The sequence below is a fragment of the Bacteroidia bacterium genome (assembly GCA_027493955.1).
Classification (GTDB): domain Bacteria; phylum Bacteroidota; class Ignavibacteria; order SZUA-365; family SZUA-365; genus JAOSJT01.
Window position 1 is genome coordinate 576,716 of record JAOSJT010000001.1, and the last position, 115,343, is coordinate 692,058.

90 protein-coding genes, 2 tRNA genes and 1 pseudogene (2 of these 93 running past the window's edge) are annotated in these 115,343 nt (G+C 57.4%); 54 read left to right on the top strand and 39 right to left on the bottom strand.

All coding sequences use genetic code 11. The annotated features are described in order from the left end of the window. Window positions 1-49 carry the final stretch of a TonB-dependent receptor gene (locus tag M5R41_02270; protein ID MCZ7555216.1) on the top strand. Its footprint begins 2,204 nt before the window's first position, so only the last 49 of its 2,253 coding nucleotides appear in the window; its start codon lies off the left edge, out of view; it ends in the stop codon at window positions 47-49. Window positions 50-175: 126 nt separating this feature from the next. On the opposite strand, the gene M5R41_02275 is transcribed toward M5R41_02270, so the two are convergent. The 13 genes from M5R41_02275 to M5R41_02335 form a co-directional block, all read right to left on the bottom strand. Continuing rightward, window positions 176-2,599, bottom strand: coding sequence for an Omp28-related outer membrane protein (locus tag M5R41_02275; GenBank protein ID MCZ7555217.1), 2,424 nt, complete (start codon window positions 2,597-2,599; stop codon window positions 176-178). 317 nt (window positions 2,600-2,916) lie between these two features. Further along, the gene (locus tag M5R41_02280; GenBank protein ID MCZ7555218.1) at window positions 2,917-4,161 is read right to left on the bottom strand and encodes an MFS transporter; all 1,245 of its coding nucleotides are present in this window, start codon (window positions 4,159-4,161) and stop codon (window positions 2,917-2,919) included. A 13-nt stretch (window positions 4,162-4,174) separates the two neighbouring features. Next, complete coding sequence (locus tag M5R41_02285) at window positions 4,175-5,011, bottom strand: sugar ABC transporter permease (protein ID MCZ7555219.1); 837 nt, start codon at window positions 5,009-5,011, stop codon at window positions 4,175-4,177. Continuing rightward, window positions 5,011-7,326 carry an extracellular solute-binding protein gene (locus M5R41_02290; GenBank protein MCZ7555220.1) on the bottom strand — a complete coding sequence of 772 codons (2,316 nt, stop codon included), beginning with the start codon at window positions 7,324-7,326 and terminating at the stop codon, window positions 5,011-5,013. The genes M5R41_02285 and M5R41_02290 overlap by 1 nt, the downstream gene beginning before the upstream one ends. Before the next feature lie 149 nt (window positions 7,327-7,475). Next, the gene (locus M5R41_02295) at window positions 7,476-11,066 is read right to left on the bottom strand and encodes a multifunctional oxoglutarate decarboxylase/oxoglutarate dehydrogenase thiamine pyrophosphate-binding subunit/dihydrolipoyllysine-residue succinyltransferase subunit (protein ID MCZ7555221.1); all 3,591 of its coding nucleotides are present in this window, start codon (window positions 11,064-11,066) and stop codon (window positions 7,476-7,478) included. Between the two features lie 333 nt (window positions 11,067-11,399). Then, window positions 11,400-12,191, bottom strand: a complete 792-nt coding sequence (locus tag M5R41_02300) for a hypothetical protein (GenBank protein MCZ7555222.1) — start codon at window positions 12,189-12,191, stop codon at window positions 11,400-11,402. A gap of 209 nt (window positions 12,192-12,400) precedes the next feature. Then, window positions 12,401-13,855 (bottom strand): Ni/Fe hydrogenase subunit alpha, encoded by a 1,455-nt coding sequence (locus tag M5R41_02305; protein ID MCZ7555223.1) that lies wholly within the window; start codon window positions 13,853-13,855, stop codon window positions 12,401-12,403. Continuing rightward, window positions 13,848-14,384: an NADP oxidoreductase gene (locus M5R41_02310; GenBank protein MCZ7555224.1), complete on the bottom strand. Its 537-nt coding sequence runs from the start codon at window positions 14,382-14,384 to the stop codon at window positions 13,848-13,850. The genes M5R41_02305 and M5R41_02310 overlap by 8 nt, the downstream gene beginning before the upstream one ends. Further along, the gene (gene hoxU / locus M5R41_02315; GenBank protein MCZ7555225.1) at window positions 14,369-15,094 is read right to left on the bottom strand and encodes a bidirectional hydrogenase complex protein HoxU; all 726 of its coding nucleotides are present in this window, start codon (window positions 15,092-15,094) and stop codon (window positions 14,369-14,371) included. The genes M5R41_02310 and hoxU overlap by 16 nt, the downstream gene beginning before the upstream one ends. Beyond that, window positions 15,087-16,784, bottom strand: coding sequence for an NAD(P)H-dependent oxidoreductase subunit E (locus M5R41_02320; protein MCZ7555226.1), 1,698 nt, complete (start codon window positions 16,782-16,784; stop codon window positions 15,087-15,089). The genes hoxU and M5R41_02320 overlap by 8 nt, the downstream gene beginning before the upstream one ends. After that, the gene (hoxE, locus tag M5R41_02325) at window positions 16,781-17,290 is read right to left on the bottom strand and encodes a bidirectional hydrogenase complex protein HoxE (protein ID MCZ7555227.1); all 510 of its coding nucleotides are present in this window, start codon (window positions 17,288-17,290) and stop codon (window positions 16,781-16,783) included. The genes M5R41_02320 and hoxE overlap by 4 nt, the downstream gene beginning before the upstream one ends. Before the next feature lie 323 nt (window positions 17,291-17,613). After that, window positions 17,614-17,982, bottom strand: a complete 369-nt coding sequence (locus M5R41_02330; protein MCZ7555228.1) for a co-chaperone GroES family protein — start codon at window positions 17,980-17,982, stop codon at window positions 17,614-17,616. Between the two features lie 7 nt (window positions 17,983-17,989). Further along, on the bottom strand, window positions 17,990-19,324 hold the full coding sequence (locus M5R41_02335; protein MCZ7555229.1) for a PhoH family protein: 1,335 nt from the start codon (window positions 19,322-19,324) through the stop codon (window positions 17,990-17,992). Between the two features lie 245 nt (window positions 19,325-19,569). Here M5R41_02335 and M5R41_02340 point away from each other — a divergent pair, with 245 nt between their 5' ends. Next, window positions 19,570-20,031, top strand: a complete 462-nt coding sequence (locus tag M5R41_02340) for a dCMP deaminase family protein (protein MCZ7555230.1) — start codon at window positions 19,570-19,572, stop codon at window positions 20,029-20,031. 145 nt (window positions 20,032-20,176) lie between these two features. On the opposite strand, the gene M5R41_02345 is transcribed toward M5R41_02340, so the two are convergent. From M5R41_02345 to M5R41_02360, 4 genes are all read right to left on the bottom strand, one after another. Continuing rightward, the gene (locus M5R41_02345) at window positions 20,177-21,697 is read right to left on the bottom strand and encodes an OmpA family protein (protein MCZ7555231.1); all 1,521 of its coding nucleotides are present in this window, start codon (window positions 21,695-21,697) and stop codon (window positions 20,177-20,179) included. A 10-nt stretch (window positions 21,698-21,707) separates the two neighbouring features. Then, on the bottom strand, window positions 21,708-22,673 hold the full coding sequence (locus tag M5R41_02350) for a PorT family protein (GenBank protein ID MCZ7555232.1): 966 nt from the start codon (window positions 22,671-22,673) through the stop codon (window positions 21,708-21,710). A gap of 237 nt (window positions 22,674-22,910) precedes the next feature. Beyond that, on the bottom strand, window positions 22,911-23,318 hold the full coding sequence (locus M5R41_02355) for a cytidine deaminase (protein MCZ7555233.1): 408 nt from the start codon (window positions 23,316-23,318) through the stop codon (window positions 22,911-22,913). Between the two features lie 48 nt (window positions 23,319-23,366). Then, window positions 23,367-23,439: transfer RNA gene (locus tag M5R41_02360), tRNA-Ala, on the bottom strand. 321 nt (window positions 23,440-23,760) lie between these two features. Here M5R41_02360 and M5R41_02365 point away from each other — a divergent pair. Beyond that, on the top strand, window positions 23,761-24,348 hold the full coding sequence (locus tag M5R41_02365; GenBank protein ID MCZ7555234.1) for a superoxide dismutase: 588 nt from the start codon (window positions 23,761-23,763) through the stop codon (window positions 24,346-24,348). A 105-nt stretch (window positions 24,349-24,453) separates the two neighbouring features. Here M5R41_02365 and M5R41_02370 read toward each other — a convergent pair whose 3' ends face one another. Continuing rightward, window positions 24,454-25,332 carry a transporter gene (locus M5R41_02370; protein ID MCZ7555235.1) on the bottom strand — a complete coding sequence of 293 codons (879 nt, stop codon included), beginning with the start codon at window positions 25,330-25,332 and terminating at the stop codon, window positions 24,454-24,456. Window positions 25,333-25,640: 308 nt separating this feature from the next. Here M5R41_02370 and M5R41_02375 point away from each other — a divergent pair, with 308 nt between their 5' ends. The 10 genes from M5R41_02375 (at window position 25,641) to M5R41_02420 (ending at window position 41,418) form a co-directional block, all read left to right on the top strand. Then, window positions 25,641-26,705: a CehA/McbA family metallohydrolase gene (locus tag M5R41_02375; GenBank protein MCZ7555236.1), complete on the top strand. Its 1,065-nt coding sequence runs from the start codon at window positions 25,641-25,643 to the stop codon at window positions 26,703-26,705. Window positions 26,706-26,740: 35 nt separating this feature from the next. Next, on the top strand, window positions 26,741-28,255 hold the full coding sequence (gene purF / locus M5R41_02380) for an amidophosphoribosyltransferase (protein MCZ7555237.1): 1,515 nt from the start codon (window positions 26,741-26,743) through the stop codon (window positions 28,253-28,255). Between the two features lie 56 nt (window positions 28,256-28,311). Then, a complete protein-coding gene (locus tag M5R41_02385) occupies window positions 28,312-32,538 on the top strand; it encodes a S8 family serine peptidase (GenBank protein ID MCZ7555238.1) in 4,227 nt (1,408 codons plus the stop codon). Between the two features lie 3 nt (window positions 32,539-32,541). Then, window positions 32,542-33,120, top strand: coding sequence for a CDP-alcohol phosphatidyltransferase family protein (locus M5R41_02390; GenBank protein MCZ7555239.1), 579 nt, complete (start codon window positions 32,542-32,544; stop codon window positions 33,118-33,120). Between the two features lie 28 nt (window positions 33,121-33,148). After that, on the top strand, window positions 33,149-34,129 hold the full coding sequence (ftsY, locus tag M5R41_02395) for a signal recognition particle-docking protein FtsY (GenBank protein MCZ7555240.1): 981 nt from the start codon (window positions 33,149-33,151) through the stop codon (window positions 34,127-34,129). A gap of 18 nt (window positions 34,130-34,147) precedes the next feature. Then, entirely contained in the window at window positions 34,148-34,342 is a 195-nt protein-coding gene (locus M5R41_02400; protein MCZ7555241.1) for a hypothetical protein, read from the top strand. A gap of 3 nt (window positions 34,343-34,345) precedes the next feature. Continuing rightward, complete coding sequence (gene mutL / locus M5R41_02405) at window positions 34,346-36,238, top strand: DNA mismatch repair endonuclease MutL (GenBank protein MCZ7555242.1); 1,893 nt, start codon at window positions 34,346-34,348, stop codon at window positions 36,236-36,238. Window positions 36,239-36,264: 26 nt separating this feature from the next. After that, the gene (locus M5R41_02410) at window positions 36,265-39,813 is read left to right on the top strand and encodes a methylmalonyl-CoA mutase family protein (GenBank protein MCZ7555243.1); all 3,549 of its coding nucleotides are present in this window, start codon (window positions 36,265-36,267) and stop codon (window positions 39,811-39,813) included. Window positions 39,814-39,912: 99 nt separating this feature from the next. Beyond that, window positions 39,913-40,626, top strand: coding sequence for a DUF169 domain-containing protein (locus M5R41_02415; GenBank protein ID MCZ7555244.1), 714 nt, complete (start codon window positions 39,913-39,915; stop codon window positions 40,624-40,626). Between the two features lie 78 nt (window positions 40,627-40,704). Then, the gene (locus tag M5R41_02420; GenBank protein ID MCZ7555245.1) at window positions 40,705-41,418 is read left to right on the top strand and encodes a 3-hydroxyacyl-CoA dehydrogenase family protein; all 714 of its coding nucleotides are present in this window, start codon (window positions 40,705-40,707) and stop codon (window positions 41,416-41,418) included. A gap of 93 nt (window positions 41,419-41,511) precedes the next feature. Here the strand turns inward: M5R41_02420 and M5R41_02425 are convergent, their stop codons facing one another. From M5R41_02425 to M5R41_02435, 3 genes are read right to left on the bottom strand one after another with little or no spacing between them, the layout of a single operon-like run. Next, entirely contained in the window at window positions 41,512-42,549 is a 1,038-nt protein-coding gene (locus M5R41_02425) for a hypothetical protein (protein ID MCZ7555246.1), read from the bottom strand. Beyond that, the gene (gene mfd / locus M5R41_02430) at window positions 42,542-45,874 is read right to left on the bottom strand and encodes a transcription-repair coupling factor (GenBank protein ID MCZ7555247.1); all 3,333 of its coding nucleotides are present in this window, start codon (window positions 45,872-45,874) and stop codon (window positions 42,542-42,544) included. The genes M5R41_02425 and mfd overlap by 8 nt, the downstream gene beginning before the upstream one ends. Then, a complete protein-coding gene (locus M5R41_02435) occupies window positions 45,871-46,200 on the bottom strand; it encodes a DUF971 domain-containing protein (protein MCZ7555248.1) in 330 nt (109 codons plus the stop codon). The genes mfd and M5R41_02435 overlap by 4 nt, the downstream gene beginning before the upstream one ends. Window positions 46,201-46,393: 193 nt before the next feature. On the opposite strand from M5R41_02435, the gene pyrF reads away from it, so the two are divergent. The 5 genes from pyrF (at window position 46,394) to M5R41_02460 (ending at window position 51,389) form a co-directional block, all read left to right on the top strand. After that, window positions 46,394-47,212 carry an orotidine-5'-phosphate decarboxylase gene (gene pyrF, locus M5R41_02440; GenBank protein MCZ7555249.1) on the top strand — a complete coding sequence of 273 codons (819 nt, stop codon included), beginning with the start codon at window positions 46,394-46,396 and terminating at the stop codon, window positions 47,210-47,212. Next, the gene (gene larC, locus M5R41_02445) at window positions 47,209-48,576 is read left to right on the top strand and encodes a nickel pincer cofactor biosynthesis protein LarC (protein ID MCZ7555250.1); all 1,368 of its coding nucleotides are present in this window, start codon (window positions 47,209-47,211) and stop codon (window positions 48,574-48,576) included. Before pyrF ends, larC begins: the two co-directional genes overlap by 4 nt. Window positions 48,577-48,580: 4 nt before the next feature. After that, complete coding sequence (locus tag M5R41_02450; protein MCZ7555251.1) at window positions 48,581-49,879, top strand: ATP-binding protein; 1,299 nt, start codon at window positions 48,581-48,583, stop codon at window positions 49,877-49,879. 6 nt (window positions 49,880-49,885) lie between these two features. Continuing rightward, window positions 49,886-51,256, top strand: a complete 1,371-nt coding sequence (locus tag M5R41_02455; protein MCZ7555252.1) for a sigma-54 dependent transcriptional regulator — start codon at window positions 49,886-49,888, stop codon at window positions 51,254-51,256. Window positions 51,257-51,316: 60 nt separating this feature from the next. Then, window positions 51,317-51,389 (top strand) — tRNA-Gly (locus M5R41_02460). Between the two features lie 109 nt (window positions 51,390-51,498). On the opposite strand, the gene M5R41_02465 is transcribed toward M5R41_02460, so the two are convergent. From M5R41_02465 to rpsU, 5 genes are all read right to left on the bottom strand, one after another. Further along, a complete protein-coding gene (locus M5R41_02465) occupies window positions 51,499-53,181 on the bottom strand; it encodes an Ig-like domain-containing protein (protein MCZ7555253.1) in 1,683 nt (560 codons plus the stop codon). Between the two features lie 15 nt (window positions 53,182-53,196). Continuing rightward, window positions 53,197-54,207 carry an endolytic transglycosylase MltG gene (mltG, locus tag M5R41_02470; GenBank protein ID MCZ7555254.1) on the bottom strand — a complete coding sequence of 337 codons (1,011 nt, stop codon included), beginning with the start codon at window positions 54,205-54,207 and terminating at the stop codon, window positions 53,197-53,199. After that, entirely contained in the window at window positions 54,194-55,219 is a 1,026-nt protein-coding gene (gene tsaD, locus M5R41_02475) for a tRNA (adenosine(37)-N6)-threonylcarbamoyltransferase complex transferase subunit TsaD (GenBank protein MCZ7555255.1), read from the bottom strand. The genes mltG and tsaD overlap by 14 nt, the downstream gene beginning before the upstream one ends. 6 nt (window positions 55,220-55,225) lie before the next feature. Beyond that, window positions 55,226-56,551 (bottom strand): DUF4921 family protein, encoded by a 1,326-nt coding sequence (locus M5R41_02480; GenBank protein MCZ7555256.1) that lies wholly within the window; start codon window positions 56,549-56,551, stop codon window positions 55,226-55,228. 83 nt (window positions 56,552-56,634) lie between these two features. Continuing rightward, window positions 56,635-56,826, bottom strand: a complete 192-nt coding sequence (rpsU, locus tag M5R41_02485; GenBank protein ID MCZ7555257.1) for a 30S ribosomal protein S21 — start codon at window positions 56,824-56,826, stop codon at window positions 56,635-56,637. Between the two features lie 335 nt (window positions 56,827-57,161). Between rpsU and M5R41_02490 the strand changes: the two genes are divergently transcribed. Genes M5R41_02490 through M5R41_02510 form a run of 5 tightly spaced genes read left to right on the top strand, consistent with a single transcriptional unit; the run spans window position 57,162 to window position 62,201 of the window. Continuing rightward, the gene (locus M5R41_02490; protein ID MCZ7555258.1) at window positions 57,162-57,413 is read left to right on the top strand and encodes a hypothetical protein; all 252 of its coding nucleotides are present in this window, start codon (window positions 57,162-57,164) and stop codon (window positions 57,411-57,413) included. Between the two features lie 9 nt (window positions 57,414-57,422). Further along, window positions 57,423-58,265, top strand: a complete 843-nt coding sequence (locus M5R41_02495) for a DUF1207 domain-containing protein (GenBank protein MCZ7555259.1) — start codon at window positions 57,423-57,425, stop codon at window positions 58,263-58,265. A gap of 57 nt (window positions 58,266-58,322) precedes the next feature. Continuing rightward, complete coding sequence (locus tag M5R41_02500) at window positions 58,323-58,988, top strand: polysaccharide deacetylase family protein (GenBank protein ID MCZ7555260.1); 666 nt, start codon at window positions 58,323-58,325, stop codon at window positions 58,986-58,988. After that, on the top strand, window positions 58,988-60,085 hold the full coding sequence (locus M5R41_02505; protein MCZ7555261.1) for a glycosyltransferase: 1,098 nt from the start codon (window positions 58,988-58,990) through the stop codon (window positions 60,083-60,085). The genes M5R41_02500 and M5R41_02505 overlap by 1 nt, the downstream gene beginning before the upstream one ends. 55 nt (window positions 60,086-60,140) lie before the next feature. Further along, the gene (locus M5R41_02510) at window positions 60,141-62,201 is read left to right on the top strand and encodes an OmpA family protein (protein ID MCZ7555262.1); all 2,061 of its coding nucleotides are present in this window, start codon (window positions 60,141-60,143) and stop codon (window positions 62,199-62,201) included. A gap of 66 nt (window positions 62,202-62,267) precedes the next feature. Here M5R41_02510 and M5R41_02515 read toward each other — a convergent pair whose 3' ends face one another. Continuing rightward, entirely contained in the window at window positions 62,268-62,576 is a 309-nt protein-coding gene (locus M5R41_02515; GenBank protein MCZ7555263.1) for a hypothetical protein, read from the bottom strand. A 73-nt stretch (window positions 62,577-62,649) separates the two neighbouring features. After that, window positions 62,650-64,278: a bacillithiol biosynthesis cysteine-adding enzyme BshC gene (bshC, locus tag M5R41_02520; protein ID MCZ7555264.1), complete on the bottom strand. Its 1,629-nt coding sequence runs from the start codon at window positions 64,276-64,278 to the stop codon at window positions 62,650-62,652. Between the two features lie 162 nt (window positions 64,279-64,440). Between bshC and M5R41_02525 the strand changes: the two genes are divergently transcribed. The 11 genes and pseudogenes from M5R41_02525 (at window position 64,441) to M5R41_02575 (ending at window position 75,960) form a co-directional block, all read left to right on the top strand. Beyond that, a complete protein-coding gene (locus M5R41_02525) occupies window positions 64,441-65,115 on the top strand; it encodes a YggS family pyridoxal phosphate-dependent enzyme (protein ID MCZ7555265.1) in 675 nt (224 codons plus the stop codon). 10 nt (window positions 65,116-65,125) lie between these two features. Continuing rightward, a complete protein-coding gene (locus M5R41_02530; protein MCZ7555266.1) occupies window positions 65,126-65,755 on the top strand; it encodes a DivIVA domain-containing protein in 630 nt (209 codons plus the stop codon). Further along, window positions 65,748-66,575, top strand: a complete 828-nt coding sequence (locus tag M5R41_02535; protein MCZ7555267.1) for a purine-nucleoside phosphorylase — start codon at window positions 65,748-65,750, stop codon at window positions 66,573-66,575. Before M5R41_02530 ends, M5R41_02535 begins: the two co-directional genes overlap by 8 nt. Window positions 66,576-66,578: 3 nt before the next feature. Next, window positions 66,579-66,833, top strand: coding sequence for a DUF2905 domain-containing protein (locus tag M5R41_02540; GenBank protein MCZ7555268.1), 255 nt, complete (start codon window positions 66,579-66,581; stop codon window positions 66,831-66,833). 4 nt (window positions 66,834-66,837) lie between these two features. Then, window positions 66,838-69,396 (top strand): annotated as a pseudogene (gene ileS / locus M5R41_02545) (isoleucine--tRNA ligase). A 39-nt stretch (window positions 69,397-69,435) separates the two neighbouring features. Continuing rightward, complete coding sequence (locus M5R41_02550) at window positions 69,436-70,044, top strand: DUF5915 domain-containing protein (GenBank protein MCZ7555269.1); 609 nt, start codon at window positions 69,436-69,438, stop codon at window positions 70,042-70,044. 46 nt (window positions 70,045-70,090) lie between these two features. Then, window positions 70,091-71,329: a TraR/DksA C4-type zinc finger protein gene (locus M5R41_02555; GenBank protein ID MCZ7555270.1), complete on the top strand. Its 1,239-nt coding sequence runs from the start codon at window positions 70,091-70,093 to the stop codon at window positions 71,327-71,329. Between the two features lie 16 nt (window positions 71,330-71,345). Further along, window positions 71,346-71,948 carry a signal peptidase II gene (gene lspA, locus M5R41_02560; protein MCZ7555271.1) on the top strand — a complete coding sequence of 201 codons (603 nt, stop codon included), beginning with the start codon at window positions 71,346-71,348 and terminating at the stop codon, window positions 71,946-71,948. A 25-nt stretch (window positions 71,949-71,973) separates the two neighbouring features. Continuing rightward, window positions 71,974-73,017 carry an RluA family pseudouridine synthase gene (locus tag M5R41_02565; GenBank protein MCZ7555272.1) on the top strand — a complete coding sequence of 348 codons (1,044 nt, stop codon included), beginning with the start codon at window positions 71,974-71,976 and terminating at the stop codon, window positions 73,015-73,017. 500 nt (window positions 73,018-73,517) lie between these two features. Continuing rightward, window positions 73,518-74,966 (top strand): MBOAT family protein, encoded by a 1,449-nt coding sequence (locus M5R41_02570; protein ID MCZ7555273.1) that lies wholly within the window; start codon window positions 73,518-73,520, stop codon window positions 74,964-74,966. A gap of 1 nt (window position 74,967) precedes the next feature. Further along, entirely contained in the window at window positions 74,968-75,960 is a 993-nt protein-coding gene (locus M5R41_02575) for a hypothetical protein (protein MCZ7555274.1), read from the top strand. A gap of 162 nt (window positions 75,961-76,122) precedes the next feature. Here the strand turns inward: M5R41_02575 and speB are convergent, their stop codons facing one another. The 3 genes from speB to M5R41_02590 are packed head-to-tail and all read right to left on the bottom strand — an operon-like array spanning window position 76,123 to window position 79,476. Beyond that, complete coding sequence (gene speB, locus M5R41_02580) at window positions 76,123-77,019, bottom strand: agmatinase (protein ID MCZ7555275.1); 897 nt, start codon at window positions 77,017-77,019, stop codon at window positions 76,123-76,125. 10 nt (window positions 77,020-77,029) lie between these two features. After that, window positions 77,030-78,751 carry a hypothetical protein gene (locus M5R41_02585; protein MCZ7555276.1) on the bottom strand — a complete coding sequence of 574 codons (1,722 nt, stop codon included), beginning with the start codon at window positions 78,749-78,751 and terminating at the stop codon, window positions 77,030-77,032. Continuing rightward, window positions 78,751-79,476 (bottom strand): class I SAM-dependent methyltransferase, encoded by a 726-nt coding sequence (locus M5R41_02590; GenBank protein ID MCZ7555277.1) that lies wholly within the window; start codon window positions 79,474-79,476, stop codon window positions 78,751-78,753. The genes M5R41_02585 and M5R41_02590 overlap by 1 nt, the downstream gene beginning before the upstream one ends. Window positions 79,477-79,623: 147 nt before the next feature. Here M5R41_02590 and M5R41_02595 point away from each other — a divergent pair, with 147 nt between their 5' ends. Then, the gene (locus tag M5R41_02595) at window positions 79,624-81,843 is read left to right on the top strand and encodes an alpha-amylase family glycosyl hydrolase (GenBank protein MCZ7555278.1); all 2,220 of its coding nucleotides are present in this window, start codon (window positions 79,624-79,626) and stop codon (window positions 81,841-81,843) included. A gap of 179 nt (window positions 81,844-82,022) precedes the next feature. On the opposite strand, the gene lpxB is transcribed toward M5R41_02595, so the two are convergent. Beyond that, window positions 82,023-83,177, bottom strand: coding sequence for a lipid-A-disaccharide synthase (lpxB, locus tag M5R41_02600; GenBank protein ID MCZ7555279.1), 1,155 nt, complete (start codon window positions 83,175-83,177; stop codon window positions 82,023-82,025). Further along, complete coding sequence (locus tag M5R41_02605) at window positions 83,174-83,746, bottom strand: isoprenylcysteine carboxylmethyltransferase family protein (GenBank protein MCZ7555280.1); 573 nt, start codon at window positions 83,744-83,746, stop codon at window positions 83,174-83,176. Before M5R41_02605 ends, lpxB begins: the two co-directional genes overlap by 4 nt. A 395-nt stretch (window positions 83,747-84,141) precedes the next feature. On the opposite strand from M5R41_02605, the gene M5R41_02610 reads away from it, so the two are divergent. Both M5R41_02610 and M5R41_02615 read left to right on the top strand, forming a co-directional pair. Then, the gene (locus M5R41_02610; GenBank protein ID MCZ7555281.1) at window positions 84,142-85,284 is read left to right on the top strand and encodes an acyl-CoA dehydrogenase family protein; all 1,143 of its coding nucleotides are present in this window, start codon (window positions 84,142-84,144) and stop codon (window positions 85,282-85,284) included. A 5-nt stretch (window positions 85,285-85,289) separates the two neighbouring features. Beyond that, complete coding sequence (locus tag M5R41_02615; protein ID MCZ7555282.1) at window positions 85,290-85,514, top strand: hypothetical protein; 225 nt, start codon at window positions 85,290-85,292, stop codon at window positions 85,512-85,514. A gap of 149 nt (window positions 85,515-85,663) precedes the next feature. Here the strand turns inward: M5R41_02615 and M5R41_02620 are convergent, their stop codons facing one another. The 4 genes from M5R41_02620 to M5R41_02635 form a co-directional block, all read right to left on the bottom strand. Further along, a complete protein-coding gene (locus tag M5R41_02620; protein ID MCZ7555283.1) occupies window positions 85,664-87,130 on the bottom strand; it encodes a PQQ-binding-like beta-propeller repeat protein in 1,467 nt (488 codons plus the stop codon). A 178-nt stretch (window positions 87,131-87,308) separates the two neighbouring features. Then, window positions 87,309-88,976, bottom strand: a complete 1,668-nt coding sequence (locus M5R41_02625) for a hypothetical protein (protein ID MCZ7555284.1) — start codon at window positions 88,974-88,976, stop codon at window positions 87,309-87,311. After that, window positions 88,977-89,546 carry a sigma-70 family RNA polymerase sigma factor gene (locus tag M5R41_02630; GenBank protein ID MCZ7555285.1) on the bottom strand — a complete coding sequence of 190 codons (570 nt, stop codon included), beginning with the start codon at window positions 89,544-89,546 and terminating at the stop codon, window positions 88,977-88,979. A gap of 228 nt (window positions 89,547-89,774) precedes the next feature. After that, a complete protein-coding gene (locus M5R41_02635) occupies window positions 89,775-91,337 on the bottom strand; it encodes a T9SS type A sorting domain-containing protein (GenBank protein MCZ7555286.1) in 1,563 nt (520 codons plus the stop codon). Between the two features lie 384 nt (window positions 91,338-91,721). Here M5R41_02635 and M5R41_02640 point away from each other — a divergent pair, with 384 nt between their 5' ends. From M5R41_02640 to M5R41_02665, 6 genes are all read left to right on the top strand, one after another. Beyond that, window positions 91,722-95,501 carry a hypothetical protein gene (locus M5R41_02640; protein ID MCZ7555287.1) on the top strand — a complete coding sequence of 1,260 codons (3,780 nt, stop codon included), beginning with the start codon at window positions 91,722-91,724 and terminating at the stop codon, window positions 95,499-95,501. Between the two features lie 38 nt (window positions 95,502-95,539). Next, window positions 95,540-96,307: a hypothetical protein gene (locus M5R41_02645; GenBank protein MCZ7555288.1), complete on the top strand. Its 768-nt coding sequence runs from the start codon at window positions 95,540-95,542 to the stop codon at window positions 96,305-96,307. Between the two features lie 2 nt (window positions 96,308-96,309). Beyond that, complete coding sequence (locus M5R41_02650) at window positions 96,310-97,884, top strand: OmpA family protein (protein ID MCZ7555289.1); 1,575 nt, start codon at window positions 96,310-96,312, stop codon at window positions 97,882-97,884. 236 nt (window positions 97,885-98,120) lie between these two features. Then, complete coding sequence (rsmG, locus tag M5R41_02655; GenBank protein MCZ7555290.1) at window positions 98,121-98,783, top strand: 16S rRNA (guanine(527)-N(7))-methyltransferase RsmG; 663 nt, start codon at window positions 98,121-98,123, stop codon at window positions 98,781-98,783. Further along, the gene (locus tag M5R41_02660) at window positions 98,780-99,538 is read left to right on the top strand and encodes a hypothetical protein (protein ID MCZ7555291.1); all 759 of its coding nucleotides are present in this window, start codon (window positions 98,780-98,782) and stop codon (window positions 99,536-99,538) included. The genes rsmG and M5R41_02660 overlap by 4 nt, the downstream gene beginning before the upstream one ends. A gap of 4 nt (window positions 99,539-99,542) precedes the next feature. Next, window positions 99,543-100,379, top strand: coding sequence for a hypothetical protein (locus tag M5R41_02665; protein MCZ7555292.1), 837 nt, complete (start codon window positions 99,543-99,545; stop codon window positions 100,377-100,379). Between the two features lie 54 nt (window positions 100,380-100,433). On the opposite strand, the gene M5R41_02670 is transcribed toward M5R41_02665, so the two are convergent. Together M5R41_02670 and M5R41_02675 are read right to left on the bottom strand one after the other, a co-directional pair. Next, window positions 100,434-105,452, bottom strand: a complete 5,019-nt coding sequence (locus M5R41_02670) for a choice-of-anchor D domain-containing protein (protein ID MCZ7555293.1) — start codon at window positions 105,450-105,452, stop codon at window positions 100,434-100,436. 24 nt (window positions 105,453-105,476) lie between these two features. After that, a complete protein-coding gene (locus M5R41_02675; GenBank protein ID MCZ7555294.1) occupies window positions 105,477-107,468 on the bottom strand; it encodes an OmpA family protein in 1,992 nt (663 codons plus the stop codon). A 1,241-nt stretch (window positions 107,469-108,709) separates the two neighbouring features. Between M5R41_02675 and M5R41_02680 the strand changes: the two genes are divergently transcribed. From M5R41_02680 to M5R41_02730, 11 genes are all read left to right on the top strand, one after another. Then, window positions 108,710-108,967, top strand: a complete 258-nt coding sequence (locus tag M5R41_02680) for an AtpZ/AtpI family protein (GenBank protein ID MCZ7555295.1) — start codon at window positions 108,710-108,712, stop codon at window positions 108,965-108,967. Then, window positions 108,964-109,383: a hypothetical protein gene (locus tag M5R41_02685; protein ID MCZ7555296.1), complete on the top strand. Its 420-nt coding sequence runs from the start codon at window positions 108,964-108,966 to the stop codon at window positions 109,381-109,383. Before M5R41_02680 ends, M5R41_02685 begins: the two co-directional genes overlap by 4 nt. Before the next feature lie 27 nt (window positions 109,384-109,410). Further along, the gene (gene atpB / locus M5R41_02690; GenBank protein ID MCZ7555297.1) at window positions 109,411-110,403 is read left to right on the top strand and encodes a F0F1 ATP synthase subunit A; all 993 of its coding nucleotides are present in this window, start codon (window positions 109,411-109,413) and stop codon (window positions 110,401-110,403) included. Window positions 110,404-110,454: 51 nt separating this feature from the next. After that, a complete protein-coding gene (gene atpE / locus M5R41_02695) occupies window positions 110,455-110,673 on the top strand; it encodes an ATP synthase F0 subunit C (GenBank protein ID MCZ7555298.1) in 219 nt (72 codons plus the stop codon). Between the two features lie 45 nt (window positions 110,674-110,718). Further along, window positions 110,719-111,213, top strand: a complete 495-nt coding sequence (gene atpF / locus M5R41_02700; GenBank protein ID MCZ7555299.1) for a F0F1 ATP synthase subunit B — start codon at window positions 110,719-110,721, stop codon at window positions 111,211-111,213. Between the two features lie 21 nt (window positions 111,214-111,234). Then, entirely contained in the window at window positions 111,235-111,774 is a 540-nt protein-coding gene (atpH, locus tag M5R41_02705; protein ID MCZ7555300.1) for an ATP synthase F1 subunit delta, read from the top strand. A gap of 39 nt (window positions 111,775-111,813) precedes the next feature. Further along, the gene (gene atpA / locus M5R41_02710) at window positions 111,814-113,376 is read left to right on the top strand and encodes a F0F1 ATP synthase subunit alpha (GenBank protein ID MCZ7555301.1); all 1,563 of its coding nucleotides are present in this window, start codon (window positions 111,814-111,816) and stop codon (window positions 113,374-113,376) included. A 3-nt stretch (window positions 113,377-113,379) separates the two neighbouring features. Continuing rightward, window positions 113,380-114,270, top strand: coding sequence for an ATP synthase F1 subunit gamma (gene atpG / locus M5R41_02715; GenBank protein ID MCZ7555302.1), 891 nt, complete (start codon window positions 113,380-113,382; stop codon window positions 114,268-114,270). Window positions 114,271-114,376: 106 nt separating this feature from the next. Continuing rightward, entirely contained in the window at window positions 114,377-114,805 is a 429-nt protein-coding gene (locus M5R41_02720; protein MCZ7555303.1) for a DUF309 domain-containing protein, read from the top strand. Between the two features lie 16 nt (window positions 114,806-114,821). Then, entirely contained in the window at window positions 114,822-115,154 is a 333-nt protein-coding gene (locus M5R41_02725) for a 4Fe-4S dicluster domain-containing protein (protein ID MCZ7555304.1), read from the top strand. Window positions 115,155-115,227: 73 nt separating this feature from the next. Continuing rightward, window positions 115,228-115,343, top strand: partial view of an MBL fold metallo-hydrolase gene (locus tag M5R41_02730; protein MCZ7555305.1) — the 5' end (the start) only. The gene runs 754 nt beyond the window's last position; only the first 116 of its 870 coding nucleotides appear in the window; the start codon lies at window positions 115,228-115,230; its stop codon lies beyond the right edge, outside the window.

The following is a 115,343-nucleotide window of genomic DNA, read 5'->3' on the forward strand; positions in this document are numbered from 1 at the left end:
AGGCCGTGAGGCGTATGCAGGTACACGCCTGCGTATCGGAGACTATTGATCCCGAAAAGCGGCGCTCCGCCGTAAGCGTGCGACAGAAATCGTCGTTTCAGAACCAATGAAAAAGGCGCGGTGTACATCGCGCCTTTTTCGTCGTCGGAGGGGGAAAGACTCCCGCTTCGATGGATTATTTCATAAACGTCATGCTGCGGGTGAGTACCGTGTTTCCGCTGCGGAGCGTCAGGATGTAGGTACCGGCTGTCAAGCCGTCGGCATGGAAGGACATGCTGTGCCTGCCGCGATCAAACTCACCGTCCGCGAGCCGTGCAACTTCACGGCCTAGCAGATCATTGACCGTGAGAATGACGTTTTCGCGCTGCGGGAGATCGAAACTGACCATGGTTGACGGGTTGAAGGGATTCGGATAATTCTGATGCAGCGTCAGCGAAGCTTCGCCCGGCAGCCGTTTGCTGTCGAGAATGAAGTCGCCGAGTTCCGCCTCCGTGGACTGAAGGATTTCACCGAAGGTGACACCGTCGGAGTGATGCGCGTAAATGATGAAGCGGCTGGTTTCCACGGTCGAGTCAACGGAAGTGAAGTTGAACGTTTTCGTGACACGCGTCTGCGAGCGCACCGTCGCTCCACCGCTGATGACTTCTCCGGCATCGCTCGGGATCACCTGCCGCATCACATGATTGTGGAAATAGGGGAACAACCTGGTTGAGCCACCCTCCGGCGGATAGAACACCTGCGTGTAATTCATCTGATCCTGTACCTGTGCGATATTCAGACGGACAGGGATGGCGAGGTCGCGGTGGAACAGTACCTCCACGGTGATACTTGTCCTTTTACTGACGGGATCGTAGGTCTTCGCCAGCACATTCAGGCTGATCGGGCTGCGCCTGGTTTGCAGCACCTCGGTAATGGACGAATTCCAGAGTGAGCGGCTGATTGCGGGGGCCGACTGTCCTTTGAACACGATGCGGTTTACAGAACCCTGTGGCCAACCCGTGAGCTTGATGATACCCGTCCAGAAACCTGTGGAAACAGTCTGCATGGGCTCGGTGGCACTGCCGCCGTGATACGCGATACCATGCACGCGGCCGGGGAAGCGCTCGATCATGGCTTTCAGGCTGTCGGCGCCGTAGGGACAGAAACCGCACCAGGTTCCGGTTCCTTCTTCCATCAATACGTTCTGCTCCGCATCAACATCCTCGTCCTGCACATGCAACGTGAGTGAGAGATCCGTGGAAGGCCGAATCGGATCGTTGGTCGTGACGGTGATTTTCCCCTGATGCACACCGTTGCCGGAGGAGGAATTCAACACCGCGGCAATATTGGCAACCTCACCGGGTGGCACACTTCCGGACGCCGTGGCGAGCGACATCCAGCTTCCGGCGGGTTCGACAACCGTCGCTTCCCAGGTCAGCGGCGCACTGCCATTGTTGCGGATCGGAAGATTCTGTTCGACGCTTCCGCCGTTTTTGAGCCAGACGTCAAAACTGGTGGTGGCGAAGTGTGCGAGCGGACCGCCCGCGGCATTGACATTGAGGATTTCCACAGCGGCGGTGACTCCGCTCGGCTGGTGATTTCCGCCGATCATGTACAATTTGTCCGTTCCGTCGAAAATCAACTGACTGGCGAAGTATACGGGAGTCGGTTTCTGATCCATCATGATCCAGGTGTCCTGTGCCGGATCATACGCGTATGTTTTACCTGACGGAGGACCATTGTTCTGACTGGCCGCGTTGTAGCCGCCGCTAAAGTACATCTTGCTGCCGTCCGAACCCGCGGAGAAGCGCATGACAGAGCCATCGGGATAGTTGGCGATCTGTGTCCAGGTAATGTCGTCGCCACTGATCGCTCCCTTGTACGCCCAGGCCCCGTACAAACCTTGTCCGTTGGTATAGCGCACGCCGCCAACGAATAACACGGTGTTGCCGACTACGGCGACGCCCTGCGCCCAGGCGGTGTAAGGCGTGAGAGAGCTGGATGTCGTCCAGCGGTCCGTTGCGGGATCGTAGATCTGGATGACGGTGGAGGAGGTGGTGAAAGCGGTCGTCCCGCCGCCGAGGACCCAGATGCGTCCGTTATGGACGAATGAACCCCCACCGTACACCGGCGTGGGCATATTGGATTTCGTTGTATAGGTGTTCGCGACGGGATCATACTCCAGCACGGACGGCTGTACGGTGAAGGGACTCGTGGAGCTGTAGCCGCCGATGAGGTAGATTTTTCCGTTTACGGTCTGTACCGCCGGAAGCGCGCGTTGTAAGGGTAAAGCGGCGATGGCGCTCCATAGGCCGCTGGCGGCATCCAGCTTGTAGCATTTCAGGTCGTAGCGTAAGTCGGCGCCGAGACCGCCAAACACGTACAGGTGTCCGTCATGCCACGCGGCACCTTCATAGCACTTGGCTGACAGCAGAGCGGGTCCGGTGGTCCATTGTCCTGCCGTACCGGCAAGTGAAGCGGGGACCTGCGAACCGGTTTTCATGATGTCAGCGAAGACGGGATGATCTTCGACGGCGTCGATGGTTTGCCCGCGCACCGGGCTTATCAGTGCGGAGAGAATAACACAGGCGAACAGCGTCCTCAGTAAACGTCGATGCATACGGCTTCTCCTTACGACGGTTGGTTCAATGATTTGTGAACTCTATGGAAACAAGACCAAGAGATGCGGGAACTGTTCCTTAAAGCATGACATTGTCGCTGCGGAATAAAAAAGTTACGTATCCGCAAAGTACGGACTCATGGTGTAAAGCGCAATCCGGAAGTCCGGGAATTCCGGGCACGAACAGCTATCCCTATGAAGATGAACTATCGTGGTGGTACGCGGAGGCCGTTGGCGTGAGAAATGAATTGAAGAATTTCGGAGAAGCGTATGAAGAACGCATCGGAGTCAGATGCAATCCATGTGGATAATACGATTCATGTCCGGATGCGGCCTGGTTCGCGTACCAGCAGCCAGAGCAGGGAGCTGACACCAAGCGAGACTGCCGCAATGATGAATATCAGCGCTTTGTCCTCCGTTTGCTGAATCAGGAGGCCAAGCCCGAGACTGACAACGAGTTGCGGGATGACGACGGAAAGATTGAATATGCCCATGAAAAACCCCATGCGAGACTTGTCAACATTCTCGGACATGATCGCGAAGGGGAGACTGACCACCGCGGCCCAACCAATGCCCGCGAACGCCATGAAAACATAGAGAAGCATGCTGCTCGTTGCGAACAAAACGATCATTGCGTATGCGGCAGCCATCACCGCCACGGCCAGTGTGTGCACCCGGACGCGACCGAGGCGTTCGGACAGCGGCTCCAGTACCGTAACAGGCAGGATAAATCCCACGGTGTTCAGTACAAGAAAGGAAATGCTGATGATTTGCCCCGTCGCGAAATCCGTCGCCGGACTGAGCTTCTGCATGATCCATGCGATGATGTACACGAACATGGTCTGTATCCCCAACCAGGAAAAGGCGTGTGCCGCATAGATGCGCAGTAACTGCCCCCAATCCGTCTGTGTCCTGCTGTTTTCGGCAGGATCCGTGCCGGCCGACGACAATACGCGCGGCTCCTCGATGAAGAGCGGCGGAAGCAGGGAAAACAAGAGGACAACGACCGCCCCGGCATAAATCAGCACGTAGTTCCCCAGAGTGGCTCCCAGCGCGTAGGCAGCGACACCAAAGAAACCACTAATTGTCTGCATCCAGGTGTATCCCTTGGTGCGTGGAATACCGTCCTCGGTAACATCGGCGATAATGGAGCGGGTCGGATTGAAACTGATATTGATGGCCAGATCCAGCGTGAGCGCCACAGCTATCGCGACACCAAGTATTCCTCCCAGACCGAGCTGATCGCTGATGACGTGAATATTTGGCAGCGCGATGAGCATCAATGCGGCGAGCACGCCGCCGATCAGAATGAATGGTCGCCGGCGTCCGCCCCAAAACCACACACGATCGCTAATGATGCCGATAATCACCTGTCCCAATATCCCCGCGAGCGGTCCGGCCGCCCAGACAATGCCTATCTCGTGAATATCGAGTCCATACTGTGTCCCCAGTATCCAACTGAGCGCGGCGATCTGTATCGAAAGCGCGAAGCCCATGGCTGTGGCAGGAAGACTGAGGAGTACGTAGAACGTGTTACTGATCCGTCGCTGAATGTCGAGCATGTCGCCTCCGTCATCAACCCTTGACGCTTCCGAGTGTGAGTCCGCTGACGAGCCAGCGGCTGAGTATGAGGTAGAGAATAATCGCGGGAATGCTCACCACCAATGCTCCCGCCGCATACAACCCCCATTCGGTACTCATGTTCGACTGGAACATTTTCAGCCCGATCGGGAGAGTGAACATATCTTCGTAGTACAATACCTGAGCCGCGACAACATACTCCGTCCACGCAGCCATGAAAGAGAACAGCGCGGTGATCACCAGGGCCGGAGTGGCCAGCGGGAGTATTACACGGTAAAACGCTCCGAAACGTCCGAGGCCGTCAATGCGCGCCGCTTCCTCCAGACTGACAGGAATCGTGTCGTAGTAGCCCTTCATCTGCCAGATACAGAATGGCAGAGCGGTGGAACTGTACATCACGATCAATCCGAGAAAATTGTTGATGAGGTTCAGCTTCGCGAGCATGATATACAACGGCAGAAGCAGCATGGTCGCGGGAAACATTTGCGTGATCAGCAAGCCGAGCATCCCGGCTCGTCGGCCGGGAAATCGGTAGCGCGAAAATGCGTATCCGGCGGTCGAAGCCAGTGCGACACCTGTGAGCACAACCACCATGGTGACGAAGAAGCTGTTCCAGACCCAGGTGAGAAATGGTCTGTCCGTGAACAGCGCAATGTAATTGTCCCATGTCGCATCCTCCGGAATGATAGCGAGCGATCCGCTCAACAGTGTCGCCTGCGGCCGTAACGATATGCTGAGCACCTGCACGATCGGGTAGATCGCGATGGCGGTGAACAACAACACCATAACATAGACGAATCCTCTGAAAAGAGGAGAATCCTTGCCGCGCATCAGTACACCGTCTCCGTTGCGGATGTTTTACGCATGAAGAGCAAACTCCACATTGCGAGGAGCACGAAAATCACAACACTGAACGCTGCCGCGTACCCGTAACGGTAAAGATTGAACGCCGCGCGATACACATAGCTGACGAGAATATGCGTTTGATCCGCCGGTTGCCCGCCATTCGAAACCAGCCACACAACATTGATGTTGTTGAACGTCCACACGATTCCCAGCGTGATAGCCGGGATCATCACGGGCTTCAGCAGAGGCAGTGTAACGTGCACGAAGCGTCTCCAGGCCGAAGCGCCGTCAATTTCCGCCGCTTCATACAATTCGCGCGGTATGGACTGCAAGCCGCCCAGGGCGATGATCATCATGAACGGAAATCCCAGCCACACATTGGTGATTATGGCCGCCACGAAGGCCAGCGTCGCGTCCGTCAGCCACGGCAGCGGGGCGATGGAGAAGAGGGATCCGAGGATGGCGTTGATTGCGCCACTGTCGGTGTTGAACATGCCGCGCCAGGTCAGCGCGGTGATGTACTGCGGCACCGCCCAGGGGAGAATGAGCAAAATGCGAAACAGGGATTTTCCGGGTAAATGACGGTTGAGCAGCACCGCGAGAAACACGCCGATCACCACGTGCAGCGTCACGTTGACCACTGTCCACACAATGGTTTTGATAAAAACGCTGTAAAACTCCGTTGAAAACATCGCGCCCAGGGCCGCGGCAATACCGGCACCGCCGGTCCACACATCCAGAAACCGATCGATGCCGAACACCCGACCGTACTGCTGGAATCCGATGATGCCCCAGGTGTCCACCGTGCGCATGCTCATGTTGGAAAACGAGATCACGAGATTGTAGAAAAAGGGATACACCACGACGCCGAACATCAGCACCGATGCGGGAAGCACGAGCAGCAGGCCGAAACGCGCATCCGCCCGGCTCCGTCCTCCTCCCTGGAAAAGAGGAAGTACACCGTTGCGGATTAGAAAGAACAGCGCTACCAGACCGGCAAGCACGGCTATGCCCTGAAACGCGACGGCGACGGCGGGATCGCTCCGGTCTTCGTCGGCGCCTTCGTTCATTTCGCGAATTTTCTGTTCGGCGAGGCGCTGCTGCTCGCGTGCGGCAGCCGCGGCGCTGAGGTCTCCGCCGAGGACGCTCTGGTAGGCCGGACGCATGGCATCCCACACGGCACGCATCTCCGGAACGAGTGGGGAGGCCTTTCCGATGCGCACCTGCTCTATGGAAACTCGAATGATGGGATCATCGAGAACACGCGGATCCCGCTGCGCGGCGAGCGTGGAAGGGATGGTCTTCAGACGCTGTGAAAAGATGACCTGGGTTTCCGGTGAAAGTATAAAACGAAGGAAAATACGCACCGCCTCGAGTGTCTCACCCTTGACCGAACGATTCACGAAGTATCCTTTCGTCGTTACCATGGGCGCTGCAGCTACACCGCTCATCTCCTGAACCGGCAGGAGGTCGAGAACGAAATCATCGCCGAGTTTGTCCACATACCGGCCCCAGGCCCAGGGTCCGTTGATGATCATCGCCGCGCGGCCTTCGAGGAATTGCGTCTCCGCGATTTCGTAATCACTCTCGCGCGGAATGATGCGATGGCGGTCGCGGAGATCCTTCACAAAATTGAATGCGTCCACCGCGGCGGAATTATTCAGCGTGGGACGATTGTCTGCGTCCAGTACCCAGCCGCCGAAAGCGGTATAGAAGGGCATGAAGAAGAAGGGTTCCGTATAATTCCAGACCAGTCCGTACTGATCGATCACCCCGTCTCCATCGGTATCCCGTGTCAGTTTCTTTCCGTACTCGATCAGTTCCGCAAAGGTGCGCGGAGCCCGTGTGAGTCCCGCCTGCCGGAACAGGGTGCGGTTCCAGCCCATCGCGAGGTGGTTACCGATCTCGTCACCGATCTGATAGAGCTTTCCCCGATAGCGCGTGACAGCTTTCTCGTCGAAGCCGCGAAGCTCCGCCGCTGTAAAGAGATCGTCGAGCGGCCGGATAATCCCCATGGATTCGAAGGCGCCGACATAGTCGCTTGGGCCGTACACCAGCTCCGGACCACCACCGGTAAACGCCGCCGCAGCCTGATAGGAGGAGCGCAACTCCTCGGTTTCGCGGAACAGCTCGTTCACGCGAATATGCGGATGGCGGCGATGGAATTCCGCAATACGCTCCGCCAGCACTTTCCGCGCCTCCGGCCGCATTTGCGTCCATATATGCAACTGAACCTGAGCCCGCGCGAGCGTCGCAGCCGTAAGGAGCAGGATGGCGGTGAGCAGGAAGCGGGCGCGCATGGTAATTAGTGAAGGGTAAAGGGTGAAGGGTAAAGGGTGAAGGGTAAAGGGTGAAGAGTGAAGAGTGAAGAGTGAAGAGCAAGAGTGCTGCACGCACTGATCTCTACGAGCAGGAGCCCCTTTACTCTTTACCCTTCACCCTTTACCCGTTACATAAACGCCTCTTCCACGAGCCGTTTCTGTTCGATCTCGTGTAAGGTGCCGCTACCGGACGCCGGGCTGCCGCTGTGGACACGTCCGACGAAGGAAAGATGGTAGGGGGGCTGCAACGCTTCGCGCAGTTTGCCGAGCACGAAATTCCAGGCGCCCATGTTTTGCGGCTCTTCCTGCACCCATCGAATGTCCCGCGCCTGATGATAGCGCTTGAACACTTGCCAGAGATCGTCGTACGGGAAGGGATACAATTGCTCAACGCGCACGATCGCCGTGTCGGTGATGCCCTGGGCCTTTCGGTGCGCCATGAGATCGAACGCCACCTTGCCCGTACAGAGCAATACCCGTCGCACGTCGGCAGGTGCGTCGGGATCGTCGAAGACGAAGCGGAAGCCACCGTCCGTGAATTCGTGCAGCGGACTTTTCGCCACCTCGGCACGCAGCAGACTCTTCGGCGTCAACACAATCAATGGCTTACGCTCCGACAACAGCGCCTGGCGGCGCAGCAGGTGGAAGAGCTGCGAGGAGGTGGTCGGGGAAGCGATGCGCATATTGTTCTCGGCGGATAAAATGAGGAAACGCTCGAGCCGCGCACTGGAGTGCTCGGGACCCTGCCCTTCGTAGCCGTGCGGGAGCAGCAGCACAAGTCCGCTGCGCTGTCCCCACTTGTCCTCCGCCGCGGTGATGAACTGATCAGTGATGATTTGCGCACCGTTGACGAAATCCCCGAACTGTGCTTCCCAGATCACCAACGCTTCCGGACGCACCACGGAATAGCCGTACTCGAAACCGAGAACCGCATACTCGGAGAGAAGACTGTCGTACGGCATGAATTTTTCCTGTCCGGCGCGAATGTGATTCAGCGGTATGTAGGAGTTCGCCGTCTGATTATCGACGAGCACGGAGTGGCGGTGACTGAATGTGCCGCGCCGGGAATCCTGTCCGGAAAGCCGTATCGGTATTCCCTCGATGAGAACGGAACCGAAAGCGAACGCCTCACCGGTTGCCCAATCCACGGGAGCACCGCTGTCCAGCAATCCGATGCGGCTCTCGATCAGCCGGCGCAGCTTCGGATGCGGCTGGAAATCTTCGGGAAAGGTTGTCAGCGCATGCAGAATTTCATCGAGCGTTTCACGCGGCACCTTGGTTTCGATACGCTCGCCGATATCTTCCTGAATAACGCGGAAGACATGGTCCATGTCGATCTCGGGAGGAGCGATTTCACGGGTGATGTCGAAGGCGCGTTCTATTGACTTGTGGAAATACTCCAAGGCGTCCTCGGCTTCGCGCACGGTGATATCGCCGCGGTTGACCAGGGCTTCGGTGTACACTTTGCGGATGGAACGCTTGTTCTTGATTTTCGAATACATCAATGGCTGCGTGTAGGAAGGATCGTCACCTTCGTTGTGGCCATGTCTGCGATAGCCGATCAGATCCACCACCACGTCCTTGTGAAAAGCGTTGCGGAAGGCCAGCGCCAGCTCGATGACATGCACGGCAGCTTCGGGATCCTCGCCGTTGACATGGAAAATCGGAGCCTGCACCATTTTGGCGACATCCGTGGCATAGACGCTGGAGCGTGCGTCGGCAGGGGACGTGGTGAAGCCGATGCCATTGTTGGTGATGATATGCACGGTGCCGCCGGTGCGATACCCCTGCAACATGCTGAGATTGAAGGTTTCAGCGACGACACCCTGCCCGGCGAACGCGGCATCTCCGTGAATCAGTACGGGGAGAACGCTCTGCCTCTCGCTGTCGCGTTTCATATCCTGCATCGCGCGTGCAATGCCTTCCACCACCGGATCCACGGCCTCGAGATGACTCGGATTGCTCGCGAGGGTGACCTGCAGTTGCGTTCCGTCGAAACCGGTGTACGTACCGGTTGCGCCCATGTGATATTTCACATCGCCGGAACCCTGCATGGAATCGGGATCGAGATCGCCGTCGAATTCCGAAAAAATCTTCTCGAAGCTTTTCCCGAAAATGTTCGCCAGCACGTTCAACCGTCCCCGATGCGCCATCCCGACCACTACATCCGAAATACCGGAAGAGACGGCCTCGTTCAGCAATCCGTCCAGCACCGGGATCAGCGTTTCCAGCCCCTCCAGACTGAAGCGTTTGTGCCCGATATATTTTGTGTGCAGGAATTTCTCGAAGGCCTCGGCGGCGCTCAACATCCCGAGGATGCGGAGTTTCTTGCTCGTATCCATCCACGACGAACGCGGACGTCCCTCCACCTGTCCCTGTATCCAGCGTTTCTGCTCGGGATCCTGAATGTGCATATACTCGATGCCGATGGTGCGGCAGTAGGTGTCGCGTAACAGTTCCATGATATCCCGCAGCTTCATGCGCTGCCGTCCCGCGAAGCCGAGCGTAATGAACTCGCGGTCGTAGTCCCAGAGCGATACACCGTAATTCTCCGGATCCAATTCCGAGTGCTGTTCCACCTCGTTGCTGAGGGGATTGAGATACGCCTGCAAATGCCCGCGCACGCGGTACATGTTAATGAGTTGCTGGACGCGGGCCTGCTTCTCGATCATGCCGTCGTTGCTGCCCGTTCCTCCGAACGCCGGGTTGATGTCCCGTGTCAACCTGATGGGTGGATAGGGAATGTGCAGCGTTTCGAATATCTCTTCGTAGAAGCCATTCTCGCCCGTGAGCAACTTGTCGAGGGTGTCGAGAAACATGCCGCTTTCCGCTCCCTGTATCACCCTATGATCGTAGGTGCTCGTCACCGTCATGCTCTTGCTGATCCCGAGCATGGCCAGGGTGCGGGGATCGGCATTCTTGAATTCCGGCGGCCATGAAATCGAGCCGATGCCGACAATCACGCTCTGCCCCTGCATGAGCCGTGGGATGGAGAACGCAGTGCCAATCATTCCCGGGTTGGTCAACGTGGCATTGGTGCCCACGAAATCGTCAGGCGAAATCGAATTGGTGTTTACCTTGCGCAGGAGTTCATTGTACGCGGCGAAGAATCCCGCAAAATCGTATTGTTCCGCCGCTTTGATATTAGGCACGAGCAGACTCCGCGTCCCATCCTTCTTCTGGATGTCCACGGCAATACCGAGGTTGATATGCTCCGGTGTCACTTTGTAATGCTCGCCTTCATGATACGCATAGAGGGTGCTCATGGCGGGCATGGAACGCAGGGCCTTCAGAATGGCCCAGGCGATGAGATGCGTGAAGCTGACGCGGCCGCTCACCATATCCTCGAGGTAGCGGTTGATGAGACGGCGGTTTTCCTCCAGAAGCTTCACAGGTATGACGCGCGACGAGGTCGCCGTCGGCATACTCAGACTCTTCTCCATGTTGCTGACGATAATTTCAGCGGGACCCCGCAGCTTCTGGGCTCCCGTGGGGAGTTCCACCGCAGGTTTTCCGGCTGGAGGGGCAGCGGGAGTGGCAGCTTCAGGCGCGACGGCTGCAGAGCTCTCGTGAAAAGTGGTGGGGGAGTAGTCGGCGAAAAAATCTCTCCAATGCTCGCCCACCGATGCGGGATCTTGCCTGAACTGTCTGTACATTTCGTCGATCAGCCAGGTGTTGGGACCGTAGACCAGGGATTTGTCTATACCGTTGTCAGCCATGTCTCTGTGTATTTGTGTGTTGCGTAGCCGCCGTCGCGTTCGTTGCTGGTCAGCGTTAACGTGGATGAAATGCGTAATCTTTTAAAATTGATCAAAAATCACGTAATGGACAACAGATTTCATCTCAAACCGGTTCACGTGGGTCCGACAATCGGTCCTGAACGCGTGAAAAATCGGAACGGAACCCCGGTAGTACTCCGCAAAGCGTCGTGATTACATTGTTGGGGGGAATGATCGCAAAAAAAACACCCCCGTACCTGAATCGGGACGGGGGAGTGCGTGAGGGTGTGCGACTGGTGGGATGTCGGAAAAACTTCCGTCATCCGTGCGGTTTCAGATGTTGAACAGATACGCCAGATGAAACATCACGTTCGGAAGATGGAATTGATCCTCGTAATTCGGCAGGAAGGTCCGCGAATCCTTGATGATGTTGTTGAACGTATACGCCATGCTGATGCCGAAATTCAGATCGCCGATGCGGGATTTAACCACGGGGAATTCGCCGCCGATACGCAGTTCCAGCAGCGCATTCACATCGTCGTCCGCGGGGGTAATGTCGGAAAAGACGCGCCGGCCTTCGGGATTCAAACCGGGACTATCCGCCCAGCTTGCGGCGGGATCGATGCCTTCGGCAGGAATGGTGAAGCCGTCGCCGGTATTTTTCATTTCACTCGACGCGGGCAGACCATAACCCACTCCGATGTAGAATTGGCTGAATTGAAAGAATACCGACAGCATCGTGTACTGGAAGGTCCCTTCCGTTTTCAGCTTGCCGGGAATGTTCGTGCTGTGATTCTCAATGGCGTCGCTGAAGGAGATGCGCTCGTTCTCGTCGGTAAAGGCGAGTGTATGCAGGGAAAGTTCGCCGACGACACGCGTTTTCCTGCCCAGGGGTATACTTGCTTTGACGCCAAAATGCGATCCGACACCGAGCGTACGCGACACTCTGCTGACATTGTAATCTGTCGTGTTCATCGCCAGCGTCAGCGCGCCCAACGCACCGACCTTGATGAACATGTCATCCTCTTCAACCTCGTCGCGAACGACAATGGTCGTCTGGGCCATCGCCTGCATACTCAACGCGACTATCAGCAGAAACAGAAACGCAATTGTCCCTTTCTTCATGTCAACTCCATGAAATGTGAAAACAGAATGTTGCGGAAAAACGAAACATACGACTTCTCGCCCGAAGATAAAACAACGCCGAGAAGTGCGAATTGCGTAATGCGTAGCGCGGAGATCGTAACACAGGCTGTTCGAAAATCCGTGCATCTGGTCCTGACTTTCGAACTGCACGCGCTCCGCGCTACGCGCTCCGCGCTTCGCGCTCCGCGCTACGCGCTCCGCCGTGTGAATGATCTGAACACGGTCCCGCCTGCGTCCACATACGAGATCACCATGGGCATGCGGCCAAGGGCGTGGGTGGAGCAGGAGAGGCAAGGATCGAAGCAGCGTATGCCGGCCTCTATGCGGTTGAGAATGCCCTCGGTGATTTCCATTTCCGGGTCGTTGATGTAATGCATCGCGATTTGCCGGATGGCGCGGTTCATCGAAAGATTATTCTGACCGGTGGCGATGACCATATCCACATGGCGGATGACACCGTCCTTGCCCGCGGTGTAATTGTGAAAGAGAGTCCCGCGCGGCGCCTCGCATGCACCCACGCCCTGGGCCTTGTTGGAATAGGCGCGTGAGCGAAGGTCGGTCTCGTGAAGCGTGTCGGGATCAGTGAGCAACTCTTCCATACGCTCCAGGGAGAAAAGTATTTCGATAAGACGCGCATAGTGGTAGTAGAAGGAATTCAGAACAACATTGCGCGTGCCTGCCCGCTGCTTGAATTCCACGAGTTCCTTGTCCGATTTCGGAGAACCGGTGTGTGAACAGACGTTCAAACGCGCGAGGGGACCCACGCGGTAATTCCCTTGCGGATACCCGAGCGGCGAGTAGTACGGGAATTTCAGGAAGGACCAGTCCTCGACGGCTTCACCGATGTAATCGCGATACTTCTTGGGATTCAGCTTGTCCGCCACGATGTTACCGCCGCTGTCCACGATGCGGATGACACCGTCGTAATACTCCAGCGCGCCGTCCTCGGTGACGTGACCGAGGAACAGGGTTGGGAAATTCCCGAACACCTCGAGCTTGCCGTGATTGGTCTCGATGAAGGCTTTGATGAAATCCAGTCCGGCCTTGGCCGCGATATGGGCCTCGGGAAGTCCCTCAAGTATGGCGTCGCGTGAAGAGATACTCAGTGCTCTTCGTACGCCGCCGGGGAGGGGAAGATCCGGGTGGATCTTGCGACCGCCGAGTTTTTCGATAGCGTCCTGGCCCCATTTCCGCAGACGTATGCCTTGCCGGGCGAGGTCGGGATTCTGCGCGGCCACACCGAAAATATTGCGACGCTCCGGATCAGCATCCATCCCGAGCAGAAGGTCGGGTAGCGAAAGATGAAAGAAGCTGAGGGCGTGACTTTGTACCCACTGCGCGAGATTGAGCACACGACGCAGGTTTTCTGCGGTTTTCGGAATCTCCACCGCAAGAATGTCGTCGCCCGCCTTAGCCGAGGTCAGCGAATGACTCACCGGACAAATGCCGCAGATGCGTGAGGTGATGCCGGGCATTTCCCAGATTAAACGACCTTCGCAGAATTTCTCGAAGCCGCGGAATTCCGTCACGTGAAAACGCGCGTCCTCCACTGTGCCCTGATCGTTGAAGTGAATGGTGATCTTTGCGTGACCCTCGATACGTGTCACGGGATCGATAACAATGCTGCGTATCGGCTTATCCATACTTGAGCTGATCCTCGGGCAAGGTGGGGGTGCGGCCGTCGAGTAATTGCGAAACAACGTACCAGATGAGGTCCGCTTCCGGCGGACAACCGGGAAGGTGAAAATCTACATGCACGAGACGATGGATGGGCAGTACCGACGGTTCGAGAACGGGCAGGGGACTGAACGGCGTATGACCCAGAATGCTGCCTGTCGGCCCATACACCTCCTGCATCATGGCGTCGCGGTCGAAGGTATTGCGCATGGCGGTCACATTACCCGTGACGGCGCAGTCGCCGAATGCGATGACGAGACGGGAACGCTCACGGATTTTCATCAGCAGTGCTCTGTTGTCCTCGTTTGCGACGGCACCCTCAACCAGAGTCGCGTCCACGGCTGATGGAAATTCCTTGACATCCATAATGGGACTGTACACGACATCGGCACGCTCGTGCAATTCCAGCAGTCGTTCATCCAGATCCAGAAAGGACATGTGGCAGCCGGAACAGCCGCCCAGCCAGGCCGTGGCGAAGGTTATTTTTTTATCCATTCGTTCTTCTCTCTGGCGTTGACGATGTACTGCAGGAAATCGCGGTTCTTCGAAAGTGAGGTCACCGGCTTGCCTTTCTCGAACAACGCGCCGGTCGGACACACCAGGGTGCATTTTCCACAGGATGTGCAGGAAGTGGATGCACCCCACGGCATGGCGAGGTCGGTTATCACGAAGGTGTCGATGCCGCGGCCCGCGATATCCCAGGTATGCGCCGCTTCAATTTCGTCGCAGACGCGCACACAGCGCTGACAGAGCACACAGCGATTATGATCCAGCACAAATCGATCATGCGAAGCGTCTACCTTTTTATCCTGATGCAGGTAGTCGAAGCGCACATGATCCATGCCCACTTTGTAACCGATTTCCTGCAATTCACAGTGACCGTTCACGACGCAGACGGAACAGATATGATTCCCCTCGGCAAACAACAGCTCGATAATCATGCGCCGATACTTATTGAGGCGTGGGGAGGTGGTTTTCACAACCATGTTTTCTTCCACGCGCGTGACGCATGCGGGCTGCAAGCGGTTGTTGCCGTCGATCTCCACCATGCAGAGGCGGCAGGCTCCGACCTCGGACAAACCGTCAAGATGACACAAGGTCGGAATGTACACGTTGTGTTCCCGAGCCGCCTCCAGTATGGTGCTCGAGGCGGGAGCGCTGATCATCTCCCCGTTCAGCGTTAGGGTTTTGATTTCCTCAACCATGGGAAGCTCCTTGTTCCTGCGCCACATCCGTCGCCACATCGCCGAGGCCCGCCGTAGGACCAATCGGGCACACTCCCGCTGCGCAGTGCTGTTCGTGAATGTGTTGCTCGTACTCCTTGCGGAAGAAGTGCAGCGTTGACATCACAGGATTCGGTGCGGACTGTCCGAGTCCGCAAAGACTGGTGTCCTTGACCATGACGCACAGTTCTTCGAGTATATCCATGTCATCATTGGTGGCTGTTCCGGTGGTGACGCGGTCCAGAAGGCGGTAGAGTTGCACGGTGCCGACACGGCAGGGAACACATTTACCGCAACTTTCATCGCGGCAAAATTTCATGAAATATTTCGCGATGTCGACCATGCATGATGTATGATCCATGACGATGAGTCCCCCTGAGCCCATCATGGAACCGACATGAGAGAGGGATTCGTAGTCCACCGGCGTGTCGAGGTGCTGCACGGGAATGCACCCGCCGGAAGGCCCTCCGGTCTGCGCCGCCTTGAATTCCCCATTGTCCGGTATGCCGCCGCCGATGTCGAAAATGATTTCGCGCAGCGTAATGCCCATCGGGACTTCGATCAATCCGGTGTTGACGATGCGTCCCGCCAGCGCGAACACCTTTGTGCCCTTGCTCTTTTCCGTACCAATCTGGGAAAACCACTTCCCTCCGTTCAGCACGATGGCGGGAATATTGGCGAAGGTCTCCACATTGTTCAGCAACGTGGGTTTTCCCCATAATCCGGATTGAGACGGATAGGGGGGACGCGGGCGGGGCATGCCTCGCTCGCCTTCGATCGACTGCAGCAGCGCCGTTTCCTCGCCGCACACAAACGCTCCCGCTCCGATCCGCAGGTCAATTCGGAAATTGAAACCGGAATCGAAAATACGGTTGCCGAGTATTTGCGTGCGCTCGCTTTGCTTTATCGCCTTTTTCAGACGTTCGATGGCCAGCGGGTATTCACCGCGCACGTAGATGTAGCCCTGGTTCGCCCCAACGGCATACCCGGCTATGGCCATGCCTTCCAGAATGGCGTGTGGATTCCCTTCCAGCATGGCGCGGTCCATGAATGCGCCCGGATCACCTTCGTCCGCATTGCAGACCACATATTTTTCGGATGAAGCGACACGGCGGGTGATGTCCCACTTCAGACCTGTGGGATATCCGCCACCGCCGCGGCCGCGGAGTCCGCTGTTGCGCACCTCCAGTACCACACCTTCCTGCGTGTAGTAGGTTATGGCTTTGGCGAGACCTTCATACCCGCCATGGGCGATGTAATCTTCGATGGATTCCGGATCGATGCGGCCCATGTTTTTCAGCGCGATAGACACCTGTTTGTCGAAAAACGCCGAGGCCTTGGGGAACAGCAGATCCTTGACGGGCTTTTCCTTGATCACATGGCTGTCGACGATGCGTTCGGCATCCTCCGGTTTTACCTTGACGTAGAGCGTGTTGGAAGGCTGGAGACGCACGAGAGGGCCGGCGCCGCACAGGCCCATGCAACCCGTAGTGATCACACGAACGTCAGCGGCCACTTTGCGTGCCGCGCAGGCGTTATCAAAGGCATCTTTGAGTTGCAGCGAACCGGACGCGATGCAGCCCCCGCTGCCGCACACGTGGATTTCAGCTTTGAAGGCGGCGAGAGTTTCCCGGAAGCCGCTGCCGATTTCGTATAACTCTTCGAGTGTCATTGCTCCTCCTTGCGCCACGAGGCGATTCGTTCGGTGGCCTGTTCTATGGTGTCGAAACCGATAACGTCGTTATCGTACACGGTTACCGGAGCGATGCCACAGGATCCGACACAGCGGGCGGTTTGCAGAGAGATTTTGCCATCGGCAGTGGTTTGCCCCATCTTACAGCCGCACAGGTGTTCCAGCGTGTTCTGTAACTCCGCAGCGCCGCGTACGTAGCAGGCGGTGCCCATGCACAACGTGACGGTGTGCTCTCCCTTGGGTTCGAGAGAGAAGAAATGGTAAAACGTCGCGACCCCGTACACTTTACTCGGAGGGAGCTTGAGACTGCGGGCGATATACAGCAGCTGTTCGCGCGAGATGAAGCCGAAAAGCTCCTGCGCGGTGTGCAGAACCTCAATCAGCGCGTCCCCCCGGAATTGGTGACGCGCTAAAGCGCGATCAAGGTATTTGTACCGGTTGTCGGCTGCTTTCGCTTTTTCCGCTGCGGCGCTGGTCATAAGCATCTGCCCTGGAGTGCTGAGGGAATGGTTCTCCGTCGTTTTGCTGAATCGGCACGCCAGAAACGAGAAAAAATGCGCGATTGTGTGCGATTCTTGTCTCGTAATCTATCAACTCGGCGCTTGAAAGGCAAGGATGGAGCCCGCATCAGCGTGCGGAATCGGGAGTCCGGCATCGAATTGCCCAATCGGAAACCGCGAGGCTGCCGACGACAAGACCAGAACGAAAGCGAGAAGTATCCGGAGAAAAGGAACTGCAAGTTTACACGAAACGCTGAATCCGTTTCAGACGTCTTCGATTCGTTAATCGGACGACGCACATCGTTAATCTATTGCGTTACGACTTCATTACGCACGATCAGGAGAATGGCGGCATGGGGAACAATGAGGTATTTCTGCTGCTCGAACTCGACCTCGATACCCTGATTTTTCATGAACAGCACGTAATCGCCCTCTTCCACTTGCAAGGGAATATATCGTACGGGTGCTCCTTTCCTCGCCCAGGGTTCTTCTTCGGAGTACTCGGGATTGGGCAGGGCGTAGCCCGGTCCGGTTTTCACCACATAGCCGCTCTGAATTTTCTCCCTTTCCTGTACGCCGGGTGGCAGGTACAAACCGGATTTTGTCATGGCGGCGGGATCTTCGGGGGTGACCAAAACGCGGTCGCCCACGACAAGCAGACGCTGAATGCTTCTCATGGCAAGCTCACAGAAGGTCGGTTGCGAGTTCCGCCAGTTCCGAACGCTCTCCTTTCTCGAGGGTGACATGCGCGTAGAGCTTCTGTCCCCGCATTTTGTCGATGAGATAGCTGAGTCCGTTGGAACGGCTGTCGAGGTAGGGGTGGTCTATCTGGAAAATGTCGCCCGTGAACACGAATTTCGTTCCTTCACCTGCGCGAGTGATGATGGTTTTGATTTCATGCGGTGTGAGGTTCTGTGCTTCATCCACGATGAAATAGATATTGACCAGACTCCGTCCGCGGATGTATGCCAGAGGGGAGATGACCAGTTTCTCCTCTTTCAGCATTTCCGCGATGCGCCGGTGCTTGGTATCCGTTTCTGGAAACTGATGCTGTATCACCCCGAGATTGTCGAACAACGGCTGCATGTAGGGATCAAGTTTGGACATGATATCACCGGGCAAATACCCGAGATCCTTGTTGCTCAAGGGAACGACCGGGCGGGCGAGGAAGACCTGCCTGTACAATCGGCGCTTCTCCAGGGCCGCCGCCAGAGCGAGCAACGTCTTTCCCGTGCCGGCCTTGCCGCTGAGGGATACCAGGGGGATGTCCGGATTCGATAGCGCATCGAGCGCGAAAGTCTGCTCCGAATTTCTGGGATTGATGCCGTACGCGGGATTTTTGTCCACACGCTTCATCATACCGCTGCGCCCGTCGTAACAGCCGAGGGCGGATTTCCGGCCGCAACGCAGGATGAAGTACTCGTTGGGATTGAATGTCCCGGCTTCCGCGAACATCGCGGCATCGACCTCGAATGGCGGCTGATACAGCATGTCGATAACCGCGTCATCCACATTTTCGAGCACCCGTCTGCCGGTGTACAGCGTGTCTATATCCTTGACCTGGTCGGTGACGTAATCCTCTGCCATCAGTCCCACGCCTTTGGCCTTCATGCGCAGGTTCACGTCCTTGGTCACGAGAATGACAGGACGTGCCGGATACTCGCGATTGAGCATGTAGGCGCAGTGCAGTATGCGGTGGTCGGGTGTGCGCTCGGACAGTCCGAGAGGGAAGTCCTTGCCCCAATCTTTGTCGAGTCGAATGCTGATGCGTCCCTGTTTCGCGCCAATGGGTGCACCGCCGTCGAAGAGCTTGTCGCCGCTGAGTGCATCGAGCTCGCGAACGAATTCTCGCGCGTGGAAATTCAGCGTTTCATTACCCTTTTTGAACTGATCGAGTTCCTCCAGCACCGCGATGGGAATCACGACGTCGTGCTCCTCGAAATTGTAGATACAGGAACTGTCGTGGAGAAGAACGTTGGTATCTATGACAAAGAGTTTCTTGACTGCGCGCTTGGCCATGCCGGCTCCGATAGTGATATGGTTGTCTACGAGAAGTTACAAGGTTTTTCCACAATCCCCATGCCCGTGGAAACCGGAAACCGGTCCTGCGGCGCAGGACCGTCCGAGGTCGCGTTACGGGAGTGGAGAGATCGAATACGCGCCGGACTGTGCGGTACTCCGGAATTTCCGTTATATTCCGCCCAATGACATTTCGACCATGCAACCGCCGCGGTTCCGTCACCGTGGCATCTTTTGGAGGATATATGGAAAGCAGAGGCAGCTGGGATCAGTACTTTATGAAAATCGCAGGCATGGTGGCCGAGCGTGCCACCTGCAACCGGGCGCATATCGGCGCGGTGATTGTGAAAGATAAGAATATCGTGGCCACGGGGTACAACGGCTCTCCCGCCGGACATCCGCATTGCTCCGATGTCGGCTGCCTCGTGTATGTCTCCCGCAATCCCGACGGCGAGGAAGAGGAAAACTGCTTCCGCACCATCCACGCCGAAATCAACGCCATTGCCCAGGCAGCGAAGCACGGTGTGGAGATCAATGGCGCGGATATTTATATCACCGCCAGTCCCTGCTATCACTGTCTCAAGACCATAGTGAACACCGGCATCCGGCGCATCTACTACGGGAAGCCCTACAAAATCGACCGCATCCGGGTGCTGCTTGAATATTCTCCCATCGAACTTATACACGTTCCGCTGGAGCACGCGTAACGCAGAGCGCTGAGAGCGAAGCGTACGTATTTTGTGCATGTCTGAAAAAGAAAAGGGTGAAAAGGTTCTGTACCTTTTCACCCTTGTACCATTTTACCTTTTCACCATTCCCGGAATACCGGGGTCACTGCTCGATACCCGGTTGCTATCTCGACACGACGCGGAACTCCACGCGACGGTTCTGCGCGCGGCCTTCCTCGGTGTCGTTGGTGACCGTCGGCTGTTCCATGCCATAGCCGGCCGCGCGAAGTCTCGATGAGGATATGCCTTTACCGATCAGATATTGCACCACGGCTTCGGCGCGGTTCTGCGAGAGCTTCTTATTGTAGTCGCGGGCGCCGACATTGTCCGTGTGACCAGCGACCTCCACGGAGACATTGGGATTCGATTTCAGCCACTCCGCGGCGCGATCGAGATCGACGTATGATTCGGATTGCAACGTCGCCTTGTCGAAGTCGAAGAACACGAGCAGGCGCACGAGATCACGCGTCATGGGCACATCCTTGCGGATCATATCGTTGCCGCTGCCTGCGGGAACCGTGAATCGATCGGAATAGAAAAGATATCCCGCCGCTTCCGCAGTGATCACATAATCCCTGCCGGGTTGCAATACGACCACATAGGAGCCATCCATGTCGTCGCTGTGGAAGGAACTGACCACGGAGTTCGTCGATACATCGCGAACGGTGAGTGTCGCTCCAAGCGGCGCGTCGGTGTTATGGTCATGCACCCTGCCGGTGACGGTGGTGACGGGCGATGGCGGCAGGGGATTGGGTACCGCGAGCCAGATGTCGAGATCACCCTGCCCACCGGCGCGGGAGGAAGCGAAATACATGTCCTGGCTGTTCAGAGAAAGGCCGCAAAAGTAATCGTCGTCGGAGGTGTTCACGGGCACTCCCATGTGTCTTGGGGCGCTCCAGCCGGAAACCCCGCTGGTGGTCTGATATATGTCCAGACCGCCGATGCCGGGATGCTGATCGCTGGAAAAATACAGCGTTCGGTTGTCGGCCGCGATGGCAGGCGCGAGTTCGTCGCCGACGGTGTTGATGACCGCTCCGAGATTCACCGCGGGACGCCAGTCGCCGCCGTGGCTGCGTGTCGTCATCCATAGATCGGTGCCGCCCTGGCCGCCCGGGCGATCACTGGTGAACAGAATGGTAAGGCCATCGGAAGAGATGGCGGGTTGCGATTCCCAGAATGGGGAGTTCACATTCGGACCGAGGTTGCGCACATTGCGCCACATCCCGGCGCCGTATTCGGCGATGTACAAATCGCAGTCGCCCAGCGCGTCGGGACGTCCGCAGCCGGTGAAGACCATCCAGTGGCCATCGGGTGTGATGGACGAGCTGCCTTCGTCGGCGGAGGTGTTCAGTGGTTCACCCAGCCGCTGAATCTGTTCCCAGCCGTCATATCCCGCGATGGCGGTGAAAATGTCCTGACTCCCATTTCGTGTGGAGGTGAAGTACATGACGCGGCCGCTGCCGATAATCATGGGACTGAAATCGTCGTCCGAAGAATTGAGTGCACCGCTCACGGGACGAATGGTGACGTCGTAGCGCTCGGGCGTGATCATCTGACGTGGCGGCTTCTCTTCCTGCGCATGCAGCAGGCAATATGGTGCGAGCAGAGCGAAGAGGACGATTGCGATACTGATTTTCGTGTTCATGATGCCCTCCTCAATTCATGCGCCAGCGAAGGCCGATGGTGAAAAACGCGGTCAACATGTTGAAGTCCTTGTTGCTGCGCGCAAGTGCGAGTCCCTCCCCGTTGCTCCACACCGGGATGATCTCGGCGGTTTCCGTTGGAATATGGCTCAGCTCGGTGTTTGCGCTTTCGACAAAGGTCCCGAGGGGGTATGCGACTGTGAGTTCAGGTGTGAGATAGAGATTCGGGTTCAATTCTATCCACATGCCCACACCGAACTTGACGTCGATACGCGAACTCTTGAACCCGGAGACTTCGGCTTCCATCGAAGCCGTGCGAAGCTCGTTCACCACTTCATCCAAACCCTGCACGTCTTCGGTGTAGTAAATGTCCTCGGGCTGAACCAGCGTCTGATCGAGTTTGGCGGTATTGGATTGCAGTAATCCGAACGAGGGACCGAGAAGCAGGTACACCGGCGATGATCCAAGGTTTATTCTGCCCAGCAGATCAATGCCGATGTAATCGAAGGTCCAGTCTGTTTTGTTGTTAATGATGGTCGTCAGATTCGTCTCCGTCTGCGGATGAATCTCCATCATGTCGGTTGTTTCATCGAACGCACCCATGCGGGTGTGGTAATTCGCCTTGAGCACGATGCCGAAGATGTCCGAGAGCGGAAAATCCAGCGTGGCGCCGAGGTAGAATCCCAACCCGCTTCCGTCGTTGACGCTTGCCGGAAGTACATAGCGCGGATTATGCGGATTCGGTGTGTAATATGCGAGCGGACCATTCGAAAAACTCGAGTACGTCAATCCGCCGTCTATACCAATAAACCAGGAATAATCTCCCGATGCGCGTTTCGGACGAAGCACGTCGCCCGCATCCGATCGCAGTGACAGCGTCCATGGGTGTCCGCCACCGGGACCGTCCGCCAGCGCCGGGGGCGGCAGCACGACGGCGCAGATGAGGAGAAAGAAGAGTGAGAAGCGAAGGAATTGCATATACTGTTCCTTTTATGGGTGAAACAGGCGGAATAAACGGAACGTCCACCGCTTGCGCGGAATTGGGAGGACTGCGGTGATCGATAGACACGCAATGTTACAAAATTTTCAAAGAAGGGCCAAGCGCATTCCGCCTCACTACCAGTGGTACAGGCGTCGCCGCTCTGCGCGAGAGAGAAGTATGGTCTGAAGCGTTGGGGAAGGAGAAGGACCGGTCCGGAATTGTCTCCGGATCGCTCACTGTGCGAGCATATCGGGCGTAAACGGATCGGGAAGTAAGTCCGTCATCGTGCGGAACGCATGGTCGGCGTTCTCATCGCAGAGGATGAGCGTCATTGCGGGATTGAATTCCGCCAACACCTGCCTGCACGCACCGCAAGGGGCGACGGGCTGCCGACTTGTCGCGATAGCCATGGCTGTAAATGACCGCTTTCCCTGCGCGACAGCGGTGAAGACCGCGGTGCGTTCCGCGCAACACGTAAGTGAGTAGGAGCTGTTCTCCACATTGCAGCCGGTCACGATGCTTCCGTCATCGCAGAGCAATGCGGCCCCGACGCGAAATTGCGAGTAGGGGGCATAGGCATTGTCGCGCACTGATCGGGCGGCGGAGACAAGAGCTTCCACTTCGTTCTTCGTCAACGGCATACGACCTCCATGAAATGAAAAAGGCCTGATGAATTCAGACCTTTTGTGTGGACCCAGACGGGATCGAACCGACGACCTCTACAATGCCATTGTAGCGCTCTCCCAACTGAGCTATGGGCCCAAACGGGTCAAATAAGATAGCGAGCTTTCACACAAAATGCAAACAGGGGAAAACGTTCACGCGTGCAGAGTTGAAAACGCTACGACGACCCGTCGAACGCTCCGCTCCGAGATTTCGGGAAGGCGGAAATGATCCGCGCACTTCCGTGATTTTACGCGTAAGGTAGAAATTCATTTTCCCATGTCGTACATTGGACGCATTGAACCTTTGTCCCGTTACACTTCACGCGTGAACAGTTACACGAGGATGACCGAATCCTCAAATCGTAATTCATACTTCGTCAATCGTACACCCCTTTTCCAATAAACACCAGGAGTTCCCATGTCTTTCATCCTCCCCGATCTTCCGTTTCCCAAGGACGCGCTCAAGCCGTTTCTGACCGAGGAAACGTTTGACTACCATCACGGCAAGCATCATGCCGCATATGTGACCAACGCGAACAATCTCGCCAAGGACACCCCATACGACGATCTTTCCCTGGATGATGCCATCCTCCGCGCCGCGGCGGAAAGCCACACCGGCATGTTCAACAATACCGCGCAGATCTGGAATCACACATTCTTCTGGAATTGCATGTCCCCGAGCGGCGGCGGCGCACCGACAGGACGCATCGGCGAACTGATCACGCGCGATTTCGAGTCCTTCGACGCCTTCAAGGAGCAATTCACGAAGGCGGCCGTCACGCTGTTCGGCTCCGGCTGGGGCTGGCTTGCGCTTAACGGCGAAGGAAAGCTGGAACTCATGCCGCTCTCCAATGCCGACACACCCATGCGGCACAATAAGAAAGCGCTGCTCACCGTTGATGTGTGGGAGCACGCCTACTACATCGACTATCGCAATGCTCGTCCGAAATTCGTCGAAGGATTCTGGGACGTGGTCAACTGGGAGTGGGTGAACAGCCAGTTGTGACCGTGAACCGAGTCACAAGTGAAATGTGAAATGAGAAAGGGGCGCACGGCGAAAGCAACGCGCCCCTTTCTCATATTCCTTCGTGCAGGATCCAACTTCAGAGCTTCATCGTCCGCCGCTTCGCGTTTCATCATCTCCCCAGAAACGCATCCGCAACGAACATCCCGCCGCGAGATAGTATTCGCTTTCGTCGCGGGGGAAAGGGCGGTGCGGGACCGTGAGCGTGTACCCCGCGGAGAGATCGAGTTGCACATCCGGATCGACGAGCCATGTGAAGCCGCCATCGAAGCGGTGCACCGGCTCTGTGCCGGCGCCCAGGTCGCCATACAGTTCCACGTATGCTCCGACGACATCGGTCAGTGAGGAGCCGAGGGCCACGGAGTAGAAGCCAACGTAATCCCGGAGACTCCCTTCAAAGGCCATTCCGAGATTGTACCCCAGCGAAAAATGGTCACTGAGCGTGTGCGAACAGGCGAACCGCGCTTCGGGGATATAGTGTTCGATGTCGAACTCCGCGGCTCCCGATCCGGGGATAGCGAGCATGAAAATGAACGCTGCTTCGGGCAGGATGCCATGCTCCTCGCGGAGCGCGGTTTTCAGACCCGCGGAAAGCGGGACGAAGCCGTGTTCGTTTATCACACGAGGCAGAAGGTATTCCTCGGCCCGGGAAAGGTGATTGAAGTCGCTCCAGTGATCGACATATCGGTACCCGAGTTCGAGACGCAATTCGTAATTGGTAGCGAAACCAAAGCGGAACAACGCGTCCGGATTGGCGAACTCCGTCTCTTCCAGGAAGGTCCTGCCGTCACTGCTGAAGCGCAGATCGCTGCGGGATAATCCTATCTCGACCTGCAACCATCCCGTCGGCACGACGGAAGAGGTTTCGGTCTGATCCGGACGGTCCGTTGCCATGTCTTGTTGCGCAAAAGCCACGGTGCTGAAGATGGCCCATACAGGCAGGAGGAAGGCGCGCAAGCGATGCATTGAACAGACTCCATAAGGAAAAAACCAAGCTACGCAGGGTCTCTCATCCGTACAAGGCATTTTTCGGGCTACACCGTATGTTGCCCTCGAACGCGGTCGCCTGGACGGAACGCGGCTGTCGGCACCGTCGCGTGTCTTCCGTCTCGTGCACGTGTGCGCAACAGCGGATCAGGAAACGGACGAAATGGAAACCGCAATCGCAAGAAATTTCAAGGGTTTAGCATACTTTGGCGCATGACGTTCTACCTTGAAAAATCCCGCATTTCGCCGTACATTTCATGTTTGTTCCCTGCGAATTACGAGGTCGCATGTACGAATATATTGGCGCTGTGCACATCCATTCCCGATACTCCGACGGTACCGGGGAGATGGGCGATATTGTGCGTTTCGCCGGCGAGGTAGGCCTCGATTTCATCATGACAAGCGATCACAATACCCTTCGGCCAAAAATCGATGGCTGGGAGGGATGGCACGAAGATGTGATGCTGCTCATCGGCTACGAGATCAATGACCGCAAGGACCGCAACCATTACCTCGCTTTCGGTCTCGATAAAACCGTGGGGGTGCGCATTTCCGCGCAGGAGTACGTCCGGCGCGTGAAGGAACAGGGCGGCATAGGCTTCATCGCCCATCCGGACGAACAGCGCGGCAGCATGCCCGAGCATCCGCCGTATCCATGGCTTGCGTGGGACACCGAAGATTTTGACGGCATCGAGATCTGGAATCACATGAGCGAGTGGATGGAGGGGTTGACCGAGGAGAACAAATTTCAGCGGTTTATCCATCCTCTCAAGTCCATAACCGCGCCGCCGGAGGTCACGCTTCGGCGTTGGGACGAGCTGAGCCGCACCCGACGTGTGGTGGGCATCGGCGGTACCGACGCGCACGCGCACAAGGCGGACATCATGGGCTTTTTCGACGTGGAGGTTTTCCCGTACAAGGTCATGTTCAAATCCATCCGCACCCATGTACTGCTCGACGAGGCAATACACCGCCGCAGCGCCGCACATTTCGAAGAGGACAAGTGGAAGATCTATGAAGCCTTGCGGCACGGACGTTGCTTCGTGGCCAACTCCTATCACGGTGACGCGCGGGGATTCTCCTTCTACGCCACCTCCGCGACCGAGACCCTGCAACAGGGAGATTGGACGGAGTTCAAGGGTCCCGGGACGCTGGCGCTGCATATCGAACTGCCTCAACCCGCACGTGTGCGTCTCCTCCGCAACGGGGCCCTGATCCGGGAGGAGATCGCCAAAGAACTGCTTCACACCGTCGCCGAGCCCGGCGCATGGCGCGTCGAGGCCTGGCTGGACGACAAAGGCTGGATTTTTTCCAATCACATACGCATCGGCAACCCGGACGGGACCTGCTGATGTACATCCGGTTTCATGAGGAAACCACAAGGCACATGAATCGCGTAATCAATTCCCGACTTCCGAATTCCGAAGAAATTGACAAACCCCAATCCAATTGCGGCGTGGTGGGCATCTATGGCGATCCCTCGGCCAGCACCCTCACGTACTACGGATTGCATTCCCTGCAGCATCGCGGTCAGGAGGCAAGCGGCATCGTATCCTGTCCGATAGCCGCGGACGGCGCGCGCGGTGGGAAGCTTCGTATCCACAAGGGACCCGGCCTGGTGACGGAGGTGTTTTCCGATCAGAATCTACTCACGGAACTGCTTACCGGAGAAGTCGCGATCGGGCATAACCGTTACTCCACCACGGGTTCGGACAATCTGGAGAATATTCAACCGTTTCTCGTCAATTATCGCGACGGACAGCTCGCTGTGGCGCATAACGGGAATCTGACGAATACGCGCGCCCTGCGCAGCCGGCTGCAGGAAGAGGGTACCATTTTCCAGACCTCTACGGACACGGAGGTCATTCTCCACCTCACCGCGCGCAGCGCAGCCGCCACACCCGAAGACCGCATCATGGACGCGCTCAACACCGTACAGGGCGCCTTTTCGCTGGTAATGCTGCATGACGATACGCTTATCGCCGCCCGCGATCCGCATGGATTCCGACCGCTTTGCCTCGGCCGTCGTGGTTCCGCATGGGTGGTGGCCTCGGAAACCTGCGCTCTGGATATTATGCAGGCCGAGTATGTGCGCGACGTGGAGCCGGGAGAAGTGTTGTTCTTTGACAAGCGGATGCGCAGCACGGGTGAGCCCACAGCACGCAGACTGGATTTCAGGGCCGAGAAGTATCACCACTGCATCTTCGAGTACATTTATTTTTCCAGACCCGATTCACGCGTGTTCGGCGAAAATGTGGATAAGATCCGCCGTCGTCTGGGCAAGGCGCTCGCCGAAGAGCATCCGGTGGAAGGGACACCCGAAGATCCCGCTTTCGTCATGGCGGTGCCGGACAGCAGTAACACCGCAGCCATTGGATTTCAGCGCAGCAGTTACAAGCAGGGGATCGAAGCGCGTTACGAAATCGGTCTCATTCGCAATCACTACATCGGACGTACCTTCATACAGCCCGGCCAGGAAAAACGCGAAATGAAGGTGCGCATGAAGTTCAACACGGTGAAAGGTGTGGTGGAGGACCGCAAAGTGGTTATCATCGACGACTCCATCGTACGCGGCACGACAAGCCGCCTGCTTATCAACCTCGTGCGCGAGGCCCGGCCGCGGGAGTTGCACGTGCGCATCAGTTCTCCGCCCATCATGAAGCCCTGTCCCTATGGCATGGATTTCCCGAGCAGCGACGAACTCATCGCACCGCAGAACGACGGCGACGTGGACGCGATTCGCAGGGAAATCGGAGCGGATTCGCTCGGTTACCTGTCCATCGAGAAAATGCTGGGCACAGTGCCGCATGAAGGGAAAAGCGGCTGGTGTACCGGCTGCTTCAATGGCGACTATCCTGTTCCCGTAGAGGAAAACATGCGCAAGGATGAGCACGAGGTGTGATGCGGCTCCGCGTGATCATAGTGCTCCTCCTGTTGAGCTGCGGAGGTCTGGTCGCCATGGCACAAGACATCCCTCAGCCGCGTCGCATCGTGCTCCGGCTGGGCGCAGCGCACACACCATCGTTCACCGCCAACGGCGGCGTGCTCCTGCCGCCCGGTATCGCGGCTGTGCTCGGCGAGGCGGGAGCGAACGCGCAACCCTTGCTGCCCGCGACGTCGCTCCGCAAGGGAACGGACGAATTGTCGCGCTTCGTGTGTATTGATGTTCCGCTGCAGACCGATGTGGAGCAGTTGCTTGCCGCCCTGCAAGACCGTCCGGAAGTGGAATATGCCGAACGTGACAAGTGGTATCAGGTCCATGGCGTGCCGAACGATTCCGCCTGGGCCTCGCAGTGGGGCGCGCAACGCGTCGGAATACCGGCCGCGTGGGACGTGACTTCCGGGGATCCCGCCATAATCATCGGCGTCATTGACACGGGCGTTGACGATGCGCATCCTGATCTCCATGGTCAGTTGTGGATCAACGCTGCGGAGGATCTGAACGGCGACGGCTTGTTCCAGCCCTGGCCCTCCACGGAGTTGCGTGAAGGTATCGCCGGTGACCTGGACGGTGTGGACAACGACGGAAACGGCTTTGCGGATGATGTGATCGGCTATGATTTTGTGGATCAGCGTGCTGTGAGCAACGCTGCGGGGGGCGATTACCGGGATCCCGATCCCATCCCCTACGATGATATGGGGCACGGAACGAACGTCACCGGGATTATCGCAGCCAAGGCGAATAACGGCATTGGAATCGCGGGCATTGCTCCCGGTTGTCGCATCATGACGCTGCGTGCCTTCGATGCACGGGGCTTCGGTGCCGAAAGCGACGTGTCCCGCGCCCTCGCCTACGCCGTTGCAAATGACGCGCGCGTTATCAACATGAGCTTCGGCGATGTGGTGTACTCGCGCGTGTTGCGCGACGTGATCCGCTATGCCTACGCGCGCGGCGTCGTCATGGTGGCCTCGGCGGGGAATGCGCAGTCCACCGCTCTGCATTATCCCAGTGCCTACGACGAGACGATTTCGGTCAGTGCAAGCACCGAAGGCGATGTGTTGGCGGGATTTTCGAATTACGGTTCCACCATTGACCTCGCGGCTCCCGGTTCGGACATACGCACGACAGACCGCGAAGGGCGTTATACCGGTTTTTATGGAACCTCGGCATCCGCACCGTTTGTGGCCGCCGCTGCCGCCCTGTTGCTCAGCCGCGACGACAAACTGTCGCCGGAGGAAGTGCGCGGCATTCTCATCGCCTCCGCGGAGGATCTTGGGGCCTCCGGCTGGGACGAACGTTTCGGAGCGGGGTTACTGCGCGTGGACAGAGCCATGCGTCTCGAGCATCCCTCTGTTGTGCGCATCACGTCACCGCGCACCGATGCGGCCACGAATGCCTCCAGCATCGTCGTTCTCGGTACGGCTGCCTCTCCCGTGATGTCCGGTTACAAGATGCAATACGGCATGGGCGTGAATCCGCTGCGCTGGACGGACATCACCGGCGTCATACCCCGTCAGCTTGTGGACGACACACTGTGCGTGTGGAACATTTCCTCCTTGCCCGACACCACTTACACCCTGCGGCTCGCGGCGCTCAGCGACAAAGGCAATTCCCTCGATGACCGCATCGTCGTGCACATCGACAGGACGCCGCCGGAAATTCTCGGTGCCTTGCTGGTACCCGCGCTCGACGGCAACGCATACGGCGTCAGTGTAGGCTTCACCACGGATGAGCCGACGCTGGGTAAGGTGTGGTACCGCCAGCGGGGCTCTTCGGCACCCTGGACCTGGGCCTCCGCCGAAGGAGCGACGCGCAACAATCTTTTCGTTGGCACATCGCACGCCATCTTTCTTGGGCCTGATCTCTTCGTCCCCGGCAGAGCGTATGAATTCTACCTGAGCGCCGAGAACGCGGTCGGTCTCGAAACGCTGTTGAAGGACGAAAATGGCAACAATCTCGAAGTGAACGTCCCCGCGCCGGTTTCGGGTTTTGGCTTTGATCGCGTCCTTCCTGCGCTGCCGCTGGCGCGTCTTTTCGGCACGGCCGCGGATCTCAATGGCAACGGATGGCCCGAGGCGCTTCTCAACGACCTTTCGGACGACGGACGACTCAAGGCCTGGGAATACAACGGACTGAGCTTCGAGCGCGTTCAGGGCGTGGAATTGCGGAATGAAATTCCGCGCGGCATCGGCGACGTGACAGCCGACGGACGGCCGGACCTTCTTACCTCTATTGTCCGGAATGGATTTCTGAATACCGGTGCTGCAGGTGCGTTTCCTTCCACGCGCATCTGGGGCGACAGCAGCGGCGGGCGCTTCTGGCCCATCACGATAGAGGATGTCACTGGCGATGGCGGCAACGAAGTGCTCGCCATCGTGGACGACAGCACGGTGGGAGTGTTCCGCTGGAACGGCAACGTGCTGGAGCGCTTCTCCATAATCGTCAATCCCACCGGCGCACCGCCTCCGGGCAACGCCTTCAGCGCACCGCGCGTGGCGGTGGGGGATTTCAACGGCAACGGCAAGCGGGATCTCCTGTTCGGCGATGCCGACGGGGATTTCTTCATAGCCGAGTATGACGGGTCGGGGAGCTTTCCGGTGATCTGGGGTTCTTCGAACGATTTCGTGAACGCCAGCGACTTTGTGGTTGCGGGGGATTTCACCGGTGACGGACGCGATGAATTTGCCGTGGGCTTCCGCACCGATGTAGACGACGTGGTGCCGTACTGGTTCATGGGAATTTTTCACCTCGACAATCAAAACAAGGCCGAAGCGTTGTGGTCCGGACAGTTCCACGGCGTGGCCGAGAGCAGTCAATACGGCAGCTTCACGCGCATACAGAACAGTCTCAGCGCGGGAGACCTCGATGGCGATGCGGCGCTTGAAATCGTGCTGAGCGTCTATCCCGAGCTGTACATCATCGACTACGATCCGGCGTCGAAGGAATTCAGCCCGGTCTTCCATCTGCCGCTGGTAAACACCAATGCGGCCATTATCACCGACATTGACGGCGACGGCGTGAACGAACTCGGCATAGCGCTGGTGGACAGTGTTGTCTGGTATCGAAAAAATATTCCCTACACCGGTCCCGAGCCGCCTCGCGGTATCACCGTCGAGTACGTGAGCGCAAGCTCGGCGCGCATCGAGTGGACCATCGGCGCTGCCGCTCCGGAATATCGCGTGTACAAGGGTGCCGACGCGGGTTCCATGCAGTTGTTCGGGACCTTCCCGGGGAGCGTGTCCTTGCTCGATCCCGCCCTGGTCGAAGGGCAACCGGTGCTCTACGCCGTAACCGCATTCAATCCGGCTGCGACGCCGCAGGAAAGTCCCCGCGTGTATGCCCGCATGCTGCGGCCGCATCAGACGCCCGTGGTGGACTCCGTGGTGTACGCTCAGCAAGGACAATTGCTCGTGTACGTCAGTCAGGATATGGGCAGCCAATTGCCTTCGCCGTCGCTGTTCAGGCTCGACGGCGCACGCGAGCCGGTGAGCGTCGCACTCCTCGAGCCGCGGGTGTTGCTTCTGTCCTTCGGCACACTCAACGACGGCAGCTACGGCCTGTATGTCACCGGGTTGCGTGATGGCGAGGGCATACCGTTCGATGACGCTCTGCTGGGACCGATAGAGGTGCGTACGCCCGTCATTAATGCATGCTACATCGAACGTGTGGAGTTTCTGCCGCCGCGCTCGTTCCGGGTGACCTTCAGTGCGCCGGTGGAATCCGCCAGCGCTTCGGCCGCGGAGAATTACGTATTCGAACCCGGGGGTGTTGCGGAGACGGCCGAACCCGATCCCGAAAATCCGCGAGTGGTGTTGCTCGCGGTGCGAGGGGATATGCCCATCGGGGCGTTGGGGAAGGAGTACGTGCTGTCTGTGCGTAATGTGCGCTGCTCTTCCGGTTCAGTGATCGGCGACGGCCCCGGTTCCACTGCCGGCGTGGTACTGAACCGTCAGACGTTGGATGAGGTGTTCGTGTATCCCAATCCGCTACGCCCGGAAGACGCGCAACAGTTCGTCACCTTTGCCAATCTCACACCGCAGGCGGTCATACGCGTGTACACTGTGTCCGGAATGTTCATCCGCGAAGTTGTGGAGGACGATGGCAATGGCGGCGTGGAATGGGATTTGCGGGACAGCAACGGCCAACTTGTTCCCGGAGGTGTGTATCTCTTTCGCGCGGAGGGGAAGGACCTTTCCGGCCGGGCCGTTGATCCGAAACTCGGCAAATTCGCCATCATCAGGTAGCGTATGAAAACGAAGACGCAACAGACCCGCGACGCATCTGAAGCCATCTGGACTCCCTCCAATATGTTGAGTATGCTTCGTATGCTCATGGCGCTGCCCGTCGCTCTCCTCCTGCAGGAGCCCCGGGGCAACATGCATTGGATTCTGATACTCGGTGCGGCCGCGTATGCATCCGATCTGCTCGATGGCTGGCTGGCCCGGCAATTCGGGGGTGAAAGCAAATTCGGCCGCATCATCGATCCGCTCGCGGACAAGGTGTTCATCACCGTCACGGCGTTGACGATGATCGCCGTCGGCATCGTGCCTTTGTGGTTCGGCGTCGTGGTGGTGGTGCGCGACATCATCATATTTGCGGGAGGAATGCATTTGCGCGCGAAGAGCGGCGTGCTTGTGCAATCCACCATGCTCGGTAAGGCGACCGTCGTATCCATCGGCGTGGTGCTCGTCGCGGCGCTGTTTGCCGACGGTCGGCAGACACTCCTGACGCTGCTCATGCTGCTCAGTCTCGGCTTCATCGCCGCATCGCTGTACAGTTACGGCGAGCGCTATCTTCGTCTGATCAAGCAGGCGCGGAAGCGATAATTCATCCAACTTCATTTCCGGCATTGACATGGGTTTTCTCGACAAATTCAAACTCTCTCGTCTCATGGACGGCCTCGCGAAGACGCGCGATTCCGTCATGGAAAAAGTCACGCGCGTTATCAGGGCGAAGCGTAAAATCGATGATGCACTTCTGGACGAGATAGAAGAAATTCTGCTTCTGGGAGATGTTGGCGTCGCGACCACCAGCACCATCATTGACAATCTTCGCGATCGCGTCAAGCGCGAACGCTACGAGGATGCGGGGGAATTGCATCGTCTGTTGCGCGAAGAGGTGGCGAAGCTGTTCCGTGAAAATGACATTCGCACCGACGGCACGTCAATCGAGGTACCGGCGGGTGTGTCGCCTTTCGTTATCATGGTCGTAGGCGTCAACGGCGTTGGAAAAACCACGACCATCGGCAAGCTGGCGTTCAATTATCGTTCCTCCGGCAAACATGTCATTATCGGTGCCGCGGATACCTTTCGTGCGGCCGCGAATGAGCAACTTGAAATCTGGGCGCAACGCGCTGGTGTGGACATCATACAGCAGCAGCATGGCTCCGATCCCGCCGCTGTCGCATACGACACGTTGCAGTCGGCCCTGGCCCGCAAGGCGGATGTTGTGATTATCGATACCGCCGGACGGTTACACACCAAGACGAACCTCATGGAGGAACTGAAAAAAATCAGGCGCGTCATGAGCAAACTCATGCCCGATGCGCCGCACGAAGTCCTGCTCGTCCTGGATGCCACGACAGGGCAAAACGCGATACAGCAGGCGCGCCAATTCGGTCAGGCCGTGGACGTCACGGGTCTCGTTGTGACAAAGCTGGATGGGACGGCGAAGGGCGGTGTGGTGATCGGCGTGAGCAGCGAGCTGTCCATACCGGTCAAGTACATCGGCGTGGGCGAGCAGATCAACGATCTCCAGGTCTTCGACCACGACGCCTTCGTCGCCGCGCTGTTCGGTGATTTGCGAACGGAAGACGTCAGCACGGTGGAAGAGTAAGCCGCAACGGAGAGGGCCATGTTTCTTCGCAAACCACAGCATAAGCGTTTCGAGTATCTTCCACGTTACTACGATCCTTCCAGGGACGAAAGTGCGCGGGATCGGCGACGCATCAAGTTCGAACGGACTGTCCGGCGCGGAAACCACCGCCCGTTTATCGTCATCGTGGCGATGTTCATTCTCGCATATATTCTCTATACGATTCTCCGGTAAATCATGCAACACTCCGCCCCGTCATCTGGAATCCGCCGCCTTCCCGATCATCTCGCGAATCAAATCGCGGCGGGGGAGGTTGTGCAGCGGCCGGAGTCTGTCGTCAAGGAACTGGTGGAGAACGCCATTGACGCCGGTGCGGAGCATGTAACCATTATCATCGCCGGTGCAGGCAAGACGTTGATACAGATCATTGACGACGGCAGCGGCATGAGCGAAGCCGATGCGCTGCTCGCCTTCGAGCGTCACGCGACAAGCAAAATCGCTTCCTACGAGGATCTCGAACGCATTCACACCTTCGGCTTCCGCGGCGAGGCGCTGCCTTCCATCGCCAGTGTCGCCCAGGTGGAGCTGAAGACCCGCACCGTCCATGAAGACACCGCGACGCTGATCCGCATTCAGGGTGGCACCGTGGAAGAACAAAGCAGAACGGACGGAGCGACAGGCACGTCCATCACCGTGCGCAATCTCTTTTACAACACACCCGCGCGGCGGCAGTTTCTGAAATCGAATACGACGGAATACCGGCACATCGCGGACAGTGTGCAGCGCTTTATCCTGTCCTATCCCAACGTCCGCATCACATTCATTTCGGATGGACAGACGGTGTTCGACGCCTTTCCCGGAACCCTGCGCGAGCGCGCGGCGGCGGTGTTCGGCGACAGGCTTGCCGAATCGCTGATCGAAGTCGGCGAACAAACCGATCTCATCACCATCAGCGGTTTCATCGGCCGGCCGAGTTTTGCGCGAAAGACCCGCGGCGAACAATACCTGTTTGTGAACGGGCGTTATGTGATCAACCGTCTGCTCAATCATGCCGTGGTCAGTTCCTACGAGAATATGATCGCGTCGGGCGAGTATCCGCTGTACGTACTGTTTCTCAATGTGGATCCCCGGCAGGTGGACGTCAATGTGCATCCCTCCAAGCTCGAGGTGAAGTTCAGCAACGAGCGGAACATATACACCATACTCAACGCCGTCATCCGACAGAGTCTCTTTCACAACGACCTCACACCTTCCATCGAGTTTCGCGACCGGGAAGGAGACGGCGGTTTATCGCTCGGCCCTGAGGATTTTTCGCGTGTGCGCATGACATCGCCGGATCAACATGGCGCACCGCAACCGCGCTACGACTCGTACGCCTCGCTCTCGCGCGGAGAGAGCGGCGGATGGACCGGCCCCCGCGAAGGCGCTGCGCAGGGAAGCCGTATGGATGCCACACAGATCGACGACCTGTTCCGTTCATTGAACATCAGATCATCCACGCAACTGCCGGATCAGGAAGCGGAGACCGTGATTTTTCCCAGCGAGCAGCCCGTGTCCGACACACGCTTTCTCTGGCAACTGCACAACAAGTACATTTTCGCACCCATCAAATCCGGTCTCATGATCATTGACCAGCACGTGGCGCATGAGCGTATCCTCTATGAGCGCGCGTTGTCCGCACTCGAACACGCGGCCCCATTCTCGCAGCAACTGCTGTTCGAACACAGCGTACGCGTGTCACCCGCCGACCACGCGTTGTTGCATTCCATCAGTGAAGAACTCGGGCAGCTTGGATTCATCCTTCGCATGGGTCGCCAGGATACCGTGACGGTGGAGGCCGTGCCCCAGGACGTACGTCCGGGCATGGAAGAATCCATTCTCGAGGAGATTCTCGAGCAGTACAAAGAATACCAAAGCACCGGCACGACCGACGTGCGCCACAATGTGGCCGCCTCGTACGGTTGCAGGACGGCCATCAAAGCAGGGGATAAAATGACCGCACCCGAAATGCAAACGCTTATCGATCAGCTCTTCGCGACATCGAATCCCTACGTCTGTCCCCATGGACGCCCGATCATCATCAAGCTCTCACTCGACGAAATCGACCGCCGCTTCGGCCGGACGAGTTGACGTCGGCAACAGCGTTGGAGTCAGTCATGCACAGCACTACCTATCAACCCAAAAACAAAATCCGTCTCGTGACCGCCGCGTCGTTGTTCGACGGTCATGATGCCAGCATCAACATCATGCGGCGTATCCTGCAGGCCAGCGGAGCGGAGATTATCCATCTCGGGCACAATCGTTCCGTCGCCGAAATCGTGGATGCCGCCGTGATGGAGGACGTGCAGGGGATAGCCATCTCGTCGTATCAGGGCGGGCATATGGAATTTCTCAAGTACATGAAGGATCTCCTCCGCGAGCGCGGAGCCGGCCATGTGAAGATTTTTGCTGGTGGTGGTGGCGTCATCGTGCCTGAGGAAATCGCCGAGCTGCACACCTACGGTATCGATCGTGTATTCTCGCCCGAAGACGGACGTGAGCTCGGTTTGCAGGGCATGATCAACATCGTCATGGAAGCCTGCGACGCACCTGCCGGGACGCATGACTCTCTGGCACTGCGTGACGGAACGCTCTATGCGGGTGACCGTGAGCTGACGCAGCTCAACGGAGAACTGCGCGGCAATATTCCGCTGCTTGCAGGCGCTCTCTCCTTGCTCGAAGAGCATGACGATGTTGCCGTGCGTATCGAAACCGACCGGAAGGTCCCCATCCTGGGCATCACCGGCACGGGTGGAGCTGGAAAGTCGTCGCTTACGGACGAACTTGTACGGCGTTTCTTACGGGAACTTCCCGACGTGCATGTCGCCATTCTCTCCGTTGATCCATCCCGTCGGCGCACAGGCGGCGCGCTGCTGGGCGACCGCATCCGCATGAACGCGATCAGCGCCACAGGATCATCGGGCCATGAGCGCGTGTACATGCGTTCCTTCGCCACACGCGCCGCAAATACCGCCACCTCCGCTGCGCTCTCCCGTGCCATCGCTCTGTGCGCCTCTGCGGGTTTCGACCTCATCATCGTGGAAACCGCCGGCATCGGACAGTCCGACAGCGAAATCGTGGATCTCGTCGATGTCGCGATGTACGTCATGACGCCGGAGTACGGAGCACAGACGCAGCTCGAGAAAATCGACATGCTCGATCTGGCGGACATCGTCGTACTGAACAAATTCGAAAAACGCGGCGCGGAGGATGCGCTGCGTGACATACGCAAGCAGGTCAAGCGGAATCGCGGGCTGTGGGATACACCGGATGAGGACCTTCCCGTCTTTCCGACCATCGCCAGTCAGTTCAATGACGCGGGCACGAACTGGTTGTTTCAGAATCTGCTGCGGAGTATCAATCGCAAGACAGGCAGCACCTGGGAAAGCGCATTGGGAATGGAGCAGCGTCTGCCCGACAAGGCGGCCATCATACCGCCGGAGCGTTCGCGCTACCTGTCCGAAATATCCGACACCGTGCAGCAGTACAAGCGTTGGGTGGCGGAACAGGCGGATTTCGCGCGTCAATGGCAGCAGCTTGAAGGAGCGCATGCCGCCCTGCTCGCGGCGGGCGCACGCAGGGAGGTGCAGATATCGGGAGAGGAGGGACTGGTGGAAATCGGCAGCCGCGAACAGCGTCAGGACCTGCTCGACATACTCCAGGCACAGATCAGCTACTTCCGCACGCGCGTATCGCCGGAAAACCGCGACCTGCTCGAGAAATGGGGCGCCGCGCGCGAGGCCTACCGGCGCGACACACTCACCACGCGCGTACGTGACAGAGAAATCGTGACGGAATTGTTCCATACCACCTTATCCGGAACGCGCATCCCCAAGGTATCTCTGCCCACCTACCACGACAGGGGAGACATCCTCTCGTGGATACTGCTGGAAAACGTCCCCGGGAGTTTTCCGTATACGGGCGGTGTGTTCCCGTTCAAACGCGAGGGCGAGGATCCGACGCGCATGTTTGCCGGAGAGGGATCGCCGGAGCGCACGAACCGCCGTTTCCATTACCTGTCACAGGGACTCGGCGTTGCGCGCCTTTCCACCGCCTTCGATTCCGTGACACTTTACGGCGAGGATCCCGACGAACGACCGGATATTTACGGCAAAATCGGCAATTCGGGCGTCTCCATCTGCACGCTCGACGACATGAAAAAGCTGTATTGCGGCTTTGACCTCTGCGCGCCGACTACGTCGGTGTCCATGACTATCAATGGTCCCGCACCGATGATACTGGCCATGTTCATGAACACCGCCATCGATCAGCAGGTGGAGAAATGGCTGGTACTCAACGAGCAGTTCGTTGCGGCGCAGCACGCGATCGACGCGTGGTATGCAACGCTGGGCATGCGGCGCCCGGTGTACACCGGCGCGGGTGAAGCAGGCGAGATCCTCTCCGCGCTCAACGACAAACACCAGTTCGGGAAGGGTGGCGCGGTGCATCGCTACTTCGGACTCGGGACGCTGGGCGTGAGCGGTGACTTTTTCGTACGCGAGGGCATTCTCCCCGCCGATGTATATCAGGCTATCACCGCTGATACCATGAGTACGGTCCGAGGCACAGTGCAGGCCGATATCCTCAAAGAGGATCAGGCCCAGAACACGTGCATTTTCTCCACCGAATTCGCCCTGCGCATGATGGGCGATATTCAGGAAAACTTTGTCCGGAACAAGGTGCGGAATTACTATTCCGTCTCCATCTCCGGATATCACATCGCCGAAGCCGGCGCTAATCCCATAACGCAGCTTGCCTTTACACTCGCGAACGGCTTCACCTACGTGGAGTACTACCTGTCCCGCGGCATGCACATCGATGATTTCGCGCCGAATCTGTCCTATTTCTTTTCCAACGGCATCGACGCGGAGTACTCGGTGATCGGCCGCGTGGCCCGCCGCATCTGGTCCGTGGCCATGAAACGGTTGTATGGCGGGAACGACCGCTCACAGAAACTCAAGTATCACATACAGACCAGCGGCCGCAGTCTCCATGCCATGGAAATCGATTTCAACGACATCCGCACGACGCTGCAGGCCCTGTACGCCATTTACGACAACTGTAATTCACTGCACACCAACGCCTACGACGAGGCCATTACCACACCGACGGAAGAGAGTGTGCGTCGCGCCCTGGCGATTCAGCTCATCATCAACCGTGAACTGGGGTTGGCCAAGAACGAGAATCCCCTTCAGGGCGCCTTTATCATCGAGGAACTCACCGATCTCGTCGAAGAAGCCGTTCTGGCCGAATTTCGCCGCATCTCCGACCGCGGCGGTGTGCTCGGAGCGATGGAAACCATGTATCAGCGCGGCAAGATACAGGAAGAATCCATGCTCTACGAACACCGCAAGCACAGCGGCGAGCTGCCGATTATCGGTGTCAACACTTTCCTGCGGCCGGAGCATCTGAGCGGGCAGCAATCGCAGCCCACCGAGCTGATTCGCTCGACCACGGAAGAAAAGGAACAGCAAATCGGGAATTTGCGCGCCTTCCGCAGCCGCAACGCCGGGCAGAGCGCCGACGCCCTCCTGCACGTACAGACGGCCGCCGTGCAACATGCCAACGTATTCGACGCATTGCTCGCATGCGTTCGCGTGGCGTCGCTCGGACAGATCTCCGCCGCGCTCTACGAAGTGGGCGGCCGCTACCGGCGGAATATGTAAATCCGAACGCGCAGCACGCTCCGAAACCCACGCCGCGAAAGCGGCAGACCCTACGACCAGACGAAAACACCACTGTAACCGAAGCTCATTGGAACACGCATGACAACTCCTGATCACAACCGACTGACAGCCGCTCTCGGCCTCGATTTTCCCCTGATCGGATTTTACGACGTTCCCGACACCACACCATTTGCTCCGTTGGTCAAACCTCGGGGGTGCCTTTTCGAACATGCCCGCGACTGGCGCCTCGGGTATTCCGTCGCGCTCTCTGCGAAACACATCGGCTGCAGAGGCGCAGGGTACTGGCTGTGCGGGGTGCAGACCCGTACGACCGAGCAACTGGTCACCTTCCTGCGGGAAGAGGAGGGCCTGAAGGATAGCGAAGACACAACGCGGACGTGGCTGGAAGAACAGACCCCGTACACATTGGAAAACAACTATATCGTTGTCGGACCATTGCGCTCGGACAGCTACGAACATCTGCGCACCATCACCTTTCTTGTTTCCCCCGATCAGCTTGCCATGCTCATCACGGGAGCGGAATACCGCAACGCCGGGACGTCCGTGCTGACGCGTGCGCCTTTCGGATCCGGCTGTATGCAACTGGCGCCGCCGCTCGAGGGCGCGGATGCCGTTGCGGCCTGGATCAGTCTGACGGATGTCGCCATGCGACGCTACGTCGCGGACGGGATTCTCGGCTTCACCGTCACCAGACCGGTGTTCGAACAACTCGTTTCCCTCGGGGACGACAGCTTCCTCGACAAACGCTTCTGGACCGAATTGCGTGAAGCGCGAATGCAACATCAACCCTGAGACGTCTTCGCATCACACAGCGCCACCGAAACCAGAACACGTTTCGGTCGCTTTACCTTTTTTACAAGGACGGACACCATGAAAATCCTTTTTACCGGTTCGACCCGTCTTTTGACGGATTGGCTTGAGGTCTGCCGCATGCACGAGTGTATCGTGTACGGAAAGGGAATGAAGAAAAAGCTTCCCGATGACGTAAAGAAAATCCATGCGCTGGACGAAGCGCCGGACGTTGATCTGATCATCGATCTGCATGTGCGCGACTCGCGGAAGTGGCGGCTCATTCTCGACGACATCATGGCGGAGGTCAGTCCCACCGCGCCCATGCTGTGCAATACCATCGCCGTCACCGCCACCGAAATAGGCGCGCACACCAATCAGCCGGAACGTATCATCGGCATCGCCGCGCTGCCGACGCTGGTGCAATCGGACGTCGTCGAAATCAGCTACCCCTACAAAACAGAACGGCTGCACGAACAGCTGCTCACCGAGTTTTTCGCGAGCATCGGCAAACGGCATGTGGTCGTCCGGGATGAAATCGGCATGGTCACGCCACGCATTCTCGCCGTCATGATCAATGAAGCGCTGCTCATCATGCAGCAGGATATTGCCGGCGAAGACGATATCGAAGCCGCCCTCGCCGTCGCGCTCGGTGGCGAGGGACCCCTTTCCTGGGGCCGACGCTTCGGATGGACAAACGTGTACAATCTGCTCTATGCCATGTACGATGAACTCGGCGGCGAGCGCTACCGCCCGGCGTCACTGTTGCGAAAAATGGCGATGGTGGATGAATAGAGTTCAACGTTAAACGTTAAACGAAGAGTACATTGATATCCTTGTGATCCGTGCGGATTGACGAGGAATCCGGCGCCGTTTAACTTTTAACGTTTAACGTTTAACCTCCCCCGTGGTGAGTTTTTGCTGCACCCGCTCCAGATCCTGCGACAACCTGCGCTGACGCAGGTCGCGGAGCGCGGCGCTCAACGGATTTGCGGACCCTGTATCCAGGAGAGTGGCGACAACCGCAGAACCTGAGAGCACTATACCTCTGCATCGTGGGTGCGCTTCCGCAAGCCGCAGCATTTCTTTCGCGCCATCGAGGGAAGGTGTTTCTTCGCGGAGCTGGGGCTGCCAGGGGAGAATGCCGCTCGTATAGCTGTCCGCATCATCCGCGATGCAATATATAGGCGTACGCCCGGCGTCCGGAGCGGAAAGAACATCGGCCGCCATGCTTCCGTTGTTCGCGGAGATATAAGCACCGTCACAATGCGGCATGTAGATCGCGGGGGTGCAGCCGGACCCGATACGGATTTCCACTTTTCCGTCGTAAGCCGTGTGCAGTGCGGTGAGCAATTCGAGCCACTCCGCCGCGGAAATGGACGGATCGCCGAAGACCCCGTCCAGGAGCAATGCCTCCGCGCCGCAATCGTTTGCGAACACCGCCATCTCGGTCACGAGAGTACGGTAGGTGAGAAAAAATTCTTTCGACAATGCAGATCCTGGCCGCGACGTCAAAGTGCTGCCGTTCCAGTACACCGGGGCCGCGATGACGCGTACACCGGCTGCGCGCAGGGCGGAGATTCGTTCGGCATGCCGGCCGAGGTCTTCGAGACCGTACTCGGCGCGTCGTGCGGTCGGCGTCCAGAGAGGAATGCGGTACAACACCCATTTCACACCGTGGTGTTCCAAAACGCGCGCGATTACCCGCGCGTCCGGAAGCATGTACAGGTCGTCCGCAGGGAGCTGCACGGCGATGCGGAAGGCTGCCACGGTCTCCTCCTTCGGCGGCGGCGGTGTGCTCGCGTCGCCCACGGGACCGCTGAAGTCCAGTTGTCCGAGCATGTACACAAGCGCAAGAAGCATGGCGGCAACGATGAACACTGCGGCGCGCCTGCCCCGTTGTAGTTCCTGCTCCTGGTTACGCATCGATCTGCTCCGCCTGTACCGTGTGGGCGAGTTCGGTTTCCATCTCTTCGAGCAGTTGCTGCACCTCTTCCGGCGTAGTGATACCGGCCGCGATAATGCGCACCTGTTTTCTGTCCTGCTCCAGACGCATACGATGGGAATTCCGCAAGACCCACTGCATCAGCGGCTGCAGATGCCGGTCGTAGAAGGGTTGATCATCCTCCGGCGGGAGCGCAATATTCAGTCGCTCTTCTTCGAGCGTCACTCTGCTCAGACGGATACGGGCCGCAATGAGCCGGAGACGCACGCTGTAGAACAGATTCAGCGCTTCCTGGGGAAGCACGCCGAAACGATCGCGGAGTTCAGCCTCTATGCCATCAATATCGTTCGCTTCGTCGCAGTTGTACAACCGCCGGTAAATATCGAAACGCTCGGTGGCGTTGCTGACGTATGGATGCGGCAGGTACGCATCCAATCCCAATTCCATGAGTACATCGGCGCGGGGACGGATTTCCTTTTCGATTTCCTCAAACAGACCGGAGAATTCCTGCTCCTTCAGCTCCCGCACCGCCTCGTCCAGCATGGACATGTACAGCTCGAAACCGATTTCCGTGATGAAACCGCTCTGCTCCGCACCCAGCAGATTTCCAGCACCGCGGATTTCCAGATCGCGCATGGCGAGATGAAAGCCCGTACCGAGTTCGGTGAATTCCTCTATCGCCTGCAATCGCTTGAGCGCGTCGCGCGTGAATTTCGCGCCGGGCGGAACCAACAGATAGGCGTAGGCCTGTATGTTCGACCGGCCGACGCGGCCGCGCAGCTGATACAGCTCCGCCAGGCCGAAATGATGCGCCTTGTTGATGAAAATGGTGTTCGCGTTGGGAATGTCCAGACCCGATTCGATGATTTTCGTCGCCACCAGCACGTCGGTCTTTTTCTCGATGAAGCGCAGCATGGCACGCTCGAGATCTGCGGGCTTCATCTGTCCATGCGCGGTGCCGACACGCACGCCAGGGAGATAACTGCGGATGGTGTCCGCGAGATGATCGAGATCCGATACGGCGTCATTGACAACGAACACCTGTCCGCCGCGCTGCAACTCGCGCTGCACACCTTCGATGATGACGTCCTTTTCGAACGGCAGAATATGCGTGATGATCGGAAGCCGGTTCTTGGGCGGCGTTTCGATGACGGAGAGATCGCGCGCGCCGAGCAGGGAGAAGTTCAGGGTACGCGGTATCGGTGTGGCCGTCATGGTGAGCGTATCCACCGTTTCGCGTAACTGGCGGAGCTTCTCCTTTGCCGCAACGCCAAAACGGTGCTCTTCGTCCACAATGAGCAAGCCCAGATCCTTGAAGCGCACATCCTTGCTCAACAAGCGATGCGTCCCGATCAGCACATCCACAGCGCCGCGCTCGAGTTTCTGAACCACGTTGCTCTGTTCTTTTTTCGATTTAAAGCGCGACAGCGATTCAACGCTCACGGCATAACGCGAAAGACGGTCGCGAAAGGTGTGAAAATGCTGTTCCGCGAGAATGGTCGTGGGCACGAGCACCGCCACCTGTTTGCCGTCCGTCACCGCCTTGAACGCCGCGCGGACGGCCACTTCGGTTTTTCCGTAGCCCACATCGCCGCAGACCAGGCGGTCCATCGGAGCGCTGTCCTGCATATCGCGCTTTACCTCCGCCGTCGCCGCCGCCTGATCAGGTGTGTCTTCGTACATGAAGGATGCTTCGAGTTCCTTCTGCCATTGTCCGTCCTCGGAGTAGGCGAAACCCGTTGCCATCTTGCGTTTGGCGTACAGTGTGATCAAATCGCGTGCGATATCCTTGAGATAGCGCTTGGTCCGTTCTTTCGTGCGCTCCCATGCGCCGCTGCCCAGTTTGGAGAGCGCGGGTGCGGCGCCCTCCTCCGAACTGTATTTCTGCAGTTTGTTGATGTAGTTGAGATTGACGTAGAGCACATCGTCATCGGCATACACGAGCTGCGCGGTCTCCTGCAAGCCGCCGTTGACATTGATGGTCTTGAATCCGGAAAACCGCCCTATGCCCTTATCGGCGTGCACGACAAAATCCCCGGGACGGAGTTGACGTATCTCGCGCAGCGAAAGTCCTTTGACTCCCTTTGTCGCACGGCGCTGCACCCGTCGTCTGTTGAAAATCTGATGCTCAGTCAACAGCGCCACCCGCAATCCCCGGTGAATAAATCCGCTGGCGAGGGGACAGTAGTGCACGGTATAGCGCGGCGGCAAGATCTCCTCTTCCTCGTCCTGCATCGCGCTGTGCAGCAAATCCTCGAGGCGCTCTGCCTGCGTCTCGGAATCCGCAATCAACAAAGGCGTGATGCCTTCGTCGTTGAGCGCACTCATCGTTTCCACAAGCCGGCGCACAATGCCGTTCAGCGAAGGCTGGCTCTCCGCACCGGCGTGAACGATCGGGAGATCGGGGAACTCCACAGCGGAAGTAATGAGTGTTGCATGCGTCGAGCGCAGTTCGTCGAGCAGCCCGGGAGCGAGCGTTTCCTCCGCATGCGAGAGCAGCTCGAAGCCGTCGAGCATGAGCACGGCGTCAGGAGCGAAAAATGCGGACATGCGGTTGAGCGCCGTCCCTTCTTCGTCAAGGAAGAGCGATGCGACGAAAGCGACCTCGGTGAGCGTCGCGGACGAGCGTTGATTGATGGGATCGAATTCACGGATACTCTCGATCTCATCCCCGAAGTACTCTATGCGCAGCGGATTGTCCGTCCCGACCGGAAACACATCCACGATGCCCCCGCGCACGGCGTACTCGCCCGTGCTTCCGACAAAATCCACCTGCTCGAAACCGCCGAAGGCCAGGGATCGCACCAGCTCATCCTGCCGCGTGGAATTTCCGGGTGTCAGATGCACACTCGACGCACGTATCGCTCCGACGCTCGGAAACTTCGTGCAGACACTGTGAACGTCGGTGACTACGAAACGTACCGGGTGCTCCGCGAGTGAGCGCAGGGCATCCGCATTTTCGGCGAAACTGCTTGCAATGTTGCGCACCGCTTTTTGCGTCGGGGAGAATCGCTCACCGATGAACAGGACGTCTTTTGCGCCCAGAAGCAATTCGGCATCACTCCAGATTTCCTGCGCCCGATCCGCGTCAGGACAGACCACCACCAGTTGCCTGCCGAGCCGCCGATACAAACCCGCCAGGACGATGCTCATGAACGATCCTGCGGCTCCGCGTAACTGTGCGCCGCTGCCCGCGTGTGTCACGACCTCCGCCAACGCCTCGACGGCGGCGACGTTCAGGAGGGGAGCAAGTATCGCGGTATCCGGTACCGCTGGCGCAGTCGCCTGACCGGCTGTGTGTTTCATTCCTGTATCCCGCCTGCGGTATCCGCCTCGGGACAGAGAGAGCGGAGGTAGGTGTAGTCGAAAATCCCCGTGTGATGGCCGTCCTTCCAAAACAGCTGTATGGCGTAATGCCCCTGCTGCATCACCTTGTCAAGCGTCAGCATGTCGCCGGCGAACAACGGGATATAAAAAGGACCCTTGCTCTTTTTCTCTTCAACACAGGTGGCGCAGGGACAACTTCGGCGCAGGAGCGGCATACCATAACGACAGACGAGGCCGTCGGACCAGGTGACTTCGAGTTGCCGGTCTGCGTTCAGACGTATCGTGATCGGGACGATTCTGTTCATAGGATTTCTGATCGGGTGCTGTGATGGAGCGTGCGTGCCGGGAGAGGCATCGAACACGCCGCCGGATGCGTGCTGCCTGTGCGTGCGTGGCCGGGTGTACGAATACGTCCGGTCCGCGGATGTTCATTGCCTTTGAGGGCCATTCGCTCTATTTTTATATGTTCTAACGTTCTCGACACCAATTGAAGCATTCATGCACATCCTGGAAAAGTTAGACGCCATCACGGCGAAAAACAAGAGCCTCGTTTGCGTCGGTCTCGATACCGACCCCGCGAAGCTACCCGCCCACCTCCGCGGACGCGACGATGCGGTCATCGCCTTCAACCGGGCCATCATCGAGGCCACCGCCGATGTCGTCCAATCCTACAAGCTGAATCTTGCGTTTTACGAAACCCTGGGACGTGACGCCTGGCACTGCATCCGCGCGACGCTGGATGCGATCCCTTCCGACGTGGTCACCATCGGCGATGCGAAGCGCGGAGATATCGGCAATACTTCGACGATGTATGCCAAAGCCCTGTTCGAAGATTTCACCTTCGATGCGACCACGGTCGCTCCGTACATGGGCTTCGATTCCGTCGAACCCTTTCTGCGCTATGAAGAAAAGGGAATCTTTTTGCTGGCGTTGACTTCCAACAAAGGTTCACGCGATTTCCAGTATCTCGAAATCGGCGGCGAAGCACTCTACCGCCATGTCGTACGCACCGCCCTCGGATGGAATACCGCCGGCAATCTCGGCTTTGTCGTGGGCGCGACGCACCCGTCGGAGTTGCGGGACCTTCGCGCGATGGTCGGGGATGCGCCGCTGCTCATTCCGGGCCTGGGCGCCCAGGGTGGGGATACCGAGGCCTCCGTTAAGGCGGGAGTGACTGCCGCTGGCGGGCGCGCCGTGTACAATTCCAGCAGAGGTATCATTTTTGCCGGTGACGGCGAGGATTTCGCCGATAAGGCGCGCGAGGCCGCTCTGCTGCTCAGAGACGAAATAAACGCACACCGGCCTTCAGCCGCATGAAAATCGCCTATCTCGATATCATCTCCGGCATCAGCGGCGACATGACGCTCGGCGCACTCGTACATGCAGGCGCATCCTTCGATGCGTTGCGGGATGAACTGCGCAAGCTTCCGCTGGAGGGGTACGAGATGACGCTCACGCGGGTCCATCGCTCCATGATTGCCACCATAAAAATCGATGTGCTGCTCACCGAAGCCGGGAGGACGGAAGAGCTGGCGGTCCGTGAGTCCCTCACGGAAGCTCCGCACGATCATACCGATCATGCGCACACGCACACGCACACGCACAGCCATGCGTCGCATGTTCATACCCATGGCGGACAGACCGACAGCGGCATGGTGCCCGTTGGCGATGTGCCGGCCATGCCCCATCGGCATGTGACGAGGGCCTGGAGCGACATTCGGGCGCTGATCGAACAGAGCGTGCTTTCCGCGCGCGTCAAGCAGCGTGCCCTGGACATATTCAGCGCGCTGGCGCAGGCCGAAGCACAGGTGCATGGCTGTGCAGTGGATGATGTGCATTTTCATGAAGTGGGCGCGGTGGATTCCATTATCGATATCGTCGGTACGGCGATCTGTCTCGAGCTGCTCGGTGTCGAACGTGTCTATACCTCGGCTGTGCGGACAGGCAGCGGGGGGCATATCGATACACAGCACGGCGTCATGCCCGTGCCCGCACCCGCGACACTTGAATTGCTCCGGGGATATCCGATCGAACTTACGGACGTTCCCTTTGAACTCACTACCCCGACAGGCGCCGCCATCATCGCGGCGTCATCAAGGGGCGTCATGCGTGCATCGGAGTTGCTCTCCATTGATGCCATCGGCTATGGCGCCGGCAGCAAGGAATATCCCGGACTCCCGAACGTTCTGCGCGTGCTTATCGGCAGCATCGGCGAGCCCTTCGACAACGAAAGCGGGATGGACGCGGGCGACACCGTCACCATCCTTGAATGTTCCATAGACGACATGAATCCGGAGGTCTACCCCTGGGTGATGGAGCGCGTCCTCGAGGCCGGCGCACTCGATTGCTGGACGCAGAGCGTGGTGATGAAGAAAGGGCGCCCCGGACAGGTCCTCACCGTCCTAGCTCCCTTGGAAGCTGCCGATGTGCTTCAGGACCTCCTGCTGCGTGAAACCAGCTCCCTCGGTGTACGCAGGCACGAGGTGCGGAGGCGCAAACTGCATCGTGAAATCGAGACGGTGGACACGCGCTACGGACCGATTCGCGTCAAACGCATCGGTACGGGCGAAAGGATGCGCCGGGTACCCGAATTCGAGGAGTGCCGCCGCCTTGCAGGTGAACTGAATCTTCCGTTACTTGACATTTATCGCTCTATCGAACACGACAGCAATCGCGATTGACAGAATGACTTTTCCACGGGCACTTCTCATACTTCTTTTCCTGTTCTCGTTCCGCGGCTTCGCGCAACAGGAGCCGGAGGTTTCCGCCGAGCAGGTCCCGGAGGACTTGCAACAGGAGATCGTCGAGAAGTATTTCGAGGACAATCCCATACATACCATTCTGTACACACGCTACCGCACCGAGACCATCATTCTCCTCGTGCTTATCGCCGCCTCCATTCTGGGAGTACGGAATTACTCGCGCATACTCGCTCGACAGGAGCAGCGCGTGTTCGACGCACTGCAGAGCAACGCCGTCATCATTTTCGACCGTTCGTCTGACCTCAGAATGATGAACCGCGCCGCCCGCCTGCTGCTGGGACTCGATGATTACGTTTCCATGTCCGAGGTGTATTCCTACTACCTGAAAAACGCGCCGTCCCCGGAAATCCTGCAGGTCTTCGAGGAAGCGCAGAGCAGCAGATACGCCGTGGAACGCGAGGTCGTGTTCAATCACGGGAAAGTGATGCGTACGCTCATCGTCAAGGCGTATCCGTTTTACAGCGAAACGAAGCGGCTCGACGGGTATATCATGATCATCGCCGACATCACCGAGGCGATAGAGAAAGACCGGCGCGTCAACTGGTCCGGCGTAGCCCAGCATGTCGCGCACAAGGCGAAAACACCGCTGTCCACCATCACTCTCACCGCGCAGCACCTCGAAATGCTGCTCTCCGAACAGCGAGACGGGACAGGGGAGGAAATGACGAAGTATCTGGACCGCATCGTGAACGAGTCGCGTAAACTCAACGAGATCGTACACAATCTGACACGCCTCGCCAACAAGGAGCAGATGAATCTTCTGCCCAACGACGTCAACATCATCCTCCAGAACCTCGCCGACGAATATCGCGAAAAGTCCACGCGCAACATCGAAATCATCACGCATTTCTACCGCAACCTGCCCAGGGTCGGCATAGACATCGCGCATTTTCCTGAAGCTATCGGGAATCTGCTGGACAATGCCGTGCGGGCCATCGGCTCGCGCGACGGCAGAATCATCCTCGCCACAGCCCCCGGGCAATGGATCAACCGCCCCGGCGAGTATGTGGAAATCACCATACAGGACACGGGCGCGGGAATGGACGAGGAAGTCAAAAAAGGAATCTTCCGTCCGTTTTCAACACACAGCAAGGGCGGCACAGGACTGGGACTCGTGATCGTGCAGAAAATCATCCAGGAACATCAGGGTGAAATCACGTTCAACTCCTCGCCGGGCCTTGGCACGACGTTTCAAATTCGGCTGCCGGTCACTAAATACTGACGTATCATGAACGAAAAACCAATCATTCTCATTGTCGATGACGAAGAAGACTTTTGCCAGACCGTCTCCGACATTCTCACACACTCGGGCTATCAGACCGTCGTCCGCCAGAATCCCGTCGAAGCGCTGGAAATGCTGCACGTGCAGACGGTGGATCTCGTGCTGCTCGACATTCTGATGCCGCAAATGGACGGACGGCAGGTACTCACCGAAATCGTCCAGAACTGGCCGGAAATTCCCGTGATCATGATTACCGGACAGGCGTACAACGTCCCTGTCGCCATTGAAACGGCGAAAAAGGGCTCTTACTCCTTCCTCGCCAAGCCCATTGACCTCGTGCAGTTGAAGGAATCCGTCAAAGAAGCCATCGAATCCAAGAGGCCCAAGGTGGTCTCCGGGACCATCGAAGAGGTCATGCGCGAAATCGGGATCGTGAGCGCGAGCAGCGCCATTCAGCAAATCATGGGAATGGCCGAAAAGGTGGCCAAGACCACCGTGCCCGTGCTCATCACCGGTGAAAGCGGGGTCGGCAAGGAGGTCCTCGCCCGCGCCATTCATGCCATGAGCCCGCGCCGCGAGCGTCCCTTTGTTTCCGTGGATTGCGGCACACTCACCGAAACGCTGCTCGAATCCGAGCTCTTCGGTCATGTCAAAGGATCCTTCACCGGCGCCATGGCCGACAAGAAGGGCCTGTTCGAGATCGCGGACGGCGGCACCATTTTCCTCGACGAAATCGGTAACACCAATACGACCTTTCAGCAGAAGCTGCTCCAGGTGCTCAACAGCGGCAAGGTTCGCAGGGTAGGGGATCCGTTGGATCGCGATGTGGACGTGCGTGTGATCAGCGCCACCAACAAGCATCTGCTGCATCTGATACACGAGGGGACGTTCCGCGACGACCTCTTCTACCGGCTCAACAAATACGACATCCACATCCCGCCCTTGCGCGAACGGCGCGAGGACGTCGCTCCTCTCGTACGGCATCTTCTCGCCAAGGCCGCCCGCGAACACAGCCTGCAGGACCACTTCTTCTCGCCCGCGGCGCTCGATTTGCTCACACGGCAGGATTGGCGCGGCAACGTGCGTGAACTGGACAGCGTCGTGACCAAGCTCGCGATTTTCGCCGAAGCCGAGGAAATTGACGTGCACACCGTAGCGCATGCGCTCAAGGCCGAAATTCAGGGGAAGCGCGCGTTCAAAGTTGACACGCGTCCGCTCATGGATCAGGTGGAGGAGTTCGAGAAGAAGCTCATCATCGAGGCCCTGCGCGCGAACAACGGCAATCAGACCCGCGCCTCGGAACAGCTCGGTGTCGAGCGCACCAACTTCGTCAAGAAAATGCGCAAGCACGGTTTGAATAAGGAAGATTTTCTCTGACGCTCTTGCATTTTCCGCCCGGATGGCGTATATTTATATACCTCTTGAACAGAGGTATTTGCGGGAATAGCTCAGTTGGTAGAGCGCAACCTTGCCAAGGTTGATGTCGCGAGTTCGAGTCTCGTTTCCCGCTCTTCACCGGACAAGTTACATGCTTGTCCGGTTTTTTTTGCGTCCAGCTGTTCATCGGGAATTGATTCACAATCGTACATCGTACATCGTACATCGTACGTCGTGCATCGTCACTCGTTTGTCCGCAATTTGACGCCTCCGGTTTCCCAGCGGGCGCGGACGCGAAGTGTGTCTTTGTAACGGAGGAAGGGTTCGGGGGCGAGCAGAGGTCTGGCTCTTCCTGGTGAGTAGCGGCCGTTGCTGTCGAGATCAAGGAAGGCCTCGATTTTATACTGTCCCTCGGGGACGCGGGGAAAGGAGAAGCGTCCGCTGGAATCCGCGACAGTGTGGCGCTCCGTGCCGCCGTCCTTCACGTCGCGCAAGGTGATGTGCGGGACGCCCCTGAGGCTGTCACCGGCAAAGCTGCCGGAAACGCTGCCGAAATTGCCCGCCTTGCCGGAAGTGAAGGGAAGGCAGTACAGCGTGTCCGCCATGGCGCGGTCCGTAATCTCGTCTCGTATGCTCGCCAAATCCAGGCACAAGCGGTACGCCGCCGCTTCATCGAGCACGGGATGCGCGATTTCCACGCGCGTCATATCGGGTTGCAGAATGGTGACGGGGAGTTCTTTGCCTGTGGAATCGAGCAGGCGCACCGACACATCCGGGCGTACCGGCCGCGAAAAACGCAGCAGGAAAACGCTGTCGGTGGGTACTCCCTGCGCGCCATCCTTTGGGAAAATCTCGAGAAATGCCGGTCTTCCTGTGTCGGGCAGGGCGCTGCCGTCAAAGTACTGCGCCTCGGCGCGTAACGGATTTCCGGCCGCATCGCCGAGAGAATCGAGCTGCAATCGGAAACGTCCCTCACGCATCGGTTGCGCGAGAAACACATCCCAGCTGTGGCGTCCCTGCAGCGCGCGGTGCACGCTGTGCACGGGCAGCGGTGTTCCGTCGGCGGAGTCGTACAGCGCGACGCTGCCTGAAGGAGGCGGGAAAGGCTGCACATCTTCGCTGAAAGCAATGCGGAACTGCCGCATGTTGACCGCCTGCACGCGCTGCACGAACGGCGCCGTAGTGTCCTCCCGATGCAGGGTAAAACGCAGCGCCGAGGGCATGCGGCTGCTGTCCGCCGCAAACACGTCGCCGGCTGGGATGCCGATTTCATCTGCTTCGACGTCGTAGAGCTGATTATTGAGATTGTCGCGCACGGCGAACACCCGATACCATCCTTCGCGCAGATAGGAGAGGCGGAAGCGTCCGTCGTCGCCGGTACGGACGACATAGTCCGGGCGATGACGCGCGGGATCGAGCGTATCACCCCGTCCCTCGTGCAGCAGATAGGCGAACACGGATATCCCGGCCGGCTTCGCATCGCTCACGCTGCCTTCGATCATACCGGCGTCGAGACTGTCGCCCGTCGAGAACGCCAGTTGCCAGCTTCCGTTCATCGCGTTGCCGGCGCGCAGATCTTTGAGATTGCTGCCGACGGTGATGACGATGGTTTTATCGTCGGGCAGTTCATCCGGAAAGAGCACTTCCACTTCGCGTGCGGACCAGTCGAGTTCGGGCTTGCCGTCCAGCAGGGGAGAGATGTGCAGGGCCTCGTCGAAGGAGCGCTTGTCCACGCGTTCGTTGAATTCGATCACCACACTCCGCCCGCGAAAGTTGACGGTGCCCGGAGCGGGTGTGCTGTTGCGTACATACGGCGCCTCGGAGTCCGCGGGCCCCCCCTCGGGCGGACGCTGCGTGGCGCAGGACGCACACAGCAGCGCCGCGAGGATCATGGATCGGCGGAAAGCGACGTGTTGCGGTTTCAACGGATATCCTTGCCTTTAGCGACTGTTATCGGCCGCGCGCCGCTGTAGTTTTCGGTACACGGCCACGGCCTTGAGGTGTTCTTCGTAATTGCGGGAAAAGGTGTGTCCACCACTTCCGTCCGCCACAAAATAGTAAAATCCGTGCTCCTCAGGCCAGAGGGCCGCGCGGATGGCGCCGACACCCGGATTGTTGACCGGTCCCGGAGGCAGTCCGCGGTACATGTAGGTGTTGTACGGCGAGTTGATGGCGAGATCGGAATACAACAAACGCCGCGGACCGTCGGGGATGATGTACTGTACGGTCGGATCCGCCTGCAGCAGCATACCGCGCCTGAGACGGTTGTAGTACACACCGGCCACGCGTGCGCGCTCCTCGGCAAGACGCGTCTCGCCCTCCACAAGCGACGCCATGGTCAGCACCTGATGCACGGACAGACCGCGCTCGTCCATGCGCGCAAGGAATTCGGCGGTGAACTGCCGCCGCATCGCAGCGGCCATGCGCGCAAGCACCTGACGCGGCGTCGCGTCGAATCGTATGTCGTACGTATCCGGCAGAAGATAGCCCTCGAGTTGCCGGACATCGAGTCCGAGACTGTCGATGAAATCGCGGTCCCGACTCAACGCGATCACATCTTCCGCATCGAAGCCTGCTTCCTTGGCCAGCACCGCCGCGATGCGTCTGATGGTGAGTCCTTCGCGAATGGTGACGCGTACGGCGGCCTGATGACTGCCCGCGACGAGAATCGCCAGGATGTCGGCGGCGGAGGCGCTCTCCGGAAACTTGTAATACCCGGATTGCAGCCGGCTCGCCGACGAGGAAAGCCGCGCCATCAGCATGAAGACGTATCTGTCACGCAGCACGTCATTGGCCGCGAGGGAGTCGGCAATGCTGCCGAGCGTGCTTCCGCGGGGAATGTCCACGGGGCGTAGTGCGCCGCTGCGATACGGAAGGAGGCTGGCGGAAAAGAGATACAGCAGCGCGAGCACTGCGACGGCCGCGGCGAGGACGAGACTACGGCGTTTCATGGAACAACGTCCCTGCCAGGCGCGCGAATGCGGGGGCCTGCGGCTGCTTCCGCGCACGCGACAGGCGGAAGGATGCAAGCAGCGCAATCATCGCGGCGTTGTCGGTGGAGTACACGGGCGGTGGAATGAAAACGCGTTTGCCGATGGCGCCCGCCCGTGCGCGCAGCGCCTTTCCGAGACCGGCGTTGGCCGAAACACCACCTGCCACGGCCAGATCGCGAATACCGAATTCCGCGGCGGCGCGGAGCATTTTTCCGACCAGTATATCCACAACCGCCTGTTGAAAGCTTGCGCAGATGTCCCGCAGTTCCGCATCCGTCAGACGCAGGATGCCATCCACCGCACGACGACGCAGATGATACAGTACCGAGGTCTTGAGTCCGCTGAAGCTGAAGCGGTACCCCTCTTCATCCAGCAGCGGACGCGGAAAGGCGATAGCGGCCGCATTTCCTTCTTGCGCAAGGGCGTCGATCAGCGGTCCGCCCGGGAAGCCGAGTCCCAGCATTTTCGCCACTTTGTCGAAGGCCTCGCCCGCCGCGTCGTCTATGGTGCCGCCCAGCAGCGTGAGGCGTTCCGTGTCGTGCACGAGCACGAGCAACGTGTGTCCGCCCGACACCGCCAGCGCGAGGTAGGGGAAATCCGGTTTCTCCTCACCCAGGAAGGCCGAATACAAATGCGCTTCGACGTGATTGACGCCGATGAACGGCAGCCCGCGGGCGGCCGCGATGGCCTTGCCTGTGTTGAGGCCCACCAGCAAGGAACCGATCAAACCAGGCCCCTGCGTCGCCGCCACGGCATCGACGTCTTCGATCGTCACTCCGGCGTCGTCCAGCGCCGCCTGAATGATCGGAACGATGGCGCGAAGATGTGCGCGCGAAGCGAGTTCCGGCACCACGCCGCCGAAATCGGTATGGAACAGTTGGGAAGAAATGATGTTCGAGAGCAGCGTTCCGTCCCGCAGGACCGCCGCGGAGGTTTCGTCGCAGGAAGATTCGATACCGAGAATGGTCACGACGGCTCAGGATCCTTTGAAGTACTGCAGAGGATTCGGGACGACGACGCATTCCTCGGCGATGCGAATGGAGCCGTCAATAACGCCATCCCTGCGCAGATCGTAGAAGCGCGGCACCAGTTTGTCGCGCAGCACCGTTGGTGTCAGCGGATTGATGTAAATGTTCGTGCCGCCCTCGAAACCCGCAGGTGTGTTGATGCGCAACTTGACGAATACATGCCAGGGAATTTTGAAGATGGAATCCATGGGCGTGTGATGCCATTCCTCGTTCACGGAGATGTCTCGTCCTATGGCGGCATGCACCGCACGCACGAGATCGCTCATTCCGCGCACCTCCTCGGGGGTATGGTCGGACGGACGCGCATTCACCGATTTGGAAAAAATTTCGACGGTCGGGAAGCGGTGGCCTATTCCGACAAAGGCGAGGGCGTAATCGTTTTCAGCAAAAATCAGATTGTTATACCCGGCGAAATTCGGTCCGTACGTGTTGTACACGTTTTTATCCTGCACCACGAGTTTGATTTTCCGCTCCATTGCCGCTCCCCATTCGTCAATGGCGACAATTTGCGTGTGCAGATGATCGAAGGTCGCCCCGGCCGGCTGCAGCCAGTTCTTGAACACACTGATGGATCGCACGTAGCGGTTGTTGGCCACGATATCCTGCATCGCGTCAATGATCAGGGCAAAGTACTGGTAATGCTCATCGGCGCTGAGGTCGCCGGTGGAGCACAGCTCATCGGTACTTTGCGCATCGGGCAGGTAGTGACGATCGGCGATGATCAGCTCATGGCCGCCGCCGAAATGTGCTTCCGCCAATTTGATCTTGTCATCGAGGGAAATTTTCGAGATCTCTTCATCGGATTTTCCCTGGCGCCCGAGTTTATAGTCCACGATACCGAGGACGTGTTTCAAACCGGTGGGATTGCCCAGATACTGATCCATCCAGACACGGTTCTTGTTCGAGAGCTTGTAATTGTAATTCCGTGTCCAGTAGTCCACGGAGAGGATTTCGAAGAGATTCGATATGCGGCGAAAGAGCGGACGGGTGTGCGTGTAGGCGTCGGGAGCGACCTGATACAGCGTCGTAAAACCGTCCCCGGTGTGCACGACACGGGACTTTTCCGGAGCTGTTTCAAAATAGCGGCTTATGCAAAACGCGCAGTAACCTTCTGGATCCTGCTTATCGAGCAGGGGGGCGGCGATGTCGCGTTGCGGCGATCCCAGCGGCTTGTCGCCACGGCCCGGTACCGACCATACTTCGACGCCGGTGAACGGGTTCACTTGTTTCACCGTTCCGTCGGCCATGGTGTTGAAATAGAAATGGTAGTCCAACCCGCCTCCGGTAACTCGGTTATGGATGGGCTATGTGGTCAGGGAGAAGATCGTGAAGCGACTCCCATGCAGGGAAGGCCGGCTCAGCTTTCGTCGGACGTACGCCGGGCGCGACGGACGGCCTTTTGCTTCTTCATGCGCTTCTTGATGGACGGCTTCGTATAATAGGCGCGGCGCTTGAATTCCTTGAGAATGCCCGAGCGTTCGTATTTTTTCTTGAAACGTTTAATCGCGCGGTCGATGGGTTCGTTTTCCTGTACAATAATGCCGATCAAGCTGAACTCCTTTTGTTTTGTGAAACGATTTCTGAATTCCATTCAGATTTGAAAAATAGTGATCATCATGCTCTGAATCAAGTATGAAATCGTGGAATCCTGCATTTTCGATACGTTTCGCCGCCAGCGGATCGTCGGTCCGTTTCGAGGTATCGTGGAAACGCCGCGGGTCGTGCCTGCGGAACGGCGTCGCTCGCGTTCTTCGGCGGGCGAACTGTTGAGACGACGCGCCTGAGTCCGCGTTTCCCTGGTCCGGCGGCTGCCACATCGCCGGCGCGTTGTATCTGTGCCCGCCCCGTGCGTACCTTGCATCTGTGCCCGATGCGGAACGTTGTATGAAAAAAATCACAGAAAAAACTCCCCCCCGCGATGATGAGGAATCCAAAGTGAAGTTCTGCCTGAACTGCGACGATATGGATGATCTTGCGCTGAGTTCCGAAGCCGATGACCTGGCGCAACTACAGGATCGTTTCGAAAACTGTGTGCATACCGGTCGCTTCGACGGGGATGTCTGCTCGCGCCTTTTCGTCGCCGACGATGATCTGAACGCTTCAGCGCTGTCGGACGATGATGACGATACGGAGTGACGGGGACCTATGAAACGCGGCGTTTGCACCTTGCTTTTCCTGTGTTGTTTTTCCTTTTCCGTGCGCGCACAACACCGCACGGAGCATCCCGCCGGACGCCTTCTCTTTCCTCCGCTTCTGGCGCATCACGTCGAACCACGTATGGGCGCTCTGAAACTGAACGGCGAGGATCGTCTGCGGCTGGACATCGGTAACGCGGTGGACCTGTGGAATTTTTCCAGTGAGAGCGGCGAATCGCTCTTCGCCGTCGGCGCAGATTTTTTTACCTGGACCTCTCTCCGGCAGGACAAGGACTTCCATTTTCCCGTTGACGCGGTGGATTATCTCTTCGGAATCAACGCCTCCTGGCGTATGTCGATGGACGAGCAGCTCGTCGCCGGAGCGCGTCTCCGTCTCAGTCATATCAGTGCGCATCTTGTGGACGGCAGTTACGATAAGAGCACTGCCGCCTGGAGAGACGGAAGAGAGCCACTGGTGTACAGCAGGGAGTTCGTTGATCTCGTTGCGTCGCTGGACGTCGGCGATAACCTCCGATGTTACGCAGGCGGACAATACATCTATCACATCGATCCTGCATATTTGGGCAAACTCGGTGTGCAGGCCGGCGCGGAGGCCTTCTACGTCGATGCTTTCACGGACGGGATACATTTGTATGCCGCGTACGATTTTCGCACCGTCGATGTGCATGCGGTCACAGCCGCCCACGCGTTGCAGGCCGGGGTGAAATTCGGTCAGATGCGCGGAACGGGACTCAATGTGTTCGTAGCCCTGTATCACGGAAAAAGTCAGCACGGGGAGTATCACGACCTCACCTGGTCGTACTGGGGACCCGGCTTTACCGTTGATTTTTGAAAAATCGACATTCATCTGTATCATTCTTTTTTTACAGCCTGATCGAAAGAACAGACCATGCGACTCGCCGGGTTTTATCATGCCGCACTATCACGCTCGCTCTCGCGATTACCCGCACTGTTGCCCGGCGCGCAACATCGGCTTGCTGATACCTCTGCGGTTGCCGTCACGATTGACGACGGTCCCACGGCGAAAGGCACACCACCCTTGCTCGAGGCGTTAACGCAAAGCGGTATCGCCGCAACCTTTTTCTTCACCGGTATCGAAGCGGAGCGTCATCCGAAGCTGGTGCGGGACGTCGTGGCGCAAGGCCATGAAGCCGCGTCCCACGGATACACGCACGATGACCTGTTTTTCGCATCACGCGAGACGGTGCACCGCGATATGCTCCGTTCGCTCGACGCCATCGAGCAGTGCTGTGGCGTACGGCCGCGCTGCTATCGGCCTCCGTACGGCAGGATCAATCCCTTTCACATGGACATCGCCACCCGGCTCGATTGTACCCTCGTGCTGTGGAGCCGCATGCCGAGAGATTTCGACACCAGGCAAAAAGGCGCGGCGTTGTTGGAGAACCTGCGCTCCGTGCGCGGCGGGGATATTCTCGTTCTGCATGACAACGCCAGCACTCTGGGGCGACTGCCGGCGCTCGTGCATGCACTCGCACGACGCCTGCGCGAAACGAATCTGCGCGCCGTGCGCCTTTCCGACGGAGGCGATCGGTGATGATTCCGGTAACGATTCTGACCGGCATCCTCGCGCTGTACCTTCTCAAGGTGGCGTTGTTTCTGCTGGGCTCGAAACGGGCGAGCAAGCCCCAGCGCAGCGTGGCAACTCCTTCGGTGTCCGTCATACTGGCGGCACGAAACGAGGAAGCGAATATCCACCGTTGTCTGCGAAGTCTGTCCGCGCTGGTCTATGAAGGCGATCTGGAGATATTGATCGTCAATGATCAGTCCACGGATGCGACGCCGGTGATCATGACGGAGTGGGCGGCGAAGGACAGCCGAATACGGATGATCAGCACGGAGGGACAGGTTCACGGTTTGAAGGGAAAGACCAACGCCATCGCGCAAGCGATCGAGCGTTCGACCGGAGAAATTATCCTTACGACGGATGCCGATTGCGAAGTACCGCGAGACTGGGTGCAGCGTACCGTGGAGCAGTATGACGCACACACGGGGTGCGTCTGCGGCTTTACCATGATCACTACGGATGGGTGGTTTTCGGGTATGCAGTCGCTGGACTGGGCGTATCTGCTCACCGTGGCTTCCGCCGGTGTAGGATGGAATCGCGCACTCAGCGCGGTTGGAAACAACATGTCCTACCGCCGCGCGGTGTATGACGAGGTGGGCGGCTATCAGGGCGTCGGTTTCAGCGTCACCGAGGATTTCGCATTGCTCATGGCTATCGCGTACAAAACATCCTGGAAAGTCCGCTATGCGGCCGAACCCTCCACGCTTGTCTGGAGCGCTCCCTGCCCGAATGTGCAGGATTTGTACAGACAAAAAAAGCGTTGGGGCAATGGGGGATTGGACAGTCCGCTTACCGGATTTATCGTGATGAGTGTCGGCTTTTTGATGAACCTTGCACTCCTGTTGTTACCGTTGTTCGGTTTACCACTGTGGGCGTGGTTCGCCGGATTCGCCGGCAAGTGCATGGGCGATGCGGTGTTGCTGGCGTGGCCGCTGTCGCGCTTCCGGCGCATGGACCTCTTTCGCTATTTCCTGCACTTCGAGCTCTACTACATCGTGTATGTGACGGCGTTGCCCTTCGTGGTGCTCCTTGGCGGTAAAGTGGTCTGGAAGGACCGGAAACTTTGAGCTTCCAGGACTGGTTGTAGTAGTTTTATCCATCTTCTCAAGTATTTGAGGTGCAATGATGAGAGTCACAGCATTCGCAATACTCGCATTGGGTCTCCTTACGCAATCTGCGCACGCGCAATCGGATCAACCGCTCACTCTGGAATGCACACGCACGGGCGTGGCACGTTCCGAAATCCGCTCCGTGACGGAAGGCGCTCCGCATTCGCTCGTCACAACACCCGTGAATCAACTTGGGGAGCATATACCGGACCTGGGACCGGCCGACTTCCGCATCGCGAAAGGAAAGAAAATCGCCACCATACATGAGGTGAAAGAAATCACCGCGGTGGAGAATACCGTGATGCGGGTGATACTCATGGTGGACAACAGCCAGTCCATGAGTCCATGGTTGGGGATCATGCACAGGACGCTGGAAAAAACCATCGCGGGACTTTCGCCTGCCGTGCGCGTATCTGTGCTGTTTTTCCGTGAGGGCGAGAATGCCGCTCCCGTGTTCCATCACAACGGGAAGCCCTTGCCGATGGTCCGCCTTCCGTATACCTATGATAAACCCCGCGCGGTGGAATACGCGAAGCGCATGCTCGTCGAAAGAAATCTGACCCGGAATACCTATCTCTACGACGGCGTGTACGCCGTGCGGGAGCAGATTGCGGCCGATACAGGGAGGGTGGACCGGAGCTTCGCCATCATTTTCAGCGACGGCGAAGACAATAAAAGCATAGTGGATGCTCCTACCGCACTGAACGCGGCACATACAGGCACGACATACTTTACGATCGATTATCTGACAAAAGCGAACAGTTTTCTCGTCGAGCTAGCGAAGAACACAGGCGGCGAGCATTTTCTCGCGCGGAATGCCGAAGATCTGGGAGGCATCTTCGATGAGATCGCGAAGAAAATCGTCGCCAAAGGGTACACGGTCACCTACAGTTTCAAGCAGACACCCACCGCAACACTTTCCGCTTCGGCCAGAGAATTGGTTATGGAGGAGGAAATTATCCGGGAAACCTTCCCACTGCTCAATTATGTCTTCTTCGAGCAGGGATCGTCCACCATTCCCGAGCGCTACAGACGCCTGACCTCCGCGGAAGTGACGGCCTTCGAAGAGAGCGCTATCGAGGGCGGAGCACTGGATTTTTATTACAACGCCCTCAACGTCATCGGGAGCAGGATGAACGCATCCCCGGACGCACGCATTACCATCACCGGCTACCACAGCAACACGGGCAGCGAACGAAACGCGGGCCAACTCGCCAGAGGACGGGCGGAAGCGGTGCGCGATTACCTGCGGACGGTCTGGAATATTGACGAAACGCGGATGACCCTTGCCGCCGGCGCGCTGCCGCCCGTCGCATCGTCATCGCGCGACACGATGGGGCAAAGCGAGAACCGACGCGTCGAGGTCACTTCCGAGGACGCGCAACTCCTCCGGCCCGTTACCTTCGTGCGTCGTATAGCGAAGGTCATACCTGAATCGGTGCAGTTCACCACGACCGTGAACGCCGAGGAAGGCCTGGAGAACTGGCGTATCAGCACCGAACAGAACGGGGTGCTCTTCGATCAGCGGAACGGATCGCAGCACGAAGCGCGGATGACCTGGAATTGGAAGAACCGCGACGGCGAGCTGCCGGCCAGCAGCGGCGCATTGAGCACACGATTTCTGATACAGGACAAGGCGGGCGACAGCTACGTCACCGAACCGCTTTCCATTGCCGTACGAGAGATCAAACGCGAAAGCCGCAAGAACGTGATGGTGGAAGGCGGTATCACCGTGGAAAAAATCAGTCTCATCCTTTTTCCTTTCGATGTTGCAGAACCGGGTCCCCGCAATGAGCGCATCATGGACACGTATGTGTATCCGCGTGTCACGGAGGACGCAGGGATCACCGTCAGTGGCTATACGGACGTGATCGGATCGGAGGACTATAACCTGAAGCTCTCGCAGCAGCGCGCCGACGCAGTGCGCACCATACTGCTCAACCGGCTTGGACCGGCGAGCGCCGAACGCGTTCGTGCGGTGGGTCTGGGTGAAACGGCGCCCGTGTTTTCGAACGACACGCCGGAAGGGCGCTTCTACAATCGTACGGTCAGTCTGCGCATCGAGCGCGAGTAACAGCCGCCGGAAACGGAACAACGCCGCGCGGTGCTCCCCGCGCGGCGTTGTTCGTCAGAGGGAATCCTATTCTTCGATCCCCGTCGGAAGCGAAACACTGACGGTGACTTCGCTCATCGAGAGATCGAGAATGCCGTCGAGATGCTTGAGCATGGAAGCAAATTCGGCACTCATAACGTGCGTGTTCCATTGATCGAGACTGTCGATAAAGTATCGTGTGTAAAATGCCCCGGACTCGTCGTACAGTTCCTGGAACATCTCCACGCGGTTGGCGCCCCAGGACTGCAGCGTCGGCCACACGTGGCGCAATCCGCGGCGATAATCCTCGAGCGTCGCATGCGTCTTCAGCACATTGCGATAGGTGACGTAGTACATGACCGCACCTCCAGAGATAAAAAGTACAAGGTTACACCCGCAAAAGTACCGTTTCTCCGGAGAATAGCAAGTCCTAGAGCAGCAGCAAGCGGTGCTCGGCCGGGAAGGGGAGACAGGCATCCGAAATGAGTTTCAGGACATCTCTGCCATAGCGGTTCACAAACACGAGCACATTGATCTGACGTTCCTGCGGTTTTCCCTCAGGGACGAGGTACGCCTGCATTTTCGTGAGTTGCCGCGTCATCACCTCGTCCTTCTGCCGCCGATGCTGCTGCAGCTTTTCTTCGAACGTGGCGAGCGCGCGTTGGATGTTCCGCACTGTCGCTTCCGCAGGGTCGCCGAGATTGGCGTGCTCGGCACGTGCCGTGGCGGGTAATTGCGCGAGGTGCTGCTCGATGACGGCCGACAGTGTGCGGAAATCCATCTCCGGCGCCTCATCCGGTTTGTCTGATGTGGCGATGCGGAACATCTCATCGCTGTCCATGAACATCGCCGCGTAGGGGAGCAGGTACTTGCCGAACAGTTTCTCGATTTTACGTTCGACAATCGTTATGCTGCTTCGCGGAGCGATCAGCGGCATGGGAAGCTGAAAATGATCGTACGCCGGCTGCAGCTGTGCGAAATAGGCGACCTCGGAGGGACCTGCGACATAGCTGACGGTCGGAAGTATCGAGTCCTGGACGATGGGTCGGAGCAGCACATTGGGGCTGAAACGCTCCGGTGCGGTGTTCGCGAGTTCCAGCAGTTCCTCGCGCGAAAAGCGCTGGCGTGTGCCTTTGAGGAAAAAGCCCTGGTCGCCTGGTTCGATGGCGTAACGATTACCCTTGTGGATCATGAAGAGATTCACCGCACGGGGTTTGATCTGCGCGTGGTACCGGTCGTCGAGTTCCGCGCTTCTCTTGATCACCTCCTCGCCGGTTGTGGGATAGGTCTCGAGTTCCTGCAGTATGATCGGAGCGGCGAGTCGTTTTATTTCGACGTCCGTCGGATCGAGAAAAACGATACCCGCTTCGGGGAATAAATCGTTGAAGAGTCGGGCGAAGGCGACATGAAGCGGTACACCGGTCTGATAGTTATTGTCGAGCAGGGCGGTAATCCCGTCGCTGAATTCGGTACGGGGTAATTGTTCGCAAAATTCCCTGATCACCTCTTCGATGCGTTCGTCAAAGCTGATGGAAGCGACCGGGGCCAGGTTTTTCTCCTCTTCGTCCGCCGGTTGCGCATAGGTGACGCGGCGGAAATCATTGTCCGTGGTGATGAGGCCGGTATTGTTGATCTCGAGAAAATCATGGTCTTCGCACTCCATCCAGAACACCGGGATGAAGGAATACCCGGGAAACTGTTCCTTGAGCCACGCGGCGAGATGCATGGCTGTGAGCGCCTTGTACACCGTGTACATCGGCCCTGTGAACAAGCCCACCTGCTGACCGGTGACGACGGCACAGGTGTTTTCCCGCTTCAGCAACTCCACATTGCGCCACACCGCGTCGCCGGCGTGGAAGCGTTTGTTCTGCTCTACAAGCGTGGTGTACAGCGTCTCCCGCGGGTACTGCCTGCGTTCGAGCTGCTGCAGATGGGTTTCCCAGGCAAGGACGTCTGTGAAATGCCCCGTGAAAAATGCGGAAGCGTCTTCCTGATGAGCGACGTAGTCACAAAAAATGCGCGGACTTCCCGGTAGCGCGTCGAACGGTAGGGTGATCATGTGTGTCGGGAATAAGTGAGCAAAATCAAAATATACACGCGGAGAAGAGCAGAGACAAACCGATGAACGCGTGCGGTCCGCGTATTGTGCCAAACCCCGTACTGTGCCAAACCTGTACCGCCGTTTGTTTCTTAGGCACCCGGCAAATAAATTGATTTGCTTATGCTGGCTGATCGCATCGCGGACATAGAACGGAACATCCAACAAGCCTGTGCGCGTGTCGGACGGGCACGTAGTGAGGTCACACTCGTGGCCGTCACGAAAACGCAAGCCGTCTCCGTCATCAATGATGCCATCGGCCTGAATCTCACCGATATCGGTGAAAACCGAGTCCAGGAATACCTGGCAAAACGAGCAGATCTCCTGCCGCATCGGTTTCACATGATCGGTCATCTGCAACGGAATAAAGTTCGGCAAATCATCGGATTACCAGTTCTGATTCACTCGGTGGATACCCTCGATCTGGCTGCCGAAATCAATAAACGATCGCAATCCTTGGGCATCGTGACCGAGGTGCTTCTGGAGGTGAATACCAGCGGCGAGATATCCAAGGAGGGGGTGAGTCCGGATAACCTGGAGGAACTCGCCGTCGCGGTCCGACAGTTGGAGGCGGTCCGATTGCGTGGTCTGATGACTGTCGCGGCGTTTGAGGATGCTGAACGTCTCCGCCCTGCGTTCCGTTTGCTGAGCGTGCTGCGGAGCGAGCTGCAACGAAGTTTTCACGACGCGGCAATCAGCGAACTTTCCATGGGCATGACTAACGACTATCAGGTGGCGATTGAGGAGGGAGCCACCATTATCCGTATCGGAAGCGCCATTTTTGGTCCCAGACAATGAGGTGATGAGCATGGATGCAAATACTCTTGCGAACAAAGAATTCTCCACCTCCCGGAAGGGATGGAATCCGGACGAGGTGCGTCCGTATTTGCGTGCTCTCGCGGAGGAACTCGCCGCACTGGCAGACGAAAATGATGCCTTGCGTCGGGAAGTCGTTACTCTCGAACAACAACTTCGCCAATCCAAGGATACGGAAAAACGCATCCGCGCAATGCTCGGGGATCTGAAAAGCGCTTCAGAGCAACTTGCCAAACAAACCGAGGCGGGTGTGCTCGCTTCCACCATGCGCGTCGAGCAGGAGCGGAAAGTCATGATCGAACAGGCGAAACGTGAAGCGGATATCATTATCCGGGACGCCGAGCGTCGCTCCGAACGCATCGTCGCTCAGGGTAATGAACGCTATGCCCGCCTTCAGGAACAGATTGATTTGCTCGAAGCAAAAAAGATCGCTATTGTGACGCGCATCAGGTCCATTCTCCGCGCGGAGGTGGACTTTCTCGCTTCTTTTGAGCAGGGTGGACAGGGACGCGCGATTCGCAGTGCAATACTGCCGGGTGGAAAAACGCGCGAGGGAATCAATACCGACGAACTGCATGACATTATTCAACGTCTCGATCAATATGGAAGGACAGATGACTGAACTCCGCGCCATGATGGAGGATGCGGTCGCGTATATACGCTCCAAAACGCAGTTGACGCCCGACATCGGCATCATCCTTGGGACAGGTCTCGGCGGGCTTGTTCGTGAAATCGACATCGAGTGTGAACTCGATTACGCCGACATACCGCATTTTCCCGTCTCCACCGTCGAGTCGCATCACGGGAAGCTGATTTTCGGGACGTTGAGCGGAAAGCACGTCGTCGTCATGCAGGGACGTTTCCACTATTACGAAGGGTATACGCTCAAGCAGGTAACCTTCCCGGTGCGGGTGATGCACTCTCTTGGCGTGCGCACCTTGCTGATTTCCAATGCTGCCGGCGGTATGAATCCATTGTTCAGACGTGGCGATGTCATGCTGATATGGGACCATATCAATCTCATCGGAGATAATCCGCTGATCGGCGTCAATGACGATGCATTGGGCCCGCGTTTTCCGGACATGAGCGAGCCCTACGACAACGGTCTCATGCGTCTTGCGGAGGAAACGGCACTTGCGAACGGTATCGCGCTGAAAACCGGGGTATTTGTCGCCGTCGCCGGCCCCAATCTCGAGACACGCGCGGAGTATCGCTTTCTCCGCGCTATCGGGGCGGATGCGGTCGGAATGTCCACCGTGCCGGAGAATATTGTCGCGATTCACATGGGTATGCGCGTACTGGCGTTTTCCATCATTACGGATGAATGCTTTCCGGACGCACTGGAAGCGGTCGATGTACCGGCAATTATCCGGACAGCAAATGAAACCGAACCACGATTGCGCGCCATCATGAAGGGCGTTATTGCACGCCTCGAGGAGTGAACCATGGCAGCCGGCAAACGCGAGTGGATATCCATCGTCCGTATCGTGATGGTAATGACGCTGTTCTGCGCGGTCGTCATTGTAGCGGCGACGCGCTTCCGCCGTATCCCCTTCATCGGTGCACTGCCGGGCGATTTTGAACTTACGCTTCCCGGTCTGAATTTGTACCTTCCGATCACGACCAGCATCATCTTTGCCGCTGTCATCACGGCGATAGCATATTTCATTCTGGACTCATCCAACAACGACCAACCCTAATCTCATGTCACGTTTCGAACCCTTTCCTGAAAAATTCTCATACTCCGACATTGAACTCGAAATACTCCGCTTTTGGGAAGAACGGAGTATTTTTGATAAAAGCATCAGTGAACGACGAGACGGTACAGCCTTCACGTTTTATGAGGGACCGCCCTCCGTCAACGGTCGTCCCGGCATTCATCATGTGATGTCGCGGACGCTCAAAGATCTCGTCTGCCGCTACAAGACAATGACCGGTCATCGGGTCCACCGCAAAGCAGGCTGGGACACGCACGGTTTGCCCATTGAAGTGGCCCTGGAAAAGGAATTGAAATTCGAGCAGAAATCGGACATCGAGAAATACGGTGTTGCGGAGTTCAATCGCAAGGCGAAGGATTTCGTGTATCACCACATCGAGTATGCCGAAGGCTGGGGCAAGCTCACGGAGCGCATGGGCTACTGGGTGAATCTGGACGATCCCTACATCACTTGTACCAACAACTATATCGAGTCGTTGTGGTGGGCGCTCAAGCAGTTCTACGAAAAAGGACTGATTTACAAGGGCTTCAAAATTGTTCCGCAGTGCCCGCATTGCGAAACTCCGCTCTCCTCGCATGAACTCGCGCTGGGCTACGCCGACGTGAAGGATATGAACGCCTATGTCACCTTCCGCCTGCGCAATGAAGACGCCGCCATCCTCGTCTGGACCACCACGCCCTGGACCCTGATTTCCAACGTCGCACTTGCCGTCAATCCGTATGTCGAATATGTAAAAATCCGTACCGCGGAGCATGGAGTGCTGTATCTCGCGAAGGAGCGCCTCTCCGTCATCACCGAGGAGTACGACATCCTCGCCGAGATGCTCGGGACAGATATGCTGGGCATGGAGTACGAGCCGCTGTTCCACTATGTGGAGGTGGACAAAAAGGCCTGGTACGTGGTGTCGGGTGACTTCGTCACGACAGAGGATGGTTCCGGTGTGGTGCACATCGCACCAGCGTTCGGTATGGACGATTACGAGATGATGAAAAAGTACGACCTGCCGTTTGTATTGCCGGTAACACCCGGTGGGCGTTTTACGGATGAGGTCACGGATTTCGCCGGACGACTGGTCAAAACGCTCAACTTCTCCACGCACACGGAAGAAGGCGCAGATCCGGACATCATGCGCAAGCTCAAAGAGAATGGCCGTGTCTACCGTTCCTCGAAAGACTACCTTCACAGCTATCCGCATTGTTGGCGCTGCGACAATCCGTTGATCTATTATGCCCGCGACAGTTGGTACATTCGCACAACGGATTATGCGAAGCGGATGATCGAATTGAATAAGGAGATCAATTGGTGCCCGCCGGAAGTGGGCAGCGGACGCTTCGGCAACTGGCTCGAGGACAATAAGGACTGGGCGTTGTCACGCGATCGCTATTGGGGCACCCCGCTGCCGATCTGGGTGGCGGAGGATGGTTCCGACATGTTCATTGTCGGATCTGTGGAAGAACTCATGCAGGGCTTCCGTATCGTCGATGGGCAGCGTGTCGCTCCCTCCCGGGAGGATGTTGATTTGCATAAGCCCTGGGTGGATGAAATCTATTTCGAGAAAAACGGCCTGTTCTATCGCAGGACACCGGAGCTGATCGACGTTTGGTTCGATTCCGGCGCCATGCCCTTTGCGCAGTACCACTACCCGTTCGAGAATAAGGAGTTTTTCGAGGAGAATTTCCCCTCGGATTTCATCTGCGAAGGCATTGACCAGACTCGTGGCTGGTTCTATACGCTGCACGCCATCGCCGCGGCCCTGTTCGACAAACCGGCGTACAAGAATCTCATTGTCAACGAACTGGTGCTTGATAAAAACGGACAGAAAATGTCCAAGTCAAAAGGCAATGTGGTGGATCCTTTCTATGTGCTGGATCGCTACGGCGCCGACGCGACCCGTTGGTATCTGACGGTGAACAGTCCGCCCTGGCGGCCGACGATGTTCAATGAGCAGGACATCGAAGGGGTGCAGAAAAATTTCTTCCGTGCGCTGATCAATACGTATCAGTTCTTCACCATGTACGCCAATATAGACGGGTTCGACGCAACCGCCGCACCGGTACCTCTGGAACGACGCCCGGAAATTGACCAATGGATTTCGACGGAACTGCAGGTCCTCGTTCGTGATGTCCGTGCGGACATGGATGCCTATGATCCGACTCCGGCAGCGCGCGCGATCGCGGATTTCACGGTTGACCAATTATCGAATTGGTATGTACGCAGAAACAGGCGGCGTTTCTGGAAAGGCGCCATGTCCGAGGATAAGCTCGCCGCTTTCCAGACACTGCATGAGTGTCTCCTCACTCTGGCGAAGCTGATGGCGCCCTTTGCACCTTTCCTTGCCGAAACGCTGTACCAGAAGCTTACCGCCAGTATGGCCCCATCGGAACGTGTGGAATCCGTCCACCTGTGCCTGCTTCCCGAGCCGGGGTATATCGACGCGGCGTTGAAGGCCAAGATGCGAAACGCGCAACGTGTCGTATACCTCACCCGGGGACTGCGTGAGCAAACACGCCTCAAGACCCGACAGCCTTTGGCGAAAATTCTCGTCGCCAGCCCAGAACACGGTCTTGCAGACCATGTACGGGCGATGCATGACGTCATTACCGAGGAAACAAACATTCGCGATATCGAGATCATCGCGAATGACTCGGAGTTGCTGAAAAAGCGCGCCAAAGCGAATTTCAAAGTCATCGGTCCGAAATTCGGCAAGCAGGTGAAGGCTATCGCCGCACGTATCGCTGCGTTCACCACCGATGAAATCAATGCGATGGAACGTGACGGACAAACGACATTTACGTTGGACGGAGATGACATTGTGTTGCAGAGCGAGGATGTCGAGATCCTGCACGAGGATATCGAAGGCTGGACCATCGGCAGCGACGGCGGCCTCGTCGTAGCCCTGGACACTTCGCTCACGGAAGACCTCATCAACGAAGGTCACGCACGTGAGTTCATCAGCAAGATTCAGAGCCTCCGCAAGGACAGCGGTATGGAAGTGACGGATCGTATCGTCATCACATGGAACAGCGACAACGCGGAACTCGAACGGGCAATTTTGGAAACCGCGTCGTATATTTGTTCTGAAACGCTCGCTGTAAAAATCCTTAAGGCCACCATACCTGCGGGCAGCGGGATCAGGATGAGCGTCAACGATCTTTCCTGCGATGTGTATATTACCGCAGCCGAGATCGAGTAGCATTCAAACGTTCTCAATACGATTCTATTTTTTCGGAGTGTGTAGTATGGCAGCGAAAACGACCAGTAAAGCAAGCCCCGCGGAGAAGGCTGAGCCGAAGCCCGCGAGAAAGAAGCCCGCCGCAGAGGCGAAGGCTGCGAGTGACAAGGCCGCAAAACCTGCCCCGTCGAAGAAGGGCAAGACCGACGCCGCCACACCCGCACCCAAGCCGGCAGCGACAACGTCCGCAAAGAAAGCGACGGCTGTTCCTCCCAAGGGGAAATCCTCTCCGGCGAAAGTTGTCGCTACGCCTGCGGCAGGCAAGAGCAAGGAAGCGAAACCCGTACCCGCGAAGAGTACACCCGCCAAGGCGGTCAGTCCGAAAGGCAAGGACACTCCCGTGAAAGACGTCAAAGGAACGTCGAAGGCAAAAGCCCCCAAACAGGCTCCGAAGGCTGAGAAGACAGCGCCTGGAAAAAGCAAAACCACCGCGAAAGCAGCCGCGTCCAAACCCGTCAAGGACAGCACCTCGAAGGCCAAAGCCGCAAAGACAACGGAAGTGAAGGCGGCTCCCGTCAAATCGAAGAAAGCCGTGACCGCTGCTGCCCCGAAAGCGACAAAGGAAAGCGCTGCGCCGTCGAAAACCGCGAAAGAGAGGAAAGCCGCGCAGACCGCTGCGCCGGAGAAGAAATCCGCCGTCCCCAAACCGGCGCTCCCCGCCGCAGCCCCGGTGCGGAAATCCGCCAGGCGCCGTATCAAGGCCGATGCCGCCGAAGGCGAAGCCGGAGAGGGTGAGCCCAAAAAGAAGCGCAAGTACACCCGTCGGGCCAAGAAAGCGCCGGCACCCGTCCCTAAATATCAGGGCAAGCAGGTGTCTCTGCTGAAGAAAAAAGGGGTGGGGGACGCTGCCGCGGTAAAGAACAAACAGCAGCGCCTGTATTCACCGCAGGACCTCGAGTATTTCCGTGTTCTCATTCTCGACAAGATCAAGGATGCCAACGAGGAATTGCTCAGCATCGAGGATCGGCTCATGGATTCCGCCACGGGTGAGTACAACGAAGACAGCACCTACTCGCTGCACATGGCGGATCAGGGTACCGACGCAATGGAGCGAGAGAAGGCCTATCTCTTTGCGGCCCGGGAAAGGAAATTCATTTCGCATTTGACGGATGCGCTGCAGCGTATCAAGAGCGGAAATTACGGATTGTGCATCGTGTGCGGCGACCTCATCGAAAAAGGCCGACTCGAAGCGGTACCGCATGCCCGCATGTGCGTATCCTGCAAACAGGAAACGAAAGTCCGATGAAAGCAGACGGTATTCTGTGCTGAAAAACCTGCGTATTCTGTATGTCACTGCTGGCCTCCTGATTCTCGATCAGGTCACCAAGCTGCTCGTCAAAGGTGTGAATATCCCATCGTTGGGCATTTCGCACTATGGGATGACTTATGGTGAGTCCATACAGCTCATTGGAGATTGGCTGAAGATTACCTACATCGAAAATCCGAATATGGCATTCGGCATCGAGGTGGGGGGGAAACTGTTTCTTACCATTTTCGCCATGCTCGCGTCCGTAGCCATCGTGTACCTGCTTTGGAAGTATCGCAGCGAACGCACCGCGTTCCGCCTGTCGCTCGCGCTCGTCTTGTCGGGCGCACTGGGAAATCTGATCGATCGCACACTCTATCCCGTGCTGTACGGCACCGGTAGCTTTTTTGAAGGGAATGTCGTGGACTTCATCAATTTTGATCTTTTCATGATCAATCTCGGTTCATCGTCCTTCAAGTTCTGGCCCATTTTCAATGTGGCGGATGCCGCCGTATCGATCGGTGTTGTGCTGTTGCTCATCGTGGGCTTTCCGCATAAAGCAGCGGACGCGGACGCAGCCGTACACGCGCAGCGGAATACCACGCCTGATTCACAGTGATCCTTCAATCTTTGTCCTCCTGTCCATGAACGACGATATCTCGCCGGATCTCGACGACCTTCCTGTTTCCGAAGATGACGATGCCGCAGCGGTAACGGTGTACGAACTCCGCTCAGCGGCAGGGGCCAGGCGCGTGCGCCTGGATCAGTTTATCGTGCGGAGTGTGGAGAACGCATCGCGGACACGCGTGAAATCGCTTGTGGAGGCGGGTGGTGTGGAGATCAACGGACGCGTGGTGCTCAAACCTGGGCGTCTCGTCATTCCCGGCGATCTGGTGCGTTGCACGATTCCCAAACCACCTCCACCCGACATCGTCGCGGAGGATATCCCGCTGGACATTGTGTTCGAGGATGAGTCCATCATCATCGTCAACAAGCCCGCCGGCATGGTGACGCATCCGGCGTTCGCCAATTACACCGGTACGCTGGTGAATGCCTTGTTGTATCACACGAGAGAATTATCCCTCGAACGCGGTGAAGAGCGCGCAGGTATCCTGCATCGTTTGGACAAGGATACTTCCGGACTCCTGGCGGTGGCGAAAACCGATTTTGCCCATCAGTATATCGCAAAACAATTTGCCGCGCACGACATCGAAAGAGAATATCAGGCAATCGTGTGGGGTAGTATGCCGGAAAAGCGAGGACGCATAAGCGCACCTCTCGCGCGTCACCCCAGTGATCGAAAAAAAATGGCGGTGGTGGAGGGGGGAAAGGAAGCGATCACCGGGTATGAGGTGTTACGGGATTTCGGCTTCATGTCGCATATTCGATTGAAACTGGAAACCGGGCGCACGCATCAGATTCGTGTCCACCTCGCTTCCTTGCGTCATCCGGTATTCGGCGACCCCACCTACGGTGGCCGCAGGATTCTCTACGGCAATATCACCGCTCGCTACAAGCAGCTGATCAGCGAGTTGCTCGAGCTGTTGCCGCGGCAGGCGCTGCACGCACGCACCCTCGGTTTCAGGCATCCCGTTTCGAGGGAAATTGTCCGCTTTGAGTGTCCGTTGCCCGATGATATCGCGAAGGCCCTGACGATGCTCGAGGAATTCTCGGCGGAGTACACGTGACGATCCCGACGGGGCACGTGCGCCCTGTTGCGCATGCCCTCCGTATCCTCACGCTGCGGAACACAACGAAATGACGTACGCGGATTATCGCCATCTGCATCCTATATTACACCGGTCTGCGGAATTGGACACTCGATGCCAACAGTGAGGCGGGCGCACATATACCATTCGAAGTCACACGAAGGAATGAAGACAGCATATGGACAGCTTCGGTTGCTTGTGCTTGCACCTCACCGGCAGTCCGTAACGGCCCATCCGCTGAATCCGCTGTGTGGGCACCTTGTGTGCTATGTCGGAGGGCTGCGTCGCGGATGAGAAACGGTATCATGTTGTGTAAGATGCGCATCGAATCCGGCGGACATTGTGCATCGCGCGTGTCCGCAGCCCGGGCGCTCTCAGCACCGTCGTGTGGTTTCGGTGTACGTGTTGTTCGTCTGTCGCATGCACGATGGAGGGTGAAAACATTGCTGAATTCTTTCGGACTGACGGGTCGGTGAAGTATGCTGTTCAATTCGCTTGATTTTGCGATTTTCCTTCCCATCGTTTTTTTTCTCTACTGGTTCGCCGCGGGGCGCAATCTCCGGGTGCAGAATGCCATCGTCATTTGCGCAAGTTTCGTTTTTTATGGTTGGTGGGATTGGCGTTTTCTTTCACTGATCGTCTTCAGCACCGCGGTGGATTATACAGCTGGACGGGCTTTAGGGTGGACGGAAAATGCGCGTTCGAGGAGAATTCTCCTTCTTACCAGCGTGATAATAAATCTGGGTTTACTTTCGGTATTCAAGTACTATAATTTTTTTATCGAGAGTTTTGCAAGCGCATTCAGTGTGTTCGGTCTCGCTTTCTCGGCTTCGTCCCTCAACGTGATTCTCCCCGTGGGCATCAGCTTCTACACGTTTCAGACCATGAGTTACACCATTGATGTGTACAGGAGAAACATCGAGCCGACGAAGGACTGGATAGCGCTCACCGCGTACGTCAGCTTTTTTCCGCAGCTGGTAGCGGGACCGATCGAGCGCGCACGCAGTCTGCTTCCGCAGTTTCTCCGCGAGCGGCGGTTCGACGGTGCTTCGGCATCCGAAGGTCTGAGGCAAATACTCTGGGGATTGATCAAGAAAATGGTCATCGCCGATAATTGTGCCGCGTATGCAGATATGATCTTCGGTAGTCCGGAGACATATTCCGGAAGCACGCTGCTTTTGGGCTCGCTGTTTTTCGCGTTCCAGATTTACGGTGACTTCTCAGGGTACACGGACATCGCCACCGGTACTGCGAAGCTCTTCGGGATCACGCTGTCAAAGAATTTCGCGTATCCGTATTTTTCCCGCAGTATCCCGGAGTTCTGGCGACGATGGCACATATCCCTTTCCACGTGGTTTCGGGATTATGTCTATATCCCTCTTGGAGGCGGAAGAGACGGCGCTTGGAATAGGATCAGAAATATGCTCGTTGTCTTTGTGCTCAGTGGCTTATGGCATGGCGCGAATTGGACATACGTACTCTGGGGTATTTTCAATGCGCTGTTGTTCATACCCTCACGCTTGCGTCAGCCGGAGAAGCACCAGCTTTCTATCGTAGCGGCCGGACGTGTATTGCCGTCATTTCCAGATGCGGTCAAACTTCTGGGCACCTTCTTTCTTACGTTGATCGCCTGGGTGATCTTCCGATCGGAGACAGTCAGCTCTGCGATGATCTATTTTCATGGTATGTTCTCCTCGTCCTTATTCACTGTACCCCATTTCGTGGGCATGGGCAAGGCAGCGGTTGTTCTCTCGTTGACCTTGGGATTTCTCGTCGTCGAGTGGTTCGGTCGGGAGAATGATTTCGCAATACAACATGCATTCATACACAGATCGCGCGCACTCCGATGGGGTCTCTACATCTTGCTTGTTACCGTCGTATTTCTTTTTTCAGGCCAGGAACAGGAATTTATCTATTTTCAATTCTGAAATGAGAACTTTTTTATTCCGCTGCGCGCTGTTTGCCCTCAGCTTGTTTCTCTTCGACAAGCTGTTTCTGTTCGTCATGGAATATTCCCCTCGGACGGAAATAGACAAACGTCTGGAATTGATACTGGAGGGAGAAATGAACCACGACATCGTCATTCTCGGTTCATCCCGGGCCGCGCGAAGCATCATTGCGGGACACATCGATACGGCGACCGGTCACAGTACCTTCAATCTCGCATATCCCGGGTCGGATATCGAATTTCAGGAATTCGTCCTCAGAACGCTGCTCCGGTTCAACGCTGCGCCGTCTCTGCTCGTGCTCGCAGTCGACGATGCCGACCAGCTCAGGAAAAATGAAGTGGTAAAGTTCAGATATGACCGTCTGTACCCACTTGTCAAATACGATTACATACTCCGGGAGCTGATTGATCGAGGAGAAAAAAATGAGTGGATCGCGAAGGTTTTTATTCTCCACCGACTGTACTACGGCAATCTCGATCTCAGACAGAAACAATTCTCGCGTCTGGACACCATGTTGTCCTGCGGGTCCATGCCCGTCTCCTTCCGGGATGAACGTAAAGAACTACGATATGTCTACGCTTCCAACGAGTACGATACGCGTGAGGAATCGCCGTCGAAGGTGGCGGCCTTTACCCGGATTCTCGATCTTTGCGCGAGGAGATCCATCGATGTGCTGATTTGCTTCCCGCCGAGCTTTGTATCACACAATGGGGCCTTCGAGAGTCGGATACGAGGACTCGCCGCACCCCGTGCGCGGTATTGCACCTACGATACGACGAAATTTCATGTGTATCGGGATCCGCGAAATTTTTACGATGCCGGACATCCGACACGACGCGCAGCGGAAGAATTCAGCTCGGAGATTGCGGACAGTATCAAGGCGCTATGGAACGATGCCGGAAGGACCGGGGGCGATTACGCAACCCGTCCGGCGCCGCGTCGAATGTCTACCGACGTAACACCAATCAGGTGACGGGAGATATATCGTTTTTCTTTCCGCGATCCACTGCGTGATTCGGGTAGAGAACGAAGGGAATGCACGATGATCTTACGGCGCGTATCCTCGATACGCACATCCGACCTGAAGCCGGAACGACACCGCACCGAGCATTCGTCGGTGCAATGGATTGCGATGCTACCTTCCCGCAAATGCGGCGTTGAGCATTTTGTAGGTGAGTTTCGCCGCAACGAAAGACGAGTAGGGAAGATCACTGCGGGGTGCGAGTTCCACGACATCGAAGCCCACAATGCGCTTTGTCGCTCCAACCATCGTCAGTAATTCTATCGTTTCGTCCCAGAGCAAGCCGCCAGGTTCTGGCGTTCCCGTCGCGAGCAGAACCGACGGATCCAGCCCGTCCACATCGAAGGTGATATACACCTGGTCGCCGAGCGCATCGAGCACACGTTCCTTCCAGGATTGCCCATAGCGACCCCGGCGGATGTCGCCTGCGAAAAACGTGTGAATGCCTCGCGACCGGATTGTCTCGTATTCTTCCCTGCACTGTGCACGAATTCCCGTCTGTACCAACCGCCCAGGCGGAAAGAATTCGATGACGCGCGCCATCACGGAGGCATGCGACCATGGTGATCCCTCGTACTCCACTCTCAGATCCGAATGCGCGTCTATTTGAAGAATGCTCATCGCCGGATACTTACGAAAATGTGCGGCGATGGGAGCGGTCGAAATGGAGTGTTCCCCTCCAAGCGTCACAACGAATTTGCCGAGGTCGAGGAGGGCAGTGACTTGGGCTTCGAGTATGTCCAGCATGTCGCGGCCCGTTGTCCCGCCGAAGTCGGGAGCCGGCAATGTCGCGATACCGACATCGAAACACAGTTCGCGATGGAACTCCTGGTCCCAGAATTCCACATAATGCGACGCCTCGAGCAAAGCGGCAGGCCCCAGTCCCGTACCTTTACCGTAGGAAACTGTCGCCTCGTACGGGGCCTGGAGAATGGCAACCTGTGATGTCTCCAAAGTGGAGTATTGTTCTTCTATTCCAAGAAAATTATCCTCTAGCCCTAGTGCCTTCATTATCATCTCATCATGATTTTATCGAAATGCGTAAACGATGGACACGTGCGCCGGCCACGATCACAGCGGTGTACGATCCGGCAGGAAGACCGCGGAGCGGAAGGTGAAGTTCTCCTTCTCCGGAATACGGTACAGGGCCATACGTGGCAGCACGACGGCCAAGCATATCGAACAGATCTACCTGCGCGAGGCCGTCGCTTTCAGAACGCACGGGTATGTGCACCGTGCCTCCCGTTTCCACAGGTTGCGGGTATGGGGCCCCGAGTGCAAGCTGAAGGTCCGGAGGGAAGAGCGTGTGCAGTATGGCAGGTTGCTGATACGAGATACGAACAGTTGCGCTACTGTCGTCGAGAGCGAGCAATAGAATACGCAATCCCGTACGTATTGTATCCCCGCCAAGGAGAAAATCCGGAGTCGGATTCTTCAGAACGGCGAGTTCGGGGCGAGCGAGGCTATAGGCGCTGCGGCTGTCTCCGCCGCGGCCTTCGGCATAGTAAATTTTTCCCCCGATCGGAATACGCTGAAAGCGAGTGTATCCCCCGATAGCATTTGGCCTGAGCTGATAGATCGTGTTTGTGGTACTGTCAAGCGCCCAATCAAAACGGCCCTCGGCGCTGGCAACCTGTATGAGTTTCGAGCTGTAGCTGGGTGAATCAAATATACGATACGCGTACAGACCTCGTATGGGAGCGGAATCCCATTCCGACAGCTTGTTGCGAAATTCGAAACTGTAATACGAACGCACACCTTCCGGAATCGGAAGCAGCACCGCATCCCCGGTTGTCACATAATCACGAAGTGTCACGACAGTGTCGCGATGCGGTGTGAGCTCTCGATAGGAAAGATATCCTGCGAGTTGACGTTCGAAGCTGTTCATGGCGTACCCGTTTCCGGAATTCGCCATGATCCCAAGTCCGCCGAACAGTTCCGCCGGATGGGAGTCTCCGAAGAATTTATGACCGAGTTCATGGACCGTCACGTTGAACGTATATTCCGCATCAATGACCACCCCCATGGCCGGAAGCCTGCACATCGTCACCCCGGAAGCGGACGCGTCGTTGAATTGACCGCTCCCTCCATAGAAGAATCGCTCCAGCGAACCGTCCACAAATTTGTATCCCGGGAAACCCAGATCGGATACACCTGCGAATGGCAGAAAATACGGGTTCGTGATGCGACGGAAAATGACAATCAACAGGTCAACCTGGCCGTCGGGACCGGGTTTGACACGATACGCGTTGGACAACGATGTCCAGCCATCGTACTGCGCGAAGTCGATTGACACATCCATCGAGTCAATGAATTCTTTTATCGCGTCACCGTACTTCCGAGTCCAATCCACGTAGCCGTCTTCCGTGTTTCTCGTTACCATGCAGTCTGGATACACGTCGAGTTGGAGATTCAGTTCGCCAAAAGACATATCGCTGAAATACCGTCGAAGCCTGTCCGCGTAATCGTTTGCCCACAAAGGCAATTGACCCAACGGCCACGTTTCGTTCTGCTGAACGTCGTTGAGCGTTTGTGCGAACAGTACGAGACCGCGCACCGTGCCTTTGGTGGGAAGGTATGCGCCCCCGTGCGGTTCTACCGCTTTTCCGAGCGAGGTAACCGCTTTTTCACACGCGACCATACCACAATAATGCTCCTGTGAAAGAAGCGTGGCCGGTGAGAGGAGCAGGAGCAGGGCGATGACGCGAGGTGCGAGAATAGTCGGATCCTGGGATGAGATCATTATGTTGATGGACGATTCGAAGAGCTGGTCGTCAGCGAACGGGCGCTGACAATAATTATCGCGCTTTTACGCAAGAGTAAATTAACCATAGCGTCGACGCAACGCCAGAGGCGGAAAGGGAGGAAGGAGAGCAGCAACGAGATCCGTGAGTACAGCAGGAGTTTGTTCACGAGGAGTGTGCAACGCACGGCGTCGAAGCCGGCGTCACGCATCATTCCTGTGTGACGGGTCTCGTCGAAGCTGTGCAGATGGGCATTCATGGGGGTGGGCGTATTGCAATGTATGCACAGGGAATACCGAAGTTTCTCCTTGTACGGGGTACTGGCAATGATGCGCCCGTCACCGCGAAGAACACGGCGGGCCTCGTTCAGAACGACGGCGGGTTCGTTCAGATGTTCCAGGACTTCCGAGGCGATGACACAGTTGAAGCTGCCGTCACGAAACGGGAGATGGTATGCGTCCGCGGCGACGAGTATCGCCGACGTGCCCAGCTTCGCTCGCAGCTTGCGGAGATTTGCGATGCCGAGGTCCACAAGTACCGGGGGACGCAGGCTGTGCGACAGGCATTCATCAGCCAGCCAGCCGCCACCACTGCCGACGTCGAGTACCAGGTCGGCGGAGGAAATCCGCGCGGCATGAAAGACGCCCTGCTGTATCCGCCGTGTCGAATCCCGATCCGCGCCGCTGCGCTCTTCGAAATAATCGAACAGTTCCGCGTCGCGCATGTAATGTGTGGTGTGATCGCTCAACTTCATCGAATCAATTTATCGGAGCGTCTCTGCGATTGCAAATTGTTCGGGAAACCGCGACGCTCTATTTTTCAATCAAACCGGCTCGTCCGGACTGGTGTTGTCTTTTGAACACTGTTATACATGCGCGTTTACCACGCTTCCATCGAGTCTGACCGTCATATTCGCGCGGTCTGTTCCGATCCTCCGGTACATCTTCGCGTTTCGGATGTTCTGCTCGCGCCCGCTGCCGAGGTGAAGCGTGTGCAGGTCGAAGATCACTCGCTCATCATCGAGACAGGACCGCTGCGTGCGGATAAAAATTACTCGTTGATGCTCCGTGGCGTCGGCATGACCCCCGTGGATCCCGGGCCATGGTTACACAGACAAACGCCTGCGGGACCTCTGGGCTGTCGAGTGGAACAAGACGTACAAATCTTTCGTCTCTTCGCTCCGCGTGCGTCATCCGTTCGGTTGCTGCTCTACGACAGGATTTCCGATACATCCGGCGATTCGTGGGCGATGCAGCGTCGCGCAGACGGCGTCTGGGAGGCGACGGTACCGCTCGATCAAAGCGAGCAATACTACGCCTTCAGCATTGACGGACCTCGGGGAGAAGGGGAGATGTTCAATCCTCGGATTCCCGTTGCCGATCCGTACGCGCAGGCGGTGGTGTCTATGAACACATTTCGCCATGAATCCAAAGCGGTGCTTCCGTCAGCGCTTCCCGTGTACGACTGGGAGGGAGACTCGTTCAAGGCGCCGGCTGTGGAGGATCTGATTATCTACGAGATGCACGTGCGGGACATGACGATGCATCCATCCAGCGGCATTGCCCCCGAACTGGCCGGCAGCTACAAGGCTCTGACGATAGATGGCGCCCGGGGAGGGGTGGCGCATCTTCGTGCCCTGGGTGTCAATGCGGTGGAACTCCTGCCCTGCCAGCAATTTGCCTGGCTGGAACCTCCGTATCTGCGTCATGTCGGCGAGGTGTACAATCACTGGAACCCCTGGGAGCGCAATCACTGGGGGTACATGACTTCCTATTACTTCACTCCGGAACCGCGCTACGCCAGCGGCGCCAACCTCGAAGCAGGGGAATGGAACGACGTCGCCTTGCGTCACATCACCGAATTCAAGGACATGGTCAAAACGTTTCATCGCGCAAGTCTGGCGGTGATTCTCGATGTCGTGTTCAATCACACTTCACAATACGACTATCAGCCGCTGAAATACATTGACCGGAAGTACTATTACCATCTTGACCAGCATGGTCAGCATATCAGTAAAAGCGGCTGCGGCAATGATGTAGCCACCAGCCGGCCCGCTGTTCGGAAGCTCATCGTGGACAGCATCCTGCATTGGATGCGTGAGTATCATATCGATGGATTCCGCTTTGATCTCGGTGCCATGATTGACGATGAAACCTTGCTGCACGTGCGGGAAGAAGCGCGTCGCATCAATCCCGATGTCATACTGATTGCCGAACCCTGGGGCGGGGGACGCTACGATCCTGCCGGTTTCTCACGCAAGGAGTATGCTTCGTGGAATGATATCTTCCGCAACGGGGTTAAAGGATCCGATCCGCTGAATCACACCGGCTACATATTCGGGCACTGGGGCGGCGCCTCATCAGAGGATTTCGGCATGTGGATGCTCGGCTGCGTTCAGAGTAAAAGCGGCCCGTTTCTGTCGCATGCCCACAGTGTCAACTATCTCGAGTCCCATGACGGGTATACGCTGGCGGATTTTATCCGCATTGCGACAGGAAGCGCCAGGCCCGGCCAACGAATCGAGGACGTCGCTGCGTATCGGCGTCTCTCCGGCCTTTCCCTTGCGATCAGTCGGCTCGGGGCGATGATGCTTTTTACCAGTCGCGGTGCGGTGATGCTGCACGCAGGACAGGAATTCGGACGCGGAAAGCTGATTGCCGACCACGGGGTACCCGATGTCGTTCCGCACGTCATCGACCACAACAGCTATGAAAAGGATGACGAGACCAACTGGTTGGACTATGGATACGCAGCCGACAATGCGGAGTTGTTCGAATACTACCGCGGACTGATCGCCATTCGTAACGAACACGCGGAACTGCATCGTTCAGAAATCGACCGCTACCGTTTCCTTGCCGCAAACATTCCTATCGCCGGGGGCTTCGAAATCATGGACGAGGGCGGCGAGGTCCTCCTCGTGGTACTCATCAATGCCAATCATGAACTCGCAGCCCGCTACGATCTCGGGCATAAACGCGCCTGGCAAGTCCTTGCCGATGCCGGACAGGCCGCACCCAGCGCATTGCGCCTTCTCGATGCGCAACACGTCGTGGTGCAGCCGTGCAGCGGAATGATTCTGTGTCGTGATTGAGTCTATACGGAAGAAGACGTGACAATGGATGTGTGAGGGATGCCGGGGAGTAAAAGTCCGTCAATGTCCGTGGAGCGGAAGGGGAATGATTCATGTTCGTTTCACGAAGGGTGAAACAACGCTGCTGCGTGATAAAGAAATTCCTGACGAATAATTGCGGAAACCCGGAGTTCTATCCGCTATCCTTGGGTACTGGCTGACGAATGCCCTGTCATGTCAAGGAGTAGCTCCGCAACGCGGCGTGACGCACCCGCTGTGCCCATGCGTTCCCGCACACGATGGAGTTCCGCCACGGTGGCGGCGTGTCGTGCGGGATCGGTGAAGTAGGGAAGAGCGTGATCGGCGATGTTCTGCGGCTTGAGCTCGTCCTGAAGGAGTTCGGGTACGATGCGCTTGCCGGCGAGAATGTTCGGCATACCGATGCTGTCAATCTGTATCAGACGCTTTCCGATCTGATAGTTGAGAAAGGAAGCTCTGTAGACGATCACCATGGGCGTCTCGTACAGTGCCGTTTCCACCGTCGCTGTGCCCGATGCAACCAGCACCGCACGGCTGTGCTGCATCAGTGCATGCGTCGCGCCGCGGAGCAGCGGTATATGTGTGTGCCCGCGTAAATGGTGCTGATAACTGCTGTCCGGCAGCTGCGATGCCCCGATTGCGGGCTGGCATCCGGTTTCCTTCATCAATATCGTCGCGGCGTCGAGCATGGCCGGGAGCAAACGGTCAATCTCCTGCTGGCGGGAGCCCGGGAGGAGGCCGAGGATCGGCGCGTCAGCGGACAATCCGTACGTCTCGCAAAATGTGCCACGGTCGCTGACGTTCAGGATTTCGAGCAGAGGATGCCCAACGAAGGTGACCGGTACGTCGGCATCCCTGAACAACGGTGCTTCGAAAGGAAACACCACGGCAAGATGATCCACAAGATCGCGCATCTTCGCGATGCGTCCCTTGCCCCACGCCCACACCTGCGGACTGATGTAGTACAGGACTTTAATGCCGGCTTCGCGTACGCGCTTGGCGAAGCGAAGATTGAATCCTGGATAGTCGATGAGCACCACAACGTCGGGTTTGCGCAGCGCGAGCTCCTCTCGACAACGGCGGAACATGCTGCGTAAAAATCCGGCGTTTTTGGCGACCTCCACGAAACCCATGATCGCTGTCTGCGAAATATGGAATAGCAGGTCCACTCCCTCCGCCTTCATGAGGTCGCCGCCGATGCCGAAGCATTCGCTTTCGGGATGCGTCTCCTTCAACGCCCGAAGCACACGCGCGCCGTACTGATCACCGGAAGCTTCCCCCGCGATGATCATGACACGTGGGGCGGCGCGTTTCATCGCAGCAACCAGATGACGACGAGCAGCAGCGTCGCGACCGCAAAGGCCTGGAGCGAGCGGGCTTCCGATTGCCAGCCGGCTTTCCAGTTAATCTTCACTGGTGCGGAACTCTGGAACGCCGTTGGACGGAAGAGAAATCGAGGGACGGCGGTACAATAGTCTTCGTATTCCTTGCCGAATTTCTCACGCAGGAATCGCTCTTCCTCGCGAACAATCAAGGTGTATTGGAAAATGAACCAAAGCAAGGCCACGAGCTGCAGCCATGGGAACAATGCAAGCGACATGACGCCCACACCCACGTAGAGCAGGATGTTGCCGACGTAAAGGGGATTTCGTACATGCGCAAACGGTCCGGATGTGACGAGGCGGCTTGCGCCTACCTCCCCGGTGACGCGCGTTTCGCTCCCGACGTAGAACACACCCCAGGCACGCACGAATTCTCCCAGTGCAGCTATGGCGAATCCGATGCCGAGACTGATCAACGTCGGCCGTGCAAACACCATCATGACGACGAGGAAGGGAAGGGGCGTGTAGCTGCGGTTGCGAAAAAGGAACTGGCTGAAAGTCACTGAAAACTCATTTCTGTATAACCTTTAAAGCTATACGGAAAAATCAGGAAATGCAATGGATAGTCGGAAATCACACTGCACGGAAGACGTCCGGGGATGAGCATAAATCGTCACGGACTCACAATGAAGCACCCGGCGATGCGCGAGCATGGAAAGCGGTGTGGTTGCTTGTCCCGATGTACACACGGCGTATTTCTGTGCTCATCATGCGAAATCCGCCGACGGATGCGTGTGGAAATCAACATTCGCGAATCGCAAGAAACAGACTGTGGAAAACTGACCTCCAGTGTCGTATATTTTGCAAAAGGCCATTCCGCAATCCGGTGCGCCAGGTCGCACCCGATTGTTCCGGGCATCTGTTCCCGCTATTGCACCGACGAGAACGAGGAGATCACATGTTCGAACGTGAAGAGCATCACCTGCTGCGCCGTACTGTCCGCGATTTCGCGGAGAACGAGATACGCCCTCTGGCGAAGGACTTGGACGAGAAAGAAGAGTTCTCGTACGAACTCACACGGAAAATGGGAGAAATAGGACTGTTTGGTATAGTCCTTCCGGAGAAATACGGCGGTCAGGGAATGGACTATCTCTCGTATATCATCGCCGTGGAAGAGCTGGCGCGCGTGGACAGTTCGCAGGCGGCCACCGTCGCCGCACATAATTCTCTTGGGATCGGGCCCATTTACAATTTCGGGAATGAGCAGCAAAAGAACGATCTGCTCCCTCCGCTCTGCACCGGCGAGGCGCTCTGGGCCTTCGGTCTCACAGAACCCGAAGCGGGGTCCGACTCCCGCGGCAGCAAGACCACAGCGCGTATCGAGGACGGCGAATGGGTGCTGAACGGCTCGAAAATTTTCATCACCAACGCTTCGACGGATATCACGCTCGGCGCGACGGTGCAGGCGGTGTCCGATGTCCTGCCCGATGGCAGAAAAGAGTTTTCCACCATCATCGTCAATCAAAACACTCCCGGTTTCAGTGTTCGTACGATGAAGGAGAAAATGATGTGGCGTGCCTCCAATACCAGTGAGCTGTACTTCGATAACTGCCGTGTTCCGGAGGATCATCTGCTCGGGCAACGCGGTGAGGGATCCAAAATTATGCTGCGCACGCTCGACGACGGGCGTCTCTCCATCGCCGCTATGGGCTTGGGGCTCGCACAGGGCGCCTACGAACTCGCCTTGCAGCATGCCAAAACCCGCAAACAGTTCGGCCGGGCCATCGCGAGTTTCCAGATCATCGCATTCAAACTCGCGGATATGGCTCTGAAGATTGAACTTGCGCGCAACCTGCTCTACAAAGCCTGCTGGCTCAAACAGACAGGACAGCCCTTCGCGAAAGAGTCCGCCATGTCCAAGCTGTACTGTTCCGAGATTGCGAAGGAAGTAGCGGACGAAGCGGTACAGATTCACGGTGGCTATGGGTTGATGAAAGAGTACGATATCGAACGCTTTTACCGTGACCAGCGCCTCCTGCAAATCGGCGAAGGCACATCCGAAATCCAGCGTCTGGTCATCAGCCGCTATCTACTGGACTGATGCCGATGCCGCAATTCACGATTGTGATCGAGAAAACGATCACCGGTGTCGATGCCAGTGTCCCTTCCATACGCGAGTGCGAAACCTGGGCCGCCACGGAGGACGAAGCGATTTCGTCCCTGCTCGAGCGCCTGGCTTTTTTTTTGCATCGTGATCCCGGCTTTCGGCATATCCTTGACTTCATGCGCGAAGAGGACGGGAAGCGGTACTACAAACTGATCGTCAAGTGAGAAGTGAGATCGAGGGCGAAGGGTAAAGGCTGGTGGGGAGAGGAATCAAGAAAAACTGACCTGGTCTGCTGTAGAACTGTGAGTGTGTCGCCTCCCTGCGGAGGTGTGTCCCTATTCAGCGAAAGCGGCCGTTCTCTTTCACAGCGACGCTATTCTCCCAACACAAACAGCCATCCTTTTTCGTTTCCGAAGACAAGCTGCCCCCGCTGACCGATGGAGGGTGTGGATGTAATCGGGGCATCGGTTTCGTAGCGCCACCGCAGCTTTCCCGTCTGATCAATGGCGGACAGTGCGCCATCCGCCCCACCGATGTAGGCCGTGCCATGCACATCGATCACAGGACTCGAATGCGCGGCCGCGAGACCGAAGGACGTTCGCCAGTCTTCCGATCCGTCCAGTTGCAGCGACACGAGATCACCATTCATCAAGGCGCACACGATGCGACCTTCGCGTGTGGTGGCGGGTGTGGTGCGAATGGGATGTCGCATATCGCGACGCCACTTGAGTCTGCCGTCCTTGCGCAGTGCATGGAGCCAGCCGTTATCGTTGCCGAATACGATGGAACCGTCCGCGGCGATGGAGGCACTCCCGATGATCGGAGCATCGGTAGAATAGGTCCATCGAACGGCGCCGGTGGGGGTGATTGCGTAGAGAATCTGGTCTTCACTCCCGATGTATGTTGTGCCGTCGTCATCCACCGCCGGACTGGCGCTGACCCTGGCATTGGTAATCACCATCCACTTCGGTGTGCCGTCGCCCGCGAACGCGTACACACGGCCGTCGGTGCAGCCGACGACGAACCCGCCGTCCGGAAGGGGAGCGGGACTGGATAGCCCGATCGGTCCGTTGACGGATCTGTTCCAGATTTTTATCCCGTAGCGGTTCACGGCATAGACATTGGCGGAATTGCTGCCGAACAAGGAGGTACCGTCATCGAGCAGGAGGGGCGAGGATTGAACCTGTGCTCCCCCGGTGCTGTACGACCATTTTTCCCGGTGGTCAGCATAAAGAACGAGCAGACGGAAGCCATCGTAGCCGAAATGCATGCTGCCGCTTCTGTCGAACGCCGCCGAAGTCCGTATCGGTGAGAGATACTGTTGTTTGAAAAGCACTGATGGAACGGAGGGACCCGCGAGCAGGCTGTGTCCGCTGTGGCGCGCATCACGCATGTACATCCACCAGTCGCCTCTGCCGGTGAGCGGTATTCCGCCTATCCGGATGCGGCTGGGATCCGACCACGCGGAGACACGTCCCTTTCCATCAACGGCTCTGCAACGTATGTCGAAATCCCCGGGATCGAAATAGCTGTACGTGGCAATGAATTGCCAGAGGGCCTCGACCCGGATGTACTCTGTCGGTTGTCGACCATCACCCCAGTCGATGAGCAGCGTGAATCGTTCGTTTTCTTGTCCCCGATGCGGGATGGATACGACCAATTGCACGTTGTCATCCACACCGGCCGAATCGGGAGCACTCACGATGATGGGTGTTGACGGAGGGGGTGAGTCGGGTGCCTCATCGCAAGCGGCAAACAGCAGGATGGAAGCGAAAAACAGGAACGCGATATGGTAACGCAGAGTCATGCCATAAAAGTACGCATCCGGATCGAAATCCATGCACGATGGTACGCGGATGAACACAAATGATAAGAGATACAGCCTTGGTCGGTTATGGACGACAGATACTTCAAATCCATACCTCGAATCGCTCATACCCGCGCATCGGTGCGGATGCCCGTTCCTTCGATGAGAGACGAGTGGCGATGTTGCCCATCGTCGTGACGTATCACAGATTTCAGATATCCACGCTCGTATCCTGGATGACACGGACGCGCGGTGGCCGGGGAGGTGTCGGAGTATGCAGTTGTTCGGGTGCCGTGAGCCGCAGCTCTTCGCGCAGTTCCTTCCGAATCATATCCTGAATTTCCGGATTTGGAGGGATGCTGTTTCGAAGCAAACTGTCCAGGTTCAATCGGATGCCGCCGTCGGGTCCTATCAACCTGCGGAGCTCGATATTTCTTCCCGGTCTGCCGAGCGAATCCTCTCCCTGCTCGTGCAGCCGCTCCAGTTCGATCATGAAATGACGAAGAGCGGAATCCGCGCGTAGTGCGGCTCGTTCCGCACGGTCATGCTCGACACGGAGTCGTACGCGCTTTTCGGTTTCACGCAGACCGCCACGAGCTTCGCGAGGCGGGGGAGGAGGCAGAGCACGGCGGACGATGATCATGTTGCGTGCAGCGGATGCAATTTCCTTATCAACCCACCGAAAGTCCGTGTTTGGTTCCGCATCAATGGTGACGGAGAGAGCTCCGGGCACGCCGGGCGCATCAGGAATGGCGATGCGCACCCTTCGGGATCGTACCTCTTGCGCCACGGCGAGATCGCTCGCCCGCTCCGACACTACCCGTGCAAGTTGCCGAATCGGCTCTTCCAGTTCCGGGAGCTTGCTTTCGATGACGAGCATGAGGCGACGCAGACTGTCCATATTCAGATTGAGCGTTGCGAGGCGAACCGAATCGGGAGATAGCACGACGAAATCGGTCGGATGCCCCGCGATTGGTGCGCGGGCACGCATCGCCGCGGGAGAGTTGGCGTCGGAGTATTTCGCGGCATGCTCCGTCAGCTCATAGGTCGTGTTGTATTCCGCAAGGAAATCGCGGAAGAGCTCATGCTGCCGCTGATCGAGCTGTGTTGCGATGCTCGAAAGAAGAACCCGCTGAAAGGAGTGAAGGGCGGGGTCGATGGCCAGCCGCTTCCGCTGATCGAGGAGCACCGACGATTCGATACGGCGCGAGGCCTCGGCGAATATTGTGTCAAGCGTCCGCCTCTGACGCTCGTTCGGTCGAATACGCGAATAGAGATCCTCCAGCGTCGCACTTTTCGTGACGGGAGTGCGCGATCCGGCCAATTCGACACGGAAGCCGTCCGAAGTCGCCGGATCGATCCGCAGGGTGGTGGATTCCGCGGCATCGAGAGGCAGGGTGCCGAACATGGCGAATTCCAGGACCTGGTCATCATCCGTGCGCTGGAACAGGGGCATGATCCAACCTTTGAGGATATCCTCTTCGTACACGCGCGCAACTTCGCTACTTTTATCCTCAAAAAATCGGAGAATGCTGCCGCCGCCTTGCCACCAGGTGATAACTCCGGCAGTGATGATGAGCAGTGCGATAACGCCGGAGAACACAGGCAAATACCTGCGCGGAATGGATAACGGCAGCGTTTCCGCTTCCTCCATGCGTCTGATTTCGTTCAGTGTTTTTTCCGCAAGAAACGGATTTGCATCGAGCGGCGCGGTGTGACGCAGAAGCTCGGATGTCGCACGGAGTTCGGCCAGAAAGGAGCGGAGCGATTCGTCCTGCGCAAGCTCGCGTTCCAGTGCAATGCGCTCCGCGTCTTCGAGCATTCCGTCAATGTACAGCGAGAGCTGCTCTTCCCGGTCGCTATGACGATGGCTCTTCATTCAGTGTCGTTCCAAAAGTGGCGAAAGATACTCGCGGAGCATTCCCCGCCCGCGGGCAAGCCGGCTTTTTACTGTGCCGAGTTCACATTTCATGATGTCGGCGATTTCTTCGTAGGTTCTGCCTTCCACGTCTTTCAGAATGACAGGGAGGCGGTATTTTTCGGGCAAGCGCTGAAGACCTGCCTGGATGAATTCCTGTGTTTCATGTTCATCCTGGTGTACGGCGGTCACTCTCTCGATCTCCGTATCTCCTGCATCCATCATGCGCTGCAATGAAAACACCTTGCGAATCTTTCTTCTGCGCATTTCATCGCGACAGTGGTTCACTGCGATGCGGTACAGCCAGGTATGCACGGATGCGTCAAAACGAAAACCAGGCAAAGCACGATACGCTTTGATGAACACTTCCTGCGTGAGATCGTCGACCATATCTCGGGAATTGAACATGGTGAAAATGAGATTCCGTATCCGCTCGCAATGCCGGTCCATGATGTGACGAAATGCATCGTGATCTCCGCCCTGAAAGCGGGTAACGAGCAAGTCATCGCTCAAGTCACGTGCGTGTGACAATACCGTTTCCGAAATAGTACCTGTCATGCCTTCCATGCGTTCACGGACTCTGATATAGACGAAAGCCAGGGCACAATGTTCCGGATACGAGCGCCTATCCCGAAAGATTCGGAGGTCATGTGGAAATACACTTGTGCGATTCCTTCATAGGGCAGAACGAGGAAAGTCCGCCGAATGACGGACTTTCTCGTTTGGGTAAAGCAGGAGGGATATCGCTCCCTCCGGGCGTCACTTAGCCACAACCATGCGGCGGGAGAAGCGCTTGCCTTCGGCTTCGAGTGTGTACACATACACCCCGGATTGCAGTCTGGAAGCGTCGAAGATCACCGAATGCGATCCTGCCTCCAGTTCGCGGTTGATGACGGTCGCAACCTCGCTTCCGAGCAGATCGAACACACGCAGCTTGACACCGGCGCGGCGGGTCGTTGAAAACTCAATCGTCGTTGAGGGATTGAAGGGATTCGGGTAATTCTGCCCCAGGGCCACCGTGGTCGGCGCTGCCGGTTGTGGTTTCACAGAAACGATGTCTGTGGCGGCAATGGAGATGTAATGGCCCGGAGACGGATTGCTGGTCGTGGTGTACAGACCGTCCGTTGCGGTAACGTACCAGAGGCATTGGAACGACTGTGTGGTGGCCTGACCGGAAATGGTCTTCATGACACCCCAGATTTGACCATGCGTCATGGAGAGCTGCGGCTCGGTTCCATTATTGTTGGAGAGAATGCGCACCGCCCGCGTCAGACTGACGCTGTCCACGATATGCCAGGTGTATTCCACCGCGTCGGACACCACCGCCGGGTTGAAGCGGGAGATCTGAATGTCCCAATAGGGATCAGGCGGATTGGGACGTTCCCAGGTGAACGTTTCGACGTTGGCATGTTTGGTCAGATTCAGGATGGTATGATCCACCGGCGTTTGCAGCGTGAAAGGGAAGGGGGCGTGCGACCGGACCTCGTACGGGTCCGTGATTCCGTGGATGGACGCATCCGCCGAAGCGTAGGCCATGATGTGCTGCGGCTCAATGGGCTTCTCGCGCTCGACACGGGATGCGATCAGATAATTGGTGAGCCCGCGAATAAAGACCTCACCGGAGAAAATATCAGCGAGTCCCGGTGTGTCGGCGCTGAATTCTCCCGGCCAGCGTGCGGAGAATTTTGTGATAATTTCCTTGTTGGAAACATTGAGATAGCGGTCGCGCGGCGCAACGATGATTTCATAGGGACGCATGTTGTAGACAGCGTCTTCGGGTTGAACGGAGGAAGTGATGTCCACGAGATAATTCGTAATCTCGTCCGCGACGAACTCCACCGACTGCGAAATCTGATTGAGGAAAGGCACAGACGGGGTAATTTCCAGGAAAATATCGGCTTCGGCCTTGGTGTGAATCATGCAGATACGAACGACGCCATCAACGAACTCCGTATGCGAGATGGACCAGGTCGTATCGTCAATGACGGTCAGTTCGACGCCACCGGATGTGATGATGGCCCACGTGTACCCATCGGGATCGCTGTTCCAGGAGCGCGTGCTCGTATCGCTGTTAGCCGTGGAGTTCCGCATAGTAATGGTGGTCGGCGAGCCGATTTCATGCCAGCTGCGAATGACGTTGCCGTTTTCGTCACGCGCGGTCAGGGTAAAACAGACCTCTTCGCCGACGAGACGGGTAATATCGGATGTGAGCGAGGATTCGAAACGCACACCGCCGCGATCCGGTCCACCGCCCGCGGCATGCAGGATGGTGATGGAAAGCAAGGTAGCGAGTGTCAGAGAAAGCAGGTTGCGATTGATCATAACATTACTCCTCCGCGCGGATATGGTGAAAAAACATTGATTTCCGGGAATGACAGAACAGGTGCGTATGGTACTGTGAAGCACAGCGGGCTTATACGCCGGAAAGTGCACACTTGTTCCATGCCTGCGGAGTGTGAGGGAGGCGAACCGATGGAAATACATACTCTCGCAGGCGTGTACGGAATATACTGTAACGCAAAAGAAAACGCAACGGGATTTTCACCGCAACGGGATGCGCGACGCGGATGCGGCGTTGACAAAACAGAGAGTCAGGCCCTCGCCTGGCATGCAGCGAGCATCACAGCTGGTTCGCTGCCTCATGGCTCTTGCCATAACAGAGAAACAATAGTACTTTTCCGAATCGCCCAAATCTATGGAGGAGAAATGCGCTGTTTCCTTATACTGATATTCACGTTTGCCCTGTTGTTCGCCTCGCAATTCAGGGCCTCCGCGCAACAGAGTGGCTTCGATTTTGTGCGTGTCGGAAATGGGTTTATCACGGTTGCGGTGGAACGCAGTTCAGGACAGTTCCGCATCGAAGCGGCGGACGGCACACCGTTGCTGTTCCAATCGAAAAACGGGGTGACCGCCTATACCAACGTCCGCTTCGGATCTGTGACCTACACGACGAATGTCTGGAATCGCAGCACACCGCCTGCCGGCACAGTCCCGCTGCCGCTCGTTTCCGTGTCAGCTCTGTCGGACAGGGTACGGCTGCTGAGTACGCTCCGCAAGGGTCCCGATTCGCTCGGCGTGCAGATAGACTTCATTCCGTCACTGGACGGTGATTTCGCCTACGTGGATGTTGTAACGCAATTCCAGAATCACGGGCGGCGGAACGCGGAAATCGGAGTACTGCATCTTTTCGACATCACGTTATCGCGCGACGACAACGCGCAATGCTTCGCGGATCACAGAGTGGTGCATCGCGAAACGGCCTGGAGCGGGGCGGCGGTACCGAGGCTTGTCGAAGCCGCATCCCCCGCGCTTCCGTATCGTGTGCGCTTACGGACGGAGAGCGCCGCTGGGGCGGTGCCGCCGGATGTGCTGGTGCTCGGAAACTGGCAGTATTCCGGATATCTCGGAGCGGTGGCATGGGAATACACCGCCTCGGGTATCATGCTTACTGATGCAGCGGTGCTTCTGCGCTGGGATGAACGGCCGCTCGGGGTCGGGCAGCAGCGGCGCATCGCCACGGAGTATGGCTTTCTCGTGCGAACGGATCTCGAACTTTCCTGCTCCGTGCCCGTGCTGGGTATTACCCCTGATTCCAGCGGATACATCCCTCAGCCGCTGCCCGTGACCGCAGTGGTACGCAATACAGGCAGTGTGCCCTTGCAGAACGTACAGCTTTCAATCACCTCCACCGCGCCGCTGACTCTCTCGGCGGGCGAAAACGTCGTAAAGACCATCGCGGGACCTATCCCGCCTGGTGGCGATGCGAGCACTCGCTGGCTGTTTGATGTTGCCGGGGTCGACACACTAAGCATCGTGCCTCTGGATATTTCCGTCATCGCCCCCGACACGCTGCAGCGTCATTGCGCTCTCGATGCGCGCATTCCACCGATACGTCCGACAGAGATTTCCATTTCCTGCGGCGACACAGTGCGTCTCGGACTCGACCCGGGCGGCCTCGGCTATGCGCCTGATCCGTTTCCGCTGCGCGTGACCATCAGCAATTCCGGCCGGCGCACCGTATCAGGTCTGCGCGCGACCATCCAACTTCCCCAGGAAATTGTCCTCATCTCGCCGTCGACGGATCAGCCTGTCGAACCCGATCCGCTGCGTGCGGGAGAGAACACCTCGCTGCTCTGGGCTCTGCGAGGAATCGTCCAGTCAATGGATGTGTATGCACCCTGCGTTGTGCGTGTCCTGGCGGGAGGGGAGGTGCTCGCCGAATGCACCGTCATCGTTCAAATACCGGGAATCAACGCCGAACCGTGCATCGAGACACGGAGCAGCACGGCTGGGACGGATTTTTTCCTGGCTTTTCTTCCCGATAACGTTGCCACGGGTGCGCAGTCGCTGCGTGTGTACGTCACTGCGCCACAAGGAGCAGATGTTCTCCTTCGATATCTCGGCGGGACGCACTGGGTCGGCGGCAGTATACCAGTCGGAGGCATGGATGCGTTTGAACTCGACGTTGATCTTACGAACATCCCCGCCGAAACGAAGGTGCGAACAGGGGTGCGATTAACCAGCGATCGACCTGTCCATGTGTACATCGGCAATTACCGCGAACGACACAGCGATGGAACAGCGGTGCTTCCCGCACATGCGCTGGGCAAGGAGTACCTCACCGTCGGTTACAATTGGGAAAGCGCCTGGGAGCAGTTCCTCGTCCTGGCGACGGAGGACGCGACCACAGTCACCATCATCCCGAAATCCATCACCTCCACAGATCGGCCGGACGGCCAGCCCTTCACCGTGATTCTTGATCAGGGTGAGGTGTATTGCGTCAAATCGCGCTATCCCGGCGACGGAGGCTCCCTCTCCGGGTCGCGGGTGACGGCGGATAAGCCGGTCGCCGTATTCAGCGGAGGAGAGTCGGGATGGATTCCTTCAGTGTCGACGCCGGCCACCGGTTTTCTCAATCCGCATGTGGAGCAGATGATTCCGGTGGAGTATCTCGGGACGCAGTACGCCGCTGTACCGTTTCGTTCGCGCCTGCGTGGTGACACGTACAAAATCGTCGCGACGCAGCCGAACACGCAGGTTGACGCGCCATCGGGGACGGTGACCCTGCAGAACGTCGGAGATTGGCATGAGGAGAATATCGAACACGCGCGCCTTCTCTCCGCGGACAAGCCGGTGATGGTTGCGCAGTTCGCGAATTCCGCGCGCTGGGACGCCGACACGGCGGAATACGGCGATGGTTCCATGCTGCTGCTGACGCCACTCGATCGGCATATTTCCTGTCACTATTTTCCCGCGGGCATGCTCACCGAGGATCCCGTGTTGGCGCCGAATACGTCCTTGTCGGTAGGTGCCGGCGGCAGGACGGAGATACCGATGAATGCCACGACCGATAGACGCAGCTTCACCTTCGAGGCTTGGGTGCAGTCGCTGTCGTCGGGCAGCATCATCAGCCAGTGGGAAGCGGTATCCCCAGCCAGGGGTTGGATGTTGCACTTTGATCAGACTCGAAGCAGGGTGATACTCACAGTCGCTGACGCGGGACAAAGCAGGGATTTCTCTTCCACGGATAACATCATCTTCCAGCGGCAATGGGCGCATATCGCGGTGGTGGCGGACGCCGACGCCGGAACCGTGGAGGTTTTCGTGAACGGGAGTGTGCGCATTCAGGCTACGGTCGCTCTGCCCTCACCGCCGCTACAGCCGCTGACATTCGGCGGGGCCGCATCCGGGGTGGACTGGTCCGGGTACATGGATGAATGCCGTCTCTGGCGCGGTGTACGCACCCCGACGCAGATTCTCTCAAAACGCAATCAGCGTATCGGCGTGTTTGAATCCGATGGACTCATCGGCTATTGGGATTTCTGTGATGGCTGGAGCGATGCGAGCGGTTTGGGCAATACGCTCGTGCCCATCTCTCCCGCAACATTGATAAACGCCTGGGATCTGCCAGCGTCACTGCTTTGCGAGGAAATGACGGATTCGAATTTCGTCAACATCATCGCGCCGACGGATGCGACGAACGAGGTGCGGCTCAATCATCGCGCACTGAGTGCGGGCGATTGGCTGGATCTTCCCGGAGCCCCTGGATGGAAGACAGCGTCCGTGCTGCTGCCCACCGGACTGAACCGTCTCGAAACCAGCGATCTGCGGGGAATCGGCGCGTCCAGCTACGGTTTCGCGTATCACGACGCCTACACCGCGTGGACGGGATTCGGTGCATGGAAAACCGTCGCTTCTTTTGTGTCGTCCGCAGTTCCGGGAGAACCGCATCTCCATGCACCATGGCCCAACCCGGCGACGGGAACGATGGTGTATACTGCGGTCACGATTCCGGTGCGGCAACGTGTGGTGCTTCGAATATATGACGCCGCCGGACGGCTTGTGCGGACTGTCGTTGATGTGGAATGTACCGCCGGTACCACGGCTATGCGCATCCCTGTCGGAGGACTTGCCGCGGGGACATATACCCTGGCTATGCAGTCCGGACAAAGCACTCTGTATCGCACATTTGTGCGTCATCCGTAATCTTTGTATTCTGTAGCCGAGTAAAAGAGCGGGGTATCATGAAAACAGCAATGCTTGCGGTACTGTTGTTGATTCCGACACTTGCGGGCGGGCAGAATTATTCCTCGGGGATGGTTCCGTACGAAAGCGACATCCTTTCCGCAAAGCCCGTCCGCACCTGGCTCGGACTGGGTGTCGGAGGATATGGCTTCTGGCACAACGGCAACTTTTCTCCGAATTGCGATTGCAGTTTCGGGGGCGAGAAGGGAGGAGCACCCATGTTCGCCCTCGATGTCACACGTGATTATCCGAAACTGGGCTTTGCTATCCGTGCTCTGTTGACGTATTACGACGTCTCTTCAGAATTCTCTTATGAAGAAACGCGGCGCACCGTGATCGTCGGCGATGAACCGGATCAGGACGTCAGGTATCGGAAAACTTCAGATGTCACCCTGCGCTACATCGCCTTCACTCCCTCGTTCGCATGGTATTTCCCGCAAACGCCGATATACGTTCAGGGCGGGCTCGAACTTGGATTCCCTCTGAAATACCGTTACGACAATGTGGAGCGCATCCTCACACCGGATCTCGTCTACAATGACGGTAGTTCGCAGATGACACTGCTGGCGGAGAGTGATATTCCGGGTGGAAAATCGCTCCGGCTCGCCGCCGCGCTGGGCGCGGGTGCGGACCTGCAACTGTCTTCGATGATCATGATCACACCGCAAGTCGGAGTCAATCTCCCGCTTACGACAGTGTCCTCCGATGATTCCTGGAGTGTGACGACGGTGTATGGACTCCTGTTTCTCAAAATCCGTCTGTGGTAGCCATGAAAACAGTACATGCTTTTGGACTTCCGCTCATTTGTGTGGTTGCTCTCCTTCTCGCTTCCTGTGGCGGGGCGCGTGAAGCAGTGCTCGAAACCGGAAGCAGATTCACTGTGCATCCCGTGACCGAGGCAAATACCGCGGTTGACGAATTGGCTCCCGTGATCACGCGCAACGGTCTGTACTTTGTGTCCGACAGGGCAGTTGCTGACGACGAGCAACACCGGATGTATCTGCTCCCGGAGGGCTCGACGACTTCCTCCGATGTCGTTGCGCTGCGCGTGGAAGGAGGCGGTGATCGTGCAGGGGCGATGCATATCTCAAATGCCTCCCTGCTGTTCGGGCAATGCTACAGGCAGGGGGGACTGGGTGATTGCGACCTCTACGAGGGGCGCCTGTCGGGGGATGGAAGAGTGATCACGGACGTGCGTCTCCTTCCGCCACCCGTGAATGACATCGAGTGGGATCATCATCCGGTAGTGCGACCGGACGGGAAGATGCTGGTGTTCGCCTCCGAGCGCATCAGAGGCCTGGGCGGCAGCGATCTCTATATGAGCATGAAGGGGCAGGATGGCTGGATGGCCCCGGTATCGCTCGGTGAGGTCATCAACACGCGTGGTAATGAGATCACGCCGTCGTTTTCAGCAGATGGAAAATTCCTGTATTTCGCCAGCGATTCCCGGAACGGCTATGGCGGTTTCGATCTCTACGCCAGCGAATATGATGGAAAAAACTGGAAGCGCCCGAAGCTTCTGCCACCGCCCTTTAACAGCGAGGACGACGACCTTTTCCTCTGCGGTGGTCCCGAAGCGGATGCGAGTTACGTGGCGTCCAATCGGGACGGTGGTCGTGGAGGGTACGATCTGTATCGTATCGAGCGTGTCGCGGTTGCGTTGCCTCCTCCGCCGCCCGAGGCGCGCCCCATCGTTCTGCGCGTGAAAAGCGTCAACGCCTTCACACGCGAAGCGATTCCCGCCAACATTACCATCGCGGATGCCGGCAGCGACGCGCCGCTCGCCGCAGGGGCAGGGAAGGTTGATGTGGCGGTGGGCGAGCGGCGAAAGTTTTCCGTGACCGCGTCCCACTCCGGCTTTATGAACGGTTTCGAAGAAGTTGTGCTATCGGTGCGTGACGGCGTCGCAGCGGGAGCGCTTCGTGAAGGGGGCAGTGATGTCGTCGAACGGATTCTCGCCTTGACGCCTGTCACGGAGGACGAAAGAAAAATATTTGCGTTTACCGTGGAATTCGACTTCGACCTCTCGGACATCCGGCCGGAGGAAGAGGAAAAACTCGATAGCGCCGCAGTACTGCTCGCATTATACCCGAACTCCACCGTCGTTTTCTCCGGCCATACGGATTCGCTCGGCACGGATGTGTACAACATCAAGCTTGGCTACAACCGCGCATCGGAGGTCTCGCGCTATGTGGCAACCTATCTTCGCGGAAAAAATGTCATCCTGCGGAATCCGATGGAGATCCGTACCTACGGCGAAACCCAGCCCATTGCCAGCAATGCCACGGACGAAGGACGGCAGCGCAATCGCCGCGTGGAGATCGCGATCATACGGAACGAGTAAACGGGTGCAGACCGCGCCGATAGAGCGGTCTGTCCTGTTGTAAACTCATGTGACACCTCCCTCTGCCGCCGGTCTGCGACAGAATCAGGACCGTGTCGAAGGTATTCCCATATCGTGTTCACAACAGGATGCGGAAAATAGCGCAAGGGGTGAGCCTGGAAGCTGTTTCTTGGCGATGCACATTTCCGCGATCGGGAGGGATTCTGTAACTTGCGGATTGAACGGAAACGAGCACCATGTCCGCAACTTTCGCAACACTACAACAGCACCTCCACACCGCCGGTATCGAACTCGACAGTGCACAGAGTGATGCTCTGCCTCGCTATGTGGATCTCCTCCTCGAGTGGAACCGAAGCATCAACCTGATTTCACGCAAAGACGAGGAGCAGGTGTGGCTGCATCACATACTCCATAGTCTAGCGCCGCTTTTCATGCGCCGCCTGCCTGTTGTCGCGACGTACATCGATCTCGGTTCGGGAGGCGGCCTGCCCGGTATCCCCCTGGCGATTATGCTCCCGGAGTCGTCATTTGTACTTGTCGATTCTATTGGCAAGAAAATGCGCGCGGTGGAGGCAATCGTTACCGCGCTGGGCATGGGTAACGTGCGTTGCGTAGCCGGACGCATAGAAGAACAGACCCGGCTGCGACAGAGTGTCGATGTGGTACTGGCGCGCGGAGTAACGCGTATGCTGGCTCTCTCGCGCTGGTCCTGGCCCCTGTTCCGGCGTGATGGGCAGCGATTGCTCATGGCATGGAAGGGCGGAGATATTGCCGCGGAGCTCGCCGAAGCCCGGCAGCACGCCGGCGTCCAGCACACGGAGGTGCTCGATATTGTTCTCGAGGGAGAACCATGGTTCAACAACGAAGAAAAAAAACTGATAGAGGTTCGTTTTACGTGAGCCGTCTCTTTGTTCTCACTGTCTGCATTGCCGGTGTGCTGCTGCAAGGATGCGCCTTGGTGAAAAGCATCGCCGGCGGTAATATCGATCGCGAGCGCTACGCTCTCGCGCGTGAAGCCGCCATGCTCGAAACCCGGCATGTCGCCGCGTTACGCCTGAATGAACGTCTGCAGCGCGGATTCGATGTGGAGGATGCGGATGCGACGCTCATTCTTTCCGAGCAGCTGGTCGCGGACGCAATGCACTTATTACGCGGACGGAAGGGCTGGCTGGACCGCACTATGCCCTACACCATCGACTCCATTGCGACGGTGCTGCACCATGGATCTGCTACGGCATCACTCAAGCTCTCTGTGCGGAGCGAAACGCACGACGTCGACGTTTCGCTGCTCATGGACTGCGTTTTGGCCTTCGTTCCTCAGGGGAACGAGCTTGTCATTGAAATGGACCCCTTCAACGTGCAGCCCGCTGTGCAAGCGCCCGGACTTCTCTCTGTCGCCGAAGAAATTATCGAAGACGTCATTCGCGTAAAACTTGGCACGATGAAAGATGAATTTCCGCCTGTGCGCATGCCGCTTTCCTTTGACGATGTTTTCACAATCGATGGTACGAGAAACGAGGTGCGTAGTAAAGTGAACATCGTGCTTGATTCGCCCCGGCGCATGCTGGCATACAAGCTTCGCATAACGGATCTGCTGGTGTTCGACGAGATGGTGGTCCTTGCCATCAGTCTCGGTGATGTGCGGGGGAGGTGAAAGCATGAAACGCATTCTGCTACTGCTCGCACCGCTTACCCTGCTCGCCGCCTGTTCTTCCATGGATCTCCCGACGCTGGAAGAGTCTGCGAAACGCATCGCATCCCTCCAAGGCGCCCTGGCGGATGCCGAACGACCCTTGCATGTGCTGCAGCAGCAGTACCGGACCCAACGTGATCTCGGAATGTCACTTCGCCTGTCCGCCGCGAACCGTATCGGTACGGCGCTTGCGCGGCAGCGAACCGACGATCTGACCATCACGTTTCTCGCAACCCGGCCGCTGCTCGAAGAACGGAAAAGCGTGCTTGGTATCACGTACACGAATCGCCTGGACATTGACAGCGGGCGGGTCGTTCTGGACCTCCGACGCTTCGAATTTCTCGAATCGCGACGCCGGGGTCTCGAAGCGGTGTTGGGTCTCGAAGGAGAAGGTCGTCTGCATGTGAGCGGTCGCTATACCGGTGTTCCTGGATCCGTATCTCCGAAAATCCAGCTCGCGTTGCGCGACACGGTGCGTTTTACGTTATCCGCCGGTAACAACGGCTCCTTCGTGCTCACACCAGTGAAAGACAGAATCATGCTTCGGGCCGTCTTTCGTATCAATCTGCTGGGCTGGGAAGTGCCCTGGAGCGAGGATATTCCTCTCGAAGTGGAAAAAGTCATTCCCGTACTCGCCATCCCGTCCTTTTTCGATGCGGCGATGAAATTCCCCGTACCGGCAACCGATTATTCGGTAAAGAATTACCAATTTGAATCCGTCCCGATGAAACTCCGTGAATCGATCATTGATGTCCGCGATGGAAAGCTGATCTATCGCGCGAACGTCAAACTGGGATCCTAAAAAAAAACCTCACACGGGCTCTCCGTGTGAGGTTTCTAACAGATACTTGTACCGCTACTTCGCGCGCAGCATGCGCAGGGTCTGTACACCGTCCGCGGTGCGCAGCATTGCCACGTACACGCCCGACGGGAGGTGCGTGGCGTCGAAGGCGACGAGATGCATACCTGCGGGCAGGAAGCCCTCCGCCAGCACGGCGACTTCACGCCCGAGACCATTGTACACGCGCAGGTCGGCATATGCGTCTTCCGGCAGGTAATAGGCCAACTCCGTGCTGCCGGTGAAGGGATTCGGGGCGTTACGCCGCAGCGACGGTACACCCGGAGGCGCGAGCAGGCGCTTGCCGCCCGCCTCGCAAATGCCGGTCGCGGTGAAACTTCCGGAGATCGTCTGAGTCACCGTCGTGCCCTCAAGCCATTGGAAGGAGTCGATGGTCAGCGGTGTCACATCGTTGTTGCCCAGCAGGACGAGGCAACGGAGTTCTACGAGTACACCGTCCTGGGGAGAACTTGGCTGCGTGACGTCGATGGTGACGCGCTGGTATGCACCCGCGGCTTCACTGCTCATGGTTGCGACGCCGGAACTGCTGCTCACGGCCTCGGGCCAGAGCATCGAGCGGTTGAACAACAGCGCGAGGCGGAAGGACTTCGTTGCCGTCAATGCCAGATTGCTGCTGTTGCGCAAACGCAAGGGTATGGTGATGCGTTCGCCTATCGCCGCAGTGAGCGTGGGGAGCTCGACCGTGGCCACCGATCCTTCAACGCGTCCGCGCAGGTGAATCACCCGGGAGGAATCAGTGCAGCCGTTGATGCTCGTCGCGATCCGGATACTGTCCGCATAGGTCACCGCTTGATCATCTCCGAATTCGAGCGTGATGGTGACCGTTGCTCCCGGAGCAAGCAGGTCGGGCAACGGATTGGGTGACCAGGAGCGCAGTCCGCTGAAAGCAGTACCGATATACGCCAGCGACATGGGCTTACCATACGGATTCCGTATGGTAAAGGATTGTGTAGCGACAGCCCCGACGCCGAGGGTTCCAAAATCCAGCAGCTGCGGTTGCACTGCGGCGACGTGATCGGAATACGTGTAGTCGTAGGAGAACGCGCCGCCGGTGAGGCAGGGCGATACTGTGTACGAGAAACGCTCGCTGCGCGCACCGAAAACCGTCGGATCGAAGGTCAGGATAAACGTCTGCGAAGCCCCCGGCCCGAGGGTGATGCTGCTCGTGCGCGGCTGCATGGTGTATCCGGTGCGCAGCAAAGATGTGTCAATTTCAACTGCGAGCGCCAGCGTGCCGGGATTGCGCACGATCACTGTATCGTACACTGGGAAATTGCATCCGTACAATTCGCCGAAATCGTGATCGCGCCCGATCACCTCCAGTGCGACTTCATGTTTGAAACCGGAGAACGGAATGGTCAATACCGGGAAGTTCTCCGCATCGCTATCAACGATGAGGTCGCCGTTGCGCGTTTGACGTAAGGTCTGTGTATTAAAGGCGAGCTGGAACGTCTGCGATCCCCCGACGGGAATGGTCACTGGCGGCAGAGGCGATACAACACGGAAATCTCCCGGATTCGCACCGCCGAAACGCATGGCCGAAATGGTAAGGGGTAATCCGCCTGTGTTGCGTAACGTCGCTTCGGCGTAGGCCACCGTGTCGTCTGCGCAGACCAGTTGGGGGAAATCCGTTTTCGTGAACGCGATGGACGGTTTGCGCGAGGACGAAGCCACAAGATCCACAAGTATGGAATCGAGACAGGGCAACGAGGCATGAAAGAACATCTGTCCTGATGCCGCGCCCTCACTCTCCGGTTCGTATTCGAACACGAATACGACGCTGTCGTTCGCGGGAATGATAAACGCGCTGTCAGGTCCTGAGACGAGCCGGAACGGGGGTGAAGGGAAGAGAACAGCGAAACTGTCTATTTCCATATCCACAACCGCCGGATTGACCAGCGAAAGGGTGCGGGTGTTCTTTTCGCCTATCGCCGCGAAACCGAAATCCACCGGATTGGGCCGCGCGATGGGTGTCGCCGTAATGCGATGTCCGATGACTCGCACCTCGTGTTCGTACGAGCAGGGTGACACACGCATGCGGAGGGTTCCGTCGAACGGACCATCCGCCTTCGGAAGCACGCGCACAAGTATCGTATCCTGTTGCCCCGGCAGCATGGTGCGAGGCATGGTTCCCGCAAAACTCAGCACATCGCCCAGGGATGAGTCAATGGAATCCACGGCGATGGTAAGCATACCGGTGTTGGTGAGAATGAGCGGCAGGAAGGCCGCGTCGGAGCATTGATAGAATTCTCCGGCGTACAGCGTGTCCTCCGACACCGCCATGCTTACCGTATCCTTGCGTCCGCTTAGTGGAATGGCGTATACCGGACTGCCCGGGATATTGGTCTCGAATATCAGTTCGGAATTGAATGTGCCGGCAACGGGCGGGAAGAAACGCAAACGCACACGAAGAGAATCCTCCGGCTTCATGACCACTTGCGGGGGAATCGTGAATCCGCCTTCGATGGAAAAGACCGCACTGTCTTGCCCGCTGATGTGCATGCGGGTCAGCGTCACATCCTGGTTTCCGATGTTCTCGAGCAGCACTTCAACTTCCGACCAGGTATCCGGGCAGCGGAGAGGATCGAAATCCGGCATGTTGTGCGTGAGCGAGGTCACTGTGGTGATGATCTCCCACAAATCATCGCTCTTGTCCGCGAGCGGGGGCACGTAGCCCCAGTAACGCAGGCGTTGATCGTCACCGCCGGATAGCACCAGCTTCAGTCTGTGATCAACGGCCACGGCCAGCACATCGTCCGTATGCCCGTTGAACGTGTGCAGCAAGGCACCCGTGCGGCTTTCCCAGATGCGCACGCTGTTGTCGCGCGAAGCGGAGATGACGCGGATTCCTGCGTTGGCCAGTTGTACCGATCGCACCGCATCTGAATGTCCGGAAAAGGAGCGAATCGTCTGCCATGTGCGCGTATTCCAAAGCCGTACGGATCTGTCGTCGGAACCGCTCGCCAGCACGGAACCTTCGTGCGCGATGTCGATGGAACGTATGGCTCCGCTGTGCCCCGTGAGATTGCGCAAACGGCTGCCGTCGCTGACGTTGAGTATGGCGATACGGTTGGTCGCCGTCGAGGCGACGTAAGAATTGTCGGGAGCAATGGCTACGTCGCCATCCGCACCACTGTCGCCGTTATGGCGCCAGCGCTCGCCCCAGTTCGACGTCTGCCACAGGATGACCGTCGTCGCATCGGACGCGGCAAGAAGTGTCCCGTCTTTCGAGAACGCCACGCTGTGCAAGGTCCCGGCCAGGCCGGTGAGTGTGCGTTGCAACGTGGAAGTTTGCATGTCCCAGAGTTTTACCGTGCCGTCCGCTCCGGCCGAAGCGAGAAGGCGCATATCGGGCGAGAACGCCAGCGCACGCGTTCCGCCGGTGTGACCCGGGAGTATGGTGATGAAGGCCCCATCCTTCGGGTAGAAGAGCTTGATCTGTCCGTTCTGCAGGCCGAGCGCGGTGAGCGTGCCCGAAGCCGCGACGGCGATAGAAGTGATCGGTGCCGGCTGAAGCATGCCCCAGGCCCCGTCCAACTGCGTGATACGCTCTTCTTTCGTCGAGACTAATGCAATGCAGTTGGGACTCGGCGTATTCGCCACGCGCCAATTATAAAAATAGTTGTACACGTTGTCACTGATGCGCAGCCAGTCGTCGCCGTGATTCGTGCTGTATTCCACCTCCACGGGAGTGGTGCCGCTCACGCCTGTCCAGGTGTGACGGAAAAAGCTTCCGCTGAACATTTTCTCGCCGCCATTGGGTGTGAGCAGCTTGAGCGGCCCCGGATCGTACACGCCACCGCTCATTGCGATGGTTTCATGGCAGGGGCTGTCGGCATTGATGACAAGACGGCCGTACACGCGATCGGTGTTCACAGGCCGATACTGAACCCGCAGCGTGCGCGATTGTCCGGCTGCAAGGGTGAACGGCGGTGCCGTCCCGCCGTAATCGAGAATGCGGAACGCAACCTCCGGCGACGTGATGCTCTGTACGTTGACAGCGCCATTACGCGCTGTGAGCGTCACCGTCATTTCCTTTGTCGAACCTCCGTTTACCACGCCATAATCGAGCAGGACACTGGATGCGTCGATGCCGATGATTTTGTTCGCAGGGACGGAAACAGTGGTATTCTGGGTTACTGTGCGGTTGTTTTTGCGCAAGGTCACGTCCACATCCCGTTCTGTGTCGCAGCCGTCGGTCGTGTAGACGAGTTCGCAGGGCTCATAGAGAAAAATCTGTTCGCCGATCTGCTTGAAGATATCCCGCGCTTTGGCTTCTGTGACGACATCCTCGAACCAGGCGCCCTGTGTTTGCGTGGCGATTTGACGCAGACTGGTATTGATCGTATTGGGAGACAGGGAGACGGTGAAAATCTTGATATTGGCCGCCCGCGCCGCTGTTACGATCTGTGTCACCTGCGGGTTGGTCATAATCTGCACGGCATCGGTGATGAACACGATATAACGCGGCTGTGGTCTGTTGGCGGTGAACGCGATGGCGCCGGCGATGGGATCCATGAACGCGGTAATGAAATCGGTACCGCCGCCCGAGGCGCGCATGCTGTCGATGGACGCAAGTATCGCCGCCTTATCGGAGGTGTACTGCAGCCGGATGTTCGGATTATCTGAGAACGTGGTGATGCCGGTCGCGGCCGGAGGATACGTGAGATCGTTGACCAACTGTGAGGCGGCCATCTTCATGTTCGCGAGGCGGTTGTCCACCGTCATGCTGAAACTCAGATCCACAGTCAGCGTGAGCGACAGCACCGGAGTAAGCGGGGGAGGACAGCTCACGGAAATGACGGGACGCGTGATACCGTTTTCGACCACGGTAAAATCCGACGGCGCATATTGCCGGATCTCTTTCCCTGCGGCGTCCTGCGCCAGGAAGCGCACACCGATTTGCGGGTATCTGCTGCCGTCCGTGTCCACGATGCGGAAGGTGAGTTGTCCGTGCGCGTGCGGGACTGCTGACAGCAGAAGGCAGGACAGCGCGAAGATGGTAGTGTATTTCATGCCCGTATCCTTTCCTCTACACAGTTATTCCAGGCCGGTTTCAACGACGATCTGCACGGTACGGCAGTAATTTCGTCCTTCCGGGATTTCATTATCGAAGAGCAGACGATCGCTGCCCACCGCGTGCAATTGCACGTCTATCCCTTCGATGCGTCTGCCGAGGGCCTTCTGTACGGAGACGCAGCGTTCCATCGCCAGAGTGCGGTTAATTTCAGGATTTCCGGTTCTGTCTGCAAAGCCGAAGATTTCCACTTTGGAACGTGATGTAATGGCTTCGCCCACGATGTCGAGAATCCTTTTATTGTCGCCACTCAGCTCCGAACTCTTGAAGTCGAAGAGAATGAGGCTGAATCGGTCAATACGCCGATTGCCCTCGGTTTCGAAGACTTCCGTGGTGCGTGTTTCCGTCTCGAAAGGCAGAGAGACCGTGGTGCTGCGTATCTGACCAGCCTTGTCTTCCACATTGAATACCGCCTGCACCACACTGCCGGCGGGTGGAATCCTGGTCGTATCAATATGCCATTCGAGTTCGGCGGGCGGTTCACCCGTGTCCGCGAACGTCGCGTAACTTTCATTGCCGCGTTTGACATCCACCGACCAGCGGGCGACACCTGCTTCGCTGAGCACGCTCGGACGAAGCAGGAGCAGCGGAGTGGAGATGCTCTGCTCAACCGCCTGCCAGCGGACGGGAGCGAGGATATTCCTGTCGTTACTCGACAGCTCCACGCGACGGGCTTCCTGCTGACCTTCGAGAGCTTCGACATTGGGGGCCTGCTCGGGGAGATTACGCGTCTTTATTTCCATACGCGCGGCGGCGATGCCCCATACATCACGTAAATAATTTCGCACCGCTTCGGCGCGTCGTCGGGAGAGTTCCCGATTATTTTTCTCAACGCCTGTGGCATTATTGCAGCCGGTAAGTGTCAGTTTCGCCGAGGGATTTGCACGCATACGGGAACCGACAATATTGAGCATGTCGGCGTATACGCTGAGCGTTTTATTCGGCAGCCGCGATTCATTGAAATCGCCGGTCGTTGTCGGCTGCAGGCGGTGCATGGACGTGGAGTCCACATCGGCCGAACCCTGGGTGAAGAAAACATAGGGCAGGACGGGAAAGAGTTCGCTTTGTGTGAGCCGGTCCACAATTACACGGGCATCCTCGCGCAACGCTCCGTCAGCGGAACGGGCGAACACCCGGAGGTTCGGCTCTATCCCGGGCGGCGGTGGCGGTGGCGGCGGTGGCGGTGGTGGCGGCGGTTCCGGGATGTGATAGAGGAGAGCAAGCCCTCCTTCGAGTCCGTTCGCGTGCCAGTCCACATCGCCGCTTAGGGAGGTGGCTGCAAGACGTACCGCGATTTCCGGCCACAGCGCAAAGTTGCCGCCGAGGCTCAGCGGCCATCGCGCACCCGCACCGAACGCTGCGTACAACGAAGCGCCGCCAGGAAGAGCGATGTTGTAATCGTTTCTGATGCGCTGAAGATCGTCGAACGTCACGTCCGTCGGCCGCAACAGTTCTTCTGTCTGATGCACGTCGTTCGTGAGCAGGTAGCCGATATGGGTTCCCGCGAAAAGCATGAACGAGGTGCCGCGCAACGGCTGATAGCCGATGGTTGGTCGTAAATCCAGCATGTTCGTGGTGGATGCGACGCGATGCTCGACAAAGGCCTCCTCCGGTCCGCGCGGTGTCAGAACAGGCCCGAGGTACTCGTCTGCGGTGAGAGTGGCGGATATATCCGCGTAGCGCAGCGCAACCTGCAGAGACCACGCATCGTCGAGCATGATGTGATAGATGCCGCCAAACGCGGGTCCGACACCATCACCGCCATTGTAGCCGGTACAGCAGCTCGGTATGCCGGGGAGTACGGAGAAATCCGCCGAATGGGTAGTGCGCAGCACTCCGCCGCTGATGCCTATGGCGGGTCGAAGGTGCGGCGCTGTTCCTCCCTGCGCCAATACTGTTACATCCAAGGAAACAAGAAACACGAATAGCAGCAGTCCAGTAGCCGTATGCCTCACGATGAACCTGTATTGTTGTAGGATGAGCGGACCACAGTCCGGAATGATATGGAAATTACGCCCGTTTCGACAGAAATAAAAAATTCGAGCATGACTTCGACGAATCGCACCGGAGAAATTGACACATTGTGGCGCCTTTTGTTTCAGGGCTATTCAGAATGACATCGGAGAAGACCCCAAGGTTACGAAAAACCGTGCGACGCGTCACGGAGCGGAAGAGGCACCGATCGGCGCGCACCGTCGTCCGCAGCCGTGCTGCGATGTACCGGCAGGGAGTTTCCTGCTGAGTGTGCCCACCAGTCCGCCTGGACGGACACCGGCTCATTTCTGCGATGATATCCGAGTCGTGTCAGTGGTGCCAACAAACCCCGTCCCCCTTCGGGACATCCTTCGGCTTGAATTGGATCTACGAAACGTACATTTCCTTTCGGGACTCCCGTTATTGACATCTCATGGAAGTGGGGCTCTGATTACGTTACGGAACGAATCATGCTTTCCCGCAGTAGCGGAACTGCTCTGCTGACATCGGATTTTTGAGCACTATCCGTGCTGTCGCAGCCCTCCGCATGACGAGGTTATCTGGCACGCACTGGTGCGATGATGTCACTTACGAAATGGACCGGTGTCTGAGGCGGACTGGTAGGCATACTCAGGGGGGACGATGTTTTGTTGATTCAGGATTGTCCATATAATCAGGCATGTCATGAGCAGCGGAGGTGGAGGGTCCAACGAGTGTAAGGATGGATTCTGCGACTTCGCTTCGCTCCGCGCAGAATGACCGTTGTCTGTCGCCCCGAGATCGGGAAGAACCTGCGTCCGGACTCCGCGGTTGCGATGAGCAGCGGAGGTGGAGGGTCCAACGAGTGTATGGATGGATTCTGCGACTTCGCTTCGCTCCGCGCAGAATGACCGTTGTCTGTCGCTCTGAGATCGGGAAGAACTTGCGTCCGGACTCCGCGGTTGTGATGATTAGCGGAGGTGGGGGCCAGCGCGTGTATGGATGGATTCAGCGACTTCGCTTAGCTCCGCGCAGAATGACCGTTGTCTGTCGCCCTCAGAGGCTGCGGGATCGTGATGGGGAGAAGGGAGAAGCTCAACTCGTAACGGACATAATATCTCCGAAATATCGCAGCGAAAAATAGGCGGAAAATCAGTATCGTGAAGAAAATCTTTGCATTATTGCAAAAATCTTTTACATTTAGGGCTGTACTTTTTTGCAGATTATTCAGTATCTGCCCAGTATGAAAAAAGCCGGAAAATCCACTATGAGCATGTTGTCGGAAGCGATGCGCGACGTGCTTCCGTACACAAACCTCGGCTGGCAGCTCGTTGCGACGATGCTGGTGTTTTTCGGAGCCGGGTACCTTATCGACAGATGGTTGGACACCGGTGACACAATGAAAATTCTGTTCGCGATTCTTGGAATCATCGTCGGTCTTTACACGTTTTTCAAATCAGTACAACAACTTCAGGACAAGAGGAAAAAAACCTCACCATGATTACCATCGTCAAACATCAGCTGACCAAGGTCAAAATCGAGTTCGCGCTGCTTGCGCTGCTTTCCGTGCTTTTCATGGCATTTTCCGTGTTGCGCGGCAATCCGGACGGATTCGGGATGGATTTGCTGGCCGGTTGTATTTTAAGTGTGACCAATGCATTTTTAGGATATGTGTTCATTGAGAGAGCATTCCGGCTCAATGGTAATCTGTTCATGATTTTCTCTCTTGCCGGAATGACGATGCGTTTCTTTCTCATGATCGCCGCCGTCGCCGTGTTCTTGCTGACTACCACGGTGAACACACTGGAGTTCGTCGGGTCATTCATGGCCTTCTACACGGTGTTTCTTGTCGCGGAAATTTTGCACATCAACAAGAAAACCGATCTGATCAAGCTCCGCGCGGCGGTCGCTCAATAAAGCGATAATCGTTACGACACCATCAGCATGATCCAAAGCTACAGATTCAGGGAAATAGTCGTTCTTGCCACAGTGTTGCTGCTGGCGATGGGCGCATCGGCACGTGCGGAGCAGAACGGCGCAATGCGCGACAGCACGCACAGTCAGGCGACCCACGACGCCGCAGTGGAAGGGCACGGCGCGGGAGATCACCACGGTACGGACAATCTCGCACCGTCCGAGGAAATGATGCGTATTCTCGAACATAAAGTGGAGAACACGCCGTATTTCCATGAATATCCCTTGCCTGAAATTCATTTTCCCGAGAACTGGATCATCAATGTCGCGGGCGTGTCCATCAACATGTCGCCCAACCGCCACGTCGTGTACATGTGGTTCGCCATGCTCCTGACGGTGTTGCTCACCTGGCTGGCCGCGCGTCAAAATCGCAAAGGCACCATACCGAAGGGGTACGGCAACATGATCGAGTCGGTGGTGGTGTTCATTCGCGACGAAGTGGCTCATCCCTTCCTCCATGATGCGACGGAGCGCTACCTGCCGCTGTTGCTGTCCTTCTTCTTCTTTATCGCAACCATGAATCTCGTAGGACTGCTGCCTTTCGGCGCGGCCTCGACAGGCAATATCAATATCACCGCCGGAATGGCGTTGATCACCTTTTCGTTCATGATTTTCGGCGGTATGCGTCACAACGGAGCCTTCGGATTCTGGAAGGGGCTTATCCCCGGCGGCGTACCGATGCCGCTCATTCCGCTGATGTTCCTGATCGAACTCATGGGTCTCCTGACCAAGCCCTTCGCCCTCGCGGTTCGTCTCTTCGCGAATATGCTGTCCGGCGCGCTGGTCATCGGCGCATTTTATGCCCTGATTTTCGGCATGGACACTGTGCTGGTCGCGCCGTTGTCGCTGGCCTTCCTGTTGTTCATGTCCTTGCTCAAGATATTCGTGTGCCTCCTGCAGGCGTACATTTTTACCATGCTGTCCGCCTTCTTCATCGGAATGTCGGTGCATCAGCATCATTAACATCGAATTCAACGGAAATTTGTCTATCACATTCAATTCTGGAGGTTTTCAATGGAATTAGCCTGGTTAGCAGCGGGTATTGGCGCCGCCATCGTGGTGGTTGGTGCGGGGTTTGGTATCGGTAAGCTCGCAGCCGCCGCAATGGAAGCGATCGGTCGTCAGCCCGAAGCCGCCAACGATCTTCGCGGAGCGATGATCATCATGGCAGCGCTCATCGAAGGTATCGCGCTGTTCGCGGTCGTCGTCTGTCTGCTTCTCGCATTGAAATAAACCGCCAACCGGCCGCCGCACGCGCACGAAGTATCGAGGTATCGCATGGATAAACTGCTGTCACTTGAACCCGGAATGTTGATTTGGACGTTCATCACGTTCGCATTGCTTCTGTGGATACTCAAGAAAATCGCCTGGAAGCCGCTGTTGCATGCGCTCGAAGGTCGCGAGCATCGCATTGCATCGGATCTCGACAGGGCGGAGGAAGCCCGCAAGGATGCCGAGCGCATTCTTGCCGAACACCGCGCCCTGATGGAGAATTCGGAGCGTGAAGCCCGCAAACTTATCGACGAGGCTAAAGCGACCGCCGAATCCCTCAAGCAGGGCATCATTGACAGTGCGAACGAACAGGCGCGGCAGATGATCTCGCAGGCGCGCGGAGAAATCCAGCGCGAAAAGGACACTGCTATCACGCAGCTTCGCGGCGAGGTGGCGGACCTCGCTGTCCGCGCAGCGGGCAAAATTCTTGGCGAGGAACTCGATACCGCCAGACATAAAAAAATGGTGGATGACTTCATCAGCAATCTCCCGAGCAACTAACCCGATCATCCGGAGAAACGCATGACCTCTCGCGCCGCATCGCGCTATGCATTGGCAATACTGGACGCGCGTCCCGACGACGTTTCGCTCGAAACGCTGCTGCGGGATTTGCAGGATGTTCGCGCGTCTGTGCATGCCTCGCGCGAGTTGGAGATGTTCTTTCTTTCCCCCATAATTTCGCGTCAGCACAAACATGACGCTGTGAAGGGACTGTTCGAAGGCAGGATCTCCGCCTACACCCTCGGTGCTCTGCTGCTGCTTGTCGAGAAAAGCAGGGAAGACCTCCTTGTCGAGATCATCGAAGCGGTGTTCACTTTGCATCGGGAACGTGAAGGTATTATCCGGTCACGTATCACCAGTGCGGTGGATTTGCCGGAAGAGCAACGGGTTCGAATCGCCGAGGCGCTTCAAAAGGTCTCAGGCAAAAAAGTGGAAACCGAGTACGTCACCGATCCGGACATCATGGCCGGGTTGGTCGTCCGACTCGGCGACACCGTTTACGACGGCAGCGTGCGCCGTCAGCTTCAGCGTCTGCGCGCCCGCTTCATCAGCGGTTCCTGATGCATTCAGACAACTATCTCCAGCAGATGAGAATACACAATGGCAGAAGTACGACCCGATGAAGTATCGGCTATACTCCGTAAGCAACTGAGCGGCTTTGAAAGCGACATCGACACCTACGAGGTAGGCACGGTGCTGCAGGTGGGCGATAATGTCGCCCGCGTGTATGGTCTCCGAAACTGCCTGGCCGGCGAGCTGATCGAATTTCCGAATGAGATTTTCGGCATGGCACTGAACCTCGAAGAGGACAATGTCGGCTGTGTGCTCTTTGGTGAGTCGACCGGCGTGAAGGAGGGAGACACGGTCAAACGTACGGGACGCGTCGCCTCCATGCCTGTCGGTGAAGAAATGCTGGGGCGCGTCATCGATCCTCTCGGACGTCCGCTCGACGGGCGCGGTGTGATCAACACCGAAACGATCATGCCCATCGAACGCAAAGCGCTGGGTGTTCTGCAACGGCAGCCCGTGAAAGAACCGCTGCAGACGGGACTCAAGGCCATCGACTCCATGATTCCCATTGGTCGCGGACAGCGCGAGTTGATCATCGGTGATCGTCAGACCGGAAAAACCGCGATCGCCCTCGATGCCATCATCAATCAGAAATACACGCACACGGAAGACGCGAAACGGCGCGGTGTGGATCCCGTGTTCTGCATTTACGTCGCCATCGGCCAGAAAGCCAGCACGGTAGCCAATGTGCATGCCAAGCTCGAGGAAATGGGTGCGATGCCGTATACCACGGTCATCGTCGCGGACGCCAACAGTCCTGCTCCGCTGCAGTACATCGCTCCCTACTCGGGTGCCACGCTGGGCGAATTTTTCCGCGACAGCGGCCGTCACGCGCTCGTGGTGTATGATGACCTCTCCAAGCAGGCCGTCGCATACCGCGAATTGTCGCTTCTTCTGCGCCGTCCCCCGGGCCGCGAAGCGTATCCCGGCGACGTGTTTTATCTGCATTCGCGGCTTCTCGAACGCGCGTCCAAGCTCAACGACGAGCTTGGCGGCGGCAGTCTGACAGCGCTCCCCATCATTGAGACGCAGGCGGGTGACGTATCCGCGTACATCCCGACCAATGTGATTTCGATCACCGACGGTCAGATTTATCTGGAGTCGAGCCTTTTCAACGCCGGACAGCGTCCCGCTGTGAACGTCGGTATTTCCGTGTCGCGTGTGGGCGGCAATGCGCAGATCAAAGCCATGAAACAGATCGCCGGCTCCCTCCGTCTCGATCTGGCGCAGTATCGTGAACTCGAGGCTTTTGCGAAATTTGGTTCCGATCTTGACAAGAGCACGCAGCAGCTCCTGCGCCGCGGATCGCGCATGCTGTCGCTGCTCAAACAGAATCAGTACGAGCCCATGTCGGTGCAGGAACAGGTCGCAAGCGTGTTCGCGGGCATCAACGGCTTTCTCGACGAAATCCCGCTCGAAGAAGTCGCCCGTTTCGAGAAGGAATACGTCGAGCACCTGAAGACGCGCCATCCTGAGGTGATCAACGAGATCGCCGACGAGAAGAAATTGAGTGACGAACTTCAGGCAAAGATGAAGGCGATACTGAAGGAATTCTCCGCATCGTTCGCCGTATCAATGACTTCGCACGGATAATTCATGGCGAATCTCCGGGAAATACGCAGCCGCATCAATGGTGTGCGCAATACCAGCAAGATCACGCAGGCGATGAAGCTCGTCGCCGCAGCCAAGCTGCGTCGCGCACAAGACGCCATCGTGGCAGCACGTCCCTATGCCTACAGCATGCGGGAACTGGTGTCGCATCTGCTCAGCAAAGTGGATCGCTCGACACTTCCCGTCACCATGGGACGCGACGGCGATGGTCCGGTGCTCCTCATCGTGGTGACCGCTGATCGCGGTCTCTGCGGGGCTTTCAACACGAATATCATCAAAGCGGCGACACAGCGCATTCACAAGCACTGGAAGGACAGATACGACCAGGGGAAACTGTCGCTTATCTGCATCGGACGTCGGGGATTTACCCATTTTTCGAAACGCGGCTACCCCATACTCGATCAGCGTATCGGCCTTGTGAACTCCGCCGGATACTCCGATGCTGAAGCCATCATGCGCGACGCACTCCGTCGCTATCTCGATGGAGAGTTCGATGTGGTCGAAGTCGTGTACAACGAATTCAAATCCGTCGTCCAGCAGCGCATCGTGGAAGAACAGTTGCTCCCGCTACCTGTCGCCGAGGAGGAACAGGCTGGTCGCTACAAGCAATTCGTGGATTACATCTACGAACCGTCGGAAGTCGAACTGATGGAACAACTTATCCCTCGTCACCTCAACTTCCAGCTGCTTCGCATTTTGCTCGAATCGAATGCTTCTGAACAGGGGGCGCGGATGACCGCCATGGATTCCGCAACGAGTAACGCCAAAGACCTGATTCATAATTTGCAGTTGCAGTATAACAGCGCGCGTCAGGCCAGTATCACGACGGAGATTCTCGAAATCGTCAGTGGCGCAAACGCGTTGCGAGGTACCTAGCCGCCCGTAGCGGCCGGATCAGGCGGACGTACGCCGAGGCAGGGCGCAGAAAATGACATCCCGCGGCGGGCTATGACGGGTGTTCCGTTTTTACCGTAGAGAGAGCATGGCGCGCAGTCCGTGCTCTTTTCGTTTCACCGCATTGTCATGTATCGCAATTGACGTTGATTCCAGCATGATTGTCCACCCAGACTTCCGGCACGGCGCGCGTCTGTTTGACGACCGTCGTTTCTTTGAAGCTCATGATGTCTGGGAGGAATTGTGGATGGAAACCCCTGGCGAAAGGCGTGTGTTTTATCAGGGCATGATTCAGGCGGCAGTCGCGTATTATCATGCCTCGAATGGTAACGGAAAGGGCGCCGCACATCTGCTGGAACGATCAATGGAAAAACTGGAGCACTTTACTCCGCAGTGTGAAGGCGTTGACGTACAGAAACTGCTCCTTGCCCTGAAAGCCCATCTGGGTTACTTTGTTGAAGGCCTGAAAATGGGCTCCATTTCTTTACCCGACGATTGTCCGAAACTCGGTTTATAAACTCCCGGAGGATATCATGGCGATTTACATCACCGACGAATGCATCAATTGTGGCGCATGCGAGCCCGAATGCCCCAACACCGCCATTTACGAAGGCGGCGCGGGCTGGGAGCTCGGTGGCCAAAAATACGGAGAGGGCGACAACGCTCCGTCCGGCGCCGACGGATTCTGGTCCGCGGATTATTTCTACATCGTGCCCGACAAGTGCACCGAATGTGTTGGCTTTCACGACGAACCGCAGTGCGCGGCCGTGTGTCCGGTAGACTGCTGTCTGCCCGATCCGAAACATGTCGAGAGCAAGGAGGTTCTTCTCGAGAGAGTCGCCTATCTCGACAGTCTTGGTCGTTGATCGACGTATTGTGAACTGGAAAGAGGCCGGCTGCAGCCGGCCTTTCATTGATGGCATTCAGGAAAGGGATAGCATGACCTTTGGCCGTTACGAGATTTTTCTCATCGAATCAGGAAGATTCCGCCTCGACGGAGGCGCCATGTTCGGTGTGGTTCCGAAGCCGATGTGGGAAAAAGTCAACGAAGTGGA

Excerpts from the sequence above, each read along its gene's own strand:
- M5R41_02275 (MCZ7555217.1), bottom strand. The coding sequence starts at position 2,599 with ATGCATCGACGTTTACTGAGGACGCTGTTCGCCTGTGTTATTCTCTCC.
- M5R41_02280 (MCZ7555218.1), bottom strand. The coding sequence starts at position 4,161 with ATGCTCGACATTCAGCGACGGATCAGTAACACGTTCTACGTACTCCTC.
- M5R41_02285 (MCZ7555219.1), bottom strand. The coding sequence starts at position 5,011 with ATGCGCGGCAAGGATTCTCCTCTTTTCAGAGGATTCGTCTATGTTATG.
- M5R41_02290 (MCZ7555220.1), bottom strand. The coding sequence starts at position 7,326 with ATGCGCGCCCGCTTCCTGCTCACCGCCATCCTGCTCCTTACGGCTGCG.
- M5R41_02295 (MCZ7555221.1), bottom strand. The coding sequence starts at position 11,066 with ATGGCTGACAACGGTATAGACAAATCCCTGGTCTACGGTCCCAACACC.
- M5R41_02300 (MCZ7555222.1), bottom strand. The coding sequence starts at position 12,191 with ATGAAGAAAGGGACAATTGCGTTTCTGTTTCTGCTGATAGTCGCGTTG.
- M5R41_02305 (MCZ7555223.1), bottom strand. The coding sequence starts at position 13,855 with ATGGATAAGCCGATACGCAGCATTGTTATCGATCCCGTGACACGTATC.
- M5R41_02310 (MCZ7555224.1), bottom strand. The coding sequence starts at position 14,384 with ATGGATAAAAAAATAACCTTCGCCACGGCCTGGCTGGGCGGCTGTTCC.
- hoxU (MCZ7555225.1), bottom strand. The coding sequence starts at position 15,094 with ATGGTTGAGGAAATCAAAACCCTAACGCTGAACGGGGAGATGATCAGC.
- M5R41_02320 (MCZ7555226.1), bottom strand. The coding sequence starts at position 16,784 with ATGACACTCGAAGAGTTATACGAAATCGGCAGCGGCTTCCGGGAAACT.
- hoxE (MCZ7555227.1), bottom strand. The coding sequence starts at position 17,290 with ATGCTTATGACCAGCGCCGCAGCGGAAAAAGCGAAAGCAGCCGACAAC.
- M5R41_02330 (MCZ7555228.1), bottom strand. The coding sequence starts at position 17,982 with ATGAGAAGCATTCAGCGTCTGCTTGTCGTGGGCGACCGCGTTTTGGTC.
- M5R41_02335 (MCZ7555229.1), bottom strand. The coding sequence starts at position 19,324 with ATGGCCAAGCGCGCAGTCAAGAAACTCTTTGTCATAGATACCAACGTT.
- M5R41_02340 (MCZ7555230.1), top strand. The coding sequence starts at position 19,570 with ATGGAAAGCAGAGGCAGCTGGGATCAGTACTTTATGAAAATCGCAGGC.
- M5R41_02345 (MCZ7555231.1), bottom strand. The coding sequence starts at position 21,697 with ATGAACACGAAAATCAGTATCGCAATCGTCCTCTTCGCTCTGCTCGCA.
- M5R41_02350 (MCZ7555232.1), bottom strand. The coding sequence starts at position 22,673 with ATGCAATTCCTTCGCTTCTCACTCTTCTTTCTCCTCATCTGCGCCGTC.
- M5R41_02355 (MCZ7555233.1), bottom strand. The coding sequence starts at position 23,318 with ATGCCGTTGACGAAGAACGAAGTGGAAGCTCTTGTCTCCGCCGCCCGA.
- M5R41_02365 (MCZ7555234.1), top strand. The coding sequence starts at position 23,761 with ATGTCTTTCATCCTCCCCGATCTTCCGTTTCCCAAGGACGCGCTCAAG.
- M5R41_02370 (MCZ7555235.1), bottom strand. The coding sequence starts at position 25,332 with ATGCATCGCTTGCGCGCCTTCCTCCTGCCTGTATGGGCCATCTTCAGC.
- M5R41_02375 (MCZ7555236.1), top strand. The coding sequence starts at position 25,641 with ATGTACGAATATATTGGCGCTGTGCACATCCATTCCCGATACTCCGAC.
- purF (MCZ7555237.1), top strand. The coding sequence starts at position 26,741 with ATGAATCGCGTAATCAATTCCCGACTTCCGAATTCCGAAGAAATTGAC.
- M5R41_02385 (MCZ7555238.1), top strand. The coding sequence starts at position 28,312 with ATGGCACAAGACATCCCTCAGCCGCGTCGCATCGTGCTCCGGCTGGGC.
- M5R41_02390 (MCZ7555239.1), top strand. The coding sequence starts at position 32,542 with ATGAAAACGAAGACGCAACAGACCCGCGACGCATCTGAAGCCATCTGG.
- ftsY (MCZ7555240.1), top strand. The coding sequence starts at position 33,149 with ATGGGTTTTCTCGACAAATTCAAACTCTCTCGTCTCATGGACGGCCTC.
- M5R41_02400 (MCZ7555241.1), top strand. The coding sequence starts at position 34,148 with ATGTTTCTTCGCAAACCACAGCATAAGCGTTTCGAGTATCTTCCACGT.
- mutL (MCZ7555242.1), top strand. The coding sequence starts at position 34,346 with ATGCAACACTCCGCCCCGTCATCTGGAATCCGCCGCCTTCCCGATCAT.
- M5R41_02410 (MCZ7555243.1), top strand. The coding sequence starts at position 36,265 with ATGCACAGCACTACCTATCAACCCAAAAACAAAATCCGTCTCGTGACC.
- M5R41_02415 (MCZ7555244.1), top strand. The coding sequence starts at position 39,913 with ATGACAACTCCTGATCACAACCGACTGACAGCCGCTCTCGGCCTCGAT.
- M5R41_02420 (MCZ7555245.1), top strand. The coding sequence starts at position 40,705 with ATGAAAATCCTTTTTACCGGTTCGACCCGTCTTTTGACGGATTGGCTT.
- M5R41_02425 (MCZ7555246.1), bottom strand. The coding sequence starts at position 42,549 with ATGCGTAACCAGGAGCAGGAACTACAACGGGGCAGGCGCGCCGCAGTG.
- mfd (MCZ7555247.1), bottom strand. The coding sequence starts at position 45,874 with ATGAAACACACAGCCGGTCAGGCGACTGCGCCAGCGGTACCGGATACC.
- M5R41_02435 (MCZ7555248.1), bottom strand. The coding sequence starts at position 46,200 with ATGAACAGAATCGTCCCGATCACGATACGTCTGAACGCAGACCGGCAA.
- pyrF (MCZ7555249.1), top strand. The coding sequence starts at position 46,394 with ATGCACATCCTGGAAAAGTTAGACGCCATCACGGCGAAAAACAAGAGC.
- larC (MCZ7555250.1), top strand. The coding sequence starts at position 47,209 with ATGAAAATCGCCTATCTCGATATCATCTCCGGCATCAGCGGCGACATG.
- M5R41_02450 (MCZ7555251.1), top strand. The coding sequence starts at position 48,581 with ATGACTTTTCCACGGGCACTTCTCATACTTCTTTTCCTGTTCTCGTTC.
- M5R41_02455 (MCZ7555252.1), top strand. The coding sequence starts at position 49,886 with ATGAACGAAAAACCAATCATTCTCATTGTCGATGACGAAGAAGACTTT.
- mltG (MCZ7555254.1), bottom strand. The coding sequence starts at position 54,207 with ATGAAACGCCGTAGTCTCGTCCTCGCCGCGGCCGTCGCAGTGCTCGCG.
- M5R41_02490 (MCZ7555258.1), top strand. The coding sequence starts at position 57,162 with ATGAAAAAAATCACAGAAAAAACTCCCCCCCGCGATGATGAGGAATCC.
- M5R41_02495 (MCZ7555259.1), top strand. The coding sequence starts at position 57,423 with ATGAAACGCGGCGTTTGCACCTTGCTTTTCCTGTGTTGTTTTTCCTTT.
- M5R41_02500 (MCZ7555260.1), top strand. The coding sequence starts at position 58,323 with ATGCGACTCGCCGGGTTTTATCATGCCGCACTATCACGCTCGCTCTCG.
- M5R41_02505 (MCZ7555261.1), top strand. The coding sequence starts at position 58,988 with ATGATTCCGGTAACGATTCTGACCGGCATCCTCGCGCTGTACCTTCTC.
- M5R41_02510 (MCZ7555262.1), top strand. The coding sequence starts at position 60,141 with ATGATGAGAGTCACAGCATTCGCAATACTCGCATTGGGTCTCCTTACG.
- M5R41_02515 (MCZ7555263.1), bottom strand. The coding sequence starts at position 62,576 with ATGTACTACGTCACCTATCGCAATGTGCTGAAGACGCATGCGACGCTC.
- bshC (MCZ7555264.1), bottom strand. The coding sequence starts at position 64,278 with ATGATCACCCTACCGTTCGACGCGCTACCGGGAAGTCCGCGCATTTTT.
- M5R41_02525 (MCZ7555265.1), top strand. The coding sequence starts at position 64,441 with ATGCTGGCTGATCGCATCGCGGACATAGAACGGAACATCCAACAAGCC.
- M5R41_02530 (MCZ7555266.1), top strand. The coding sequence starts at position 65,126 with ATGGATGCAAATACTCTTGCGAACAAAGAATTCTCCACCTCCCGGAAG.
- M5R41_02535 (MCZ7555267.1), top strand. The coding sequence starts at position 65,748 with ATGACTGAACTCCGCGCCATGATGGAGGATGCGGTCGCGTATATACGC.
- M5R41_02540 (MCZ7555268.1), top strand. The coding sequence starts at position 66,579 with ATGGCAGCCGGCAAACGCGAGTGGATATCCATCGTCCGTATCGTGATG.
- M5R41_02550 (MCZ7555269.1), top strand. The coding sequence starts at position 69,436 with ATGCATGACGTCATTACCGAGGAAACAAACATTCGCGATATCGAGATC.
- M5R41_02555 (MCZ7555270.1), top strand. The coding sequence starts at position 70,091 with ATGGCAGCGAAAACGACCAGTAAAGCAAGCCCCGCGGAGAAGGCTGAG.
- M5R41_02565 (MCZ7555272.1), top strand. The coding sequence starts at position 71,974 with ATGAACGACGATATCTCGCCGGATCTCGACGACCTTCCTGTTTCCGAA.
- M5R41_02570 (MCZ7555273.1), top strand. The coding sequence starts at position 73,518 with ATGCTGTTCAATTCGCTTGATTTTGCGATTTTCCTTCCCATCGTTTTT.
- M5R41_02575 (MCZ7555274.1), top strand. The coding sequence starts at position 74,968 with ATGAGAACTTTTTTATTCCGCTGCGCGCTGTTTGCCCTCAGCTTGTTT.
- speB (MCZ7555275.1), bottom strand. The coding sequence starts at position 77,019 with ATGAAGGCACTAGGGCTAGAGGATAATTTTCTTGGAATAGAAGAACAA.
- M5R41_02585 (MCZ7555276.1), bottom strand. The coding sequence starts at position 78,751 with ATGATCTCATCCCAGGATCCGACTATTCTCGCACCTCGCGTCATCGCC.
- M5R41_02590 (MCZ7555277.1), bottom strand. The coding sequence starts at position 79,476 with ATGCGCGACGCGGAACTGTTCGATTATTTCGAAGAGCGCAGCGGCGCG.
- M5R41_02595 (MCZ7555278.1), top strand. The coding sequence starts at position 79,624 with ATGCGCGTTTACCACGCTTCCATCGAGTCTGACCGTCATATTCGCGCG.
- lpxB (MCZ7555279.1), bottom strand. The coding sequence starts at position 83,177 with ATGAAACGCGCCGCCCCACGTGTCATGATCATCGCGGGGGAAGCTTCC.
- M5R41_02610 (MCZ7555281.1), top strand. The coding sequence starts at position 84,142 with ATGTTCGAACGTGAAGAGCATCACCTGCTGCGCCGTACTGTCCGCGAT.
- M5R41_02615 (MCZ7555282.1), top strand. The coding sequence starts at position 85,290 with ATGCCGCAATTCACGATTGTGATCGAGAAAACGATCACCGGTGTCGAT.
- M5R41_02620 (MCZ7555283.1), bottom strand. The coding sequence starts at position 87,130 with ATGGATTTCGATCCGGATGCGTACTTTTATGGCATGACTCTGCGTTAC.
- M5R41_02625 (MCZ7555284.1), bottom strand. The coding sequence starts at position 88,976 with ATGAAGAGCCATCGTCATAGCGACCGGGAAGAGCAGCTCTCGCTGTAC.
- M5R41_02635 (MCZ7555286.1), bottom strand. The coding sequence starts at position 91,337 with ATGATCAATCGCAACCTGCTTTCTCTGACACTCGCTACCTTGCTTTCC.
- M5R41_02640 (MCZ7555287.1), top strand. The coding sequence starts at position 91,722 with ATGCGCTGTTTCCTTATACTGATATTCACGTTTGCCCTGTTGTTCGCC.
- M5R41_02645 (MCZ7555288.1), top strand. The coding sequence starts at position 95,540 with ATGAAAACAGCAATGCTTGCGGTACTGTTGTTGATTCCGACACTTGCG.
- M5R41_02650 (MCZ7555289.1), top strand. The coding sequence starts at position 96,310 with ATGAAAACAGTACATGCTTTTGGACTTCCGCTCATTTGTGTGGTTGCT.
- rsmG (MCZ7555290.1), top strand. The coding sequence starts at position 98,121 with ATGTCCGCAACTTTCGCAACACTACAACAGCACCTCCACACCGCCGGT.
- M5R41_02665 (MCZ7555292.1), top strand. The coding sequence starts at position 99,543 with ATGAAACGCATTCTGCTACTGCTCGCACCGCTTACCCTGCTCGCCGCC.
- M5R41_02670 (MCZ7555293.1), bottom strand. The coding sequence starts at position 105,452 with ATGAAATACACTACCATCTTCGCGCTGTCCTGCCTTCTGCTGTCAGCA.
- M5R41_02680 (MCZ7555295.1), top strand. The coding sequence starts at position 108,710 with ATGAAAAAAGCCGGAAAATCCACTATGAGCATGTTGTCGGAAGCGATG.
- M5R41_02685 (MCZ7555296.1), top strand. The coding sequence starts at position 108,964 with ATGATTACCATCGTCAAACATCAGCTGACCAAGGTCAAAATCGAGTTC.
- atpB (MCZ7555297.1), top strand. The coding sequence starts at position 109,411 with ATGATCCAAAGCTACAGATTCAGGGAAATAGTCGTTCTTGCCACAGTG.
- atpE (MCZ7555298.1), top strand. The coding sequence starts at position 110,455 with ATGGAATTAGCCTGGTTAGCAGCGGGTATTGGCGCCGCCATCGTGGTG.
- atpF (MCZ7555299.1), top strand. The coding sequence starts at position 110,719 with ATGGATAAACTGCTGTCACTTGAACCCGGAATGTTGATTTGGACGTTC.
- atpH (MCZ7555300.1), top strand. The coding sequence starts at position 111,235 with ATGACCTCTCGCGCCGCATCGCGCTATGCATTGGCAATACTGGACGCG.
- atpA (MCZ7555301.1), top strand. The coding sequence starts at position 111,814 with ATGGCAGAAGTACGACCCGATGAAGTATCGGCTATACTCCGTAAGCAA.
- atpG (MCZ7555302.1), top strand. The coding sequence starts at position 113,380 with ATGGCGAATCTCCGGGAAATACGCAGCCGCATCAATGGTGTGCGCAAT.
- M5R41_02720 (MCZ7555303.1), top strand. The coding sequence starts at position 114,377 with ATGGCGCGCAGTCCGTGCTCTTTTCGTTTCACCGCATTGTCATGTATC.
- M5R41_02725 (MCZ7555304.1), top strand. The coding sequence starts at position 114,822 with ATGGCGATTTACATCACCGACGAATGCATCAATTGTGGCGCATGCGAG.